The following is a 112221-nucleotide window of genomic DNA, read 5'->3' as shown; positions in this document are numbered from 1 at the left end:
TATTAGAGCGTTATTTGTTCCGGTGGATAAGCTGCAAGAATCATTAAAACAAATCAAACTGACAGGATCGGCATTAAATACCGCACTCTTGTCCTTGAAAGGAGTTTGAACATGTCTGAATTTCACGGAGTCAAAGCCACAGAGGTATTTGAACCGAAGAAGGCAGTCGAGCAAGCCAATACTCTGCCGGTGTATTTCGGAACAGCACCAATTAACCTCGCATCTAACCCTGCAGCAGCAGTGAACAGAGTTATTCTGGCTTCTAACTTTGACGACTTTAAGCGAAAGCTTGGTTACAGCGAAAACTGGGAGAAATACACACTTTGCGAAGCTGCTTATGCCCATTTTGTGGAGTCTGAACAGGGGCCTATCGCATTCGTAAACGTGCTGGATATTGCTGACACAGAAACTACTGCAGCTACTTCAGCGGAGTTTGTTGATGGAATGCACACTATTGCAGAAGAAGGTGTTCTTAAAGCATCTGTAACTGTTGCGAATGGTCCGACAACCTATGTCATGGGTACGGACTATACTTTGACGTTTAACGATGCAGGGCATCTCGTCATCTCCGTTATGAGTGGTGGGGCTATTGCATCAGGAACAGGATCTCTACAAGTCGGATATAAGACGCTGAATCCGTCAGCAGTCAATGCATCTAGGGTTATCGGTGGGACTGACTCCCTTACAGGTAGCAGAACAGGATTGGAGTTGATCGAGGATGTATTCCTTGAGACATCATTCATTCCTAACTTAATCGTGGCACCAGGATATTCAGATGATCCGATTGTGGCTGCTGTAATGGTGGCAAAAGCTCAATCTATCAACGGTCTCTTTGAGGCTCATGCAGTTACTGATCTTGATGCAAGTGTGAAGTATGTTGATGTCGTGAAGTGGAAAGAGGATAACGGCTATATCAGTCACCTGCAGACCAACACATATCCGATGGCAACGTATAAAGGGCATATGTATCACATGTCTACACTCGTTACAGCGGGTATGGTGGCTACTGATCAGCTGAACGAGGGATTCCCGTATCAAACTCCATCAAATCAGCCGATCACAGCGGATAGTTTGGTTTATGCTGATGGCTCACCAGTACGGATCCCGTTTGATCAGGCCAATGTTCTGAATGCAAACGGCATTGTAACAGGTATTCGCTGGAACGGTGGATTTAACGCATGGGGTAACTACACGGGTGCTTATCCTGAGTTTAAAGATGCACAACGTGCATTTATTCCGGTTCGTCGGATGTTCAGCCACGTTAAAAACCAGTTGGTACTGAGACATTGGCAACAGGTAGACAATCCTCTGAATCTTCGCCTGATCGAGTCCATCGCTGACGGAGCGAACGTCTGGCTTAATGGCCTGGTCGGTGCTGGCTATCTTCTTGGTGGTCGTGTTGAGTTCCGAGCAACTGATAATCCAACGGATCAGCTTGGCAACGGCAAGATGGTTTACCGTATCTTCATCGCACCGCCTTCAATGGCTCAGGAAATCGAATTTATTGTTTCATATGACCAATCATATCTTGCTGCTTTAACAGCGGCTTAAGGAGGTTTTAAGCGTGAAAGGAAAAATTCCTATTAAATTGACGGGCTTGAGCATCTACAAGGAAGGCGGTAATGATAGCTTTGCAACTGGAGATGTTGCGCTCCCCTCGTTGACTCTTATGACCGACCCGGTATCTGGAGCAGGCATACTTGGTTCGGTGGATGTTCCAGCAGAGGGGCACTTTGAATCAATGCAGCTTGGTATTACCTGGAGGACTATCGATCAAGATGTGTTTTCTCTTATGGAGTTGAATGGCGGATTGGAAATTCGGGGGGCATTCAGCGGATGGGATACAAAAAACACAAAAACTGATTACTCATCGATTAAGATCGTCGTTCGAGGTATGAGTAAAGGAGTAGATCTCGGAACTCTGGCACAGAACGCTACAACCGATACGACCAATAACATCGAGGTTGTCTACATCAAGATCTTTATAAACGGTAAAGCGGAGTTTGAGTTTGATCGTTTTAACTATATTTATCGCATTAAAGGGAAAGACATGCTTGCAGACGTTAGAAAAGCGTTGGGTTTGACTTAATAAGAGGAGGTTAACGAAATGAGCGATAAAGTGGTAAGCACTGAAAATTTAGAAGAGGTAAAAAAGGCCGGGACGGTAATCAAGCTGTCACGGCCTTTTTCATGGAATGACGTGGAATACATGGAGTTGACACTGGATTTTGACAAACTTTCTGGAGATGACCTGATTGCAATTGAGTCTGATTTTATGGACTTTATCAAAGGCAAGAAGAATGTCTTTATTCAGTTTAAAGATGAACATCCAGCTTATCTCATGGTTACAGCTGCTAAAGCGGCAGGGGTGGATCCATTTATGATCAAGGCCCTCCCCGTACGTGATGTTTTGAAAGTGACGGGTGCTGCAAAAGATTTTTTGAACGGTTGGGTTTAGCGGATAATCCTATTCGTAGCATCATGAAAATTGCAATAAGGTTATCTCGCGCTATGGAGGCAGATGTCTCTTATTGGATGAGTGTGCCGATCTGGACGTTGTATGAATGGAATGCGGCTGCTCATGAATTTTATGAAGAATACGAGGCTCGGAAGGGAGGGGGATCATAGACCATGCCAAAAAAGTATGAAATGTCGTTTGAACTCAATGGTAATATCGACCCCCGACTAACGAGGACATTCGATAACTTGAGCAAGGATGTTACAGGACTTGAAAAAGATCTTGGACAGCTCAGAAGAGCGAAGGGTCTTGATCGTCTTACCCGAGATGCAGGAGAAGCTGGCGGAGCCTTTCACGAGCTCCGTGAAGATGTAAGAGAGTTCGGTCAAGTGTTTGAGCGTACTCTGCAGTTTACAGGTGCCTACGCCATTATTGAGAAGATAACCGGATCAATTGGAGAGATGGTAAGTACCATTGGAGAGCTTGATGCTCAGGCAGGTCAATTAGGAGCGGCTACAGGAGCTACTGCGGCTGAGTTAGAAGGGCTACAAGACATAACTCAGTCAATGTACCGTGAAGGACTTGGAGAGGGCGTAAATGACCTCACAGACGCTTTGGTTATTGCTCGGAACGTCACTAAACAGCAAGGGGACGAACTGGCGGAGACCACCAAAAATGCGATTGTGCTTCAGGATGTATTCCGTTTTGATATTCCTGAATCGGTGAGAACAGCAGACACCATGATGAGGCAGTTTGGGATCACATCCGAGCAATCAATGAACTTGATAGCTCAAGGCGCTCAGGAAGGTCTTGATAAGTCAGGCGAATTGCTCGATTCTGCGAACGAATACGCTCCGCACTTTGCGGCACTGGGATACTCAGCTAACGAGATGTTTGATACGTTTAGCGCCGGTCTAGAAAAGGGCGCGTTTAATCTGGATAAGGTTGGGGACGCAGTTAAGGAGTTTAACATCAGGATAAAGGATGGTAGTGACTCTACAAGTGATGCCCTGGCTGAGTTATTCGCCCCAGATAACATTGATGACTTTGTATCTGCGTTGATGAAGAACGGTAAAAAGAGCACAGAGTACATGGAGTTGCTTGGCAGCGTTAGTAAAGAAACAGCAGATGAAATGGTCACTAACCTGAAAAAGGGCGGCAAAAAGGCAGCACTTACTTACAAGGTTATCAGCATGATGATGGGCGAAGGACAGGCAATGCTGGATGGCCTGACTGATGGAACGATGTCTGGTAAGGATGCAATGGAGTCAGTCATCAGAGAACTTACTGCAATCAAGGATCCTCTAGCTCAAGCGCAACTTGGTGTGGCTCTATTTGGTACCCAATGGGAAGACCTTGAGTCGGATGTTGTACAGGCAATGGGGTCAGTTAATAGCCAATTCGACATGACCAAGAGCACTATGGAAGACATGGCTGCCGTTAAGTATGATAACCTCGCTCACGAGCTCAAGGTGTTAGGTCGAGAGTTAATGGATGAAGTGATCGTACCCATCGGTGAGGATTTAATGCCAGTACTTAAGGACATGACTGCATGGGCCAAAGACAATAAAGATGTAATTAAAGCTATTGGTCTTGCGGTTCCAGCTGCTTTGCTTGCTAAAAACACAGTAGGGATCGCCAAGGACTTTGGTAAAGTGGGTAAGGCTGTGTTTGACACAACAGAGGGTGTTAGTAAGTTCGGTCGAATGGCTGGTTTATTGACCAATCCTCTAGGCTTAGCAGTGGGTGCTGTCGGTGCTCTTTCAATAGGTGTTATTGCATACCAAAGACACCAAGAAAAAGCGCGTCAAGCATTAATAAACATGGGTGACGCTCTTGATGGTGCTTTTGATGATTATGGAGATATAGAGCATCAGACAAAGCGAACAAAGAACCTGATTAGGGAATATGACCGCCTTTCTGACAAAATCAACAACGCAGAAACACCAGCTGCTCAATTAACCGAAGCACGACGAAAGATGGCTCTTGTAGAACAAGAACTAATTGATCTTAACCCTAAAATTCTGAACGCTGAAGATGCTAAGAGCGGTAAGTTTCGGGAGCAGCTAGGACTTGTCGATAAAATGAACCAGACTCAGCTTGCTATGGCTAAACGTGATCTAGAAAACAAAATTCTGAATGCGGAAGCTGATTTACCTAAGCTGGAGGAAGAATACGACCGTCTAACTAAAAAGGCAAGAGAATATAGTCGGACGAATGAAGAAGCGACAAAACAACATGTCCAGTTACTCGATTACCTTAACCAAAGAAATGCAATCATGGACAATGAAAGTCTCGGCACTGATGAAGCCATAGAAAAGCTTCAAGCATTGGCAAAGGAAGTAAGAGAGGTAACTGGCCAAGATTTCGGAGATCAGCTACAACTTTTGGATACAGCTCCTCAAGATTTACTTGATGCTGCAACCAAGAGCTGGGAAGCATTTAATAAAACGAATGATGAAATAGCTGAGGCAACTAACAGTTTCCAAGATCTTTATGACAGTCAGGTGGCGTTAATTGAACTCAATCTTGGTGCTAAAATCGATGAGCAATCAGCCAAGTACGACACATTAACAACAAAAGAAAAGGCTCGCTTTGACGCTGCAAAAGCTCAACTGCAGGAACTTAATCGAGAGATGGCAGGTTTGCCAATTGATAAGCAGATCAATGTAAGTGTTGTGTGGAAGCAGATGGGCGACATGACGCCTCCGAGAATTGGCGGTAAACAGACCATGCAAGCATTCGCTGATGGTGGTTATGCTGATCAACCTTCTATCTTTGGCGAGGCAGGTCCTGAGATGGCAATCCCACTTCGGAAAGACCAGCGTTCCCGAAATCTCCATGCTCTTACTGCTAGATTAATTGGGGCTGAGCCTACAGGATCCGGAGGAGGGGACTTTATCTATAATCCTCAATATGTCATCCAAGGAAATGCTGATGTCCAAGCGATAAAAGAAATGGACAACAGGAATCGGACTGACTTTAAGCAAGAGTTTGAAGCATATAAACGTCAACAGCAAAGGGTGAGTTTGGCGTGATGAAAACATATAGAACAATTCAAGGCGATACTTGGGATAGTATCGCTTTTTCTATTGCGGGAAAAGAATCGTTTATGGTTCCTCTCATGAACACAAATCCTGATCATGTAGAAGTAGTAATATTTCAGGCTGGTGTTATCCTTAACATCCCGGATGTTCCCGTTTCTGTATCTTCTACTCTTCCACCTTGGCGTATGGAGGAGGTTGGCTCATGAAAACGGTATTGGATGGACGAAGGTCGTCTCTAATGCTCAAATATAACGGCAAAGAGATGGGCACCGAATACCTTAGTAAATACCTAAAGGACTTTACTTATGAGGATGCAGCTCCTGGAGATCAGGACAGTATATCTGTGACGCTGGATGACAGAGAGGCCAATTGGCAAGATACTTGGAAGCCTGAATTTGGTGACAAGCTTATTGCTGAAATTACAGTCGTCAATTGGGATAAAGTTGGTGAGAAAGCGAAATTGCCGTGCGGATCCTTTGAGGTTGATGCTATCGACATCGATGGTCCTCCCGACAAGGTGGTTATACAGGCGTTAGCCTTACCGCTTGAAGGTGCTCAGGCTAAACAGGAGAAGCGCACAAAGGCTTGGGAAAAGGTCAAGCTTAAGACCATTGCTCAGGACATAGCAACTCGCGCAAAACTCAAACTTGTGTACTCTGTTACAGCTAATCCAACCTATGAACGTCTGGATCAGAGCGAACAAACGGACTTTTCCTTTTTAGTAGATAAAGCAAAAGATGAGGGTATAGCCGTCAAGATTTCAGGAGGAAGTTTGGTCCTATTTGACGAGGCTGAATATGAGAAGAAGCCTGCTGTTTTGGATATCGTTAAAGGTAAGAGCAGCATACTCAGTTATGGATTTAGTGAGAGTAGCACAACAACAGCATACGGCAAGTGCATCGTTACTTATCGACCGCCAGCTCCAGCTAAGAAAGCTAAGAAGAAAAAAGGCAAGGGCAAGGGTGACAAGCCTGAGACAATTAAAGCAGCGGCCAAGGCACAGGCTACTCCAAAAGTAATTATAGGAGAATACAGCCTGCCGAATGCAAAAGGTCTTCCGGTGCTCCGAATCAATGAGCGAGTCGAAACTGTTGCCGAAGCAAAGCGTCTGGCTAAAAACAGGCTTCGAGAGAAAAACAAACAATCAGGACTTGCTGTATTTACGCTTGATGGGGATATACGATTGGCTGCTGGCATTACGATCAATGTAAAGGGGTACGGTCGATTCGATGGTAAATACATCGTTGTTAGTGCAACTCACCGGATTGGATCATCAGCATATACGACAGATTTACAAATACGCAAAGTTCTGGGGTGGTAAGCATGTCTACAAATGCATTAAGAAATATATTCCGAATCGGTGTGTGCTCCACCTCAGATCCGGATTCAGGAACAATAACAGTTACTTTTGAAGATCGAGAGGACATGGTATCAGGTGATCTTCCAGTGCTTAATCGGGGTGGATGGGCAAGGGGAAATGATTTACCTGAGCCAGGTCAAGAGGTGGCGTGCTTGTTCTTAGCAAGTGGGGTATCTGAAGGTATTTGCCTTGGAGTCATCGATGATGAGGAAGATCCTCCTGGCACGCCTGATCAGCGAGGTATTTGGTACGAGGATGGATCTCATGTTTATTATGACCGTTCAACCAAGAAGCTGATGGTTAAAGCAGGTGGTGGCGTAATGCTTGATGGAGATGTCACTATCTCAGGCAAACTGACTGTAGATGGAGACGTAAAACTCGGCAGTAATGTAAAGACAGTAGGAAATCTTGTTGTTGATGGCAGCATCACACGAGGCGGTGAGATATTGTGAGTATAGGGCTTGGTGCGTTAGGAGATATCGTATTTATATCGTCGTTTAAAACTCCGAGAAAGGTTAGGACATTTACCGACTTTCAAAGAGATTCAACAGCTCGTTGGGGGACAAACGACATTCATCTCCAGAAGCCCCGTAGCCAATTCCAAGGTCCGGGGCTTGATACGATTACCTTCACAATGTCGTTTGATGTGAATCTTGGTATGAACCCCCGTGTTGAGATGGAAAAGCTCCTAAAGTATCAGACGGAAGGAAAGGTGCTGCTTTTGCAGATCGGTGGGAAAGCTCTTGGGCAAGGGAAGTGGAAAATCATGAGCCTAACCCAATCATGGAAAGACGTTGATCGAGACGGAAATCTCTTGAGGGCTGACCTGTCCGTCACATTGGAGGAATACGTATGATTGAGCACAAGGTTATAGGCGAGCAACCAACAATGAGGTTTGGTCTCACAGGTATCGAATCGATAAAACAAAACATACAGGTCATAGCTACCACCTTTGCTGGCACGGTCCCTCTGGATCGTGCCTTTGGTATATCTGCTGAGGTCTTGGATCAGCCGTTTCTCGTTAGTCAAGCATTGTTGGTTAATGAGCTCACGGAAGCAATCACAGAAGGTGAGCCTCGGGCTGTGGTAACCAGCATTACATTTGAGACAAGCCAAGAAGATGCTGAACAAGGTAAGCTGGTACCGATCATCAAGTTTGTAGAGAAGGGGGTGGAGCAATAATGGCGTTGGTTGAACTACCGGATATTAAGTTTGTGGAAGATGATGCGGAGAAAGTGTTTGGAGAAATGGTTGCCGTCTTCCAAGGGTTTACTGGACGGAAACTCAATCGCGCAGACCCTGAGATGCTTGCTTTACGGGCCTTTGCTCAAATGATCATCCAGCAGCGAGTATTAATTAACAAGGTTGCTAAAGGTGAACTTCTAAGGTATGCCAAGGGGATTGTCTTGGATTACTTGGGTGAACCCGAGACACCTAGGCTTCAAGCAGAGCCCGCAGTCACCACAGTGAGAATCAATTTATCGATTCCACTCCTAGCTGATCAAACTATTCCAGCAGGTATTAGGGTCGCACCTGAGGGAGCGGAGGGCACGATTATGTTTGCAACCAAAGGCCCGGCGACGATCCCAGCAGGTGCAACAGCGGTTGACGTTATGGTTGAGTGCTTAACTCCGGGCGTGATCGGTAATGGATTTCTTCCGGGACAGATTAATGCTTTGAACGATCCACTACCCTTTGTAGCTTCTGTTACCAACCTGACGACCACGGCAGGTGGCGCAGATACAGAGGATGACGATTCGTACCGTGAACGTATAAGGATGGCTCCCGAATCGTTTTCTACGGCTGGACCAGAGGAAGGGTATAAATACTGGGCGAAGACAGCAAGTGCGGCTATCGTAGATGTAGCAGCTGTCTCAGAGGCACCTTCAGAGGTGACTGTCGTACCATTACTTGAAGGTGGCATAATCCCAACCGAGACGGTATTAACTGCGGTTGCTGAAAAGATCAACGCACGTAAGGTAAGGCCATTAACAGATAAGGTAACGGTTCAGGCGCCTACAGCTGTCACCTATGATATCAACCTAACTTATTACATCAGCAGGGATCGAGCGTCAGAGTCTGAAGTGATCAAGGCACGTGTTGGTGATGCGATAAAATCATATAAGCTGTGGCAAAGATCGAAGCTCGGAAGGGATGTGAATCCATCGGAGCTTATTTGGCGTGTTATGTCTGCTGGTGCGCTTAGAGTCGTAGTAACTGCCCCGACTTTTATGGATATATCTGATCTTCAGGTTGCACAGGAAGCGACGGTTAATGTGGTCGATGGAGGGCTTGCTGATGACTAACATAGATCAGATCAGCGTTTATGATCTGTTACCGCCTAATGCTCAAGCGGATCCAACGGTATCAGCTGCAGCTCGTGCACTGGATAGTCACGTACACCAGCTTACGCAGGAAGTTAAGGACTTATCTTTTTACACTAGATTGCTTAAAGGACAAATCACTGATGCCGAGGCAGACGAGAGAGCTTGGCAAGATCATCTGGACTACTACGACACATCACTCCCTCTGGAACAGAAGAGACAGCTGTTACTTGGAGCTAAAGAAACTCACATGATTAAGGGGACTCCGGCAGCGATCGAGGATCTGATAACAATCCTCTTTGGTGAAGGTCAAGTGCAAGAGTGGTTTGAGTACGGCGGAGAGCCGGGAAACTTTCAGGTGACCACCAATAACCCTACGGTCACTCAGGAACGAGCGCAAGAGTTCTATCGCGCTGTTGATTCCGTAAAACGTCTAAGCGCTCATCTGGAACGTGTGATACTGTCTCAAACCGAAGAGATCCGACTTTACACTGGCTTCGTATTTCAAGTTGGTGAATTTATCAGAATTTAGGTAGGTGATGAAATGTCTGTATTTACTAAAGCGTTAACAAGCAAAGGGATTGCTCTTCAGGCTAAGGCACAAGCTGGAGTCAAATTGAATTACTCGCGATTCGCAATTGGTGATGGACGTCTATCAGGACAATTACTTCCGACCATGACGAATCTTATTAGTACAAAAAAATCAGTCCCTGTTACAAAGTTAAAGATGCGTCCGCCTGATGAAGCTATTGTAGGTTTCACATTATCTAATCAGGACGTGACCACTGGCTTTTACTTCCGTGAGCTCGGTCTGTACGCAATGGATCCGGATGAAGGAGAGATATTATATCTGTATGCAAATGCTGGTGAGACTGCAGATTACATTCCTCCTGCTGAGAGTAGTGATGTGGTTGAGAAGAGTTTTGATGTTCGTGCCTTTGTAGGGCAGGCACAGAATGTGACAGCTAATATAGACCAATCCCTTGTGTATGTATCTCATCCAGAATTAGAAGAAGCACTTGCGATGATTGATGTCGATATTCCGGACGCATCTCTTACGCTTAAAGGTAAAACAAAGCTCTCTAATGCAACGAATAGCACATCTGAAACAGAAGCTGCAACGCCTAAGGCTGTTAAGGCTGCTTATGATCGAGGGAGTGCTGGAGTTTCAGCAGCAGCAACAGCTCAAGCTAAAGCGGACTCTGCCTATGCCGAGGCTCTTGCGGGAAAGCAAGCTGGAATTGATCGTAAAACGGAAGTGGTTGCCGCGCTCAATTCCATAGGTATTACGGCTTCCACAAGTGAGTCATGGGCGCAGTTAATTCCGAAGATGGCAGCAATAATCAAGGCAACTGGAAATGCTACAGCCGCGGATGTGCTAATTGGTAAGACGTATAGTAACGAAGGGGCTAATGGATTGACGGGCGCAATGCCGAACAATGGGAATGTTACTAGGAACCTGACCACACAAAATGCCGAATATATAATCCCCAAAGGCTACCATGACGGTGCTGGTAAGGTTAAGGCCACTTATGTTGAAGGAAAACCATTTATAACAGGATCAATCACCATTCCGTTTAGGTCAGACGCATACATTAGCCCAGGATGGCCCATACATCATGTGGGCATAGCGACCAATGGTTTAGGTACAGCAACGTATGACTTACTACTAGGTCTTCTAAGAAATCAATCTTTTATAGACAACCAATTCAACCTTGAACTATTTGGTTCAAGCCAGGCAAGGGTCAGAGGTGAACTTTATACAAATGCAGCGGCAACGTATCAGGTGGTGGGAAAATGAATGATTGGATCATTGAAACATATCCGATATCTCATGACAGAGAAATCATATTTGTTGTTGATCCTGTAGTTTCTATATTGACACCGATTGACGTGTTTGTTGAGTTATTCGGCTTAGTTATAGAGGAAGCGGTATCTAAAGGGGTAGACGTCAAGCAGGCTATTAGGGACGCTGATCCTACCAACTCATACGGATTTAACGACATTATTTAAGGAAATAAGAAAGTCTCAGCAAAACGCCGCAAGGTGTTTTTATTTTGTCCTCGGGAGTGGTCCGGGGGCTTCTTTTATACAGAGAGGGGGAAAGAGTATGACACCGGAAGGGGTGAGTGACATGCAAGATGTAAACACGCTGGTAACTTTGCAGATACAACTCGCCAGAATCGAAGAGACGTTGAAGCCATTGGCAGCGTTGGTACAATCCGTTGCAGAGGTCAGAGATACATCGAAAGAGGCTCTTGCCTGTGCCCAGCAAGTTAAGGATAAGATGACCATTTTGGAGGTTGACCTTGGTCAGACAAAGGATATAGCAGAGGAAGCACTGAGGAAAGCGAATGAAGCTCTAGGGGTACAGCAACAGCAAGCAAATGGCCGGGAGTGGGCTAAGAAAATATTTTACACTGTGGTGATTACGACATCTACAGGCGGCCTACTTGCGGCTTTGTGGGCTGGATTTAAATTAGCGGCACTTAAATAAGAGAGGATGATTGAAATGGAATGGAGCATGATTTTTGAACTTATTGATCCAAAGTTGTTAATCGTTGTTGCTGCATGTTGGGCGATCGGCTATATCTTAAAGAAAACCCCGAAGGTTCCTGATTGGAGCATTGTATATATCGTTGTGGTGCTGGCTGTTGTATTTTCCAGTGGGTTGCTTGGCTGGACCATTGAGTCGCTTATTCAAGGAATCTTAACAGGTGCATTCGCTGTATTTGGCCATCAGGTTGTGAAACAGACCAAGATCGGAGCTGATAAGGATGTTGACGCTTAAACAAGTAAAAGACAAATCGGCCCCTCGTCTTAATGGTTTACAGCCTGTTGTGAAGCAAGCTGCAGTGTTGTTGATTGAACGGTCGTATGCCCGTGGTGTTCCTATCCTAATCACGCAAGGTCTACGTACAATCGCTGAACAGGATGCTCTGTATGCACAAGGTCGAACGAAGCCGGGAGCTATCGTAACCAATGCAAAGGGTGGAAGCAGCTACCACAACTACGGACTAGCCATAGACTTTGCTTTACTGATGCCAGATGGGAAATCTGCGTCTTGGGATATGAAGAGAGATGGGGACGGAGATAAAGCAGCTGATTGGTTGGAGGTTGTGGAAGAAGCCAAGAAACTTGGATTTGAGTGGGGCGGTGACTGGAAGAGCTTTAAAGACAATCCGCATTTCCAAATGGCATTTGGGCTTACATGCACTCAACTTAAAAATGGTGCTAAACCAGATCCTACGAAGATTGAGGCTATGTTTAATAAGATGAATGCATTGAAGGAGGAACAGAAGATGCCAGCAGAACGTGATATTAACAAAGTAAGCCCATGGGCCGAAGCCGTGTGGAAAGATATGACCGATAAAAAATACTTTGATGGTAATCGCCCCGGTGCTCCGATCACAAGAGAAGAGATGGCTGTTGTACTTAGCAGACTCATCAATAATCTTTCCCAGAAATAAAAAAAAGACCCTACCGGCTAAGTGCTGGCAGGGTCTTTTTTACGTTCTAATTGTATTAATCTACTCACATGTTTTATATCCTCTAAAGGCACCCACACAGTTCCATCCTCGCGCCGTATCTTCACTCGATCAGTACAGATCTCCGGTATACCTTGTAAAACTTCTCCGTCCAGTAGTCGTATAGTTATTGATTGTTTCTTATCAATCGCCAAAAGTATTTCTTTTCTCCACACAAAGAAGACCTCCTTTTGTTCCTTTGTTGAATATTCTGCAAACACCCAGAGAATCCTTTATTTGACGTTGATTACAGAACGAGTGTTCGTTTATAATACAAACAAACGTTCTTACTTGGAGGCGAAAACGGTGAAAAAGTACATAGGACGGATTGTTGAAATCATCTATGAGGACCGTAAAGGCAATATCACACAGCGACGAATTGAAGTATTAGGTGTTAGGCAAGGGCGAGTTAAAGCGAACTGTTTAAAGTCGGGGGAACTTCGAATTTTTAATGAGGATAACATTTTAGCAATCAGACCGGTAGGTGTAATTCATGCGTCCTGATCTGGAACATAAGTCGGGTAAAACTATAACGACTGAAGAACTTACAATGATTCGTGATTACATCCTGCTGCCACACATGGAAAAGATGGTGCAAAAGAGCATAGATGATGCACAATACTCCACCAATATTCTGAAACGGCTGTATATGTTAGCTAGTCAAAAAATTCTAAACCAAATCACTCAGGATAAGATAAGTTTACGCCGGGAGCTTACGAAGAGAAATATAAAGGTGTTTGAGGAAGAACAATCAGACTTTATTATTTATCACCGGTATTATTGTCGTGGATATGAGGACCAGTTTGGCATGACACGCGATGTGATGAAAGCAGAAATAAGTGTACAACTAACTAAGTACACATCAGATTTAGCAGCGGTTTTGAAAGCATATCCCAAAGAAAAACCTGTCAGCTGAAATGCCGACAGGTTTGTTTTATTTACATACGGAACTAGGTTCGGTATAGATCGTCGGGTAAATTTCCATAAGTTTTTCTTCCATTTCACAAACTTTTACTTTTACATCTCCAACTTCAACTTTTTCATCGATAATTGATTCCATTATTTCGGTGTACTCTTCTGCAAGAGTTCGGTTTTTGTCTATTTCTGCTGCAGTTTTCTTATAATCGTCCATTGCTTCCTGGAGTCCATCCCCCATGTTTAATAACGCTTGTCGATCAGCCTCTTTTTTATTTTCATACAACTTCCATCCAACGGGAACAGCAATGATTAAGGCGATAATAATAACTATAGGTATGAACTTCTTTTTTCTTGCCATCTGAACACTCCTCATCAAAGCATTATTTTCCAGTCTATCAGACGGGAACGCTTATTTCTATCACCAAAAATCACTCCGATTCACTTGCTTCCCAGACAAAGTAGAAGCTGCCTTAGCTAAAGCATCTTTAGTAATACTACGCATAGCAGGTGCATCTTCATTACACGCTTTTGAAATAGTGTCCTTATTAAGCTTGGACAATTTTCTGATTTCTTCTTGTTCAATTCCGTATCTATCAAGGAACGCTCCGTATTTACTCCTCTTTTTGCCTAACCCAAACATATTTAGCCCCCTCCCGAATTTCCTCAATTTACTATCAGGATGGACAAATCTCGTAAAAAAGATACAAGCAATTTACAAGAAAACGGATATAAATCGGAAACATGACCGAGCAGTGCCCATAGATATGTAACTAGATACGGCACCACGGGCTAAGGCGCCAGTCCAGTACCGTAACCAGTTATACAACAAGGTGGGATACAAATGATTTCAGCTATTGATGCAGGGAATTACAAAACTAAGTTTTATGACGGAAAGCACTTGAGGTCGTTTCCTTCCCTGATCGGTGAGTATCGGGACCGGAACCTTAAGACACAGCATGGTGATTATGATTTCGAATGGGAGTATGAAGACCAGAAAGGATTCGCAGGAACTCTTGCCTTACATGAGAGTGAATGTGCGGAGAGTCAGAAGGGAGAAACAAAGGCACACCCTGATGCACGCCTGCGGATCCTGTTAGCACTCCATCAGTTTGGTGAGGGGATAGAGCACAAGATCATTGTTGGTCAGCCGATCAGTACGCATCAGGACTCTGAAAAAACAGCCATCAAGGATATGCTTTGTGGTCGGCATGATCTCGCTGTAAATGGTAAGCGGAAGATCATCCTGATCAGGAAGTGTGAGGTGGCAGCTGAAGGGGTTACTGCTGGCTTATTGGTTCCTGGTGGAGGCATTGTCAGAGTTATAGATATCGGGAGCGGTACGGTCAATTTTGGCACTCTGATCGATCGCAGGTTTAACGATAAGGGCAGTTTCACACTTGGCACCGGAATGGAGACATTAAGAGCAGTAAGCCCTGCCGATTTCGCTCGTCAGATTGCTCTGAAGGCTCTTGCAGGAGGGTGGAAAAGGCAAGATGCAGTATACATCTGTGGTGGTGCAGCAGCTGCATTATTGGAAAATCTGCGGGTGTACTTTCCGAATGTAAGGCTGATTGATGGCGATACGTCTTATGCAAATGTAAAAGCATTTTATCTGATCGCGAGGAAGCTCTATGGCTAAGGAGATACGCATTATACAGGTGGCATTTAACGTGTTGGATCCGGATCAGCTGCAACAATATGAGCACGTTCGTGAGCGTCTGAATCAGTCGGGTTATCTAAAACGATTGATCCAGCGAGACATTGACGGATATGCAGGAGTGCCGGCAGCTGCTCCGATCCGTGAGGTAACTGATGATTTTACAGTTGAGGGATTTATTTAAGGGGGAATTGGCATGGTGGAATTGACTCCAATCTTTGAGGTTCTTGGCGTAGGTGTTGTATCTCATTTTAGTGGCAATGTCCTTGAGCAAATGGGGCACGGTGGAAAGGTAATGTACATCAAAATCGGCGGGTATGTAGCTTGTGCGTACATCGCCTTTGAAGCCTGGTGGGATTGCTTGCGAAGTGTTGCCCACACCTTTGGAGTGCATGTCTGATACCGAGGTAGTAACCTCTGCTGATACCTAAGTAGATACAACAGTTTTAATACCAATGTAGTACATGCAAAAAGGCTGATAGATAGCGGAAAAATGAATTTGTTTTGAGCGATAGCGAAAAGAGGCGAAGCGAATGATAATGAGCGGAGTAGGGGGATTCACAGTTTTGAAATTAGCGGCGGCTTGCGGCTGCCTTGGTGGGGCATGGTCGGTTTATAGATCGAGTGCAGAATCAGTGTTCAGAGGAAAGATGCGGAAGCTCTTTATCTCAGGTGATATTTGCTTTAAGCGGAAGGTTCGTAAGGGGAAGGAGATAAGTGTTTATCCTCAAGTGAATCGAGTGAGTGTTTATCATGACTGCATACAAGTGGTGTTTATCCTGCCGAATGGATTGGACCCTAAAGAGGTTAGAAAACGGGAATGGTTATTTGAGCAGACGTTCGGTGACAACATCGAGCTCTCAGGCACGTCCAAAACCTTCACGCTTAATATCTACAGTCAGGATGTACAACGCTTTGAGTACGACCCAGAGGCGGTACAGAAAGCAACTGAAGGGCTCAGACTCCCTATCTATGTCGGACTTAGCCGGACAGGAGATGAAGTCTATGACATGACTGAACACCCTCATCTGTTGGTGGCAGGGGAAACTGGTAGTGGAAAGTCTGTGGCATTAAGGTCAATTTTATCAACGCTGATTCGGACAGCTTCGGACAGATTGGAATTGTATTGCGCGGACCTTAAACGGTCAGAGTTTCATCTGTTCAAAGGCGTTGCGAAGCAGGTCGTGATCGAAGCCCCTCAGCTGCGCCAGATTGTCCTGATGATACGGAAGGAGATGCGGAGGCGTGGTGATTTAATGGACCGAGCAGGAGTTGCAAATATTGATGAGTTAGCTGAAAAGGAGCGCCCGAAATACATCGTTTTAGCAATTGATGAGGTTGCACTATTGAAGAAGGAAAAGGACATCATGGAGGGGATCGAGGAGATCAGCGCCATAGGGAGAGCTTTAGGTGTATTCCTCATCTTATCCATGCAACGTCCTGATGCGGATGTCTTGGATGGCAAGCTCAAGAATAACCTTACAGTTCGAATGGCATTCCGTCACTCTGATGAAATCAACAGCAGAATCACATTAGGCAGCGGTGAAGCCGCAGATATTCAGCAGAGCCAAAAAGGACGGATGTTACTGAAATTGGATGGCCTTAAGACTGTTCAGGGGCCGTACTTAGACTTACCCAAAGCTAAGACATTACTGGAGCCTTACAAGGTCACAGAAGAGCCGATAGTGCTCAAGAAGGAGCCTGTAAATGCTGAGGAAGAAGACACCATAGAGATAGGGGTGTTGTAAGTTGAACGCAAGAGATAAAGCGATAGTATCCGACTTGGAACGCTTCCGCTGCATGACTCGTGATGATGTGGCGGAGCTCCACTTCTCAAACGTTAAGAATCCAATCAATCAAGCTAACATGGTACTCAAAAGACTGAGGAGGGATGAGGTTATTACCTGCTCTACAGATCGCAGAAAGTACATTTACTTTCCAGTACCAGGGATTAAAAAGGACAGTGCAAAGTTAGGTCATTTCTTGGCTATCGTGGACTTCTATAAACAGATAAAGAAGGTGGAAGCCCCAAGAGTATTTAATGTTGAACCGAAGCTAGGTGGCAAGGGTAGACCAGAGCCGGATGTATTTACGATATGGAAAGGGGTACCGTGGTTTGTGGAGATACAACGAAGCCAGTTTAGTGAGCGCGTTATGAATGATAAGATGAACCGTTATGAACAGTACCATTTAAGCGGAGAATGGGAGAAGGAATCATGGCAGCCAGCAGCCAAGAAGATATTTCCTTACGTATGGATTATTGGGGCTGGAGCAGGAAAATATAAGACTGAGGGAAGAGCATTTAGGGTATTTCAGGATAGTGTCGCAGATATGGTACCAAAGGTTAGTCGGTAAGGATCCGGATAGGGTCCTTATTTTTTTTCGAAAAAATATATGATAAAGTCTTGTATTTTATATGACAATGTCGTATATTTATTTCCAGAATCAAACAACCCAATATATAACAAATGAAAAGAAACAAGAGGAGGAGATGGTTTAACTTGACCTTGAATCAGTACCGGAAGCTGGCTGATGAGATAGGGGGAGATAATGGACAGAAGGTATTAGAGCTTGTTAAACAGTTGGAAGAGGCAAGAGATATTATTGCGGATAAGAAGTTTCCGCGAGTCCTTGGTAATAAAGAAGCAGCAGACGCCATCGGAATTGACCCCAAGAACATGCACCATGCCCGAAAGACTCGTTTCTTTCCAGAGCCTGACTTTATGGTTGGATCCCGGCCGTTTTGGTTCGAGACAAGCATACAACATTATAAGGATCAGGTAGAGGAGTGGCGGAATAATAACAAGTAGTTCATAGGGGGAAAGTCAGTGGAAGCCTTTTGGTTTATGTTCTGTTCAACGCTTGAAACGCTAGCCATTTATTCATTGATCATGTCGCTGTTTAGATTTAAAACATCTGAGTACATATGGCAGGCACTAATTGTAATGCTGTTGGCAAATCTTCAGAGCTTTCTATTGCGAAATGAACTTTCACTAGCATTTATAGCACCATTGCTTACTATCGCAATCTTCATTTTTTTGTTTGCAACAGTAATAAAAATGCCTATTGTTTGGTCAGCGATATGTACAATACTTGGTTATGTTCTCTACGCATTCATTCAAACGTTGTACGTGATGGTTCTCTTCGGATCTGTCGAAGAGGCTCAAGCGTCAGGAACAGATGCATATGTGCTTCAATTGATTTCAGCTGCTACAGGCTTATTAATATCTTGGTTGATGTACAGATTCGGAATTGGTTTCGCCTTTGATTTCGATAAGCTTCGTTTTAAATTTGAGCATATTGTATTGTCGGTCCTTATCGCTCTAGTTCTGATTCTGGTTACTGTTATTTTTTATTACAACCAGATATGGATAAATATCATTTTCTTTGCTACTACTTTTGGTGTCTTTATTTTCTACTCGATTCGGACTGAGGAGAAGGATATAAATGGTGATTGAGACAGCTGCTCTAAAGATTGCAGAGGGGATTAAACGGCAAGTTCCGGATCACAAATCCTCTGTTAATGTCTTAAAGCACGCCATAGCTATTGTGCTTAATGTTTTATCGATTATTTCGTTCACTCTTTTGGTTTCGATTATAACCGGTAATACAAAACAAGCGTTGATTGCATTGATTGGATTCGCCCTTCTTCGGCAGTTTTCAGGAGGGGTTCATTTAAAGACCGGAGCTTGGTGTATTTTTGTAACAACTGCGCTATTCTCGGGGATATCGTTTATTGATTTATCAATGGGATATATTCAAATACTAAATATTCTCAGCCTACTGCTGGTTATAGTATTTGCTCCCAGCCGGATCGAGAAGCAATCAAGGATTCCTAAAAAGCATTATTCCAAATTGCGTATGATTAGCAGTTTGATTGTTGGTACGAACATCTTTATACAATCTCCGACGCTGGCACTATCTTTTTTGGTTCAAGCGTTAAGTTTGATTCACTGGAAAGGAGGTGAACGTCCATGACTATAGCTAACAAAGTTAAACATAGCGTTTTTTCAGCTATCGCATCCGCTTTGACATTGGTTGCAGTATTTTTTGTAAATGTTGCAAGCCCTGTTTACATCTACAGCGGCGATACACCGGAAGAACTGTTGAAATAAATTTGATTGGAGCTGGTTCAATGCAATATCTTAGCCTTACGAGGGATATTGATGGTGAATCAGGAATTGTGAATCTTAGTGGGGAAGACATCGTATTCCTGGAGTATTTAAAGTCTGATCAACGCGTGGCCTTTCACACAGTGGATAATGAATTCTACGCCCCTGGAACATTGAAGTATTGGACTACAGCTCTTAACAACAGCGGTCATCATTTCAAAGTTGTAGATCGTAATAACGCTGTTAATATCGAGCGCATCGTGCTGCTGGATAGCCTGCAGAAGAAAGCATACTTTAGTGGACAGATCGATAAGAAATCGAAACACTGTACCATGGCTTTTAGGCGATATGCCGAGCTTGAAAAGGAATTCCTTATCTTTAATCCACGTCTCATTATCAGCTAAATAGAAAAGAGACTCACATCAGTGAGCCTCTTTTTTTATGCGCATTTTATGTATAACACCTAATATTATATAAAGTTTGCTTTGATTGTAAAAAAATTCGTCTTTCCCAATTTCAATTTACAATTTGACCCAATCAGGGTTAAATTATCTGTAACGAATAAATTTGTTGACAAACATAAACTTAACAACATCGTAAAGTCGCAACTAGCAGGGAGTAGTTAATCTACTCACTTCTGCACCTATCACGCAAGGGGCCACTCGTATAGATCTGCTTCAGAACAGCGCAGTATCAGGCAGATCCCGCGCATAACTAGCGGGGACATGGCTCGGTGGTTGTTCTCATATTGAGAAATCATTGTTGAGGATACTGTCAAACCCATCTCATTCTGGAGCAGTTCTGCAAGTTGTTCTTGAGTCAGTCCTGTCTGTAGACGATGATAGCGCAATAGGCACCTGCCAAGTTGCAGTGCCATATTGATCCTCCAATTATAAAATTTTGGTTTGAATAAGAACGGTTGTTCGCATATAATGATAAACATGAACATATGGGGGTTATGCATAATGGATAGTACTGAGAGTATTGATATCGTTCATTTCCTTAAGTCAATTGCTGGAGAATCCGATTATCCACTGATTGAAAAATTTTTTACTGATCTTGCCGAAGTAAAAACCGAGCCATATCCACCAAAGTCTTCTTCTGTGCCTCTGACATCTTACGTCCCTCAAACTCCATGTTCGGAAACATCTTAATAATCTCACTGTCAGGCATGTCTAATTTCAAATTTGTTACTAGGTCCCTCTCGGTAGTAGTTAATTCACCGTGAGGGTTGTTTGTGTTCCCCAGAACCCAATCGGTAGAAACTTCGAAGAGATCGCATAAATCTTTAAGAGTTCCGTAATCAGGTTCGCTTATTCCATTTTCATAACCACTTAACGTTTTATTGTTTATCCCCGTATGTTGCATTACTTGTAGTTGAGTTAATTTAGCTTTAGTACGCGCTTCTTTTAAACGTTTAGCATACGTTGGCAACATCTCTTAACCACCTTCCTTAAACAATTCAGATAGTATCATAATTCATAAAAAAAGAGAAACACTCTTAAAAAGATAAAAAACTATTAAAACTTTTGAAAATTATGGTTGCATTCTTAGAAATTAAGAGTTATAGTGAGTTTACGAAATTCTTAGAAACTAGGAATTGGGAATTTAATAGATTGGAGGTGATAACCTTGTTGAATTCATCAAATGAATCCTCCGTATCTCAACGTATCAAGAACCACATTCGTGCAAAGGGCATTCCGTTAAAGGTTGCGGCTGAGAAGTCCGGCATACCACTCGGTAGGTTTTATCGAGTAATGGACGGTTCATCAACGCTCCATGCGGATGAAGTTGAGAAACTATGCAAGGTTGAGGAGTTAGGACTCAATCCTACGGAATTGTTGCGCCTATGAATTCTTAAAAATTAGGAATTTGGCTACAAGATGAATTATACGGTAAAGTCGTATATTTCGTCAATAACTTTTGGATATTATTTCCGATTGGGGGAAGAGCCTGTGAAAGCTCATTCAATTGTCATAACTGACATTCAGGCAGCGTCACTAATCCAGAGAGGTACCGCACATACATTGACGCTCTTTGAAGCTGATGTTCATGATCTGGAGCAAGGGACCTATATTCCTGCAAAGTCCATAACACTTTCAAATACCAAGGGCTTGATTGAGTTAAGAGACATGTTGATTCGAGCGAATTTGGAAGGACGTGAATAAATATCGCCGTAATCATCCATCCAGCACATCGCAAGCTTGCCGAAATGTTGCAGCAAGCAATCGATCCACAAACTAAAGAGTTGAAACTAAGAGAAATAAGGCTCGATATACTCTTATCTCTTTTAACGGACAACCTCAACTTAGTCCGAAGAACGGACGAGCTTAAAAACCTTGCACTTGAAGCGCAGACAGCTGGGGACATGGAATGGGTGCAAGAGATCACCATTAAATTAGATGAGATGGAGGCGATGTATTCATGAGTTTCGCAGTGATGCTGAATCAGCAAGGTCTGAATCGAGGTCCAGTGTACGCAACGGGGATTATGAAGGGTTACGAAGTTGCTCGGATGGTTGCAGACTTTAAAGCGCAGGAAACAATCAAGCCGATGACAGACCGGATCATCCAGGAGAACCAAGCAAGATGACGATCTTATTGATCATAGCAGCTTGGGTGCTAATAAATTTATTGTTTGTCTGCATGTTATGGATGTCTGCTGAATCTCGTCACAATCAGAAGCGGAAAGAACCATGTAAAATTTATGATTTTGAAAACTTTAAAGAACGGAGGGTGTCGAATGAAAAATCATCAAATCATCAACCACAAAAATCACCGAGTATTAACAACTGCACAGTTGGCGGAGTCGTTTGGGACAGAAACGAAAATAATCAGTAAGAATTTTGAACGTAACGAAACTAGGTATTCGGAAGGAAAACATTTCTACATGCTGAAAGGCGAAGAATTACGGGAGTTCAAAGCAAGTCGTCAAATTGACGTTTTGCCGAACATAAACTGCCTGTACCTCTGGACCGAAAAAGGCGCGTGGATGCACGCCAAATCTCTCAATACTGATCAGGCATGGGATGCTTACGAAATGCTTGTTGACGATTACTACAAGGTCAAGCAGGTCGATCAATTGACTCAGCTCAGTCCAGAGCTTCAAGCTATCTTCCTTTTGGACAAGCGAACGCAAGAATTCGAAACCAGAGTTGAACGCCTGGAGAACAACACGACAATTGATTATGGACAACAGAACGACCTGCAGCAGTTAGCGAATAAGAGCATAATCAGTCTCCTCGGTGGTAAGGAGAGCCCAGCTTACACAGACAGAACAATCCGAAGTGAGTCGTATTCCGCACTGTGGCGTGATTTCAAGGGATACTTTAACACTAACTCTTACAAGAACACGCTGGTCAAGGACTTTGAGAAGGCGAAGGAATATGTGCATGATTGGTCACCACAAGGTAAGCTGCTACGCGATATTGAACAAGCAAACTCACAGCTCACATTCCGATAGAAAGGAACGTCATATGGACCTTGATCGCTTTTCACTGCCTTTGTGCGAAGAAGAAACATCACAGCGCCTAGAAGTTGATGCATTGGATGCTTACAAGCAACAAGTTGAAGATAGCATGATCGATTCCTTGGAGGGAGGTGAGGAAAGAGATGAGTGAAGTCACTGAAATGATTTTAGATGGTCTGATGTGTCAAGTGTGTGGCTGCTACATGGATGACTTGGAAGAGCCGGGATATCCACGAACCTGTGAAAATTGCAAATAGGAGGTGAACTAGACGATGAGCAAAGTAGAGCTCGGGAAGAAATTCAAACTTAAGTCATCAGGACAAAGTTTTGTTGTGGTGGAAGAGATCAAGATCTTCAGGCTATCACCAGTTTCCGCGCCAGCATTTCAAACACCAAACTTAACCGAACAAGATGTACTGGATCAATTTGAATCAGATGATGAAGTTGACGTCCAAAAGGCTGAAAATCAGTAGCCTATTTATTTTTTTGCCAAAATCGGGGTTTTGAGCCCAAATATCAAGCGAAAGCGAGGAATTAACATGGATCAGAAGACGTTGGAGTACATGGCTGAACGGGTTGATAAGGCTCGGAATATCCAGAAACGCATCAAAGAGTTGGAGCACTTCATCAGCTACAGCAATGATAAAACTTCAATCTTGATTCTCGACCGTATCGGTAATGGCCCACAAATTAAACGGGATGATTACCCGAGACTAGCAAGTAAGGCGAAGGCTTTGGTCATCGAAGCAATTCAGGAAGAAATCAAACTGCTCAATCAAGAGCTTGCGGAGCTCTGAGTCATGAGAACTGAAAGTGAACTATTCAGTCAGTTCCGCGAATCCCTTACTCCTGAAGCTCGGGAAGACATCGATAGGTTGCTCTACCTCTATGACTGGTTTCTAGATGAGAGCGATCCAGCAACACGAGAGATCATCAAAGGAGAATTAAGCATCATCGAGCAACGTTACAACCTGGTCACAGACCACACAAAAAAAGCCGCCCAATGAGAGCGGTCAATAAGAAATTATACAAATCCATAATAGCACGGAAAGCGAGGAAGGCAAATGGTAAAACAAATCAAGCTTATCTCCTTAACCTATAGATTTTTCAAAGGACTTAAAGAATTTACGCTTCACTCTGATGGTCAGGACGTGAACATATATGGTCCGAATGCTGCTGGCAAGACAACTTTGTTCGATGGATTTTACTGGCTTCTGTTTAACAAGGACAGTCGTGAGAAGAGCGAGCCGGAGAAATGGATTAAAACATTGGAAGCTAACGGGGAGCCAATGCATGGAGTTGATCACGAGGTAATTGGCGTACTAGAGATTGATGGGAAGCGCAAGGAGCTCCGCAAAGTGTTCTCTGAGAAATGGACCAAGAAGCGCGGTGCAGCGAAGTCAGAATTCACAGGTCACAAGACGGATTATTACATCGATGAAGCTCCACTCGGTAAGGGTGTTTACGAGAAAGAGATTGCCACAATCATCGATGAGGATACATTCAAGCTACTAACGAATCCGGCAAACTTTGCTGATAGGGATTGGAAGAAACGGCGGAAGTTACTGCTTGAGGTTTGTGGTGACATATCAGACAGCGACGTGATTTCCAGTAATGATTCCTTGAGTGAGCTTCCGACTCTGATGGAACAACGCTCTATGGAAGGACATCGGGATAAGATCAAAGGCGACCAGGATCGTATCAATAGCAGATTGAAGGAAATCCCCACAGGGATCGCTGAGATTCAAAGAGTTATGCCAGATACGGATGGCCTGAACGAAGAGATGATGCAAAAGCAAATTGAGTCACTTCGAGAGCGGATCAACAACAAAGAAGAGCAGATGAATCGGATTCAAAGCGGTGGGGAGATCGCCGTTAAAACAAACCGACTCAGGGAGATCGAGGGCGAGCTGCTTAAGATCAAAAACGATATTCAATCGGTGTCCTTTGAAAAAATCAACACTAAGCGCCAGCATCTCTCCAAGAAGAAAACAGAATATGGAGCGCTTGAGGACGCCACGAAAAGATCGGAAAACCAAAAATTGAGGCTCCGTTCCCAACTTGAGGAGAATGAATCCGAGAGAGCGCGATTGAGAGAGGAACGAGACAAGGTCAGGGCATCTGAATTTACTTATGACGGAGATACATCGTGTCCGACGTGTGGTCAAGCCTTACAACCAGAAAGTATTGAACAAGCACGGAATAAAGCCGAAGCGCAGTTTAATGAGCGCAAGGCACAGTCCCTTGAATCAATCGTTAGTCGTGGTAAGCAACTGAAACAAATAGCGGATCAATGGGCAGAAGAAATCGAGCGAATCTCTGGCACAGTTGAATTCAATCAGTTTAACTTGGAGGCCTTGGATCAAGAGATCCGAGGGCTAGCACGCGAAATCGAAATGTTAGATTCCTCTACTCCTGACGCCTCATCAGATCCAGCGTACGCAAGTAAGTTGCAGGAACGAGAAGAGGTGGAACGCGCTATAAGAGATCTCCGTTCACAGTCTGTTAGTGCCTTAAGTGATGCCCGATTGGAAGTAGTAAGCCTAAGAGCTGAACTTGAGTCCCAGGAAAGAAAATACGCCGGGTTCGATCAGATTCAAAGAGGGCAGAAGCGCATCGAGGAACTCAAGGCGGAAGAGAAAGAACTCGCCCGACAATACGAAGAATTGGAACGGCAGCTCTACCTTACAGAGGAGTTCATGAGAACCAAAGTCCAGATGCTTGAATCCAAAATCAATGCCAAGTTTAGGAATGTGAAGTTTCGATTGTTCGAAACCCAGATCAACGGGGCTTTGAACGAGACGTGCAAGATCCTTTACGGGCCTAACCTTGTTCCTTATGAGGATGGCCTGAACCGAGCAGCACAGGTTAATGCCGGATTAGATATTATCAATACTTTATCTGATCACTTCAAAGTGATCGCTCCAATATTCATCGATAACGCGGAGGCTGTTACGGATATAGAAAACACCTCCGGTCAACAGATCAGACTGATCGTAAGTAAGAACCACCATGGCTTACATGTTGAAAAGCAAGAAACCATTACACAGGAGGCGTTTAACCTTGAGTAACCAAACCTATTCCACTGGATTAACAAAAGTAAATGATACCTTTCTTCCTATGATCGAAAGCCAATTAGTCAATAACGGCATCAATATGGACCAGTATTCAAAACAGTGTGTTATGAATGCTTTGTCTTCCATTAATGCTGCTCTGGATACAAAAGGTTTGACATTCAGCGACCCGAGTCTCGACAAGAACAACGTGACAACTACCTTGCTGAATGTAGCAGCACTGAAGCTGAATGCGGCTGCCAGCCCACGTGAAGTGTTCTTTCAAATTAGAAACGTGAAGGTCAAGGTCGATGGTAAGGATGTTTGGAAGAAGCAAATTGAGATGGGTATCGAGGGCGATGGTAATGATGCGATACTGAGCAACTTCGGCCGCAATGTCGAACAGGTACGCCCCTTCTGGTTGGTACGCGAGGATGATGAGTTTGAATACCCATCCTTCAATGGCTTGGAGATGACGCCACCAAGATGGACGCCTAAAGGCAAAGGAGATGTCGTTCGAGTTGTATACCCCATCATCTTCAAGGATCAGAGCATTCAGTATTTCATCTCTGAACGTGATGATGTCGCTAAAAACCTAGTCGCTCATATCCAAAATAATATGATGAATGAAACGTTCGGTGTGCTACCTGCAGGAAAGACGAGATACGACGCTAATGCTGAACAGCTTAAAAAGATTGCTGAGAAGAAAGTCGTGTTCTTGAAAAAAGCTGCTGAACTAGGGCTCAAGGCTCTTGATGATGAAGAGCTTCAAAAATGGATTAGCCCAGCATGGTCGGAGTACCACAGCCGTGAGGCTATGATAATCCGCAAGATGCGTAACAATGTGGTCAAAAAGATACCGAAGGATTTCGGAAACGCCTTTGTTGAGCTGATTCACGATCAAGCAGATGGAGATTATGCTGCAGTTCGGGAGGAGATTACCGAGAGAGCAAACCGAGAGCCGATCGATATCAAGCCTGAGCCACCAACTGAACCGCAAGGGCAACCACAAGATAACCATGTTCCTGATCAAGTTGAGGCATCACCTCCAGCTAGCACAAAGCCTGAGAAGAAGAACGATGCGACTGACGAAGATTTTTAATGATAGAGATTAGGCCATTAGGATCCAGCAGCGCGGGCAACGCCTACTATGTGACAGACGGGCATACCCCACTGCTGCTGGAATGCGGGCTACGGTTCAAAGACATACAGCGAGCCCTCAATTATCGAATGTCGGACGTAGCAGGTTGCTTGTTGACCCACAACCACCAAGACCATTGTAAGTCAGCCAAGGACGTTATGCGAGCAGGAATTGATCTTTATGCGTCAGCTGGAGCATTGGCTGCGGCAGGACTGACTGGACATCGTGCAGTCATAGTGAAAGCAAGAAAACAATTCAGAATCGGAACTTGGACAATCCTACCCTTTGAAGTCGAGCATGACGTTGATGAACCGCTTGGTTATCTACTCGCCAATGAGGCCGGAGATAAATTACTCTTTGCTACTGATACATTCTACATTCGCTATCAGTTCATCAGCCTGACTCATTTGCTCATAGAATGCAATTATTCGGAGGCGATCGTGGATCAGAACATTATCGCTGGAAGGATCCCTGTAAGTATGAAGCGTCGATTGGTTCGTTCTCACTTCAGCCTTGAAACCATGAAGGAGTTCATCAGAGCAAACGACATGAGTAAGGTCAAGGAAATTTGGTTGATTCATTTATCTGATACGAATAGTGACGAAGAGTTGTTTAAACGAGAAATACAAGCATTGACCGGCTGCCCAGTTTATGTGGCAGACCGTTAATCATATCTAATCGGAGGAATTATCCTATGAAAAATACTCTTAAAAAATATTCCCTTAAAGCAGCACTTCAAGCAGGAGCAGCTCGTGAATATGCGCTCATCAAATCTCGTCGTCAGTTTAAGCACGAAGCGTCTGAAAAGAAACCGTACAAGCCTGGTAGTATCGGACCATCTGTTGTTGCTACTGCGATTCTCGAAGAATACAAAGGCTTTGCATTTACCCGTCGTGATCGTAGATATCTAGCAAAAGTAAGTAGACAGCCATTCCAAAAATTCTACGCTCAGGGGTGATCGAGATGAAGAACGGTAAAAATCCAACCCGGCGGCAGAAGCAGATTATCAAAGATGCAGGCTCTAACCCTGACAACTGGCTCGTTTGTAAGGCCGAAGCATATAAACTACATCTTGTTCATCGCAATACTAATACGACTAAAATCATTCATCTTTAACATGAAACAAGCAGTTGTAGAAATCTATAGACGATGTCCTGATTGCCAAGTATGCGGCAATGAGATAAACCCTGGGCGAGAGGAGTATATCCGCGGCATGCGGGTGTGCTCCCTGTGCCACACCGAGTTAAAGCACACTCAAAAGATCAAACATGAATCAAGAACGTTGGTGAGGAGGCATGAGCGGGTTTATCCCGATAGGAAGAGATCTTCTGAATCACTGGATCAGACGTGATAAGGAATATTGGATGGTGTTCTGTGAAATGGCATTCCTCGCTCGGTTCTCTGATACTCCAGAGGTGCGGGTAATCGACGGGCAAGAGGTGACCATTCGAAAAAAGGAGTTTATCTTTGGTCGATCTTCATGGAGTACCCGATTGGATATCTCTGAGCGCAGACTCAGAACTCTGATCAAAAAGCTAGTCGAAGAAGGGCTCATTAAACAGAACGAAAAGTACAGCAAATTCACCATTTATTCATTCGAATATGTGCCTGGAATGAACCAAAAAAGCGACCAGCAGAATGACCAGCATGGCGACCAGCAGGAAAAAGAAAAGAGACCAGCAAAAAACCTTACGCCACAAGGGATTTCAGCGCAAGGCGACCAGCAGGATTTAAAAGAGCGACCAGCACAACGACCAGCTGAGCGACCACAGAAAGAAGAAGGTATTAAAGAAGAAGGTATTAAAGAAGAATGCTTAACTGATAAAACACGAAAAGGAGCTGTAGATAAGATGGCTTCTAAATCCAAATTGGAAAAGAGTCGCGAATGTAAAACAGAGTATGCAGAAAGTGTATGGCTCAAGCCTGAAGAACATGAGAAGCTGCTGAACGAGTTTGGACAAGAAGGATTGACCTGGATGCTAGATGTTCTCAGTTCTTATAAATTATCCGTTGATAAGTTTTACGCAAGTGATTATGCAGTGTTTAAACGTGGCGGATGGCTACGACAGAAGTACGAGGAGCATCTATCAAAAAATAAGCAGAAGGCTGGCGGGTATAAAAACCGCAGCCAACAGGCTCATGATGATTTTGAGGATATGAAACAATTGTACTTGAACGAGGTGAACGGTAATGGTCATAACGATGGCGGAAACAATCGGCCTTCTGTCCAAGATCAAACGAGCTTACCCGAACTTTACCCTTATAACGAATAGGGCTCCAGATGGTTCAGTTATTTCAAGTCCCACTGCTGAAATATGGCACGAACGCTTGAGTTTGAATGGAATTACACTTCAACAGGCTATACACGCTTTGGATTATCACATCGACAACGAAAGATTCGAACCAACAATAGCCGATATCCTAAGACCAAAAAAACAACTTTCTGTATATGACGTGCAGAAAATAGAGCGAGAGCAAGAAGCGTTGTCACTCAAAGAGTATCACGAAAACAACATTGTAGGCCCGCCTCCTGATCATGTGTTGGAGAAGCTGCAGAAACTCTTTAAAAAGTCACGGGTCCCAGCCTTCAGTGATTACAGTGCAGGTGGTGATGACAATGAGTGATTACAACTATCTGTATGAGGCTGAGATAAACGTACTGGGATCTATCATGCTAGATAAGGAACTCATGGCTGAATGCGTACTGATGCCAGAGTCATTCTCACCAGAATGGGACAATGGGAAAATTTTCGAAGTGCTTCGATATGCTTATAAGAAGTTTTCTGATCAACCAGATCCCTTTTACCTTCCTTTGCTTGCTCAACATTGGGGAAAGAAACTGGAGAAGATCGGTGGCTTCAGTAAGATTACCGAGATACAGAGATCGGTACCCCACACCAATGGGATGTTCAGGCATTATCAACAGATTGTAAATGAAGAGTATGTCCAACGTGAGATGAAAGCTACAGCTGAATTAATAGCGGCAGGCGGATCAACCTTGCAAAACGCAAAAGCAAGAATGGACGAACTGGAAGACATCCAAGCAAGAACATCGGTTAAGGATGGTCCTGTGAATCTATCCGACCTGCTAGAAAAGCATACTTCAATTATCATCAAGCGGTCGCAGCACTCTGGAGGAGTTACGGGACGAAAGTCTTGCAGCACGGAATACAACAACATGAGTAGGGGGCATCAGGACGGTGACTTTATTGTTGTTGGAGCTAGGCCGTCAGTAGGCAAATCAGCATATCTTTGTAACGAAGCTTATGCATCCAGTGAAGACGGATCGACTTCATTTATTGTCTCTGGGGAAGATGGGGCATTCAATATGCTAGAGAGAATGATTGGGGCGGTTGGGCGTGTCAAGATATCGCACATGAAATCGGGCCAGATGACGGAAAGCGATTGGGATAGATATAGCAAAGCTGCCGATCTCATTGGAGGACGAAAGATATTTATTGATGACTCTCCAAGTCCGACGATCGAACACATCTGGCGTACTGTCCGAAGGATGATCAAACTGTATCCCAAAATGACATTATACATCGATTATCTTCAACACCTTCGGAGCGAGAAGACTTTCACCAGCGAACGAGAGATGTACAAGTATATCTCATATCAGCTAAAGCAGATTGCTCGGACCTTTATGATTCCAGTTGTATGTTTGGCTGCCGTTGGTAGGAGCGTTGACCAACGGCAGGATAAGCGTCCTATGATGTCAGATATTCGAGATTGCGGAAATATTGAGAGTGACGCTGATATCGTTATATTCCTTTACCGGGACGATTACTACAACGCAGATAGCGCCCGAAAAGGTCTGATTGATCTGATCGTTGCTAAGGGTCGGAATGTAGGTACTGGAACGATAACTATGGTTTTTGATAAGCCTTACCAATCCTTCTTAAATATTACCGAGGACATGAAGCAGAAGCGCAAGGAGAAGGGGCTGAGCGCATGAGTAGAGTTATCAAAGATGATGAGGAGTTCGATCGAGCTATACAAGGCATGGTCACGCTGACTGAGGAATTGGAGAATATTGATCCCCTGGCAGAAGAGGATGAAATCAACCGGAAGAAATGGATGCTAACTCGTACAGCACAGCTTGTACAGGAATACAGCAGGGGGAAGTATGCTGAAGAGTTTCCGAAGTTACGTAAGAAGTACGATGAGCTTGGATGGTCTTATCTAGACTTCTCCAGTCAAACAGGTTAGAAAGCGAGGGGAAACGGATGTCAGAACAATACATTTGCATAGCTATACCAGTGATCGATTATCCGATCAAAGGTTATCAGCCAGGAGATATGCGATTGAAGCTGCAGGAAGAAGTTAACGAACTGATCGATGAGGTTGAGATTGTTCATTTTGATCAACGCCACATGCTCAGTGAACTTATGGACGTGTTGCAGGTGACCGTCGGAATGATCCGGCAGCAGGCACTAGAGACTTTCGCGCCTGAAGAATCTACAATGCTCCTCCGAGATGTAATTGACCGAGCTAATAGCGATCACATAGATAAGATCCGTGAATATGCCCTTCAGCGTAATTGGGAGGTTGCACAAGGATGAGATTCGTAGGCGTAGATCCAGCAACAAAAACAGGAGTTGTTATTCTGGATCAAAACGGGGATGTGCTTTTTGAAAAAGAGCTTAAGGGTGAGGGGCCCAAGATTAGGGGCGGAATATCAACGGAACAGCTCGTATCCCTTGAAGACCAGTTTTACAGAGTTATCAAACCTGATGATGAGGTAGCAATCGAACAACCTGCAATGGGCACTCAAATGGGTGTTACAACCGGAATGATACACGGTGGATTAAGAACAATGATCTTCCGTAGGAAACTCGCTTACTGGGACGTAAACCCTGCTTGGACTAAGAAATATGTAAAGGTGACCGGATGGATCGTAGAGGACGGTAAAAAACGCAGGTTCAAGGATAACGAGAAAAAGAAAGCGATGAAGGAAGCTGCGCTGGAACACTTCGGATATACCCATAAGAGTGACAATGTAGTCGATGCTTATATCATAGCCAGAATATCACTGAATTTGTACCTCATGCGAGAGTATAGACCTTTGATAGACACGAACTCATATCAAACTGAAGTACTTGAATCCATATTGAATAAAGTTTAATACCCGGGGCCGATCAGGTCTTGCGGCGGACAGTCACACCCATTTGGAGGAACAACAGTTCTTATTTTGAGGGAGGCGAAAGGGTTTGGACAGAGGTTTTATCAAGTGGTTTCAAAAGATAAAGGGCATGAGTAACAAGCGTTTCTGGCAAGAAATGAACCATATCCACACCAAAGCCTACGCCATGGGCATGAATCACATGAAAGAGGCCATGGAGTGTCATCCCCGGATTAGTAAGCCGATGGTCGAGCAGGTATATGCCAAGGCTGAAGAGATTCGTGAAGAGTGGGATGGTTTGAAGATGATCACTATCAACGATACCGAAGATGTTGAATTCAAAACAGCTGCTGAGCTGATCCATAACCTTACAGCTACTGAGGCATATATTTTCAATCTTAAAGAAGAGGCTGTTATTTACATCGCAGGACGTCACTTCAAGGTACAGCCAGTACAAGAGGAGGGGCAAGATGGGGACGTCAGTACCGAGAAGGTCGAATGAATTAAAAGGCACACCTCCTAGCCCAGTCATTGAATACAAGCTCAGTCCAGAGGAACTGGATAAGATTCAAGGCAAGCCAATTCCCAAGTCTCAAACGAAGCCTATAGAGTTCAGAGCAAAAACCAGCATTCCAAAAAACGAAGAGGACGTGAAGGATATGCCAAAGGTAAATAAAGCTGATTACTTAGAACTTAGAGTTAAGGGAGTATCTAAGAAAGATGCAGCCAAGAAGCTCGGCACCTCTTTAGCAAGTCTTGAAAGTTACTGGATCCCCAAACAGTGGGGGATTAAGAGTGATGCTTCGGAAGAGATTGAGATCGCTCGTTTTAAGGAGTCACGCCAGGAGAAAAAACAGGAAGCACCGCCTGCTCCTCCAGTAGCAGAGAAGAGGCAAGAAGAGGCGCAATCCTCCGAACCAATTCCTGTCCCAGTTATAACAGAGAAGCCTGCAGAACCAGAGAAAGAATCAATCCCCATCCTACCAGTGCAGATTACTCAAGAACAAGCTGCTGCATTGAAGCTGATTCTTTCACATAAGTCTGCTGACGAGATTGTTCTGCGTCACTCTCAGACTTTCATCATCACTCGTGAGAGATGGCTTGAGGATCTGGACTCACTTAATGATCTTTCACTAGATGACATGATCCGGGCTGTGTATTTCGGCTATGAGATCAAGAGGACTCCAGAGGAGCAGCTGTTGCATGAGTTTAAGCAAGCAGAAGCGATGTATGGAGCGCAAGAAGGATTGGTTTATCGAACAGGTTTGCAGATTGCAGCTGAGATCTTAGGGCATAAGGTTTTGGGCGTGAATGCCTAACCACCATACCCCATATAAGGAGGGAGATAACGATGAGCGAACAGAACAAGATAGACGAGATAATGTGGGAATGCCCTTCATGCGGATTTGCTTTTGACGCGACCCATCAAGATATCGATCCGGTAACAGGTAAAGGGAACGGAAATTATACATGCCCATTATGCGAATTAGTAGAACAGGACGCTGAAATAGAGCTCCTGAAAGCAGAGATAGAACGCAAGGATGAAGCGCTGAGGTTTTATGCGGAAGAAGAGAACTATCAGGCGAAGATCATGGAAACCGAATGGGGACCAAACATAGCCATCGTCAAGGACGGCGGAAAACGCGCTAGGGAAGCCTTATAAACCCAAGGAGCGAATGTATGCAAACGGTCATGAAATGGGGTGCTATGTACGGACAGCTTGAGGACGGAGATCAGATCACTCCAGATATGATACAACTCGGAAATCATCTCATTATTCCTGGTGACAGGATCACGAGTATCGGAAAGAAAAAGCGTTCGATGTTTGCAATGCAAGATGGGTTTTGTCTCGTCTATCAAGGGGTTTGCGATAGTCACTTAATGTTCACCTCAGAACCGACAGGGTGCAGTGGTGACCCATGGTACTATTCTTTCGCTTATGTTGATTCAACTACTTTGCTCATCGGCGGTAAAGGGTGCATGGACATTAGGGTTGATGATCTTCTGTTAAAGCCATCCCTTTAGAGAGGAAGAAGAGAAGATATGAAAGATTACAAGTTTCGTGGCATGGACATAGCCGGAGATTGGCATTATGGGAATTTAGCTGTGATCACAAAGAAGATGGGGTTAACCGAGCCGGGATATTACATCTCAAACGCTGTCGGCAAGCCATTCGCCTATATGGTTCGTCCCGAAACAGTAGGTCAATACACCGGACTAAAAGACCGTAACGGTAAAGAGATATATGAAGGGGACATTCTTGACGGTAGTTATGTCAGTCCAATGTCCGGGGGAATGTTGAAAAGACATTATCTAGTTGTCATGGAAAGAGGCGTTTACTACGCGGAATTGATTGGTCACCATCCTTACGGTACGACATTACTTTACTTCGAAAACTTGAAAAGCGAAGTCATCGGAAGCCGTTGGGACAATCCCGATCTATTGGAGGGTGAGAAGATATGATGGGACCAGGCAGACCAGCTAATGAATGTGGAAATGATGAATTGGTGGCTGAGTTTGAACAGACTTGCCGTGGTGGTGATTACGAATTTGCAGGAGAGTACCGCGAAGAATTGTTAAGACGTCTAACTGTGAATAACCAAGTAAAGCTAATAGAAAACCTAGAAAAAGTCATACGGCATGAATTAAGTAACTTCCCAAGAAATGAAACTGTTGTCTTAGGCGGATCCATTGCTCAGTTGCTAGATATTGCAAAACGTAATTCCCCATCAGTACCCACCATTAAGCTGGGAGATAAGGTGCTAATCACAGTGGAGGGTCCTTTGAAAGGAAAAACACTACCAGTTAGCGCTCACCATGCACATAAGCAGTTGATTTCTGTTATAGCAGAAGATGGGCTATGGAATATCGGCTATGGAGGATTTGAACTTTTGGAGGTAGTGGAATGAAGAAGGGTGATTATCTGCGGATGAAGGCCGCACTTCGAAACATCCTGGAAATATCGACAGACGAGTTTGCGAAATCTCAAGCTCGTTATGGCTTGAATATAAATCAGCAAGGCCAAGCAATGAATTTATCTGATAATCGAGAGGAGCAATAACCTATGAAAACAAGTATGAACGTACTTTTTAAATCGATGCAAAAAGATGATAAGAAAGAGATCCTGAAGTTTGAAATAAAGGGTGCTGAGGATGTAGATGGTGAAGCTGAACTGTTTGATCTCTCTGGCGATATCGTAATAACGATCTCCATGGAAGTAGGTGGTGATGATGTCTGTGGTGAGATCAACGCGGAATTTATCTCCATGCAGCGTGACAGCAAGAAGACAATTATGAAGTTCGGGATCAAAGGTGATAGCGAAGAGAAGGCAGTGAGCTTATATCGATTAGCTGGAAGAAACGTCACTCTGAATGTTGCTCCCAGTCAGATGAGCATTGATGAGTTTAACGAGCCGAGAGAAGGCGTTCGTGGCAGGATCAACCGGGATGGAACAGTTGAAGTGGACGAGAACCAGATGACTCTGGATGAGGCGGCAGCCACTAGTGAGGATGGTCCACCGATGCCAAATGATGATGATCTGCCGTATTAATGATTACTCCCCGGCTTCGGTCGGGTTAACCTAATAGCGAGGTGATACCATGGAACAGATGAGCCTCGGGGATGATTTTCTTCCTGATCTTGATGCATCGAAAACAAAGAAAGCCGTCATTGAGGCTTTTGATAGATATCGGAAATGCAAATATCTGACCTTTGAAGAACGTGAAGCTAATGTGACTGCAGGTCTTAGTGATACTCCCAAAGGATATACAGGAACAACCAGCGATCAGACAGGAGATATAGCAATATATAATGTAGACAAGCAAAACGAACGTAAGAAGTATTGTTTGAGAGTTGAAAGAGCTGTCTCACGTCTCCCTAGAATGGAAAAGTTTCTGATAGAAAAACGTTATATGTCTGAGGAAAGTGCCTATATAAACGATCAACATGTTTATAATTTTGAATTCCAACCTCCTATAAGTTGGCCAGTCTATAAGAAGTATCGTTGGGAAGCTTTCTACAAATTAGCACTTCATTTAGGGATTGCGGTGAAAGTCGAGAATAACTCAGGTGGTGAGGAATAATAAATCCTCAAATTGTTTGTAAAGATGGACAAACGGAGATGCATACTCATCAAGTGGAGGGGATGCACTTGAAAAAAAAGAAAGAGCTCGTCTTCACTCGTTCCTTTTATGATAAATATACAGGCGAATACTTGGGCGATAATCCAGAAGAAGTCTTCGCCAAACTCTCATCTGAGCGGCTTTCCCCACTGAAAGCATTGACGATGGAGATCATTACAGGTAAACCACACAAAGCAGTTATAAAATAACTAAAAGAGCACTGATTATAAGGTGCTCTTTTTTAAGGTGCTCTTTTTTCGTGTCACTAAAATTACTTTAGGTCAGCGTAAGGGTGGAATGCCACAGATGGCTGGCGAATTCACACTGCGTAAAAAAGGTATTGATCCTAGAACGGATCTGGAATTAATTCAGAATATCGATTTTGCGAACATCGCCTCTGCATTTGCATCAGGGACAGGGCAATTTGTGCAGTTGTTTGAACCACAAGCGTCAATTTTTGAAAAAGAAGGCAAGGGGAAGGTTGTCGCTTCTTTCGGGGTTGAAAGTGGACATTTGCCTTACACCGTATTTATGACCAAACAGAGTTACATTAGCAAGAATAAGGAAACGGTGCAGAAATTTACGAATGCGCTTTATAAAGCACAACAATGGGTGGATTCACACAGCGCTGAAGAAATTGCAGATGTGATTATTCCTTATTTTAAAGATACGGAGCGGGATATCGTGGTGTCTTCGGTTAAGCGATATAAAGAGCAAGGGACATATGCAACCGATCCGATACTAGATGAAGAGGAATGGAATAATCTGCTGGATGTGATGGATCAAGCTGGCGAGCTAAAGGAACGAGTATCCCGAGATAAGATTGTTGATAACAGTTATGCAGAGAAAGCGAAGGAATCGGGAAAATAATGGTTAAACATCCATTTCGACCACGAAAGGAGAGAGCAATATGAAACCGGTGGTTGAACTTCGGAACATCGCACATGTATACGTGACCGACCGGGAAGCCCTTCTTTCTGTTGAAGGGATTCAATTTAAGGTGCTAAAAGGCGAGTTCATTAGTCTAGTGGGTCCAAGCGGCTGTGGCAAAACAACGATTCTGTCCATCATAGCTGGACTTCTCAAGCCTTCTCATGGGGAAGCCAAAGTAAAGGGTCATCTGGTGAATGGGCCTTCTCCTGAAGTGGGTTATATGCTGCAGCAGGATTATCTGTTTCCATGGCGGACGATCATGGACAATACACTGATTGGTTTAGAACTGACAGGCAGATTGACGGAGCAGACCAAGAACCATACAGCAGAGCTTCTTAAAGAAATGGGGCTTGCATCAAGCAGTAGGTTATATCCGCCGCAGTTGTCTGGTGGTATGCGCCAGCGCGTCGCGCTTGTTCGTACACTCGCTACAGATCCTGAATTACTACTGCTCGATGAACCTTTTTCAGCATTGGATTATCAGACTAAACTTCAACTTGAAGATCTCATTGTAGAGACGCTTCGTGACCGGAATAAGACAGCTATTCTAGTTACGCATGATTTGTCTGAGGCCATCGCTATGAGTGATAAGGTCATTCTGCTAAACAGAAACCCAGGCAGAGTTCACCGGACATTTGAAGTGCCAGAGCATATTCGGCGTTCGCAACCTTTCTATGCCCGTAAGGAACCTGGATTTAATGAGTTATTCCATGAAATATGGAGCGAGATGGAATCCATAGGAGGTAAGGAGTGAAGCGATATGACTGATTCTGATTCGATTCATACCAGCTCGAATTCCTTAGATTCCGGCTGGCTCGAAAGCATACATGCCCGTCATATGCGCCATAAACGCAAAATCAAGCATCGTGTAATTATGGTTCAGACTGCACTATTAGTCTTGTTTTTTGCCTTTTGGGAACTGGCTGGTCGTTCGAAGTGGATTGATGTACTGCTGTTCAGTTACCCAACCAAAATCTTTGTGAACATTTGGGATGATATGATCACGGGAGAGTTGTGGGGGCACATAGGGGTCACCGTTGGGGAGACCGCGGTTGGATTTTTGTTAGGAACGTTGTTAGGAACAGCGATAGCAGTCTTGATTTGGTGGTCCCCTTTTCTGAATCGGGTGCTGGATCCGTATATGGTTGTGTTTAACAGTATGCCTAAGGTCGCTTTAGGCCCGATATTTATCGTAATGTTCGGATCAGGATTTACAGCAATCGTGGTCACGACGTTATCCATAACCGTTATTGTAACTACGCTAGTTGTATACAACAGTTTTTCAGAGGTTGATTCCAATCTGATCAAGGTTGTACGAACATTTGGGGGTACGAAAGCACAAGTATTTAAGCGAGTTATTCTTCCAGCCTCTTTTCCAGCAATCGTATCGACTTTGAAAGTGAATGTTGGTATGGCGTGGGTAGGTGTTATCGTTGGTGAATTTCTCGTAGCAAAATCCGGTTTAGGATATTTGATTATGTACGGATTTCAAGTATTTAACTTTACGCTAGTCCTCTCTAGCTTGTTAATTATCGCTGTTGTAGCTACGGCTATGTATCAGATGGTTGTGTATATTGAGAAAAAGTTGTTGAAGCATCGTTAGATGTAAAGTCGTTTCTTTTAACTTACTGGGCCTCTGGTAGGTGCTCAAGTTGTTTGGATAATGAAAATCGGATACCATGAGAATACGATAAAGACAAGAGAGGGTTGCTCATGGGATTTCGTATTATCAAGACAGCAGTAGCAACGATGCTTGCTATTTTGGTTACCGATGCATTAAATATTCCGGGGGCAACATCGGCCGGTTTGCTGGCGATCCTGGGCGTAGATGTGACGCGAAAGCGCAGTCTGCGCTCTGTATCGGCGCGTTTTTTTGCATCTATACTCGGATTGATTCTGGCGTCCGTTCTGTTCTATTTCTTTGGCTTTCATTATTGGGTGCTAGCTTTATACATACTTCTTGGTTTCCCTCTGATAGCAAAGGCTAACTTTAAAGAAGGTATTGTTACGAGTTCTGTCGTTGTATTTCGTGTGTTCGGTTCAGAAGAGCTTAGTGTGGATATTTTCCTTACACAAGTGGAGTTATTGTTGATTGGACTTGGTTCAGCAATGTTAGTGAATATGGCGTACATGCCCAAAAGTGAAGGTCGTCTGATGGAGATCCGTCGTGAAGTGGACGGGCTATTCTCTGTCATATTCAATCATATATCGCAGACGCTTCGCGATCCGAATCATATATGGGACGGTAAGGAACTGATCGAAGCGAATCAGGCCGTAGAGCGAGGGCTTCAGGAAAGCAATCGTCTCTTGGAGAATCAGATGCTGCAGCCCGATGTCGCTTGGAATGTATACTTCTATATGCGAAAAGAACAGCTCGAAAACATTCAGGCGATGATGCATCTGATCTCCCAGGTCTATGAGAGGCTGACTCATGGGGAACTTGCAGCGAATTTGTTCGATCAGATGAGTAAGGATGTTGTCACGGAACAATATACAGGGAAGACGGAGAAACTTTTGAATGAGTTAGAAGTTATATTCAAAGATATGGATCTACCGCATACAAGAGAAGAATTTGAATTACGCTCTGCCATTCTTCAGTTGTGCCGTGAACTAGAGTATTTCTTGAAAATTTCTAAGAAGAATAAAGCACCGACAAGCAAGACTAATCCGAATCGCTTGAAAGATAAGGGATAGGATGATAGAGAATGGAATTTATGATGCATTGACGCCCATATATTGAAGTAATGCAATAGGATGATGTGCAAATAGCTTGGACCTTTGACTCGTGTCCACCAGATTAGGGAGAAGAAACAGTCCTGTTTTCTCACTTTTATAATCTTTTTCTGCTATTTTTAGCATCATATGAATTTATTTGGACCACTTCATTCAACATTCGCCCATCTCCTGCATACACATGTATGGAATGATTGTATGGAGGAGGTTCGAAGATGTCATTGAGTAGTAAACACCAATGTAGAGAGATCATTACGAAGGCGATCTGCGGCAAGGGTCGTAAGTTCTCTACCGTAACACATACCGTGACTCCGCCCAATAATCCAACCAGCATTTTGGGGGCCTGGATTATAAACCATCAATATGAGGCGGTTGCCGCCGGCGACGGAATTGAAGTTATTGGTACTTACGATGTTAACATCTGGTATTCCTATGACAAAAATTCACAGACCGATGTGGCAAAAGAAACGGTAACTTATGTAGAGCGTGTACCTTTATCGTACTTGGATCCCAAACATCGTGCCTCTACGGTAGAAGTATCCGCGGAAGCGACTCAGGAACCGAGCTGTGTGGAAGCAAGCGTCTCTTCTAATGGCAAAAGTGTTCTCTTGCGTGTTGAGCGTGAGTACTCCGTAGAGCTTATTGCTGAGACGAAGGTCAATGTGAAGGTATGCGGACTTCATCATGGGGATTATGAGGACAAAGAATTTGAATTCGTCGGCGGGGAAGACGGTGATTACGAGGACCTCGACTTTGATGAGCTGGAGGATGAGCTGTAAGCCTTCCCTACCCGGCAACATAGTACAGCATATGCAGTGGGGGCGGCTTTGCAGAGGGCAAACGCCCTCTTTTTTTATTTTAAACTATTTTTAGGGAGGGTTTAAATGTGGCAAGAATGCTTGATGACCTTACAGAATTATATTCAAGCGAATGGATCTCTCCGGAAACCATGAATGCACGTTTAATACGCTCTGGTGTGCCTAGTCGAATTCTTAACAGCCAGAGAAGCGATAGAGAAAGATTCAATGCAAGATATCGTGTTAGGGTCAATGGACTTTGTTCAACGTTTGTGACGCCGTCTATTCGAGGTTCGAGAAGTGGTGGTTTAAGCATAGGTGGAGTTCTATCAAGTGGTCTTGAAGACGGACTGTGTAGAAGAGTGGAGAAGGCGGCTATTCGAGCACTGTACACCTTAGGAACCGATGTTGGGGAGGTCGAGATCATAGCTCTACCTGGCCGGCGTTATGCGGTGAATGGAATCATACCAAGGAAGATGAACCCGCCATTACTAAACAGTAAGCTGGTTGATTCTAAGGGGCAAGACGAAGAGACTCGGATACTTATGGGGATGGACCCGGAATTTATTCTGGTAAATAAGGAAGGCCACGTCGTTCCTGCTTCCCTGTATCTAGATCGATATGGGACCGCGGGGAGTGATGCTGTGCGTGTAGGTGATGAAGTTAGCTACCCACTCGGAGAGCTTCGCCCAGCGCCGCACGCTGATCCAGATGGGCTTCTTAAGGCAATGCGAGCAGCTATGCTTACTGCGCAGCAGTGTATTACGGATACATCCTTGCAGTGGAGAGCCGGTGGATTGCCAGCTCCTGGTTTGCCATTAGGTGGGCATATTCACTTTAGCGGAGTGCCCTTAACGATGTCTGTTCTTCAATGTCTAGATAATTACTTAGCACTTCCCTTGGCGATTGTAGAAGACCCTGCTGGTCGAGGGCGCCGTCCTCGGTACGGGTTTCTTGGAGATTTTCGCATACAACCCTACGGCGGTTTCGAATATCGGACACTACCAAGCTTCATGGTATCTCCACTGATATCGAAGGCATCGCTCTATATAGCTTATCTGATCGTGCTCCACCATGACAGATTACGTGCAAGACCTCTAAACCGGGAGAGGTACCATAAAGCATATTATGGAGGGAGGAAGGAGGTACTCAGAGAAGTTGCTGAAAAGCTACACCAAGATCTCACACGTCTTCCTGAATATCCTACATACAGCAAAGTTATTGATCGCTTATTTGAACAGATCAAAGAAGGACGGAATTGGGATGAGAGTCGTGATATCCGTCCCCTTTGGAATATTCCGGCCGTACCGTGACCTTCTCTTGTTTTCTGTTATAATAGAGGTCAAGCTAGAAACGGCATGGAGGTAACTCATGGCAAAATATACGCCTATGATTGAACAATATTTAAGTGTTAAGGAACAAGCGCAGGATGCGTTTCTTTTTTTCCGTTTGGGAGATTTTTATGAGATGTTCTTTGAAGACGCCGTACTTGCGTCCAAAGAACTAGAAATTACGCTAACCGGTCGTGAAGGTGGTGGCGCTGAGAAAATTCCGATGTGCGGTGTGCCATATCACTCTGCAGAGGGCTATATTCAGCGTCTGATTGAAAAAGGATATAAAGTTGCCATATGTGAACAGATGGAAGATGCGTCGGCTACGAAAGGGATGGTACGGCGCGAGATCGTTCGTGTCGTCACGCCAGGGACGATCATGGATGGCAAAGTGGTTCATGAGAAGTCTAACAACTATATGTTATGTATCACTTCTCATGGTGGCCTGATGGCTCTTGCGGCGTGTGATCTATCTACAGGAGAACTGTATGTAACTTCCGTTCCTGCTTCACACGAGTGGCTGCGTGATGAGATTGGTATCTATGAACCCTCTGAAATTATTGGAGATGAAGATCTGCTGGAGATCGTTTCCTCTCATACAGTGGCCTTTAGTCGTCCTGTTGTACGTACACCTTGGGAACGGCGGGATGATAATTTAGTTCGTTCGCAGTTTGGGGAAGCGGTATGGGCTCGATTAGACGAGGAAAGAAGAGCGTGTATATCTCTGTTAATTGGCTACTTAAGTGAGACCCAAAAGCGTTCGCTTGGTCAACTTACACAGATTAATTCCTATGAGCCTGGGCAGTTTATGGTTCTAGATCCATTTACACGCCGGAATCTGGAATTGGTGGAAACCGTTCGAGAACGTTCCAAGAAAGGATCTCTACTCTGGCTGCTGGACCGGACTGAAACATCGATGGGTGCTCGTTTAATGAGACGACGCATCGATAAACCCCTTTTACAGCGTAGCCGCATTGAAGAGCGTCTTGAAGCTGTGGACCATCTGTATAACCAGTACATACTCCGCGAAGATTTGCGGATGGCTCTTAAAGAGATTTATGATCTGGAACGATTGGTCGGAAGGATTGCATTTGGTAGTGCAAACGGTCGGGATTTGAACGCTTTGAAGCTATCCTTGCGTCAAATTCCGATGTTAAAGAGTCTATGTGCTGAATCAGGCTCTGAAACCCTTCAGAGGCTGGCGGATGCTACAGATGTATGTGATGATCTGTGTGCACTGATTGAAGAATCTATTGTAGATGAACCACCAGTCTCCGTACGAGACGGAGGAATTATTAAGCCGGGATACCATGAACGACTCGACGAACTGAGAGAAGCGAGTACGAATGGTAAGCGGTGGATTGCAGAGCTGGAAGCAAGAGAGCGCAGTGTAACAGGAATTAAATCTTTGAAGATTGGCTACAACAAGGTATTTGGCTATTATATTGAGATTACGAAATCGAATATCGCTTCACTGCCTGAGGGCAGATATGAACGCAAACAGACGCTAGCTAACGCGGAAAGATATGTTACTCCAGAGCTGAAAGAGAAGGAAGGACTTATTCTTGAGGCGCAGGAAAAGATGGTTGACCTCGAATATGCGCTGTTTACAGAGCTGCGTGATAAGCTGAATACGCAGATTTCTAGACTACAGAAGCTTGCTGAGAAGATTGCAGAGATTGATGTTTATCAATCACTGGCTGCGGTAAGTGCAGAGCACCGTTTCGTTAAGCCAGAGCTGAGCGAAGGTTATGATCTGATCGTAGAAGGTGGACGACATCCGGTTGTAGAGGCGGTCATGAAGGATACGTCCTTTATAGCGAACGGTACGGAGCTTAAGAAGGACGGCTCATCGATTCTGCTCATTACAGGACCGAATATGGCTGGTAAGAGTACTTATATGCGTCAGGTGGCTCTTGTGTCTATTTTGGCTCAGATCGGGTGTTTCGTTCCTGCCGAAATGGCAACACTGCCGCTCGTTGATCGAATCTTTACCCGGATCGGTGCTGCTGATGATTTGATTGGTGGCCAGAGTACGTTTATGGTGGAGATGGCAGATATTCAGGTCATGACGGAAAAAGCGACACCGCGAAGTCTGATTATTATTGATGAATTAGGACGGGGAACTTCAACTAGTGAAGGAATGGCAATCGCGCAAGCAGTGATTGAATACGTTCATGATCATATTGGTTGTAAAGCGCTCGTCTCGACTCACTTTCACGAACTTGCTCATCTGCAGGACAGCTTAACAGGTCTTAAGAATTACTCGATGGCCGTGCAAGAGAGTGGTGACAAGGTTCATTTCTTGAGAAAGCTCATTCCAGGTGCGGCGGATAGTAGCTACGGCATCTACTGTGCCCGCTTGGCTGGACTCCCTAGCAGCATCACGGAGAGGGCTTATGGATTGCTGCAAGGGCTTGAGCAGGCGTCGTACGTCGCGGTTACTGGGGAAGTAATTCATTCGTCTGAAAAGCAAGCCATGAATCCGGAAGCAGATGCGTTCACCAGAGAAAATACTTTGGTGTATGACACTATATCGGATCGTGATTCGGGTCGTGACATGGAAAGATTGGATCAAGGCAAGGATGCTTCTGCACAACTGCAGAACGACAATGCTGTTGTACAGCTATCCATATTTGGTGATGAAGAATCCCAATCCACGAAGTCATCTTCCTTAGAATCGGAAAGTACGGCAAGGGATTCTGATCGTGTCGACCCGAAGGTCATGGGGATTATTGAGGCTGTAAAGTCAGTAGATGTCATGAATATGACGCCTCTTCAGGCAATGCAGCTACTTAATGAATTAAAGATGAAAGCAAATCATTTATAAATGATATAAGTCTATAAACGGGGGTAGGAAACATGGCTAAAATACACATATTGGACGAGCATATCGCCAACCAAATCGCAGCCGGTGAAGTGGTGGAGCGGCCTGCCTCCGTCGTGAAAGAGCTGGTGGAGAATGCGATTGATGCAGGAAGCACGAAGGTTGATGTAGCTGTAGAAGAAGGCGGTCTGCTAAGTATACGGGTAAGTGATAACGGCTCAGGAATAGATCCTGAGGATTGTGAGACAGCGTTCTATCGACATGCAACCAGTAAAATCGCTCAAGGACGCGACTTGTTTCATATAACAAGTCTAGGATTTCGAGGAGAAGCACTTCCATCGATTGCAGCAGTATCCAAGGTCAAATTAGTCACCTCTAATACTTCAGATGGACGAGGAAGAGTTCTTGAAATTGAAGGTGGACACCTCAAAGTCAATGAGGAAACTGCAGCACCGAGAGGGACCGATTTCTTAGTGAAAGAATTGTTTTACAATACACCAGCAAGGCTGAAATATATGAAGACAATTCAGACAGAGCTTGGTCATATCTCGGATTATATGTACCGATTAGCACTTTCTCGGCCGGATATTGCTTTTACAGTTCGCCATAATGGGAACACACTCTTACAGACGCTAGGTAATGGTGACCTTCTTCAGGTGATTGCAGCAGTCTATGGTACCCAAGCAGCCAAATCCATGATGCCCATTAAGGCAGAGAATATGGATTACACCTTATCGGGATATATCAGTCGGCCTGACTTTACAAGAGCGAATCGAAATGCCATGTCTTTTATTATCAACGGGCGTTATATTCGCAATTACGGTTTGAGCCAAGCTATTTTGAGAGGGTACCACACCCTGCTGCCCATTAATCGATTTCCTATGACGGTTTTGCAGTTAGATATGCATCCATCACTTGTTGATGTGAACGTCCATCCTTCTAAACTCGAAGTTCGCTTCAGTAAGGAACCAGAACTTTATGCCTTCGCAGAAGAGGAAGTGCGCAAGGTGCTTATGCAAGAGGTCCTGATTCCTCGCCCTGTGAAGCAGAACATCAGTAAGGATGCGAATGCGTTTATTCAGGAACAGTTTCATTTTTCGAAAAATAATTCTGAGGGAAATCGAGATGAATTACCTTCTACACCTGCTTCGGATCTCGATAAAGATGAGAACTTTAAGAATCTTATAGACAGAGAAAAAGGTGGTGTTTCGTTTTCGGGAGGAGCATCCTCAAACGTTGAAGAAACGCCAAAAAATCCAGGGTCTTCTTATGGTCAAATTGAGCGAAGTAGTGCTTCGTCGAATGTAGGTTCTTTCCAGATGAAGGAGTCAGCAGCAACGACGTATCGATCTGACTCTCGTGCGGGTAACAGACCAGTTCCTAGTAAGCCTGCGATGACACAAGAGTGGCTTCATGCTGCAGGAGGCGTAGCTCCAGAGATACCACCTTTTCCAGAGTTGACGGTCATAGGGCAGCATCACGGGACGTATCTGATTGCTCAGAATGACACAGGTCTTTATTTAATCGATCAACATGCAGCACATGAACGGATTAATTATGAATACTACTATGAAAAGTTCGGGAAACCAGCTGATGCGTCCCAAGAACTGTTATTACCTATCACATTAGAGTTTACGCCTTCCGAATCCGAAAAAGTGAAAGATCGATTGCATTGGTTCGAACAGGTAGGAGTCTATTTAGAGCATTTTGGAGGTCAAACATTTCTGGTCCGTTCACATCCATTCTGGTTCCCTAAAGGGGATGAGAAGGAACTGATTGAAGAGATGGCGGAATGGGTGCTCAGTGAACGAAATATTGATTTAGCTAAATTGAGGGAAACCTCGTCCATATTATGCTCGTGTAAAGCTTCAATCAAAGCGAATCAAAAACTTACAGAGCAAGAATCAGCGAAGTTAATTGAACGTTTAGCCGCTTGTCGGCAGCCGTACACTTGTCCGCATGGTCGTCCAATCGTTGTTTCTTTCTCGATTTATGATCTGGAGAAAATGTTTAAACGCGTCATGTAAAGCAGCAAGGAGGAAACTATGATTATTACCACAGGAGAGGCGGAAGCGCCTGCTCTCGTTGAAAGGGCCAAGTTATTGGCGGAGGAAGTGGGGTGCCAGTATGTAACCCGTGGCGGCCAATCACTTAGAAGGCTTGCTATAAAATTTGGAGAAGAGGATATATTGGTAGTATTGGATGGACATGTCCGCTTAGGAGGACCTAATCGGGAAGTCCTAGAGTTCCACCCTAGTATGGGATATGTAAGGTTAAAGCGTGTGCTTCGAGGGGACCCTGATCCGATGCTCGAAGCGACGAGAATGGAAGAGGGAGATACCGTACTAGACTGTACAGCTGGACTTGGAGCTGACTCACTCGTATTTTCCATCAAGTGCGGTGAGCGTGGTAGCGTAACGGCACTTGAAAGCTCGTTCCCACTCTACGTTTTTCTAAAAGAAGGTCTGCGTTCTTACCAAAGCAATCTGAAAGCAAGTGATGAAGCTATGCGAAGAATTCAAGTTGTGCATGGTCATCATTTAGATTATTTAAGGTCTTTGCCAGATAATAGTGTTGATATCGTATATTTTGACCCTATGTTTCGTGAACCGTTAACAGAATCGGCTTCGATCAATCCCCTTAGACATTATGCAAACGGTGAAGCACTTGATGAGCAAAGTGTTAAGGAAGCAGTAAGGGTTGCGCGAAAAACGGTTGTTTTAAAAGAAAAGCGGGGAAGTAAAGAGTTTTCACGTCTAGGTTTTACCGTTCCTGAGCGGAGTCAATCGAAAATAACGTACGGAGTGATAAGTATTGAAAGAGCAAACTAAACCCAATCTCCTCGTGCTGATTGGTCCGACAGCTGTAGGTAAAACAAAAATGAGCATAGAACTTGCCAAAACGTTTGGCTGTGAAATTATCTCAGGCGATTCCATGCAAGTATACCGTGGAATGGACATCGGAACGGCAAAAATATCCAAGGATGAAATGGAAGGAATTCCTCATCACCTAATTGATATTCACGAACCGGATTATCCCTATTCTGTAGCTGAATTTCAGGAACAAAGTGGAAGGTTGATTACAGATATTACGAACCGCGGCCGCTTACCATTTATTGTGGGAGGCACTGGCCTCTATATTGAATCCGTATGCTATGGTTTTCAATTCAGTGAAACCGGTGCTGATGAGGATTTCAGGCAGGAACAATTTAAGTATGCGGAGGTTCATGGCGCCGAGGCACTTCACCATAAGCTGGAAGAGGTTGATCCTCAAAGCGCCACGAGATTGCACCCGAATGACCTCCGTAGGGTTGTTCGTGCTTTGGAAGTTTTTCATTTAACGGGCAGCCCTCTATCAGCTCAATTAGCTTCTCAGAAGAAGGAGTCACCTTACCATCTTTGCTTGGTCGGTTTGACAATGGACAGGCAAATGCTATATAACCGTATTGAAGAGCGCATTGACTTGATGCTGCATCAGGGATTGGTTGAGGAAGTAACCAAGTTAATGGATAAGGGGTATGCTCCAGGCCTCGTATCTATGCAGGGATTAGGTTACAAAGAGATCGTATCGTATCTTCAAGGCGCTTATAGCTATGAGGAAGCAGTAGAGTTATTGAAGCGGGACACACGTCGTTTCGCGAAGCGTCAGCTATCTTGGTTCCGTCATATGAAGGACATTGAGTGGGTGGATGTCACCGACTCTCAAAATTTTTCTGCTAATTACGAAAAAATCCATGGTATAATAGCAGGAAAGTTTCTCTCAAATCTTGAATATACTTCAAAACAATCAAAATGAATCATTGGGGGTACGGCTAATGAACAAGTCCATAAACATCCAAGATACGTTCTTGAACCAACTGCGTAAAGAGAACATTCCGGCCACGGTATACCTGACTAACGGCTTTCAGATTCGTGGGACGATCAAAGCATTTGATAATTTTACGATCGTGATCGATAGTGACGGACGCCAACAAATGGTATACAAGCATGCCATCTCTACGTTCATGCCGCAGCGCAATGTTTCCCTGATGCAGGACAACACCAACGAATAATCTTGGTTATTTTTAGCAGGGACGATTTATTTGAAACTTTTCGGTGAATAATTCGTTTAGTTGTATAGGAGTGCAGAGGAGCAACCTGAGAAGGTTGTTCTTTTCTTTCCAAGGTGCAACAGATATCTCATAAGAGGGAGTCAGGAGGGGAACTATGGCTGGTAAAGATCGAGATCAAATGTCCAGGGTGAACAAAAACAAAGAGACCCCTAAGACATCTCAAAAATCAAAAAAGAAGAAAAAAGGTAGAGGAAAACGAATTGGTTGGGCGTTGTTCTTTACGGCGGTCATCGCTATATTTTGTGCACTAGCTGGCTACTTGTTTATTATGGTCAGCGGTGAAAAGCTGCTTGAGGAGAATAAGGACAAACTTACGGCATATGGCTCATCAAAAGTATATGACCGAAATGGGACGCTGATGGGCGAACTTTCAATTCAGAAGAGCGACCCAGTTAAGAGTGAAGATATTCCACAGCTATTGAAGGATGCTTTTGTAGCAACCGAGGATAAACGCTTTTATGAGCATAGTGGCGTGGACATCTGGTCGATTGGACGTGCAGCGGTAAAAGATATTATGGCACGTTCCATGGTTGAAGGTGGTAGTACCATTACCCAGCAACTTGCCAAGAATATTTTCTTAACGCGGGATAAGACGTTTTTCCGTAAAGCAACTGAGGTTTCGATTGCGCTCGCACTCGAACGAAACAATACCAAGGATGAAATCCTTGAGATGTATCTAAACCGAATTAACTTCGGTGGCCCATATTACGGAATTAAAGCTGCATCTGAACGTTATTTCGGAAAGACTGATTTGAAAAAGCTTAAGCTATGGGAGATCGCTACTTTAGCAGCTATGCCAAAAGGGCCTTCTAAATACAATCCGCTGAAGAATCCGGACCTCAGTAAAGAGCGTCGTGCTGTTGTATTGACTCTCATGGAGGAGCAAGGATATATAACGGCGAAGGAAGCAGCAGAAGCCAAGAAGGTAGATTACGCCTATGAACCACCTGCTAAGCAGCAGAAGTATACGGCGTTTATCGACTATGTCATGGAGGAAGCTGAAGAGAAGTGGGGCCTTACAGAGGACGATGTCAATATTGGCGGATATCAAATCTATACAACCATGGATGCGAACGCTCAGCAAGTGCTTGAATCTGAGTTCAATAATCCAGATAACTTTGAAAAAGGTGTCGGTGATGCATTGATTCAAGGGTCCATGGTGATTATGAACCAACATACAGGCGGAATTGTTGCCATGACTGGTGGTCGTGAATACCAACGTGGTGGCTTTAACCGAGCGACAGATAGTCGACGACAGCCTGGATCAGCATTAAAGCCGATTGCTGTGTATGCACCAGCTCTCGAGACGGGTGGGTACAATAAAGACTCCCGACTTAGTAATCAAAAGCAATGTTTCGGCAGTTACTGTCCGAATAACCTGCATGGATACTCTGAAACGGTAAGTATGCAAGATGCTATTCAACGTTCTGAGAATATTCCAGCGGTATGGTTGCTAAATAAGATTGGTGTAAAAACCGGTCACAGCTTTGTTGAGAAGATGGGCATTAAAGTGACCGAAGAGGATAAGAATCTATCGCTTGCGCTCGGCGGAATGAGCGTAGGGACGAATACGTTTGAAATGGCCCAAGCATTTAGTGCATTTGCTAATGGGGGCGAATTAAACGAGGCTTATGCGATCAAGCAGATTAAAGATAGTAAGGGCAAAGTTATTCATGAGAACAAAGGTAATAATCGAGATCGTGTAATGTCCGCTCAGACAGCGTCAGAGATGACTAAAATGATGGAACGAGTTGTACAAGATGGTACCGGACGGAACGCAAGAATCAGTCGACCGGTTGCCGGTAAGACAGGTACCACTCAAAGTGGTTTGAAAGGCGTTAGTGGTGTACGTGATGTGTGGTTCGCTGGTTACACACCTGAACTAACCGCAGCAGTATGGCTTGGTTATGATGAGCCGAACGCTGAACGTATGTTGCGTCAGAGTAGTCCAATGGCAGCTGCATTATGGGGTAAGGTCATGGAGAAAGCTGTGCAAGGGTATGAAGCGAAGAAATTCCCAACTACTGAAGTGACCCCACCGCCTGTGGAGGAACCGCCCGTTGTAGAGCTTGAAAAAGTCAGAAACCTGACTGGCTCATATGATCCACAGACTCAGAAGGTTAATTTGAACTGGAGTGCAGTTGATGGTGAGGGAATCGTGTACCGTGTGTACCGTAAAGAATCTTCTGAATCTGATTACACTCAAGTAATGGATACATCACTAACTACAGCTGATGACATCACGGCTATGGAAGGGTTAACGTACAGTTATTACGTTACAGCTTACGATCCTGCCCAGGATCTCGAGACAGAACCTTCGAATATACTTGAGGTCGTTACCGCTGGGGTAGCACCTCCAGAAGAAGAACCAGAGGAAGAACCGGATGACAATGTTGAACCTACTCCGCCGGTAGAAAACCCAGATGAGGGTGGTAATAACTCGGGTGAAGAGCCTGGGACTGGTGAAGGAAATGGCGAGGGTAACGGTGGCCAAGACCAAGGAAATGGAAATGGTCAAGGTGGCGGCGAAGGTAATGTTACCCCTCCAGATCAAGGTAATGGACAAAGTGGTAATCAAGGAAATGGGCAAGGAAATGGCCAAGGAAATGGTCAAGGTAATGGAGGACAAGGTGGCAATAGTGGCACCAACAATCCCGATAATGGTACCGGAGGTGACACCGGCGAAACTGGCGGTGAGACGACCGTACCTGGCACGACCCCACCTACCGATGGAGATGCTGCAGATCAGACAGCTCCTCAGGAAGTTCAGGGTACCGAATAAACGATTATGAAAATGAACGAATTGAAGCCCCCGCATTGATGCGGGGGCTTCTTTGTTTTGAGTGTGAAAGTTAAATGTGGTAAGCTGAAGTTACGATATGGGGAGGAAAAGTTCCATGAAACGTAAATTCGGAGACCGGGCGAATTGGCGCCGCATTACCCGCCGGCACTTCACTTCCCGTTATGTGGAATGTGATCAGTTTACAGGATATCTTACCTTATATACGATTTACGGCCTGAAAGAGCCTCTGTGGAAAACTTACGGGCAGCATACATACCGCATTGCGGATAAGGGATATTCCTGGTTACAGTACTATCCGAAAGACAGTCACTTTATAGTGACAGCTATGTTCGATGACAAAAGGCATATTGTTCAATGGTATATTGACATATGTAAGAAGCAGGGTGTTACCGATCAAGGCGTTCCATGGTTTGATGATTTATACCTCGATGTTGTTGTTAACAAGAATGGTGAAGTGTTCTTGCTAGATGAAGATGAATTAGAGGATGCGCTTCGGAAGAGCGACATTACCCGCGATGATTACCGGCAAGCTAAAGTTACGGCCCGAAATCTGCTAAGGGCAATTGACGCACATGAATTTCCTTACTTTATGATGTCTCTTGCGGATCGAGATCGTTTGTTTCATAACGGAGAGTTTAGGAGGAAAACATAATGCGTCAACCACAATACTCAGGGGTGCGAAGCACAGGTTCTATGAAAGGTCGTCTCTTTCTTAAAAGGAGTCTTTATGGAGTGTTTGCACTTATTCTACTTGGAATGATGTGGACTGGGTATGTTTATCTTCAAATAAATAAGGCCGAAAGTACGGTCACAGAGAAGGCGGATGTCGGGATCATTCTTGGTGCTTCGATGTGGGGAGATGAACCTAGCCCAGGGTTGAGAGAGCGATTACAGCATGGGCTTAAACTCTACGAAGATGGATTTTATAAATCAATCATCGTTAGTGGGGGTTTAGATGCACCGGGGTTAAAGTATACGGAAGCGGAAGGAATGCGTAATTTTCTTGTGGCTAATGGTGTGCCAGAACAAAATATCCTGCTGGAAAACGAAGCTACTAGTACATATGAGAACCTGTTGTTCAGTAAACGAATTATGAAAGAACACGGATTTAATTCTGCGATTATCGTAACACATGACTATCATGGTACGAGATCACTTGAAGTTGCTCATACACTTGGCTATGATCATCCAGCGCTTTCTATCACGACCTCCTCTGTACTTCCTATGGTAAAGCATAAAAGTCGTGAGGTATTAGCCTATACAAAGTGGACTGCAGACAAGATATTTATCAAGCTTGGCTTGAAGTAATGAAAACTTCTAATAACCTGCTAATAAATAGAATACATTGGAATAGATAGTCAGCCTTTTGGATAATGAGGTGAGGAGCTATGAATGGACGTGTAACGGCCACCAGCAATCGGGCTGATGGACGGCCTTCGAGACAGATTAATGTTGTGCTCCGCAGTGCTGAACCTCCACTTGTCAGCTCTGCAGTTCCCGAGCGGGAACCGGCCCCATCGCCGAGTCCATTGACACAACATGTTCTATTCCAAGAAATTCAAAAAGAGCTCGACCAACTGGTTGGGCTTGAGCAGATTAAAGATTTGGTCTACGAGATTTATGCATTACTACAAGTAGCTCAGATGCGTTCAGTGGCTGGTTTGTTGAGTGGTGGACATGTGTTTCATATGATTTTCAAGGGGAATCCAGGTACAGGGAAAACGACGGTTGCCAGAATCGTTGCGAAGTTGTTCCAGAAGATGGGGGTTCTCAGCAAAGGACACTTGGTTGAAGTGGAGCGAGCAGATCTTGTAGGGGAATATATCGGACACACCGCTCAAAAGACAAGAGATCTTGTGAAGAAAGCAATAGGTGGTATTCTATTCATCGATGAGGCGTACAGCTTGGCACGTGGTGGGGAGAAAGACTTCGGTAAGGAAGCGATCGATACACTTGTAAAAGCGATGGAAGATCACAAGAATCAATTTGTGCTTATTTTGGCAGGGTACTCTGATGAAATTGACTTCTTCATGTGCAGTAATCCGGGGCTTCATTCCCGATTTCCGATTCAGATGGATTTCCCGGATTATAATATGGATCAGTTGATTCAAATTTCGGAGCTGATGGCTAAGGAGAGAGATTATATTCTGATGCCGCAGTCGATGATTAAATTAAAGGAACATCTACAAGCTGAAAAAGATAGTCATATTCATGCATTTAGTAACGCAAGATATGTCCGTAATGTAATTGAGAAATCAATCCGTAACCAAGCCGTTCGGCTTCTCAATCATTATGTCGCTGGGAATCCTAGCAAACTAGAGTTAATGACACTGCGTCCGGAGGATTTTAAACTTCCGGCGAGGGGTATAACGTAAATATACAAATATGAAATCAGTTACGTTGTCCTTGTAGGACACTGATAACAAAGGGAGCAATGAATATGGCAAATGAAACACACGAGACGAAGACGAATCTACCGGATAGGGCCGTTCTGGTAAGTTTAGTAACAGATCAAGTGAAAAGGTCCGGGATCAATACAGAGCATTCCCTTCAAGAGCTGGTGCAGTTGGCTGAAACGGCAGGAGTTCAAGTTCTTGAGGTCATTACACAGAACCGTGAAACACCTGATACGAAATGGTTCATTGGGAAGGGTAAAGTAGAAGAACTCCGCATGGCGATTGATGGTCTAGAGGCCAATACAGCGATTTTTGATCAGGAATTGTCTGGAGCTCAGGTTCGTAACCTGGAAGAAACGCTGGATGTCAAGATTATTGATCGAACCCAATTAATTCTGGATATATTCGCACAACGAGCGAAGACGCGTGAAGGTATTATTCAGGTTGAGCTGGCTCAGCATAGCTATTTATTGCCACGTTTATCGGGTCATGGTAAAAATCTATCACGCCTTGGCGGCGGAATTGGTACCAGGGGTCCAGGGGAAAGCAAGCTGGAAACGGATCGTCGACATATCAGAGGACGAATAAGCGATCTCAAACGACAGCTCGATGAGATTATGAAACACCGGGTTCTACAGCGTGAGCGCCGCAAAAAAACAGGTGCTGTTCAAGTTGCTTTGGTTGGATATACGAATGCTGGTAAATCGACGCTTCTTAATCGATTAACCGCCGCTGATGTTTATATTGAGAACCAGTTATTTGCAACGCTTGATCCTACATCTCGAGTGCTGGAACTCCCGAGTGGTAAAGAAGTTGTATTGACAGATACGGTTGGGTTCATTCAAAACTTGCCACATGATCTCGTCGCAGCCTTCCGTGCCACACTTGAGGAAGCGAATGAGGCAGACTTGATTCTACATGTGGTCGATGCGTCTTCTGAAATGCGAGAAGAGCAGATGAAGACGGTTCAGTCTATTTTGGGAGATCTGGGTGCAGGAGATAAACCACAATTAGTCTTATTCAATAAAAAAGATGCATGTGATCCGAAGCAGCTAGAAATGCTCCCTTCTGGAGAAGGGTACCTCAAGATCAGTGCATATGATGAAGACGATATGGAAGCTGTGCGTCTTGCGATTCAGGATCATCTCTCGGGTGGTACCATTAAATTCCGAATCGCAGCAGATCGTGGTGATGTAAGCTCTATCCTCTATCGCATTGGGGATGTTGTAGAACAGACTTTCGAAGATAATGACATTATCTATGAAGTCCGAGTGAATAAAGCTGATTATGAAAAGATGGGCTACATGCTCAAGGATTATATTGAAGCATAGAACTATAGAGTATGAACTGAAATACAAATATACATGAGAGATACTAGAGGAGAGACTGGCGCGTTATGGCAAGATTTTCACACGAGATTGAAGAGTTAAGTATTAAAGCAGAATGTAAAATCGCAAATCGAATTCAGGAGATCGATCGAATTGTCGATCGAAATCAGTGGAAAGTCATAGAAGCATTTCAACGTAATAAGGTGAGTGACTTCCACTTTGCGGGATCCACTGGATATGCTTACAATGATCGTGGTCGAGAAGTAATAGATGATGTATATGCAGACGTATTCGGGGCTGAATCGGCCCTGGTACGTCCTCATTTTGCTTCTGGAACGCATACAATATCGACTGCTTTGTTTGGAGTTCTAAGACCTGGAGATGAGTTGCTCTACATAACTGGGCGTCCATATGACACTCTCCATAAAGTGATTGGTGAAACAGGAGATGGAACGGGATCGCTGAAGGATTTTGGGATCTTATATCGTGAAGTCAATTTGCTTGAAGATGGAGGAATCGACTGGGAGAGTGTTGAGGAAGCCATTACTCCTGCAACTAAGGTTATTGGTATCCAGCGCTCACGGGGATACGACTGGCGTTCTTCCTTTACGATTGAACAGATTGGCGTGATGGTGGACAAGGTTAAGGCGCTTAAATCAGACGTTATCGTGTTTGTAGATAATTGTTATGGTGAATTCACGGAAGAGCTTGAACCAACACAGGTAGGTGTCGATTTAATGGCTGGCTCACTCATCAAAAACCCTGGTGGTGGGATTGCTGAAACCGGTGGTTATATTTGTGGGAAACAGAAGTATGTCGATCAAGCTGCATATCGATTGACAGCCCCTGGTATAGGTCGTGAAGTAGGCGCGATGTTAGGAACAACACGGGGGATTTATCAAGGACTGTTCCTGGCTCCTAACACGGTGGGACAAGCTGTAAAAGGTAGTGTTTTTGCAGCTGCCATTTTTGAAGAGGTCGGATTTGTAACCAAGCCAGCTTGGAATGATCAGAGAACCGATCTTATTCAAGCTGTTTCTTTTGCGGGACCGGCTCATCTGATAGCCTTCGTACAGGGGATACAGAGAGCGGCTGCAGTGGATAGTCATGTTGTGCCTGAACCTTGGGATATGCCTGGATACGAGCATCCCGTTATCATGGCAGCAGGGACTTTTATTCAGGGAGGAAGTCTGGAATTATCTGCAGACGCACCGATTCGCGAGCCTTACATTGGATATATGCAAGGTGGTCTCACATATTCACATGTTAAATATGGAGTGCTCATGGCACTGCAAACGATGAAAGACCGAAATTTGTTGTAAGGTTTCCTGACATATGGTTGACATATCGTAGTAGGAAATATACAATGGAACAGAAAAGATCACTTGGAAGGTTGATGATTAATGGGTGATGAGATTCGGAGAAATATGGCTCTGTTTCCGATTGGGATTGTCATGAAGCTCACTGATTTGTCTGCTAGACAAATTCGTTATTACGAGCAGCACAGTTTGATCGTACCTGCTCGTACCTCAGGCAATCAACGCCTATTCTCCTTTAATGATGTTGAACGACTTCTAGAGATTAAAGCTCTAATCGAGAAGGGTGTCAATATCGCAGGAATCAAGCAGGTGATGAACCCGGTAACGAAGGAATCAGAAGAGGCAACAGTAATTACCCCTGATACCGAAACTAGACGCAGGGAGATGTCGGAGACTCAGCTCCGTCGCCTGTTGAAACAGGAATTAATTACGGCTAAAAGACCGGGGCAAGTGTCTTTAATACAAGGGGAGTTGTCCCGGTTTTTTAATAAATAAACATATACAGATCTTGTAAGGGAGAGGATAGAATGAGTTACTCGAAAGACGACATTCTGCGCATTGCCAAAGAAGAAAACGTTAGGTTTATCCGCTTGCAGTTCACCGATTTGCTAGGAACGATTAAGAACGTTGAAATTCCAGTAAGCCAACTGCCTAAAGCTCTTGATAACAAAATGATGTTTGATGGCTCTTCTATCGAAGGCTATGTACGGATCGAAGAATCGGATATGTATCTTTATCCGGACCTTGATACTTGGGTTATCTTCCCATGGGTATCACAAGACCGTGTAGCTCGACTGATCTGTGATGTTTACATGCCAGATGGTAGTCCGTTTGCAGGGGACCCGCGTGGTATTTTGAAGAGAAGCTTGAAAGAAGCAGAGGAAATGGGCTTTACTTCTATGAACGTAGGACCAGAACCAGAATTCTTCTTGTTCAAGACAGATGAAAAAGGCAACCCTACAATGGAGTTGAATGACCAAGGTGGATACTTTGACTTGGCTCCTACCGATCTGGGTGAGAACTGCCGCCGTGATATCGTACTGACCCTAGAAGAAATGGGATTTGAAATTGAAGCATCCCACCACGAAGTAGCTCCGGGTCAACACGAGATTGACTTTAAATATGCTAGTGCTATTAAAGCAGCTGACCAGATTCAAACGTTCAAACTCGTTGTTAAGACGATTGCACGTCAACATGGTCTGATTGCAACATTTATGCCTAAACCACTCTTTGGGGTGAACGGTTCCGGTATGCACTGCAACATGTCTCTCTTTAACGGTAAAGAGAACATGTTTGTGGATGAGAGTGATCCGTCAGGCCTTAGTGAAACAGCACGTCACTTTATGGCTGGTGAGCTTAAGCATGCTCGTGCTTATGCTGCTATCACGAATCCGACAGTGAACTCCTATAAACGTCTAGTTCCAGGATACGAAGCTCCTTGTTACGTGGCTTGGTCTGCTAGTAACCGTAGCCCGATGATCCGTATTCCAGCTTCCCGTGGACTTAGTACTCGTGTGGAAGTTCGTAACCCGGATCCAGCAGCGAATCCTTACTTGGCTTTGGCTGTAATGCTTAAAGCAGGTCTTGATGGTATTAAGCGCAAGCTTCCATTGCCTGCTCCAATCGACCGTAACATCTATGTGATGACGGAAGAAGAGCGCATTGAAGAAGGTATTCCAAGCCTTCCAGCTAACCTGAAGGAAGCACTGAACGAGCTGCTTCGCAGTGAAGTGATCTGTGATGCTTTGGGTGACCATGCCTTGGCACACTTCTATGAGTTGAAAGAAATTGAGTGGGATATGTATAGAACACAAGTTCACCAATGGGAACGCGATCAATACATGACTTTGTACTAATACCTTCAGCCCTTGGCGCTCTAAGCGCCAGGGGTTTTTATTTTGGGGGGCACTATGAGGGGAATGGTTAATTTGAGGTCTTTGCCCCCATATTACCCCCAAAGTTTGTATAGGCTTCATATTTTTCAATGCTGTCGTTTTCGATTTTCTTAGAAATATGAGCGTTTTTCACATCATGTTTCTATCATTCTTCTAAAAAAGGACTAATATCGGCTCCTCATTACCTACACTATGAAGTCACTGTTTGAATAGAATAGATTTATGAATGAACGGGAGGTGATCCTATGATAGGAAGAAGAAGTAGAAGAGTAAAGGTTATTGTCCTGAAACCTGGTGAAAAAGTAGTTGTTGTCTGTAAACATCATCGTCGTTAAGTTTCGTAGATAAGAATAGCAGACCCAGGCAAGTTGCTTGGGTCTGCTATTCTTATTAGCACAAGATGCAGAAAAAAGCTACCGCTTGTACAAAGACAATGCGGTAGCTTTTCATGTTCAAGTACTTATTCAGCTCTTTAATGAATATCTCTAAAGACACCTACAACTTTGCCGAGAATCGTAACATGGTTTAAGCGTAACGGCTCATAAGTTGGATTCTCCGGCTGAAGACGAATATGGTCTTTCTCTTTATAAAAAGTTTTCACAGTGGCTTCATCTTCCTCAGTCATAGCAACAACAATATCACCATTGTCGGCGGTTTGTTGTTGACGGACGATTACATAATCTCCATTATGAATCCCAGCTTCGACCATACTGTCACCCATAACAGTAAGCATGAACACCTTGTTGTCACCAACAAAATGCTGTGGTAGTGGAAAGTAGTCTTCAATATTCTCTGTTGCAGTGATCGGAACCCCGGCAGTAACTTTACCAACTACAGGAACTCTAGAGATCGTGTGGGTAAATAGATTACTATTCTCCGATTCTTCTTGACCAAGCAACTCAATAGCTCTCGGTTTTGTAGGGTCACGGCGGATTAAGCCCTTCTTCTCCAAACGGTCAAGATGACCATGCACTGTTGAACTGGAAGCAAGTCCAACAGCTTCACCGATTTCTCGTACGGAAGGCGGATAGCCTTTACTCCGAACTTCGTTGCGGATAAACTCCAAAATCGCCTGTTGGCGGCTGGATATCTTCGACATTCCGTATCAACCCCATTTTAGTAACGTTTGGGAAAATTATATCATAGAACTTCCGTTCGTACAAACATAAGTTCTAAAATAATTAAGAACAACCGTTCGCAAAAGTATTGAAACAAACAAGTGTTCGTGTTATATTAAAAACATAAGAGAACACTTGTTTGGGAGATGATGATAAATGAGATTTACTACATACCGCAGTATTTATGAAGGTCAATATCAAGAAGAACTTAATGAGATTACATTTTGGGATCGGACCATAGATTTTATGAAGACTCGTATCGGTAAGCTCACATTAGTTATTCTTATATTTGTATCAGGATGGACAGGAGCCATTTCCGTATTTGCTGGAGGATTGGACAAGCCAGTAGCTGAGAAGAATGTAATCGTCCAGCCTGGTGACTCGCTCTGGGGGATTGCAGCAACCCATAAGCCTAAAGAGATGGACACAAGAGTATATATAAGCTCTATACGAGAAATTAATGGGCTGAATGGACCAGATATTCAAGCCGGAGATGTACTCTCTCTACCTCTATGGTGAACCTACTGATAGGACAATGCTGGATTCAATATCTATAAAGATAATGGTATAATAATAGAAGAGCGCGCATGTACGAGCTTGATAAGGAGAGGCTTCCTTGACAAGCTCTTTTTCACATGTCAAAGTTAAAAGTGAATTTTTTATTGGGGGCGAAGGAATGGATATCGATGCATTGGTAGAACGTATTAATGTTCTGGCTAGAAAACACAAAAATGAAGGGTTGACGGAGGAGGAACATAAAGAACGTTCCGAGCTTCGTGAAGTCTATCTTAATAATATTCGGAGAAACTTCCGACAGCAGTTGGATTCGATCGAATGGGTAGATGAAGAGAAAGACGGATCTGGACTTAAACATTAAGTCGTGACCGGGCGTCTGCTCGAGTAATCTTTTCATTATAGATGTAAGCGAAGAGGAGGAGACCTATGTCTCGATCATGGGAAAGAAAAGTCAGCAAGAATATGTCTCAGCTTAACAAACAACGTAAGAAACAAGGCCAATCCATGTTGGGGACCACGACAACAGGAGCGAGTGATGGGGATGTATTTAAAGGGCGCAAATTTGTGCTGCCTATCGTTCTTGTTGCATTAGCAGTTCTTTATGGACTACTTGGCATAGTAACTGCTGAAGCAGGTAATACAGTCTTGAACTGGATTGGCGTAAGTTTATACTTACTTCTCGCATTGATGATTTTTTTGCGGAAACCATTTTTGAAAGTTGGACGTAGCACGCTTTCTACATTTAAATTTAACCGTGAACGTAAATTGTCAGCATCCGAAATTTCAAAAATTAAGATTTTGCAAGGATCTGTAGTCATCGAGAACAAAGCTCGCGGAGGAAACTGGGTATTCTCACGTCTTATTAATCGTTATGATACCAAAGCGATGGGAGAAAGACTTGAGGAGTTCGCTAAAGTAAATAATATTCCTGTAGAGCATGAGTAATAGTTACCTGGTTCATCTAAGAGATATGTAAAGGGAGATGGGGAGAAGATGTCGGTATCTGCGGTACTATTTGATTTGGATGATACATTATTGTGGGATGAAAGAAGTGTAGAGGAAGCATTTGAAGCAACCTGTCAAGCTGCAGCAGAGAGCACTGGAATCGATGCCTCTGCTCTGCTTGCTGCTGTTCGAAGTGAAGCTAGATCTTTGTATGAAACATATGACACCTTTGCATTTACCAAAATGATTGGTATTAATCCTTTTGAAGGGTTGTGGGCTAATTTTACGGCTGGAGATCAGCCGGAATTCCGCCGTCTGCAGGAGCTCGCACCGATTTACCGCAAAGAATCCTGGAACAGAGGGTTAAAATCTCTAGGGATAGATAACGAAGAATTAGCAGGGGATCTTGCTGAAAAATTCGGGAAAGAACGCAGAGAGCGGCCATATGTTTATGAGGAGACCTTTGATGTTCTGAAGAAGCTCCAGGGGAAAGTAAAGCTTCTCCTTCTAACGAATGGTAGTCCTGATCTTCAACAAGAGAAGCTGGACGGAGTTCCGGATTTGGCTCCTTATTTTGATCATATTGTCATTTCAGGGAGCTTTGGTAAAGGGAAGCCGGATGTATCCATCTTTACTCATGCACTGGATCTTCTCGGTATCCAGCCTGAAAATGCTGTCATGGTTGGAGATAAGTTGACCACTGACATTAAGGGCGGCAATGCTGCAGGACTGACGACGGTATGGATTAATCGTACGGATCGTGAGAAAGATCCAGAAATCGTACCGGCTTATGAAATTCAGAATTTGAATGAGCTTCATGCTATTTTATCTTCTTTGTAATTTATATGGTGAATTAAAATAATAAGAATTGCCGTCTGACTCACTTGGATAAGTGATCAGACGGTTTTTTGTTGTGTTTTTTTATGAATGTATGAGAAACGTCACACAATTGTAAGCGATAGATCATACAAGATAATCCAGATTGCTGTATAATGATGGAACAATTATGGATTAATTGAATTAAGAAATGGATAAAATTTATGACTCCAAAGTAGGTGTTAGCTTGATTAAGAAAAAGTACGCTCTGATTTCTGTTATGGTCTTAATGGCAATTGCCTTGGCAGCTTGTAGTGAGAGTAAAGCGGATAAAAGTGAAGAATTGGTTATGATGGATCCAATCCTTGTCGATCTTACGTTGAATGCCGAGAAGGTTTCAGTAGGAGAGAAAGTACTCATTCAAGCAAAGGTTACACAATCTGGTGAGCCTGTTGAAGATGCCAGCAAAGTAGAATTCGAAATCACTCGTGAAGGAGGGGGCATGAAGGTCACAGTCCCCGTAAAGCATGTTGAGAACGGTAGTTACGAGCTAAATAAGTCATTCAATGAACCAGGAACATATCGGATTATTTCACATGTGACTGCTCGTGGCCAGCATTCCATGCCTTTGAAAGAGCTAACGGTAACCGAATAACAACATAGGCTATTAATGGAGCGTAGATGTGTATTGATTGTAATAAAAAAACAGCAGCCCAACCATCCACCGGATGTCCAAGGCTGCTGTTTGACTATCGAATAAATTAGATCAATACATGAATGCTTAATATAATCCAGGATCAGCTACAGGTTCAGCGATCCAGCCGTTCTCTTCAATAAAGAGGCGAACTGCAATAATTTGACGATTATCCATCAATGTGAAAAAGTGGGGTGTGTTTTCGGGTACAGAAATCACATCACCGGGTTCAAGTTCAACATTGAAGTAACCTACGTCGTCAGTTCCTTTAATTATAAAGATACCTTTACCACCCACAATTGCACGGATTTCATCTTCTGTATGTGTGTGTACTTCCTCAAACTTTTTCAATAGATCTTCCAGATTAGGAGTCGACTCAGAAAGAGTGATCACATCCCAAATTTTATATCCACGGCGGGAAGCCAGGTCACGGATTTCTTCATCATAAATATCGAGAATACGTTTCTTCTCTTCATCGGTCAAGGCGAAGTTCGTTTGCAGCTCCTCAGGAAGCTTTTCAATGTTCCAGTGCTCATAAATAACTTCTTGTTTGTTCAAAAAATTCCGAACATTATCGACTCCAGTAATCCGCTCGTTCGTGTTACGAATAACGATTTCTGCCATTTTCTATCCCTCTTTCTCCACTTGGATTAATAAGTATTATATCGTTGCCGCTCTTATTTGTCACCAGAAAATTATCATTTGAAGCTGAAATAGCGCACATTTCCTCAGATCTCGTTCTTTTCTATTGAAATATATTCTGTTACACTAAGAGCTAACGTTTTGCCGGGAGGGGTACACATTGAGCAAACCAAGCTTACAGGAAGTACTTAAAGAACGAATATTAATCCTTGATGGTGCAATGGGGACCATGATTCAACAAGAGGATCTTTCAGCAGAGGATTTTGGTGGAGAGGAATTGGATGGATGTAATGAAATGTTGGTGCTGAAGCGCCCTGATGTCATACAATCCATTCACGAACAATATTTAGCCGCTGGTGCGGATTTAATTGAGACCAACACTTTTGGTGCAACCTCCGTTGTACTTGCCGAGTACGATGTACCAGAGCTTGCACGTGAGATCAATTTGGAAGCAGCTCGTCTGGCACTTGCCGCTGTTGCGAAATATTCAACACCCGAGAAACCGCGATATGTAGTCGGAGCCATGGGACCAACAACGAAAACGCTGTCGGTTACAGGTGGTGTTACATTCCAAGAGTTAATAGATAGTTATGAGGAACAAGCTGTAGCTTTAATTGAAGGTGGCGTAGATGCCCTCTTACTTGAAACTTCTCAAGATACACTTAATGTGAAGGCCGGTACGATTGGTATTCGTCAAGCCTACGATAAGACGGGAGTTAAGCTCCCTATTATGATTTCAGGCACGATTGAACCGATGGGTACTACATTAGCCGGACAGAACATCGAAGCATTTTACATATCACTAGAACATATTGAACCGATATCGATTGGACTGAACTGTGCCACAGGCCCAGAATTTATGAGAGATCACATTCGTTCTCTTTCGGACATGGCTAAATCAGCAATAAGCTGTTACCCGAATGCTGGGCTACCAGATGAGAATGGTCATTACCATGAATCTCCGGAATCCCTTGCTCAAAAAATGGGCGCTTTTGCTGAGAAGGGTTGGCTAAACATTGCGGGTGGATGCTGCGGTACTACTCCTGAGCATATTCGTGCTTTATGTGATGTTATGAGCCAATATCCACCACGTCAACTCGACGGTTCACATTTGCCAGCACTTTCAGGAATTGATCCGGTATATATTGAACAAGATAACAGACCGTACATGGTCGGCGAGCGAACAAACGTTCTCGGATCCCGAAAGTTTAAACGCCTCATCGTAGAGGGCAAGTACGAAGAAGCATCTGAAATTGCTCGTGCACAAGTGAAGAATGGCGCACATGTTATCGATATTTGTGTACAGGATCCGGATCGTGAAGAGAAAGAAGATATGATTAAGTTTCTGGAGCTCGTTGGCAAAAAGGTGAAGGTTCCACTTATGGTGGACACGACAGACCCAGAGGTTATTGATCTCGCACTTAGCTATTCGCAAGGTAAGGCGATAATTAACTCTATTAACCTTGAAGATGGGGAAGAGAAGTTTGAGAAGGTTACTCCACTTGTTCATAAGTATGGAGCTGCGGTTGTTGTAGGAACGATTGATGAGAGTGGGCAAGCAATTAATCGTCACGATAAATTGAATGTAGCACGTCGCTCATATGACTTGTTAGTGAACAAGTATGGTATTAAATCGGAAGATATTATTTTTGATACCTTGGTGTTTCCCGTAGGGACGGGTGACGAGCAGTATATTGGTTCTGCGCAAGAAACAATCGAGGGTATTCGACTCATTAAAGAGGCCATGCCTGAATGTCATACGATTCTAGGTATTAGTAATGTCTCCTTCGGTCTTCCTGAGGCCGGAAGAGAAGTGCTGAACTCCGTGTTTTTGTATGAATGTACTAAAGCAGGTCTTGATTATGCTATTGTGAATACAGAGAAACTTGAACGCTATGCTTCCATTCCGGAAGAAGAACGTCGATTGTCAGAAGATTTGATCTATCGTACGAATGATGAGACTCTTGCAACTTTCGTAGCTGCTTTCCGGAATAAAAAGGTTGAGAAGAAAGAGAAAATATCGAATTTAAGTCTAGAAGAAAGACTAGCGACTTATGTAGTTGAGGGAACAAAGGAAGGTCTAATTCCTGATTTGGATGAAGCCTTAAAAAAATATGGTGCTCTCGAAATTATAAACGGGCCGCTTATGGCAGGTATGACAGAAGTTGGCCGTTTATTTAACAACAATGAGTTAATTGTTGCAGAAGTTCTTCAAAGTGCTGAAGTCATGAAAGCATCAGTTGCTCATCTTGAACAGTTTATGGAGAAAGATGAAACATCGGTTAAGGGCAAGATTATGCTTGCAACTGTAAAAGGTGACGTACATGATATCGGTAAAAACTTGGTTGAAATCATCCTCTCTAACAATGGTTATGAAATCATTAACTTGGGTATAAAAGTACCACCGGAGCAAATTATCGAAGCCTATCGCCGTGAAAAGCCAGATGCTATAGGTCTATCAGGTTTATTGGTAAAATCAGCTCAACAGATGGTTCTAACCGCACAGGATTTGAAAACAGCGGGTATCGATGTTCCTATCATGGTGGGAGGTGCAGCGCTTACTCGTAAATTTACGAGAACCCGAATAAGACCAGAGTATGAAGGCATGGTGTTGTATGCAAAAGATGCCATGGATGGTTTAGATATTGCTAACAAGCTTAGTGATCCCGTACAGCGTAAGGAAATTGAAGACAATGTGAAGGCGGAAAGAGAAGAAGATACGACAGAAAAACAAGTGGAGAAGAGACTGCCTGAACAGACAAGAGTGAAACGTTCGAAAATCTCTTCTGAAGCACCTGTCTATATACCGCCAGACATGGAGCGACACATCATAAGAAATTATCCGATATCGCACATTCTTCCTTATATAAATATGCAAATGCTTCTTGGACATCATCTGGGTCTTCGCGGTTCTGTAGAACAGTTATTGCAGGCACAGGATCCAAAAGCAGTTTCCCTTAAGGCTACAGTAGATGGTATATTACAAGAAGCAATACAAAATGGTATTATACAAGCTCATGCAATGTACCGCTTCTTTCCGGCTCAGTCGGAGGGAAATGATATTGTGATTTATGACCCAGAAGATAAAAAGACGGTTCTTCACCGTTTTAGCTTCCCAAGACAGAATGTAGAACCTTACCTGTGTCTATCGGATTTCTTACGATCCGTTGATAGTGGTGTAATGGACTATGTAGGGTTCTTAGTCGTTACAGCTGGACATGGTGTGGGTCAGCTTTCCTCTGAATGGAAAGACAAAGGTGATTATCTTCGTTCTCATGCGCTGCAGTCTGTTGCACTCGAAACCGCAGAGGCACTTGCTGAACGAGTTCACCATATGATGCGAGATTCTTGGGGATTCCCAGATCCAGAAGATATGACAATGAAGAGACGTCTCGGAGCAAGGTATCAAGGAATAAGAGTGTCATTTGGTTATCCGGCATGTCCAGATCTAGAGGATCAGGGACCATTATTCCAACTAATGAAGCCTGAGGATATGGGTGTGAATCTTACCGAAGGTTTTATGATGGAACCTGAAGCTTCCGTTTCAGCGATGGTGTTTAGCCATCCTGAGGCTAAATATTTTAATGTGGATAAAGCTTAAGTATAAATTTTAGATGTGGATGTAGAAACGATGAAATCCTCCGAAATTTTCGGGGGATTTCTCCGGTTTACACACATGGAAGGGGAGAAGAGTATGGAACTCTATTTTTTAGGGACAAATGCAGGGGTTCCTACACTGCAGAGAAATGTTACCTCAATCGCACTGCGATTACTAGAGGAACGTCGCAGCATGTGGTTATTCGATTGTGGGGAAGGTACACAGCATCAAATACTTCGTTCGCCATTGAAAATGACTCGGCTTGAGAAAATATTTATTACACATCTCCATGGTGATCACATTTTTGGCTTACCTGGTCTTTTATCAAGTCGTGGAGCCCAAGGTGCTACATCTCCTATCACGGTATATGGCCCAAAGGGAATAAAAGCGTATATCGAAACATCACTCGAACTTAGCCAGTCACGCGTGAACTATCCTCTAGAGATTGTAGAACACAGTGGCGGTATTCTATTCGATGATGATGGATTCTGTGTAGAAGCTGCATTACTGGAGCATAGAGTGGAAAGCTATGGGTACCGAATTATTGAGAAGGATCGTCCTGGTAATTTGGATTTGCAGAGATTGGAATCCTATGGTCTAAAGCCTGGGCCGATGTATGGTCGACTAAAGCGCGGTGAAAGTGTAGAGACGCCGGATGGGAAGACTATTCATGCAGTAGACGTTTTACTTGCTCCGAAAAAGGGGCGTATTGTTACTATTCTTGGCGATACAAGACCTTGCGCTAATATTGTGCCACTTGCAAAAGATGCAGACCTATTGGTTCATGAAGCAACGTTTATGCATGAGCTGGAGGACACAGCACGTGAATATTACCATAGTACAGCGCTTCAGGCAGCACAAGCTGCATTGGAAGCGGGTGTGAAACAATTAATGCTTACGCATTTCAGTTCCAGATATAAAGATATTGAACATTTACAACCATTGTTAGAAGAGGCACGACAGGTATTCGAGAACACGAAATTAGCGGAGGATTTCGGGCTTTATTCTGTTCAGAGATAAGGGAATACTACGAATTATTTTCCGGGAAAGCGCAGGATGTGACAAGGGTTAGTGCTAGTCACACGACTTGGACAACCTTCGATTGGATTCGACCTGCATGGATGTCGTTTATGAGGTTAAGCTGGACTTCAGTATAGTCATGACGTTCTTTATCCTGCTATGGTTGCAGGCTAAGGTGCCATCTCTTACAATAAAGATATTGTGTGTAACTAAGAATTGTAACGAACTAATATGGTGCTCAATACATGAATTACAAGACTTACTTTGTGAGCTATATTCAGCTTGTTTATGATATTAATGATTAATACAATGAATAAAGACGACTGAAGAAGGTGTTATTTATGGAACAAGTAAAAGGACTGCTTATTGATCTTGATGGAACACTTTATCATGGGAAGAACATGATTGATGGGGCGGATGCTCTCATCGGCAAGCTCCGCGAGAAGAATATTCCTTATTTGTTTGTGACTAACAACTCCTCTCGCACACCGGAGCAGGTTGCTGCACATCTTATAGGAATGGGAATTCCAGCTTCACCCGAAGAGGTGTGTACATCATCACTTGCAGCTGCAAGTTATATTGCACATGAATCTCCGGGCGCAAAAGTGGCGATTCTGGGAGAAGAGGGGCTTCGTCAAGCACTTAAGGATGCTGGTTTAGAGGTTACGGAAGAGCAACCGCATTATGTGGTTCAGGGAATAGATCGCTCTTTTAGTTATTCATCGCTGGCTAAGGCTGTACAATGGATCCAAGGAGGAGCTATTTCCGTTTTGACGAATCCAGATTTGCTTTTACCTTCGGATACTGGATTAACACCGGGGGCAGGTTCTCTGGGTGCCGCAATTGAAGCAGCTTCTGGTGTCAAGCCGGTAGTTATCGGGAAGCCTTCTTCAATTCTTATGAAATACGCTACTGACCGCTTGGGATTGTCTCCAGCAGAGACCGCCGTTGTCGGCGATAATATGAGAACGGATATTGCTGCGGGAGCTAATGCTGGTTGTAGGACGGTGTTAGTGATGACCGGCATTACAACCTCAGAAAATATGGAATCCCATATGACTGCTGCAGGTGTTCGTCCGGATTATATTTGTCAAGATTTATCCGAAGCAACTGATCTGCTATGTACTGACTAAATACACAATCACCACAACTTAACATGCACGTCACGAAGGGGTAGATGAATCATGCCGGAACTTCCAGAGATGGAGAACTATCGAAGAATGCTGTCTGCCAGTATTCTAAATAGACCGATAAGCAAAGTTATTGTTAATCGGGAAAAATCAATCAATGTTCCTTCTGCTGAATTTGTATCCAACCTAATTGGATCAAAAGTAATATTTGTGGAAAGAAGAGGGAAACACCTGATCTTTCATCTGAACGATGGGCGACGTCTGCTACTACATCTCATGCTTGGCGGATTATTATACATGACACGGGGAAGTGAAGAACGTCCATCTAGGTCAACACAGATAGAAATTGAATTTGGTGATAAAGTACTCTATTTTATAGGTCTTCGTCTAGGGTATCTACATATGATATCTGCTAAGGAGGCGGAGGAGGTTCTGAGCCAACTTGGGCCCGAACTACTTGACCGGAGGATGACAAAAGAACGTTTTGTAAGTCTCATGATGAAACGTCGAGGCGCACTTAAAAGCTTACTCGTTAATCAGCATGCGTTCGCCGGTATAGGGAACTGTTATGCTGATGAGATCGCTTTTGATGCGAAAATTCATCCAGCAGCTAAAATTCAAAATATGAATGAGGAAACGCTGGAGCAGCTCTTTGAGAGCATACAAAAAGTACTTCGTGAAGCAACGGATGGCGGGGGTTATATAGAAATGCCATTTACAGAAGATGATCACTTAACAGGTCAATACAATGAACAATGTAAAGTATATGACCGTGAAGGTGAGCCATGCGTTCGTTGCGGTACTGAGATTGTCAAAGTGGAACAAACTGGGCGCAAAGTGTTTTACTGTCCGACATGTCAGCATGAGCAATAAGATCCGCATAGGAAGTCATGTTAGTACAAGAGGTGGCTTTATCGGAGCGGCTCGAATGAGTGAAGGAACCGGAGCTAGGGCATTTCAGTATTTCCCGAAAAACCCGCGTAGTTTACATATAAAAACGCCTGATTTACGGGATGCCAGAGCTTGTGCAGCTTATTGTGAAGAACACGATCTGGCTTCGATTGCACATACTCCTTATCCCACGAATATGGCTATCGGCCTTTCTAGAGGAGAAGATCATTACAAGTTAACGGTTGAATCTTTGCTAAATGATCTAATCATTGCAGAAGCATGTGGTTCACTTGGTATTGTTGTTCATTTTGGACATCTAAAAGGCGAACATGTTCTAAAGGGTTATCAGAATATTATACAATGCATGAATGATGTGCTCTCTGCATGGCATGGACAAGCCAAGCTATTGATCGAGAACCAAGCAGGAGACCACGGTGATATGGGTATGACGTTGGAGGAATTGGTAAAGGTAAGGGAGCTTGCCAACCAGCCTGGAAAAATCGGATTTTGCTTGGATACGTGTCATTTATTCGCAGCCGGCCAGTGGGATATTCATCATACAGATGATCTGCTTGAAAAAGGTACAGCTCTAGGGTATTGGGATAATTTAGTGGCAGTCCATCTCAATGATTCGAAATATGGTTCGGGATCAAGAAAAGATCGTCATGCACGCGTTGGTCAGGGTATGATAGGTACCAATGCACTTAAAGCTCTGGCACTATCACCGGAACTAAACGGGAAAGCCTTTGTACTGGAAAGTGAAAAGGGAGAAGATGGGACACACCGGGAAGATATTGCTGAAGTGTTGTCCTGGTCTTGAATAAGGAGGGGACATAACATGATTCATCTATATTTAGATGATTGGCGCTCATGCCCCAAAGGCTTTGCACTAGCTCGCAATGGGGAAGAGTGTCTAATGATGCTTCGAGAATGCGAAGTGGATATTCTTTCACTTGATTATGAGCTAGGTCCAGACCAGATGAATGGTGGGGATATTGTAGCGGCTATGGTGGTTGAAAAGCTTTATCCTCGTCAAATTTATCTGCATACGTCAAGTCCATGGGGGCGCAGAAAGATGTATGAGATGTTATACGAACACATGCCTGCCGATGTTCGTGTTCATAACGGTCCTATGCCTGATGAGATTTTAAGGAAGGTAGCATCAGGTTCAATATGATAACTGTAACTGAGCGTGAACTAATCGAACGCCTAGATTGGCAACAGCGTTTAGCTCAGCGAGATAAACAAACTTCCCCCTTGGTCGTGTTTCTGTATACTCCACTATGTGGCACCTGTGGTGCCGCTAGAAAAATGTTGGATGTTACGGAGCAATTAATACCTGAAGGTGTTTTACTTGAGGCAGATGTGAATTTTTGTCCAACTGTCGTTCAGCGGTATCAAATCCGGAGTGTTCCTGCACTTTTAGCTATGTCGGGCAAGGCGGGCGAGCCTCCTCGAGTACTTTACCGTATGGGATCGGTGCAGGATACATTAAATTTTATCAGGGATGTGATTCAGTGATTTCGATGCAAAATGTTTGCCTCAGAAGAGGAGAACAACAAATCCTGAAAGACGTATCGCTTGAAATGGGGCCTGGTGAGAACTGGGTTATCCTCGGAAGGAACGGATCTGGGAAAACGACACTTTTGGAAATGATGACAGGCTATATGTTCCCAAGTGAAGGAAGAGTTGAAGTTCTAGGCAATGTCTATGGACGATGCGATGTACGCGAAGTTCGTAAAGATATAGGTTATATTAGTCAATCTCTGATGGAGAAATTATCACTCAGTGATCCCGTCTGGGAAGTCGTTGCTACGGGAGCATTTGCTTTTCTACGTTTTTATCAGACAATACCTGTAGATATAAAAGAACAAGCCTTAGCGATGCTAGAAGAAATGAATTTTAGCCATTTGGCTGATCATCCGCTTGGAACCTTATCACAAGGGGAGCGCAAGAAAGTTATGCTTGCAAGATCTCTGATGGCATCCCCTAAATTACTTATACTTGATGAGCCTTGTGCCGGACTTGATCTGTATGAGCGTGAGAAAATGCTCTTGGAGATCGATCGGTTAAGAAAGCGGGATATAGCCGTAGTCTATGTAACTCATCATATTGAAGAAATTGTTCCTCTTTTTACGCATGTTGCATTAATAAAAGATGGCCAATTAGCAGGATCAGGACGTAAAGAAGAGGTCCTTAATAAAGAACTTATAAAACAAACTTATGATATTAATGTTGATCTGGAATGGGACAGAGGACGTCCTTGGATCAAAGTAATTTCTGGAGGGTAATCCATTTGGTTGAACACAACGCAAGTCAAAAGCAAGATAATGATCAATATTCAGCAAAAATAATATGCACAGCAAATCATGGATTTGCTCCATATGCGCAGGAAGAATTACGTCGTCTTTTTGGCAGTTTAAAGAGTACAATGCTCATTCCTGGAGAGGTATTTGTTGTTACATTAGGAGCGACAATCCAAGATGCTGTAGAACGCATCACGGAAAAATCTCCAGTGTTTCTGCGTCATATGTTTCCTGTGCTTATGGAAATTCCAGGGGAAGACAAGGAACTCGCTTTTGAGCAAGTAGTCGCTTATCTGCTAAAGCGAGATTATATAGAGGGTAGTCGTGTTTCCGTGCAAGTCAGAAAAGCAGACGGGAGCACATGGACGGAAAGCCCGGGGAGTCTACGTGATAAGCTTCAGGAAGAATTAGCACCACTAGAAGCTGAATTTACAGTTTTAAATCCGGAATGGGTGATATCCTTATTTGTAGCCAAAACGACTTGGTATCTAGGTGTATCACGACCTGAAAGCAACTTATCAGACTGGAATGGTGGTGCAATTCGGTTTCAGCGTGAGGAAGGTCAAATATCCCGTGCTAAATTCAAATTGCTTGAAGCAGAGAAGGAGTTCGGCATCCCGTTCACCTCTTTCCGAAACGCGCTAGACATTGGTGCTGCGCCTGGTGGATGGAGTAGTTTCTTGCTTGAAAGAGGGCTTAAAGTCACTGCGGTCGATCCGGCAAAAATGCACGAATCTTTGTTGGATCATCCTAACCTTAGAATTGTGAACAAGAATGCTTCTGATGTAAAATTTAAGGAAGCACAGTTTGATTTATTAGTGTGTGATATGAGTTGGAGTCCTAAATTGATGGCTCGAATGGTTACAGACTTGCTTTACTCATTAGCTTCTGGTGGTACGGCAGTAGTCACTGTTAAGCTCTTGACCAAGAAACCGATGGCTTTGATTCATGAGATCATGGATATATTTGAAGATTCTAGAATGCAAATTCAGGGTGCAAAACAGCTATTTCATAATAGAGATGAAATAACTCTATATATGATTAAGTATTAGAAACTAAAAATCTCTTTACAAGAAGCATAGATTCGGTCTATAATGATTCCAAAATTAACCAAAGGCAAGTGAAGGGAAAGCATCCCGCAAGATCAAGCACGGTTTACCGTGAATGATCCAGCGGGATGCTTTCTTTTTTTTGCAGCTGTTGTAGTAGAAATGAGGTGATCGTATGAATCATGCTTCGAAACTTGAACGAGGAATGATGCTCGGAGGTCGTTATCGAATTGATCGTAAACTTGGTGAAGGCGGTATGAGCTGTGTGTATCTGGCGGAGGATATGAAGCTTCCTGGTAAGAAATGGGCGATTAAAGAAAGTGTGACTCAATCTGGAATGTTCCAAACCGTTCAAGCTGAGGCGGAGTTACTGATAACTCTTAATCATGCTCGTTTGCCGCGAATTATTGATTTTTTTCAACCTGACGAGGCTGGATACACCTATATGGTTATGGATTATATCCAGGGCATGACATTAGATAAGTATTGTCGACAATATCGCGGGCACTTGAGCGCTGATTTTATTCTCCAACTGACGCATCAATTATTAGAAGTTCTTGAATATCTTCATACCCACGAACCTCCCGTCGTATTCAGAGATCTTAAGCCTTCTAACATTATGTTGACCGAAGAAATGGAAGTACGATTGATTGATTTCGGCATTGCCCGTTGTTATAAGCAGGAACGGAGTGAGGATACTGTTAAGCTCGGGACGGTCGGTTTTGCAGCACCTGAGCAGTATGGAGGTGGTCAAAGTGATGCTAGATCAGATCTATATGGATTAGGGGCCCTTCTTCTTTATCTGATAACGGGTGGGAAGTACAGTGAATGGTTCGCAGGTGTGGAACAGCATATTCGTGGAGATATATCGAAAATGCTACCACCTGTTATCAAGAAGCTCCTTCAATATGATCCGAATCAACGTTTTCAATCGGTTCATGAAGTCAGGCAGTGTCTTGCTTCTAGTCTTATTTCAGATCGTGGGCTAGCAAGCCGGACACAGAGCATAGCAGGGACACTGGTTACCGCGGTACTAGGCACCTCACCTGGAATTGGAACGACACACAGCAGTATTACAATCGGGCATTTTTTGGCTCGTAAATACAATAAGGTAGCTATTATTGAAATGGGCACAGATCTTCAGGCGTTCACAAGGATACAAGAAATTGCAGAAGGCTCACCACCAGGATCTGTCCGTAAATTTACGATTAATAGCATTGATTTCTGGCGGCAGACAGCAAGAGGAGATGTGATATCTCTTCTTGCAGGAGGATACGATGCGGTAGTGCTGGATTTAGGTGCTTATCGGGATAACGAACGTCTGGAAGAATTCATACGAGCAGATATACCAATTATCATAGGTTCAGCAGCCGAATGGCGTCAGCAGGATGTATTGACACTAGTACGGATGTTGGCACGACATGAACATGCTAAGCGCGTTTATGCATTACCACTTGCCTCAGCCAAAAGCATTCAACAGCTTCGCAGATTACTAGGAAGTAATAAAGTTCTTGCTCTACCCCTTCATACCGATCCTTTTTCCTATTTAGAGGAAACGGAAAAAGCAATAGAGCACATATATGAGTGGATTATTAAACCCAAAGAACGCAAGAGAAGATTTCGCTTTGCTTGGGGCTAAACGATGTTTTGAAAGGAGTATATGTAGATGCCAATTATAAGGCAGCGCAGCAAGAAACTGCTGTATGCCGGGTTCGTCGGAGCCGGATGTATGAGCGTGATTTTGGCAGGAGGTTTTTATTTCATACAGAATGATAGTGCCAACCGTCATGCAGAGGAAAAAGATAAATTTCAGCAGAGAATTCAATTGTTAGAGGCATCACAGCTAGATGATATGAAATCTATGAGAACAGCTTGGGTTCCTCTAAAGGATATTCCAGCAGGACAATTTATTAATAGCGGAGACTTGCGTGAAATTCGTCTTCCTTTAGATGCCTCTCCTGATAATCTCCCTGTTTATAAAGAAGAAGTTACAGGGAAAGGTACGAAGATTGAACTGAGGAAAGGTACGCCCATCACTTTAGGCATGCTCTTCTCCGAAGAAGCCACACCAAAAGATCTGCGGAATAGGGAAATGAAATCTATATATTTACCAAGTAACTTGAAACAGCAAGATGTTGTAGACATTCGTATTCAATTTCCTACGGGTCAGGATTACATCGTTCTGTCTAAGAAGCGAATTGATAAGCTCTCAAGTCCAGCCTTTTGGACGACACTGAGTGAACAAGAAATTTTGCTATTTTCAAGTGTCATAGTCGATGCCTATATTCATAAAGCTTCACTCTATGCCCTTACATATGTGGAACCAGAGATGCAAGATAAGGCTGTACCGAATTACCCTCCGAATCAGGAGGTTATTAAGTTAATCAAGAGCAATCCTAACATTGTAAAAAAAGCCGAAAAGCAGCTAGAATCCTCTGTTCGGTCTGCTCTAGATCAGGATTTGAGCAAAATAAAGCAAGTTGATCAAAAGCATGCAGCAAATGAAAGTGAGTACATTTTCGACCAGGGATCCCAAACCTATGACAGCTGGACTTCAGGGAACTCTATTGTGGATAACAAGGAATTTATTCCAGATCAATCATCTTCAGTCATGCCTCAAGATGAGGTGGAATTAGAGGAGAAGAAGGACAGGATGACTGAGGCAAACGACATTCTAGGTGGACAAAGTAATAAGGAGGATAACGATAGGGACGAAGACAGAGATATGGAGACGATTTTTACAAGTCCATAATTACTGAAGGATGGGAGTAGACCATTTATGCAAACTTGGATATTTGCAGGCATTTGTGATAAGAGCGATTTACTCATGTATCTGTGCAAAATTTTAACACATGCGGGGAAGAGAGTGCTCCTAATTGATGCAGCTCTTGCAAGAAAGTATACGCATTGTATTGGTAGATTAGATCCACTGATGTCAATAACAGAATTTGCAGGATTTGACGTAGCAACAGGTTTCGAGCATTACCACGAAGTGGTGCAATACCTCAAGGAAACTGGAGAATTCGAATATGACTATTTCCTGGTTGATACAGAGAAAGAATGGTTTCTAAGTGAAGATGATTGGGATCAGGCAGATGCGAAAGTTTGGGTGAGTAGCTTTGAGGTAGCAGGACTGATGAAAGCGGCTAGCTGGCTCGAAGAACTGTCTACTCGAAAGAAGAATCAAGATAGACGAGCCTTCCATCGAGTGTATTTGAATGTCATAGAGGATTTTACGAACGATGACTATATCGAAAGTTATTTGGGCTGCGCCCAGATCCAGTGGATGGATGAACCTGTTAGAATTCCATGGGACGAAATTTCATTTGCACTCAAGATTGAGAATGAGCACGCTGGAAGACTTCGAATTAAACCACTGTCCAAGCGATACAAAAAAGCACTCATAGAGCTAGTAAAAAGACTAAGCGACATGGAGAATCGTCAGATAAGACGTTCATTCCGACATGCTGAGAGGAGATGGGCATGAAGACGATTGCATTATGGAGCCCTCTGCCAAGTGGGAGTGGTATAACAGCTCTTGGAGCTACATTACCGATAATTTTGGCGTTAGAGTTTAGATTGAAGACGTTATTATTGCATGGCGGAGGTAGTGGGGAACGTGTAGAACAAGCTTTTTCGCTCAGAAAGCATTCCTTAGATAACACATTGGTGACATTTCAAGATCATGGAATGAGTGCAGTCAAACGATTAGCTACAAGCGGTAGGTTGTTGCCTGAGATTTTTCGAGATTATACAGCTTCTATTCTGCCAGATCGAATGGACTTTCTTGAGGGCAGTAAGGAAAGCAATTCTGAATCTAGCGTCAAACATGAAGGGCTGATGAGCCAAATCATTGAAACAGCGATACGAGGATATGATGTCATTGTAGCCGATGCTGGAAATGGTCAGCCCGATGTTATGGATAGAGAAATATTAATGGCAGCGGATTTAATTCTTATTGGAGTGAATCAAAACTTAAGGTCTCTGGAAAAGATTTTGGAGCATGGAGCAATATTTGACTGCTTACAAGGTAAAGAAATAGGTTTTGTAATCGGACGTTATGACACATCCAGTCACTGTACAATTCAAAATCTGAAAAGACGATTCGGTATAAAAGGAATGGTAGAAGGAATTCCTTATTGCTCACAGTTAACAGATGCATGGAATATGCGTTCGGTTCAGAGTTGTATTCAAAGAGGGAGAGGTGGTGGAGAGCGAAAAAGAGAGACTCCGCTTTATTACGCGCTTAGGCATACCGCGCTAGCTTCAGTAGAACGACTCGGGCTTCCTTCTACTGGATACACGGAGAGGGGTGCTTAGATGTTCTCGAATTCACTCTTGAATTCGCTATGGATCGCTTTAATTGTGCTCTTGATTTCTATATTTCTCTATGTTCGGTGGTTGAGTGTGAGAAAAAAATCATTTCATCCGGAACATGGACCAGAGCAATATTCACTACAGGCAATGACTGATTTTGTAAAAGAAACACTTCATCAAATGACTCACAGCCAGTTATCAGATCTTGGATTACATGAAGAGGAATACCGTAGGCGCCTGAGCAAGCGAAGCGAATTACGACGTGCACTGAAGGGGTGTGTGTCAGGAGATGTGCTCGATAAACAATATGTGAAACAGTTTTTGAAAGAATTGTTAGTTAAAAGCTTGAAGTTAAATGAGACGAATATTAACATCTCCATTCCATTCGAGCAGCATGAGGCTTTAACACCTCAGGATCAGTTTGAGATTATCTTACATTTGTACAAGCAGCAGTTTCAAGATCACGCATTAGCTGAATTATTTGAGAGGTATCAATTGTCTAAGCCACGGGTTATCCCTGGATACGGAGAAGATAGCGTTTATGCCATTACGGTAGAAGACATTGCCTATATATATGGTAATGAAATTCGTACGTTAACCTTTCAAGAGAAACTCGATATTGTAGTTCAAAGAATTTATCAACAGTATAAAGGGTTTTCTGTAATTGATGAGATTCGCGATCAACGGATTGATGGAGTTAGTGGTGGGGTCAGTGGGACACTTGGTCATTCCACCACACAGCATTTTCCCATAAAACCCTTATTAGAAAGAAATATAAATGTAGAAACTTCGCTTTCTGAATGCGAAAGTGTGTGGGTTTTTTACAGAGGCATTTCGATTCATATGGGCTTTTTAACATTCGGAAATGTAAGAGAGTTAAAGCGAGTATGCCAGAACATCTATAAATACAATCACCCAGGGCAATTGTCAGAAGCAAGCGGTTATAAGGTAAATGAAATGAAGGATGGGTCACGGGTTGTTGTTGTGCGCCCGCCATTCGCTGAGTCGTGGGCCTTTTTTGTTCGAAAGTTTGATGTCAATAGTACCAGTCTGGAGCAGCTTATAACCGGTAAAGGTGCCGAAATTCCAATTGAACTTCTGAAATATTTGATGAAGGGAAGCCGAATTACAGCGATTACGGGAGCGCAGGGATCAGGGAAGACGACTTTACTCATGGCTATGATCAGACATATCTATGCTTCTTATACGCTACGTGTTCAGGAGATGGCATTCGAGCTTCATTTAAGAAAAATATATAGCAGGCGAAATATATTAAGTTTCCGTGAAACAGACCATATCCGTGGTCAAGACGGATTGGATTTACAGAAAAAGACAGACGGGACAGTTAATATCCTAGGTGAAGTTGCAAGTGATGAAGTTGCCTCTTGGATGATCCAGATGTCTCAAGTTGCGAGTCTATTTACGGTCTTCACCCATCATGCGAAGACATTTAATGATTTAGTCCAATCTCTTCGAAATTCATTGTTAAAGAGCGGAATGTTTCGAAAAGAAGACATCGCTGAACAACAAGTAGTGAGCGTCATTAACTTCGATGTTCATTTGAAGCGAGACTCATTCGGTAATCGATACATTGATAGAATTACAGAATGTGTTCCCTGTGATCGTGAACCCTTTCCGGAATGGCTTCCACCTGACGAGCAGGGTAGAACCATTGATATGGTCAATCAATATATGGAGCTGAGTACGGAGCATTTTCGAAGACAGAACAGACCATCTTCCTATATTTCACGAAACATTGTTGAGTATATAGATGGACGATATGTAGCTGCAGAACCTATAACGACGAGAAGTATAAGAGAGATGGAAGAGCAGATGCAACCACAGGATATTAATGCTTTCAGGACCTTTATCGCGAAGGGATGGGGAGGGTCGGCGTGACTACAAAAGACATACTTATATACATACTCTTCGTATCTTTAATGATATTCGTTGGGCTTTATGGAGCGATGATTATTATTCGAAAGAAGAATGGTCATTTCGAAGATGCTGTGGACCAGCATAATACTCCGATTACAGGGCTCATGAGAGATAAGCATAGACAATGGTTTCAATTTCTTTATATCTATACTTTAAAAGTACCCGTGTTGTCACGATATGTAAGACAAATCAGTAAGAAGCTTTCTATAATTCATCCGTATGATGAAATATCTCTACGATATGAAACAACGAAAATTGTATGTGCTGTAGCTACTGCTGCTGGCTTAACAGCTATTCTGTTAATCTGGATAAGCCCAGGTGTGGGATTTATATTAATCGCTTTGCTTGCCGCTATTGTGATTCATGATCTAATCATCGATATTTTCATGAACAGATTAGAGAAGAAACTCTTGCTTCAATCCATCGAGTTATTCTCCAGTGTGAGGCATCACTATCAACAGCATGGCATGGTGGAAGAAGCGATCTATGAAGGTGCAGAGACGGCTGGTCATGAAATTTCGATTCATGCCCATCGTATTTACAACGCTTTGATCTCTCAAGACCCAGAAGAACAGTTAGAGCGTTATTATGAAACCGCGCCTAATCGATATTTGAAAGCCTTTGCGGGTATATCACATCTAGTCATGGAGTTCGGTGATCATGCGAAGAAGAAAAGCTCAATATTTCTTCAAGGTTTAAGTGGCTTAACGAAGGAAATTCAACTAGAAATATTACGTAGGGATAAACTGGATTACTTGTTAAAGGGACTAAACATTATTGCATTAGCGCCTGTTTTTTTTACGAAGCCGATAGAAAACTGGGCGCGTGGAAGCTTTCCGTCGATGGATGAATTCTATATGAGTAAATTAGGCTATATCACTAAAATATCAATCTATGTTGTCATCATTATTTCGTACACACTCTTACAGAAGTTACAACAAAATAATGAATCCGATTATCGTGCAGGTTTTGATAAGCTGCCATGGGAGGCAAAGCTCTTTAGGTTAAAAATCACAACAGTGCTAGTGAAATTTATGGCTCCAATGCCTGGGACTCCAAAGTATGAATCACGAATCAGATTACTTAAGGAGAGTAACACTCGATTACGTATGGAATGGTTTTACATTCGAAGGCTTGTAATATCACTGATTGTACTGCTAACCGTACTGTCAGCCTGCTTATTTCTACATTACAACGCTAGACATCAACTCCTTTATGCACCAGTTTCACAAATATCACTGTTCGGCAAAATGAGTGCGATTGAGGAGAAAGAAGCACATAACCGGGCTGAAACGGATCGTGAGGCAATGGACAATTTGAATCATTCACCGGAAGTTACAATAGATCAGGTCAAAGAGACGGTGAAGATCGTCGGCGATGGAAAAATGACTCAGGAGCAACTATTGGCGAATGCGGAGCGGGTGCTATACAAGCTTCAGCGCTATAACAACGAATATTTGAAATGGTGGGAAGTCATCTTAGCTGTATTTTTGACGATTGGAGCATACTATTTTCCACTTTGGACACTCCTATTTCACCGGAAGGTCAGAAGTTTGGAAATGAAACATGAGGTGTATCAATTTCAAACGGTCATCTCCATTCTGAGAGGGGTAGAGCGTATATCTGTCGAGGTTATTTTAGAATGGATGAATCGTTTTTCGATGCTATTCAAGGTTCCGATTCAGAAGAGTCTATTACATTATGAGCATGGCGCAGACTTAGCACTACAAGAACTTAAGGAAGATATTTGGTTTCCGGATTTTCAACGTTTGGTGGACAAGTTGTTGCTAGCCGTTGATAAAGTTCCGATTAAAGATGTTTTTGACGATCTGGAAGGGGAAATGGCATTTATATTTGATCAGCGAAAGCAAGAGTATGAACGTATGGTTGAGACCAAAGCAGCATGGGGACGCATGATCGGATTTGCTCCGATGTATGCACTCATCTTTATGTATCTTGTCATTCCATTGATCGGCATGAGTTTTACGCAAATGAATGCTTATTATGAACAAATTCAAAGACTGTAATTAACACTAAATCGTCTCCAGAGTGGGACAAGGAGGATAAGGTATATGAATAATGCATCTTCAGCTCTAAAGGTAGCCGCAGGTATTTTTTTAACCATTGCTTTGATTACGATCGTTGTTATTTTATTTATTTCTGCACAGGAAGCAACCAAGACGGCGCAGAACAATTTTTCGGATATCCAGACAGAGCTCTCTCAAGCCGCTTTTACGGTATATGATAGTACGACGATTAGTGGATCTCAAGTAACCAATGCACTCCGGAAATATAAAGATAAGGATCAATTCGGCATTTTTATTAAGACAGGAAAAAACCCTGCGGGGCAATGGTATGGAAATGTGTTGGATTCAAATGGTTCTGTGGAGCATCCGGATTCCCGCCAAGGCAGTATCACTCAGACATTAAATGAGAAAAGCACCGAGTATGTCAATCCTAGTGGAAAATTTAAAGCTTCAATTGTAAAGGATGATTCAAATGTGATTAGAGGAATTATATTTATTCAGTAAATATAAGTGAGAGGCTATTCATATGCGAGAGCAAACGATAACAATGATCGAATGGTCAGCAGCCATAGCTTTGTTCATGGGAGCCAGCTGGTTCTCCTTTCACATGCAATCTGAAATTGATGCAGGGCTAGAAGCAGCTAACAAAATGGCACAAGAGCAGAACTCGGCCATAACAACAATTGAGATGAGTGGTAGTGTTATGAAGGATACATTTACCTACCAAGGCAGCGAGGTATTGTTTATGCTTCGACAAGTTGAGAAGGGGGAATATGAAATGTCTGTCGATGACGTTGTGTTCTCTCCAGGGGTAAACCCCGAGATATCGGACATTTCTGTCATTGATGTTGATGCAACATACGAAGCACGCTATACCTATACAACCGATGGTAGAATCGTCCGGATTCAGCAATTTAAAGTGAGGTAAAGAAATGGCAAATTCGGTTTCCAAATGGTTTGCGGCATTTCTGTCGGTCCTACTTTTATATATGGTGCCAGCGGGTGAAAGTGCAAGAAGGCAGGATGATTTATCCAGAATTGTCGTATATCAATCTGTGACGAAGTTCGTGGATAGCGTCCGTATGAAAGGATATATAACACCTCAGATGTATCAGGATTTTATGCGTGAGCTGGATGTCACAGGTAATCTGTATGAAGTGGAAATGGAGCATCAGCATAAGAAATATGAACCTGATTATAGTGATCCTGCAGATAACGGTACTTTTCAGGATAGCTATTCTGTCGTGTACGATGCTTACTTCGAGCGTGAAATACTCAACCATCTGTTCCCAGAATCCTCACCACCAGAAGATTATCAAGGCAGAGTTTATAAACTAACAGCAGGGGATTTCCTCCAAGTGAGGGTAAAAAGCCTGAATAAAACGCCATCATTACTGTTGTTTGATGCGCTTACTGGATCAAATTCTGGAGAAAAGTCTGCTATCGTATTCCCGTATGGAGGGATGGTTTTGAATGAAGATTACTGACTTAGCTATTGTATTTACAGCGATTTTCTTTCCATTCTTCATGCTAATCAACATGCATGCACAGAATATGACCGATACTACTTTTGTCGAAATGAAGTATTCTGCAGGATTACGGACGGCTGTTCAAGATGGGGGAGAAATGCTGAATGTGAATGAGATGCAGTCAGAGGAAGCGGGGTATGAATCCTCCAAGCGGTTTCGTGCTGACAAGGATAGAGCGTTAGCTACATTTTCGAAATCATTGTATATCAATATGGGGATCCAGGAAGATCAACAAGCACAATCAGCACTTTGGTGGTACATTCCTGCATTTGTTGTTATTGATTATGATGGTTATTACATATATTCCATGCAATCATATTTAGGTCCCAGTGATGAAATGAATTACCATCATACTTGGAGTCCTAAAATTCCTTATGCCTATTCGGACGGAGATGGGAACAGTATTCACTTTACACTCGATAAGCGGGTCGAAGTATATAATAGCTCCACTAAGACTTGGAATTCGGGTTTACAGGGTGAACTTGTCGGGAGAACAGGCGTACCTCTTCTGGATCAATCAGAGACGTTTGAAGAGATTAGACGAATAACTATCGTCAATACCGTACAGAATGACTTGGCTTATTACATAAAACGTCATAATACGCTAGCTTTAAGAAATGGTATTTCTTATCAGTTCTCCTTGCCTACCATCGATCAAGAAGAATGGGTTAACACCATTAATGATATTGGTCTGATGGCTTTTGTACAGGGAATCCCCATGGGTGATCGTTATTACAATAACTACTCCTATGGTGGGGGTAGGCTAGTAAAGACGCCTGTTTATTATGGTGGTGTTGAAGCAGGTACAGGCAATAAATACGTTTACCGTAATACATGTCCTTTTCCTTATGAAGTTCGTGAAGTTTTTGGCACTCGAAAAGAAGCAGCTGCTTTCGGTTATAGGGAGAAGAGTTGTTATTATGATGCTGGTTAATAATTAAGGTTTCGACTTATATGATGTCTGTGATACAATGAACTCTTGACTGTGATGCTTTTTTTAACATGAATTGAGTTTATTTATATAGACAGGAGTTACCGTAAATATGAGTTTATTGACTGTAGAGAATGTATCCCATAATTTTGGAGACCGGACGTTGTTCAAAGATGTATCCTTTCGTCTTCTTGCAGGTGAACATGTAGGTCTGGTTGGCGCAAACGGTGTTGGTAAATCAACATTAATGAATATCCTTACAGGCCAGCTCTTAAAAGATAGTGGGAAAGTAGAGTGGACACCAAAGGTTCGGTATGGTTATTTAGATCAACATACGAAGTTGACACCAGGAAAGACTATTCGGGATGTTCTGAAGGATGCATTTCTTCCGCTGTTACAACAGGAAGAAGAGATGATAAAGATTACGGAGAAGATGTCTGATGCTACTCCGGAAGAACTTGAAATTTTGCTTGAACAAATGGGTGATATACAAGAACAGCTTGAGATCGGCGACTTTTATTTAATTGATGTGAAAGTTGACGAAATGGCAAATGGACTTGGTCTATCTGTTATTGGTCTCGATCGTGACGTAGCTTCTTTAAGCGGAGGTCAGCGCACCAAGGTTCTACTAGCGAAGCTGCTTCTTGAAAAGCCGACAGTACTTCTATTGGACGAGCCAACGAACTATTTGGACGTTGAACATATTGATTGGCTCACGCAGTATTTGAAGCAGTATCCGTATGCATTTATGCTTATATCACATGATACAGAGTTTATGAATCAGGTGGTTGACGTTATTTATCATCTGGAATTTGCTAAATTAACGCGTTATACGGCGAATTATGAGAAGTTTCTTGAAATGGCGGATTTGAATAAGAATCAGCATATCGAAGCCTATGAGAAACAGCAGGAATTTATCAAAAAGCAAGAGGATTTTATTCAGCGGAATAAAGCCCGCTATTCTACCTCAAGCCGAGCAAAGAGCCGTGAGAAACAACTGGATCGTATGGAACGCATTGATCGACCAGAAGAAGCAGCTAAGCCAGTCTTTAATTTTAAAGAAGCGCGTGCAAGTGGTAAGACTGTCTTTGAAGGTATGGACTTTGAAATCGGTTATGACTATCCGCTATTACCTAAGATGAATATTACCATTGAACGTGGTGAGAAGATTGCAATTGTTGGCTGCAATGGTGTGGGTAAGTCGACCCTTCTAAAGACAATTCTAGGTAAATTGGCCCCATTCAGTGGGAAAACGTATCAAGGTGACTATTTGTTCCCCGCATATTTCGAGCAGGAGGTTCGAGCAGGAAATTTGACGCCTATCGATGATGTATGGAATGAATACTCGCATCTCAATCAACATGAGGTGCGTGCACATTTGGCACGTTGTGGTCTGAAGAACGAACATATCACTCGGCCATTGAAAGCTTTAAGTGGTGGTGAGCAAGCTAAAGTTCGACTTTGCAAACTCCTTATGCGTGAGAGTAACTGGGTTCTGTTTGACGAGCCGACCAATCACTTAGACGTTATTGCCAAAGAAGAGCTTAAGAGAGCATTGAAAGAGTATAAAGGCACTGTGTTGCTGGTTTCTCATGAACCTGACTTTTACGAAGACTGGGTGACGAAGATCTGGAATGTGGAGGATTGGTCTCAGCAATCCTAGATAGGTATGAAAGCCACTCCAATTGGAGTGGTTTTTTTCAAATCGTTGATTGATCGAATGAGGAGAGGAGTGATCGGGATTTTGAAAGAGTATCAGGAAAGTCGTTATTCACGTCAGGAACGTTTTGCACCCTTTGGTGCAAGTGGTCAAGAAGCCATTATGGATCGTCATGTACTTATTGTAGGGGCGGGTGCGCTTGGGAGTGCGGTAGCTGAAACATTAGTCCGAGCTGGTGTTGGTAAAATTACGATTGCAGATCGAGATTATGTGGAGTGGAGTAACCTTCAGCGTCAGCAATTATTTACGGAACAGGATGCAGAAGACCGACTCCCTAAAGCGGAAGCGGCACGTATGCGATTACAATCCATTAATTCAGAAGTGCAGATCGAATCACATATTATGGATGTCAGAGCAGAGGAACTAGCTGATCTCGCTAAATCCTGTGATCTGATCATGGATGCAACAGATAATTTTGATACGCGGCTTATGATTAACGATATTTCACAAAAGCTAAATATTCCTTGGATTTATGGAGGCTGTGTGGGTAGCACCGGTATGTCGTACACCTTTATTCCTGGTCGAACTCCATGTCTTAACTGTTTGCTTGGAACGGTTCCTTTAGGTGGTGATACATGTGACACAGCGGGAATACTCCCTCAGGCAGTGCAGGTGGTAGCAGCGTATCAGACATTAGAAGCAATGAAGCTTCTGTCAGGAAATACGAATATGCTTCGAATGAAACTGATCTCTTTTGATTTGTGGCGAAATGAATCTATCGAGATGAAACTTGATTCTGCTAGAAAGGTTGATTGCCCATCATGTGGAGTAGATCCGATATATCCATATTTGACAACAAGTAACCAGACCAAGAGTGAAGTATTATGTGGTAGAGATACAGTTCAAATCAGACCTGCGCGAAAAATAAAACTAGATCTTCTCATGCTAGCTGACCGTTTAAAAGGTCTTCTTGAAGGAAAGATCTCGCAGAATCCGCATATGGTTATCTTTGAAATGAGTCGTTATCGTTTGGTATTCTTTGCAGACGGGCGCGCATTGGTTCATGGGACCTCGGATCTGATAGAAGCCAAAAATCTGTATTACCGTTATCTAGGTTAATAAATCATGTTGCTGTAGCACATCCATTTCTCTATTGAGGAATGGATGTTTTACATTTGAGGCAATCTAAAGGTTAGTGATATTCAGGCGATCAAGAATATGGTGTCGCTTACCCTAGAAGTGAAAGAGGGGGGCCCTTTGGAAGAACCAGTCCTATTAGCAATTTCGGAAACTGTTGCGGTAAGTCGATTACGAAGTATACTCGAATCGTCTGGCTACGCTGTCCATTCTGCGGATCATCTATCTCAGGCGATTATACTTTTCCAGCAAGTGAACTTTGTAATGATTATTGTGGATAGTAATTTATCTGGGATGCATGATTTTGATTTTGTACGCAGAATACACAAGAGCGAACACAGGATACCAGTAATGGTTTTGGGTCATGATGGATCTGTCGAAGCAGCAGCAGCTCTAGAGGCAGGGGCAAACGACTACATTTCTGAACAGATAGATGAACGTGAATTGTTAGCAAGGGTTAATAATCTTCTATTCTTATTTAACTATGGAAAAGAACGGAAAAATCAGAAAATAGAGCTTCGGGATTTAAGGATAGAACCTCTAAGTAGGCAAGTTTTTAGAGAAGATCAACCCATCGAACTGACTCAGCGTGAATATGATCTTCTATTATATTTATCCAAAAGGGCCAATCAAGTATGTTCTAGGGAAGAAATATTGAGCCATGTGTGGGATTATGACTTCCATACAGGTACAAATGTAGTAGATGTATACATTTTGCATTTGCGTGAAAAGATTGATAAGGGTAGGAAGTGGAAAATGATTCGGACAGTTCGTGGTGCAGGGTATATGCTTAAAACATCTGATCCAACATAATGAACAAGAGTATTTTTTATATTATAAAAGTATTCGCTGAGCGCGTGGCTCACTGTAACAATAAAACAAGCTGACTCCTGTTATTACAGGAGTCAGCTTGGAATTAAGTTATATACTAAAGTACACGACGTGCTTTCAGATAAGTTTTTTTCCAAGTGCCAGAATTTAGGTTGGAAATCGTTACCCCAGGTTTGCCATAAGTGTGAAGGATTTTACCGTTTCCTGCATAAACCGCTACGTGAGTTACATTTTTACCGTTAGCACGGCTACCGCTTGAGAAGAACACCATGTCGCCTGGTTTGAGGTTAGCTTTGGAAACAGCTACGCCTACTTTGGATTGTTGTGCAGCAGTACGGGGTAAGTTTACACCATACTTTTTAAAGATATGTTTCATGAAAGAGGAGCAGTCAAATACTTTTGTTGTGCTTGTGGAAGCTCCGAATTTATATGGTGTTCCCATGTATTTTTTACCGAAGTTTACAACTTGTTGACCTTTGGTTGTTGCATATGAACTGGAGCTGGAAGTTGCAGCGTCTGCCTGTGATGCAGGGGATACTGCTAATAGTGTTCCAAGTCCCATTGCTGCACTGATGCTGATAATTGCGGCTTTCTTAATCAAAGTCTGTTTATTCATGATGTATGACCTCCAAGAATTTTGTTTTTGTCTCTCGCTTGAACCGAGTATAACAGATTCATATACTTCCTAAATTATGGTAAAAGCAATGAAACCTATGGTGGTCAAGGACTGAAAGCGTATTATTAAAAAACCATTAAAAGTTACAAAAGAGTAACAAATTGATCTGGTCTTGTTTTAATAACAACAAAAAACCCTTGATAAACAAGGGTTTTTTGTTGTTATTAACTTATAGATGAAAATAACAAAAAAGTAACAATCATTGATCTTTACTCTGAATGATGAGTAGTAATCCACCTTCTACCGATACAGTTCCCCGACGACCAGAGAGGCGGTTACTGATCCCTAAGGACTGTCCAATCTTCAGTGTTGCTTGATGAAGTGGGTATTGAAAGCCTTCCAGATCGATACCCGTTACCTCAGGTGTGAGGGGGAGGAGAGAAACGTAAGTAAATCCTTGGTCTTCAACTTCGCAAGTTGATCCCGTTAGTGTAATGAAATTATGTTCGTCCAGAATCGAACAATGAACATGGTGCTGAACCCCTCGGAGCAACATATGTATGTTAGCTAGTGTGTGATCTATTCGTGTACCAGTTCCACCAAGTATAAGAATTTCAGAAGCATCACGCTCAATTGCGACGTCGAAGGCGAGTTCAGTGTCGGTTAAGTTTTTGTCGATTGGATCACATTTTACGGTTTCCTTGCTCTTGGAAGTGACCAATTCTAGTTGTTCCGCAGAGATAGAGTCAAAATCACCTACAGATATATGAGGCGAAATTCCGTTTTCTATTAAAAAGAGAGCTCCGCGATCTGCACCTATAATATAATCATTCTCTTGAATTATATCTAATATTTGCAAGGATAAATTCCCGCCAGTAAAGATTAAAGCGCGTTTATTCGCCACATTAATTCCTCCCACATGTAAAGCTTGTCATTTTATATCAGTATAGATCAGTTTTTGTGCTTGCACAATTTCGTTACACACGGATAAAATGAGGGTATCAAATGATGCGAAGCGGGGGAAAGACATTTTGGACATGCACGTGTTTGAATTGTTAAGCATTATAGGTACGGTAGCCTTTGCCATGTCCGGAGCTTTCGTTGCCATGGAAGAAGAGTATGATATCCTGGGTATACTGGTGTTGGGTCTTGTTACTGCCTTTGGTGGAGGCGTCGTTCGGAATGTTCTAATAGGTGTTCCGGTTACAACATTATGGGGGCAGGGAGATTTAATATTACTCGCTATCATCTCTGTGTTTGTCGCATTTGTTCTTCCTATTGGATGGATTAAACATTGGAAAAGAACGGAGGCCTTTTTTGATGCGATTGGCTTGTCGGCTTTTGCAGTGCAGGGTGGTATTTATGCTTCACAAATGAATCACCCACTCATTGCAGTAATTGTTGCAGCAGCCTTAACTGGTATTGGAGGCGGGGTCATTCGGGATTTATTAGCTGGGCGTAAGCCTTTGGTGCTTCGTGATGAGATCTATGCCGTGTGGGCAATGGCAGCTGGTGCGGTTATTGGGCTCGGAATTAGCAATTCGACTTGGAAGCTGTTAGGGTTATTTGTAATTGTTGTTGTGTTCAGAATGCTTTCGGTTCATTATAAGTGGCGTTTACCAAGACGTTCACTTGGAGAAAGCAGTGCCTCAATTAACGTAGAAAAGAACCTGCCTTTATAAGTTTTGTTTTTCGTATCATATTGCTTGTAGGAAAGGAATGATTGCAGATGATATCCGTTCTATTTGTATGTCTCGGTAATATATGTCGCTCTCCCATGGCTGAAGCTGTGATGAGATCCAAAATATCACAAAGAGGTTTAAGTGATAAGATATCAGTAGATTCTGCCGGTACAGGAGATTGGCATATTGGGAAAACACCGCATGAAGGAACACGTAAACTTCTCGATGACTTCCGTATAAGTTACGAAGGAATGAGAGCTAGACAGGTGGAGAGTCGCGATTTTTCTCATTTTGATTATATCGTAGCTATGGATGACTCAAATGCTTCCAATCTTCGTAAAGTCCCTGGTGGGGAAGAGGCAGAGATCGTAAAGCTTATGGACCTTCTTCCAAACGAGAAATTGCGCGAGGTGCCAGATCCGTATTTTACAGGTAACTTTGAAGAGGTTTATCGACTGATTGATACAGGTTGTGATGTACTGCTGGACAGGATCGTAAAAGAAAAGTTATAATGGGCACTGACAAGCGGATCACAAGTGCCGCTTTTCTTTTTCGACACAATGTAAGCGCGTGCAGAAATTGACGGGTGATATAAAAAAGATGAACAAAGCACATTCCATAAAAAATGCGCGCTTGTTCATCTTTTTTTGCAAGTGATTCATTAAGACTGGAAGAAGTACATAAGAGCTGCTGGAAGTTCCTTTTGCCAAAATCCCCATAGATGGCGTCCGTCTTTTTCTTCGTAATGAACTGTGGCGCCGCGTTCTTCAAACAGTTTTTTGGCAGAGCGATTAAGTTCTACGAAATTATAAACACCCGTATCCGTCGTATAGCTGTCCTCCTGCAAGCCAACAATCATGAAGATGTTAAGCCAGGACAAGTCTGTCTCCAGCGCGATGATATGTTGGGATTGGTCGTAGAACGCACCGGACATGCAGATGATTCTTGTGAATAACTCAGGATAACGTAGAGCTAGATGAACCGAGACACTACCACCTAGGGAATCTCCAGCTAGTACTCTTTCTGATGGATCTCTGCGTACGGGATATTTCTGCTCGATGTAGGGAATAATTTCTTCGGCGAAGCATGCCAGATAAGCATCGAATCGATTTCCAAATGGAGCATACTCTTCTGTGCGGACTTTGGTATCTACTTCAACGCCAACAATGATGAAAGGTTCAATCCCTTCTTCTAATATAAGTTGGTTAGCCCAAGTAGCAATTCGTCCGAAGTTGAAAAACTCTTCTCCGTCCTGGCAGTACACCACAGGATAACTAAGAATTTCGTTATAACCAGGAGGGAGATAGATCCGAAGAGTTCGATTCTCCTTTAGGTGGCTGCTAAGTATTTCCTCTTTAACTATGGTTCGTTTTAACAAGCGGGCATCTGTCATCATTCGTCACCTTTCGATGGGTAGTTTTGAAAAGCTTCTAACAATAAGTTAAGATTAATCTGTTGTCCTAAAGATACTGCTGTGCTGTTATGTTTGTCACACTGTTATACAAATTGCTTAAACCTGTTATACATACAAAAACAAAAAAATATGAAATTTAATGAGGTATTTCTTTGACGTTTGGAGTAAAACAGGTGTATAATAATTCTATAACAGCGGAACTTGATATTCAAATATTTATTGAGGTGAAGAAAATGACCAAGGTTCCTTACGAAGTATATACCGAGGAAGTCGATACACTATCCGTACTTTCCCCGGACGGCGAAATCATTAACAAAGATCTTATGCCGAAGTTAACTGATGATCAATTGAAAGAAATTATGTATCGCATGGTATTTACACGTACCTGGGACGATCGTGCCGTTAATCTCGGCCGTCAAGGACGTCTCGGTTTTTATGCTCCAGTATCGGGTCAAGAAGCAACGATGGTTGGTAGTGAATTTGCTTTAGAAAAAGAAGACTTTGTATGTCCGGGTTACCGTGACATGCCACAAATTGTTTGGCACGGCCTTCCGCTATATCAAGCATTCTTGTACTCCCGTGGACATCAACACGGTGGTCAAATTCCTGACGGTGTAAATGTATTGATGCCGCAAATCATCATCGGTGCTCAAATTCTGCATGCGATGGGTATTGCTATGGCTTATAAACTTAAGAAACAAAAGCAAGTTGTTATCACTTACACTGGTGATGGCGGTTCGTCAGAAGGTGACTTCTACGAAGGTCTGAACTATGCAGGTGTATACAAGCTTCCAGTTATCTTCTTTGTACAAAACAACGGGTATGCGATCACAACTCCATTCTCGAAACAAACAGCGGCTCTTTCCATCGCCCACAAAGCAGTAGCAGCGGGTATTAAAGGTGTGAAAGTAGACGGTATGGACGTTCTTGCTGTTATCAAAGCAGTTCAAGATGCTGCTGAACGCGGACGTAACGGAGAAGGTGCAACATTGATCGAAGCTGTAACTTATCGTTTCCGTCCACACTCCTTGTCCGATGATGCTACAAAGTATCGTTCTAAAGAAGAAGAGGGTCAATGGAACGAGAAAGATCCAATTGCTCGTCTTGCGAAATATCTTGAGAAAAAAGGACTATGGACAGAAGAAGATACTGCTCGCATTAAAGACGAAGCGAAAGCTAAAGTCAACGAGCAAATTAAGAAAGCTGAGCAAACTGAAAAAATGACTATTCCTGGTCTGATTGACAGTATGTTCGAGCAAACACCTAAACATCTTGAAGAGCAAAAAGCCGATTTCCAATAAAAATCGGTTCCTTTTTGCCGCGGTGAAGAGCGACGGGCTTTCCTTCCGGGAAGTTCCTTCTTCACAGTGGATCTAGTATGAATAAGGGTTGCTTTCGATTAATGATACGGTATAACAGCCAAGCATATGTGATCTGTAATGTCTAAGGAGGAAATGAAGCAATGGCACAAATGAACATGAAAGAAGCGATTCGTGACGCAATGCGCGTTGAATTGAACCGTGATCCAAACGTCCTCATCTTTGGTGAAGACGTAGGTAATGTCGGCGGTGTCTTCCGGGTAACTGAAGGCCTGCAAAAAGAATTCGGTGAAGAGCGTGTATTCGATACACCGCTAGCTGAATCTGCAATCGGTGGTATGGCTGTTGGTCTTGGTATCCAAGGGTTCCGTCCAATCGCTGAAATTCAATTTGTTGGATTTATTTTTGAAGCACTTGACCAAATCGTTGTTCAAGCTGCTCGTATGCGTTACCGTTCTGGCGGCAAGTACAACTCTCCAATCGTATTCCGTACACCTTTTGGTGGTGGCGTAAAAGCGGCTGAGTTGCACACGGATTCCCTGGAAGGTTTAATTGCACAAAGTCCGGGTATTAAAGTGGTAGTTCCATCTAACCCTTACGATGCTAAAGGTTTGCTGATCTCTGCAATTCGTGATAATGATCCAGTATTCTTTATGGAACATTTGAACTTGTACCATGCTTTCCGTGCGGAAGTACCGGAAGGTGAGTACACTGTAGAACTTGGTAAAGCTAACGTTGTTCGTGAAGGTTCTGACGTGACTATCATCGCTTATGGCCTGATGGTTCATACGGCAACTAAAGCAGCTGATGAGCTTGAGAAGAACGGTATTAAAGCAGAAGTCATCGATTTGCGTACGATCTCACCGATCGATATCGATACAATTGTTGAGTCTGTTAAGAAAACTAACCGTGCGATCGTTGTTCAAGAGGCTCAAAAATCTTCAGGTGTTGCTGCAGAAGTTATTGCACAAATTAACGAAAAAGCGATTCTTCACTTGGAAGCACCTGTGCTTCGTGTATCTGCACCGGATACGATTTATGCATATGCACAAATTGAGGACGCTTGGTTGCCAACTCCTGCTCGCATCGTAGCAGCAGTTAATAAAGTAATGGAATTTTAAATAGCTGTACATCTAATTGCAGTACATTTCTAGGGAGGTTTTACAGTTGGCAAAATTTGAATATCGTTTTCCAGAGCTGGGTGAAGGTTTGCATGAAGGTGAAATCATCAAAATGCATATCAAACCGGGCGACAAAGTAACAGACGACGACATCATCATGGAAGTACAAAACGACAAGGCAGTCGTGGAAGTTCCTTGTCCCGTTAACGGTACGGTTCAAGAAGTTTTTGCCAAAGATGGTCAAGTATGCCGCGTAGGTGAAGTGGTTGCGATCATCGATGCAGAAGGCGACATCCCTGAACAGGAAGGTCACGCTGAAGAGCAATCTGCTCAAGAAGCTGACGCAGCTAAAGGTAGTGCGGATACACAATCTTCCCCTGCAGCAAACGCTCCTGCGGATGCTAAAGACGGCGAAGCAAATGGTTCTGCTCCTGCAGCACCTAACAAAGATGTACTTGCAACTCCAAGTGTACGCAAATTTGCTCGTGAGCAAGGCGTAGACATTGCACAAGTACAAGGTAGTGGTAATAACGGTAAGGTTACTCGTGAAGATGTGGAAGCATTCAAGAACGGTGGAGGTCAAGCAGCAGCACCTGAAGCTCAAGGAACTACTGAGTCTAAAGAAGCAGCACCTGCAGCAACTTCCGCAGCGGTTGATACTCGTGCAGAAGAAGAGCGCGTACCTTTCAAAGGTATTCGTAAAGCGATCTCCAATGCAATGGTTAAATCGGCATACACAGCACCTCACGTTACAATCATGGACGAAGTGGATGTTACCGAGTTGGTTGCATTCCGTACTCGCATGAAGCCTATCGCTGAGAAAAAAGGAACAAAAGTTACTTATCTTCCATTCATCGTTAAAGCACTCGTTGCGGCTTGCCGTCAATTCCCTGCTTTGAACGCTATGATCGATGAAGAGAATAACGAAATTGTCTACAAAAAATACTACAATATCGGTATTGCAACAGATACAGACAACGGTCTGATCGTTCCAGTTATCAAAGATGCTGATCGTAAGAGCATCTGGATGATCGCTGACAGCATTCGTGATCTCGCAGGACGTGGACGCGATGGTAAACTGAGCGCGAACGAAATGAGAGGCAGCACGATCTCGATCACAAACATCGGTTCTGCTGGCGGTATGTTCTTTACTCCAATCATCAACTTCCCTGAAGTTGCAATCTTGGGTACAGGCCGTATTTCCGAAAAAGCGGTTGTTAAAAACGGTGAAATCGTGGCAGCTCCAGTAATGGCACTGTCCCTAAGCTTTGACCACCGTATTATTGACGGAGCAACAGCTCAAAACTTTATGAATTACATTAAACAGCTGCTCGTTAACCCTGAGCTGCTTGTTATGGAGGTGTAACATATGGTAGTAGGAGACGCTTCTCTTGATATCGACACGTTAGTCATTGGTGCAGGTCCTGGTGGATATGTGGCAGCCATTCGTGCTGCACAGCTAGGTCAGAAAGTTCTGATTGTAGATAAATCTGAAGTTGGTGGCGTATGTTTGAACCGTGGTTGTATTCCTTCCAAGGCTCTAATCTCTGCTGCTCACTCCTTTGAGTCTGCTAAGCACGCTGAAGCTTTTGGTGTTAAAGTTGGCGAAGTATCTGTTGACTTTGCAAAAACCCAAGAGTTCAAGAACGGTGTAGTTAAAAAATTGACTGGCGGCGTTGGTGCACTTTTGAAAGGCAACAAAGTTGAGATTTTCAACGGTGAATGCATGTTCATTAATGAGAACGAAGCTCGTGTCTTCAATGAGCATGAATCCCCACGTTACCGTTTCAAGAACTGTATCATCGCGACAGGTTCCCGCCCGATCGAACTCAAAGCTTTCCCGTTTGGCGGACGTATTCTGTCCTCCACAGAAGCTTTGGAACTGCAAGAGCTTCCTAAGAGCCTTGTTGTAATCGGTGGCGGCTACATCGGCGCTGAGCTTGGCCAAATGTTCTCCAAATTCGGTACTCAAGTAACTATCATTGAAGGTATGGATTCCATCTTGAATGGTTTCGATCCTGACATGACAAAACTTGTAGCTAAGAACATGCAGAAGTCCGGTGTTGAAATCGTGACGAATGCAAAAGCTGAAAGTGCAGAACAAACGGATAAAGACGTAACTGTTAAATATTCCGTGAATGGCGAAGCTAAAGAAATCACTGCGGATTACTTGCTTGTAACTGTTGGACGTCGTCCTAACACAGATGGCGAGCTTGGTCTTGATCTGATCAACGTTGAGATGACTGATCGCGGTCTAATCAAAGTTGACCACCAAGGACGTACGAACCACCCGCATATCTTTGCGATTGGTGATATCGTTCCAGGTCCTGCTCTGGCACACAAAGCATCTTACGAAGGTAAAGTTGCTGCTGAAGCAATCTCCGGACTTCCATCTGTTGTAGATTACAAAGTAGTACCTGCTGTTGCATTTACAGATCCTGAGTGCTCGAGTGTGGGTATGACCGAAGCTCAAGCGAAAGAACAAGGTTACAAAGCGAAATCAGCTAAGTTCCCATTCGCTGGTAACGGCCGTGCATTGTCACTGAACAGCCCTGATGGTTTCGTGAAGATCGTAGCTGACGAAGAAACAGGTCTTGTACTTGGTGCACACATTGCTGGTATCGAAGCTTCCAACCTGATTGCCGAAATCGGTCTTGCGATCGAAATGGGAGCAACATTGGAAGATATCGCTCTTACAATCCATGCTCACCCAACACTTGGTGAAATCGTGGCTGAAGGTGCTGAGCTTGTTCTCGGTCATCCAATCCATGTGATGGCACCTCGTAAATAATAACAATTTACGATAATGACCGATATCGGTTATTTCAAGAGACTGTTCATGCTGGTCTAATAAGACCGGTGTTGAGCAGTCTCTTTTCGTTGTGTTTTCGGTAAGAAAATGATCGCTTTTTTAATCATGCTTCGTGAATACGGGTGTGGTACACTATTAGTTGATAACTAGAAATAATAAAGGTGGGTTTTACGTTGAAAAATTACTTGGAGTTACTACAAGATATATTGGACAATGGGATTGAAAAAGGAGATAGAACAGGTACTGGTACCACGTCTGTATTCGGACGCCAGCTCCGGTTCGATCTATCCAAGGGATTTCCACTCGTAACCACAAAACGGATACACTTGAAATCGGTAGTACATGAACTCCTTTGGTTCCTAAGTGGAGAGACGAACATCCGTTATTTGAAGGAAAATGGAGTTCGGATCTGGGATGAATGGGCAGATGAGAATGGGGATTTAGGCCCGGTTTACGGCTCGCAATGGCGCGCATGGGAGACACCTGAGGGTAAACATATCGATCAGATTGCGAACGTAATTGAATCGATTAAGCTTAACCCAGATTCAAGACGTCACATCGTCAGTGCATGGAATGTTGCAGAAATAGATAATATGAAGCTGCCACCATGTCACTTCGTGTTTCAATTCTACGTTGCAGGTGGGAAGCTCTCCTGTATGCTTACAATGCGCTCTGTAGACTCTTTCCTTGGGTTGCCTTTCAATATAGCTAGCTATGCGCTTCTGACGCATATGGTGGCACAGCAGTGCGATTTAGAGGTAGGAGAATTCATATGGTCAGGTGGGGATGTTCATATCTACTCTAATCATATGGAGCAAGTTAAGACGCAATTAGAACGCGAGCCTTACCCTTTGCCGGAGCTTGTGATTAAGAGAAAACCAGATAGTATCTTTGATTATACCTTTGATGATTTCGAGTTTAAGGATTATCAGCATCACCCAACGATCAAGGCGATTGTAGCAGTCTAATCTGTCATAAAACGCCTCAGAATTAACGGATAGTCATGGGGAAGGAGAGATAAATATGAGTATATCGATGATATGGGCAATGGGACAAGACCAGGTGATTGGACTTAATGGCACAATGCCTTGGCGTCTCCCTCGGGACATGGCTTTTTTCAGAGAAATGACGTTGAACAAAACGATCTTAATGGGTCGAAAAACGTGGGAGTCTTTTGGAAGCAAACCTCTGCCACAGCGTAAAAATGTTGTATTGACAAGGGATGAGGAATTCACTTTAACTCCAGAGCAAGGTATCGTTATTCACCATCTTGAGGATGGAGTGAAGCTGGCCCATGATGGTGAGTTGATGGTCATCGGTGGATCACAGATTTATGAACAGATGCTTCCTTATGCTGACAAACTTATTGTAACTTTCATTGATTCTGCGTTTGAAGGCGATACGTTCTTTCCAGAAGTGAACTGGGAGGATTGGACAGTAACCGATGAGGTTCAGGGAATTACGGATGAGAAAAATCCGTATTCGTATCGTTTTGTAACATACGAGCGTAAACAATAAACGATATTTTCTTCCATCCGTTTTCATTTTAACTTTGTTCTTCTTAGTAGAATAGTACAAATGATTGTGCAGATAATCCATTTAACAGAGGAAATGACAAATGCTACGATGTTTTTACATTAGAGAAGACATTGAGCGCGAAATCACAGTGTACAAGCGGTGATAAAAGTTTTTCTTAACCTGAATAGAAAAAATGAATCAGGTTGATGGCCATTTTTGGCCCCTGGAATGGATAGTAATCTTATGTTTTATGATATGATGAAAAGTACAATCATACATGTTATTCAGCACGAAGAGAACGGATGGGGGAAAATTGTATGTCAACACCAACAGGATTTATGGAATACGAGCGCCAGCTTCCGGCTGATCGGGATCCCGCTGAGCGCATTAAAGACTGGGAAGAATTTCATAAGCATCTAGCAGAGGAAGAGCTCCAGACGCAAGGAGCGCGTTGCATGGATTGTGGAACGCCATACTGCCATACAGGCATAGATATGATCGGTGGTACTTCAGGGTGTCCAGTACACAATTTGATTCCAGAGTGGAATAATCTTGTGTATCGTGGGTTATGGAGAGAGGCGCTTGAACGCTTGCACAAGACGAATAACTTTCCGGAGTTTACTGGACGCGTATGTCCTGCACCATGTGAAGGCTCTTGTACGGTAGGTCTGATTGGGCAGCCGGTGACGATTAAAAGTATTGAACAAGCCATCATTGATCGAGGCTTTGAAGAAGGCTGGGTTGTTCCTCAGCCACCAGAGAAGCGAACAGGTCGAAAGGTTGCTGTCGTTGGGTCAGGACCTGCAGGACTAGCAGCAGCAGCCCAACTTAACAAAGCTGGGCACTCGGTGACTGTGTATGAGCGGTCTGATCGAGTAGGCGGTCTGCTTACTTATGGTATACCGTCTATGAAGCTTGACAAAGCTGTAGTTCAGCGTCGCGTAGATCTACTGATTGCTGAAGGTGTTGAGTTTATTGTCAATACCGAGATTGGGAAAGACATACCTGCGAAGAATCTGGTAGATCAATACGATGCAGTAGTGCTGTGTGGCGGGGCTACAAAGCCGCGTGAGTTTAATATTGAAGGTAGCGAATTGAAAGGTGTTCATTACGCGATGGACTACCTAAACGGAACGATTAAGAGCTATCTTGATTCCGGTCTTGAAGATGGTAATTACTTGTCTGCTAAGGATAAGGATGTCATTGTTATTGGTGGCGGGGATACGGGTTCGGACTGTGTTGCTACAGCACTTCGTCATGGGTGCAGCAGTATTACTCAGTTCGGCACACATAAGCAAGCTCCACTAGAGCGGGACTCTATATCCAATCCATGGCCGCAATTTCCAAACGTATACACACTAGATTATGCTCATGAGGAAGCTAAAGCATTGTTCGGACAGGACCCTCGTGAGTTCTCTATCATGACAACTAAATTTGTTGGTGATAATGAAGGGAACCTAAAGGAACTGCATACGATTCAAATTGAGCGGATTGTAGATGAAACAGGTCGAAAAGTTTATCAGCCTATACCTGGTACTGAGAAGGTCTTTCCTGCACAGCTTGCGTTGATTGCTATCGGATTTGATGGACCTGAGCAGACTCTTCTGGAACAATTGGGTCTTGAAAGTGATCGTCGTACCAATGTAAAAGCACCTTATGGAAAATATACGACTAATGTGGATAAAGTGTTTGCTGCTGGAGATATGCGCCGTGGTCAAAGCTTAGTCGTATGGGCAATCAATGAAGGACGGGAAGTGGCTCGTGAAGTTGATAAGTACCTGATGGGCAGTACCGTTTTAGTTTAATCCGATCTCAACCTATGTTATAATTAAATATCATTGTTCATAAGGACTTCGCTGGGGCGGAGTCCTTTTTTGGAGTCCATATGGGAGATCCACTTGTGGTTTTCTATTCTGGATTACACGGGAAGGAGAGGTTACGTGAAGACGCTGGTCATTGCCGAAAAACCGGACATGGGGCGAAATATCGCTGCGGTGATCGAACCTCGGGCCAAGAATAACCGGTCCTACTTAGAAGGAGAACAGTACATTATTACATGGGCGATCGGTCATCTGGTTGGTCTCGCGGAACCTGATGCATATGATCCGAAGTATAAGCGTTGGAACATAAGGGATTTACCGATTATTCCAGAGCAATTTCGAATTGTGCCAAATCCGAAGACAAAAGATCAGCTCAAAGTTATTGGTGATGTGGCCAAGCGCTGCGATCAGATTGTAAATGCCTGTGATGCAGGGAGAGAGGGGCAATATATCTTTGCCTTAATACAGCAGCAACTGAAGCTGCATCAACCTGTAAAGCGACTCTGGATATCGGATTTGACACCAGAGAGCATTTTACAGGGGTTTGCACAGCTAAAGGATGGTTCTGAGTTCGAAGCTCTTACATTAGCTGCTCGCGCACGAAGTGAAGCGGATTGGCTAATAGGTATGAATGCTTCGCGCGCATTTACAACTCGTCATCAGACACTTCTATCTGTAGGGAGAGTTCAGACTCCTGTTCTTGCACTGATATATGACCGTCAGAAAGAAATTGAAGCATTTGAATCGCAGACATTTTTCGATGTCAAAGCTACATTTCGCCAAGAGTCACTTGAATATGTTGGCACATGGCAAGGGGAACGGTTAACATCTCAGGAGAAGTCTGACGAGATTGCTGCCAAGGTGAGAGGGAAGAACGGATCTATATCCAAGTATGAGGTTAAGGAGACGAAAGAACATCCGTTTAAACTCTACGACTTGACTTTGCTTCAACGTGAGGCTAATGCGAAGTACGGTTATTCTGCCAAGAAAACGTTGGATATCGCACAGGGATTGTACGAAAAGCATAAAGTGATTTCGTACCCGCGTACGAACTCCAACTATGTGAATGAGCAAAATATTGAAGGTATGCATAAAGCTTTGAACATGCTGAAATCAACTTCCTACAAATCAATGGCAGAAGGCGCTGATCCAAGCCGGGTGCATAAGAACAACAAGTCAGTCTGCAACCCGGAGAGGGTAGAAGATCACCACGCTATTTTGCCAACATTGAAGCGACCGGGCACATTAAGCAAGGAAGAACAAAATATTTATGAACTGATCATCATTCGATTTTTATCCCACTTCTATCCACCTGCGATGTACAAGCAGCATACGGTGCTTACTGAAGTAGAGGGAGAGACGTTTAAGACGAACATCAAAGAGCTTTTGTCACTGGGCTGGAAAGTTTTGATTCAGCAAGATAAAGATCGAAAGTCCTCCAAGTCCACAGGGAAAAAAGGTAAAGATGATGAAGAAGAGGAATCGCAAGAGTGGAATGATCGATCGTTTGATGTTCAAGCGGACAAGCCCGTTCAATGTACGAAAAGTGAAGTTAAAGAAAAGGCAACACAACCGCCCAAGAGCTATACCGAGGGTACATTGCTTAAAGCAATGGAGAGCGCCGGTAAGAGTATGGAGGATGAAGAGCTACGTGACGTCATGAAGGATAGTGGACTTGGAACGCCAGCTACTCGAGCGGCTACGATCGAGCGGCTTAAGAATGTTGGTTATATTACGATGCAGGGCAAGAGGATCACCGTTACGCAAAAAGGGAGGACAGCTATAGAGCTTATCAGACACGCAGGAGTAGAGCTCTTGGCTTCACCCGAAATGACAGGACAATGGGAACGACGGCTCCACCAAATATCGAAGGGGGAAGCTTCTGCGGATGTGTTTATGAAAAATGTGCAGAAGTTTACCATTTCCATCATCGATAAGGTATCCACGCAGCGTCCTGCACCTCCATCTATGTTTGGCGATACCGAAGATGCAAAAGGGAAGAATGGGCGCAGTTCCACACGTGGTCGTGGGACCGGGTCGGCTAGCGCAAGTAAACCATCTTCTCGATCTGCTGCAAAAAGTAACGGAGTAACTTCAGCTAAAACCGTTGCTTCAGATCGTCCTACTGCACCCGCAGGTATTCGTGTTCCACTTGGTGAATGTCCTGTTGCAGGCTGTGGAGGTCAGATTATTGAAGGAAGAAAAGGTTATGGTTGTTCTCATTTCAAGTCAGGGTGTAAATTCGTCATATGGAAAGAATTTGCGGGCAAAAGTATTTCACAATCCATGTTGAAATCACTGCTTACGAACGGGAAGACACAGCTCCTGACGTTCAAAGACAAGAGTGGAGGAGCTTTTAAAGCTCGAATCGTGCTTAATGAATCAGGCAGCGGTCAACTAACCGTTGAACGAGAGGGTTCAGGTTCAGCAATTTAAACGATACACATATGTTTCAACAACATAAGAAGAGCAATGCAAGGATGTAGTTTCCATGCATTGCTCTGTTCTATTCACATAGAAAAAGGTTGTCCCTCCGTGTAGTTTTTACGTCGAGGAGACAACCTTTTTTATTATGATGTCGCTACTGCATTACCTAAAATGATATCAGGTACCTCTGTTAAAGCGGATACGGTATAGAGTACATTATGTGGCTCTTGTTTCAGCTCAACCAGATTATAGTGCCATTCGCGTTTTTGCTTGATATAGATGCTGTTGATTCCAGCTGTAAGAGCAGGAACAACATCCGTTCTTAAAGAGTTCCCGATCATCCATGTCATAGAGCGATTGAATTTTCCAGCGGAGAGAATTTCTTCAAGCGCTTTTACATTTTTATGCTGTCTTATATAAATGCGATCATCGAAGAAATCAGCCAGCTTCATTTGTTCGATTTTACGCTTCTGTATACGGCTTTCGCCTCCTGTATACAGATATAGTCTGTGTCCTTCATTCTGTAAGGTGTCCAATGTTTCCACCATGCCGGGATAGGCTTCAATTTCTTGATCGTAAACACTAAGACCTAGCTTGAAGAGCTGTTCTTCTTCGTGAAGGACAGGTGTCTTCTGGTGTTGGTTGCAGAAGAACCGGTACGTATCAATCAAAGATTGAGGGAAATTTGCGCTTGCGAATCCAAGTTTGTCAACACCGGCAACATCGATTTCCATCTGTTTGGTACGCACTTGTTCGGTAGTCACCCCATACTTCTCAAACCAACGTGTCATCAGCTCGAAAAACTCGCCTAGAATCAAGTCGAAATACTTGTTGCAATGAATCAATGTGTCGTCCATATCAAAAATGATATGTTGTGAGTCTTTGCTCATTTTTCTCACTCCTTTATCCACTTATATCTCTCTATATTGTTTATTTATTTTAAGATAACCTAATATAGGATTCAAAAAACATTTGAAGTTCAGCAGCTCCATCTGGACGGAGACTGAAGCGCTCCGTTTGATCACCAGCATTCACATGAGAACGAAGAAGTCCTGCTGCTCTAAGAATAAGTAAATGATGCATAAGTGCATCGTATGGCTGATTCAGGTTAGTTGCAATATCATTCACGGTTTTGGGTTCATCAGCGACAAAACGAAGTAGTCTTAGCCGGTCAGGATCTGCAAGAGCTTCTGTCATACGTAATAATACTACTGGCGGGTCGTCCTCATTTTCTTCAGGCACATCAACAGGGTACTGAATGAGGAGTAGTTTATCATAGAAACAGTACGTATTAATAGGCCTAAAGTGCACACATGGAGTGAGTAGGATAGAATCGACAGGTATATCATCTAATATGACGCCACCTGTAGCATATTCAATCAGTCTTTCCGCTTCCATTTTAGGAAGAAGTACTGCTTTTTCCTGTGCATCTTCATAAATGAGTGGTTTTATATCGTGTTCGATCTTAACAAAATAGTGTTCATACCATAAACGAAGCAGTGGCGGATAATCTTTTTGAATACGCGATAAGTACTCTTCTGTAACAGAGGGCGTATAATCGAACAGCCGGGGGCCCAAATCCGCAACTTCCGAATGTTCAACCCAATCAAGAAAGGAGACGACTTCAGGATCTCCTTCGCGTAAAATAGCTAGAGCATAAAGTACATCGTAATCAAAAAATGGCCAATCGTGTGCTTTTTGAAGCTCAGTACGGACTGCATGGGGGAGACGGGCATCCATATCCGTAATTAAATGTGAGCCGATATCAAGATTGTCGGTCCATTTTCTCGTTACATAGATCATAAAGCTGCCGATCAGTTCGTATACCACGGAAACGTCTATGCTTACTTTATACTTCATGAAACCAGTTCCCTCCCGATTAATGACATTGTTTTTATTATGGCTTGTATGGATCAGGGTTGTCTACTATAATGTTCATCTGGCAAATTTTTAAAGCTTGAAATAAAGAGGGGGATACAGCGTCGTGTCAGTCACAGCTCAAGCTCGTCAAGGAAGAATGCACTATTTTATTTTGATATCGGTTGTTGTAGCTGCAGGATTAAGTCAGGGTATGCTACTTCCTGTATTAGCGATCTTTTTGGAACGTATGGGCGTCTCTTCTTCGATGAACGGGCTTAACGCAGCAGCATTATATGTAGGGTCATTTGCTATGACGCTCGTTGCAGAAAGAGTATTAGGTCTAGTTGGATTTAAAAAGCTCATTATCGCAGGTCTTATTCTTGTAATGCTCTCATTAATTGCGTTCCCACTGGTTCCCAGCGTTGGAATCTGGTTTGTGCTTCGAATATTGGTCGGTGTTGGCGATAGCGCACTTCATTATGCAGCGCAGTTATGGGTGCTTATGATGTCATCTGCGAGTAATCGTGGACGAAGCATATCGTTTTATGGGATGTCTTACGGACTTGGATTTAGTATAGGACCACTTGGGATCATTCTTTTGAATTACGGTGAAGCAGTTCCTTTCATTGTACTCGGCTTATTATTTCTGTTTGTTCTATTAATGGTACTCTTTAAACTTCCGGATCTGAAGCCTGAACGACATTCCTCAGGTGAAGTATTCGAAAAAGGCAGATTCAGAAAAAGCTACCGCTTAGCTTGGTATGCACTCATGCCAGCATTTCTATATGGCTACATGGAAGCAGGCATTAACAGCAACTTCCCGGTGTATGGACTTCGAAGTGGCTTCACGATTGAACAAATATCTTCTTTGCTACCGTTTGTCGGTATAGGAGGCCTTATTCTGCAGCTTCCACTTGGCATTTGGAGTGACAGATTCGGTCGGAAGCGAGTGTTGACCGTAGCAGGCATTGTAGGCGGCCTATGTTTTATTCTGATTCCCGTAGCAGGGACGAGTTACTGGCCTGTACTTATCCTTCTAACCATTGCAGGCGGGCTTGTGGGTTCTTTCTTCTCTCTTGGTCTTGCCTATGCGGCAGATATTCTTCCAAGAAATTTGCTTCCTGCTGCAAATGTAGTGGCATCATTTCATTTTAATATAGGAAGCATTGCAGGTCCAAATATAGGGGGTACATTAATCCATATAGGATGGACTTCAGGTATGTTTATTCTGCTTGGTGGAGTCTATATTGTTTTTGCTTGCTCAAGCATATTCTTTAAAAATAAGCCACTAATAGAGTGAGAACATTTGTTCTCATGGCAATTGCTTTCGCTTTCTTCTAAACTAGAGTATAGAAAAAGTTACTCGACGGGAGAGACGAGAACATGATAAAAGTGGAACGACTGAAAAAAACAGTGAACACCGAGAAAAAACCGGTGTTGAACGACATAAGTTTTCAGATGGAGAAAGGCGAAATGATCGGCCTAATTGGAGCTAGTGGAAGCGGGAAAAGTTTGCTCCTAAGTTGTTTAGCTCTTCGTGAAAAATGGGATTCCGGTCGATTTATTATTGATGGCGAGGATGTACTCAAAAACGGGGGAAAGCGAAAGATTAAACGTGAATGGGCATACTTAGAGCAGAACCCAACTTTAAATGTGAATAGAACAGCACTTAAGAACGTTCTGATCGGGCAATCCAGCCAAACTCCATGGTGGCGGATGCTGACGGGAATGGTACGTTCTGATGATTATATGGGCGCTATGGATACAATTGAGCATCTTGGTTTACTCGATAAAGCCCACAATAAAGGAAATGCTCTTAGTGGTGGTGAACGCCAGCGAATTGCCATTGCACGTGCATTGGTTCATGGCGCTAAGGTTATATTAGCGGACGAGCCGGTCATGGGACTGGATCCGAAATCCGCTGAACATGTTCTGCAGACCCTAAAAAAACTATGTGAAGAAGAACGTATAACCGTCATTACTGTCGTTCCCATTGAACATGCAGAGCGGTATTGTTCTCGAATTATTGGACTTTCGGGTGGACAGATTGTTGTTGATGTTACCGGGCGTCGTTTGACTCATGGAGAGAAGAACAGAATATAGTTCTGTCAAATAGTTGATTGAAATAGAAAGAGTTGATGCTTTTGAAATCTAGAATGATGAAGGCAGCCATCTCGGGGATGCTTATGATGGTTCTCGGGGGGTGCAGCTTTATTAGTGACCCTGTATCACTGATGACTACACCGGATCTTCCGGCGGATGAGGCAACATTAATGGGGGCGATTAACTCTCAGAAACCAGAGAACAGTAATATCATTCGACCTAGGAGCAATAGTGACCCAAGCTCTATCCGTGTAGAGGATTTGAACAATGATGGCATTATGGAGGCTGTGGTTTTTTATATCACACCGAATGAGGATGTTCAGATCCATGGCATGATTCTTCAGCAACAGGGAACAACATGGGTAAAGAAGTTGGATTTTGAAGGTGAAGGCACGATACTGGAGTCATTCGACCTGATCGATATAACGAACGACGGTAATGTGGATATCGTTGTCGGGTTCTCCCGAGGAGAAGATGATGTTCAGAACGGTCTTGTTGTGTACACCTATGCGAATGATGCGTTAGAGAAGGTTTTGCAGCTTCCTTATACTCATTTCGAAGTGACTGACTTGAATGGAGATAAGTTTAAGGAATTGACCGTAGTATCTTTACAGAAATACGAGCTGTCCTTTATTACAACTTATCAGTTCGATAAAACTACACATGACTTTAAGGAATTGGCGAAGCTTGATTTGGGACAAAATGTTGAGAAATATTACAATATTGTCTCAGGAAAAGTAGCTAAGGACAAAGAAGGGATTATATTAGACACGTCTATTGTATCCAATTCATCCACTTCCAAACTTATCGTTATGGAGAATGGTGCACTTGTTGATGTTTTGAAGGAAGATGCTGCCTATAAAGAGCTTCCGGTCGAAAGCGAAGACATTGATGGAGATGGAATTCTTGAAATAGGCTTACTTGAGGAACCGATCGGTTGGAATAGCGATATTCTTGAAGATATTCCGTATTTCTATAATTATTATCAATGGGATGGTAAGACGAACTTAGCAAATATGAAGAATGGCCTGAAATTTATTACACAAAGGTATCAAGATCCTAATAATAGATTTTTCTTGACCTTCCCTGCTGAGTGGAAGAACCAATTGACAGTGGATCCAGATTCAGATAAGAATCGGTATCTGAAGTTTGTTATGCTGGGTACACAGGAAACCGTAGCAGAAGTGAAATTCTTCTCACTCCGAGAGTGGGAGCATGTGAAAAATGATTGGAAAGTTCTCGTGCGTGAAAAAAATCAAGTAATCGGTTATAAAGGGGAGCTCAAGTTGAGCAAGAATGATAAAAAGAACAGCAATGATGTGGCTCCCATTGAAAGAAAGGGGAATTAGACGTTGAGTAAAGTACTCATTTTAGAAGACGAAGAATCCATCCGCAGTTTTATTGTAATTAACCTCAAGCGTAACGGCTTTGAAGTTCTGGAAGCAGGAGATGGTCTTGAAGCGCTGAACCTGTTGCAGTCTGTACCTGATATTGATATTGCACTTCTTGATGTTATGGTTCCAGGCATCGATGGTTTTGAAGTTTGCCGGCGTATTCGGGAGACCAACGAACGAATCGGTATAATCTTTTTGACAGCAAAAGTTCAGGAACAGGATAAGGTGTATGCATTGTCTGTTGGAGCGGATGATCATGTCAGCAAGCCGTTTAGTCCAACTGAGCTTATCGCACGTCTACAATCCTTACTGCGTCGCGTAAATGTACAGCGTGCAGGTACAGCTAAAGTTTCCTTTCAATCCGGTCCTTTCACACTGGATTTAATCTCTAAGTTATTCAAGAAGAACGGGAAGGCCGTCGAGTTAACACCGACAGAGTTCTCACTCGTACAATTCTTCCTGGAGAAAGAAAATACACCACTCAGTCGAGATGTCCTTCTGGATCATGTATGGGGCAAAGAGTATATGGGTGATCCGAAAATTGTTGATGTAAATATCCGCCGTCTTCGTCAAAAAATTGAGAATAATCCTTCCGAGCCTGAATTTCTGCAGACGGTGTGGGGTCACGGCTATAAATGGAAGGGTCAGGGCCAATGATCAAAAAAGGTATCCGCCGGCAGATTGTACTTCATTACTTTCTGGTCGTGTTTATGGCATTGCTGCTGGTGGAGATTATATTTTTACTTGCGATTCGCACCTATTATTATGATAGTGTGCACACTCATATCGCGAGACATATTTATTATGCGGATGAATATTATCAGAAATTTCGTTTAAATGAGGATGATACGGCCAAATTGACTGAAATCATTTCTTATTTCGAATTGACAGGTACAGAACTTCAATTGCTTAATCCATCTGGTCAAGTGCTGATTACTTCTAATAATTTTGATTCGGATATGACGATCAAGACTAGTGATGTGACACAGGCCTTGGCAGGCGATACTAGTCGATGGGTTGGGAAGCAGCAGGGAACCGGACAGATGGTTATGGCTGTATCCTACGCACTGCAAAATGGTGGAGAGAATGAGTTTATTCTAAGATATGTGACTTCTCTCCATAAAATTAATAATAAACTTCTCAATGTAACGCTATGGGCTGTTTTCATTGGAGCCGTGGTACTAGCGACCGTACTCGCTTTTAGTATCGGACTTGCCAATTCCATCGTGAAACCTCTAAATAACATCCGTGCAGTATCTGCTCAGATGGCTAAAGGACGCTTTAACGTTCGTATTAAAGGGGATTACAAGTACGAGCTCGGGGAGCTATCCTCCACGCTGAATTATATGGCACAGGAGATTGTACGAAGTAACCAAGTCAAAGATGATTTCATCTCATCCATCTCTCATGAACTGCGAACCCCGTTAACCAGCATTAAAGGTTGGAGTGAAACGCTAACTTCAGGGGGATATGATCCAGACGAAACCAAGATCGGTATGCAGATCATCACGAAGGAAACGGATCGCTTAATTGGTCTTGTTGAAGAAATCTTGGACTTTTCCAAGCTTCAGCAAAATGAGATGAAGATGGTGATGGGTATTGTCAGTCTGCGGGAGTTGTTACAGGAGATTATGCTGAACCTGTGGGCTAAAGCAGAGAAAAAAGGCATTGAGATTAAACTAGAGTCAGAAGAAAAACCGCTGATTTATGCGGATGCTAACCGTTTGAAGCAGGTATTTCTGAACCTAGTAGATAATGCAATTAAATTCTCACATGAGAATGGCGTTATCTTACTATCCATTGAACTCGAAGAGAAATACGTGACAGTATCGGTGCGTGACTTCGGGATTGGAATTAGCGAAGAACATATACAGCGTGTAAAGGACCGTTTCTTCCAGGTAAACCATGTTAATGGCGGTACCGGGCTCGGACTTGCCATTACACAGCAGCTGGTGGAGCTTCATCATGGAACGCTTGATATGGAGAGTGAACTTGGGCAGGGGACAACCGTGAAAGTGAAACTACCTCTTCCTGAAGGGAAAATTCCTGAAGCGGGAGGATTCGATCATGGTGATGATGGCTCAGAAGGAACACAACCAAATAATCCAGTAGTCTAAATATTTTGTTTTACTCTGTGGAGAGGGGGAAACGAATGGAGTTTAAGGTATTGGAACGATTTGAAACAAAGAAGGGTTACTTTGATATCGGACTTGCTCAGGCAGAAGATACAGAAGATATGTTAATGATTTTTCAGAAGACATCTGAACTTATGGTTAAGCAAGGACTCAATCAATGGACACCCTCTATATTTTCTCTTTCGCTAATGGAGGATTATATTGATGAAAGAGAAGTGTATCTTCTGAAATTCAAAGGAAAACCAGTGGGTATTTTCACTCTTCAGGACAGTGATCCTTCTTACTGGGGCGATCGCAACGACAGTCAATATGATTATTTGCATCGGCTTGCTATTCTTCCTGAATATCGTGGGTTACATCTTGGTGAGGCCATGATTCAATTCGGAGAAAAGCGAGTTCAAGCGAAGGGCAAGCGAGGTCTTCGTCTTGACTGTGTATCTCACCTAGAGAGTTTAAACCAGTTCTATAGCCGACAAGGCTATGAATTTGTTGACAAGCAGAATATGGGCACACGAGAAGTGCATTTGTATGAGAAGCGGTTTCCTTTGTCTTCGTAAAAGGTAGTGTTCTTTATACATCAAAAAAAGCGATCCGCAGAAATGGGATCGCTTTTTTTGAAAAGAACATGTTAAAATTCTATGACGAGGAAACATTGGCACGCAGACGGCCTTTTTCGTATACCTCTTGTAGAAGACGTGATGGTTGAGTACGCACTGAAGGTTTTGGCAGGACAGTTTCATGTGGTCCTACCACAATAACTTGGCCTGGTGAACCTTTGACAATCGCACCATCTTTGATGACAGCACCCTCACCTATGATTGCATGCTCCACGTGCACACCCTTACCAATCTTAACATTTGGCATAACGACACTGTCTTTGACAGTGGAGAGTTTACCAACTTCTGCCCCACAGAAAATGACGGATCTTTTGGCTTTACCCTCAAATGTGCAAGTATCATGAATAAGACTATCCATGTTTTCAAGAGGGCGAGTGCGATGTGCTGTTAATTTAGTACGCCAAGGACGAGTGAACATCGGCCAATCTTCTTGTTCTAAGATGAGATCTGTTTGATTCAATACATCCATATGGGCTTCCCACAGACTTTCTACGGTACCAACATCACGCCAGTAACCTTGAAACCGAAATGCATGTAAAGCGTCGTTAGAAGACAGCATTTTAGGAATGACGTCTTTCCCGAAGTCATGACTCGAATTCGGGTCATCGGCATCCTGAATTAGATGTTCTTTAAGGTAATCCCACCGGAATAAATAAATTCCCATCGAAGCTAAATTACTCTCAGGTTTTTCAGGCTTTTCGGCAAATTCAGTGATTTTTAAATTGTTGTCTACACTCATGACACCAAACCGGCTAGCCTCTTCCCAAGGTACTTCCATAACTGAAATAGTTGCATCTGAGCCTTGCTGAATATGCGCATCCAACATTTCTCGATAATTCATATGGTAAATATGGTCACCAGATAGTACAAGTACATGCTCAGGATTCTGCTCATCTATATAAGCAATATTCTTAAAGATTGCATCGGCAGTTCCTGTATATTCTTTTTGTGCCGTATTGTAGGAAGGGAGTAGGGATGGATTGAATCCCCAAGGTTCTCCTTCTCCGATATGCTCATGTAAAGACTCAGCTTCATATTGCGTAAGTACTCCAACGGTATTAATACCGGAATTTACACAATTGCTGAGAGGAAAATCGATAATACGGTAGTGACCGCCAAATGGTACAGCGGGTTTCGCCAGCTTGGACGTTAAAGGAGCTAATCTTTTTCCTTCTCCTCCTGCCAGTAGCATGGCTATGCATTCATTTCTCTTCATCACGTTTCCCTCCCAAGTATTTTTCAACGTAGTACATACATAAACGAATATTAAAGGGTCTGAAACGATTATATTGAAATATATTTATGAAAATTACATTTTTATTTTTCAGCCATCATTTTTTATTTTCATTATGGCTACAATGGGGTAATAATCATATATTGTATATCTAGAAGCAGGTGATGAATTGATAGGTCAAACGATTTGGGAAGGAAACATAAGCTTGGAAGATGTGTACTTATTTCATGAAGGTAATTCCTACCACAGCTATCGTTTTATGGGGGCCCA

At 43.3% G+C, this 112221-nt stretch carries 137 protein-coding genes and 2 pseudogenes (2 of these 139 only partly in view); 125 read left to right on the top strand and 14 right to left on the bottom strand.

Going from position 1 to position 112221, the window contains the following annotated elements:
• The 18 genes from AC3WJJ_RS03730 to AC3WJJ_RS03645 form a co-directional block, all read left to right on the top strand.
• Positions 1 to 109 carry the 3' portion of a hypothetical protein gene (locus tag AC3WJJ_RS03730; protein ID WP_492538119.1) on the top strand. 212 nt of this gene lie to the left of the window's left edge, so 109 of the gene's 321 nt are visible here — the last part of the coding sequence; its start codon lies beyond the left edge, outside the window; it ends in the stop codon at positions 107 to 109.
• A 2-nt stretch (positions 110 to 111) separates the two neighbouring features.
• Complete coding sequence (locus AC3WJJ_RS03725) at positions 112 to 1551, top strand: phage tail sheath family protein (protein WP_492538117.1); 1440 nt, start codon at positions 112 to 114, stop codon at positions 1549 to 1551.
• Positions 1552 to 1564: 13 nt separating this feature from the next.
• Entirely contained in the window at positions 1565 to 2089 is a 525-nt protein-coding gene (locus tag AC3WJJ_RS03720) for a phage major tail tube protein (protein WP_492538115.1), read from the top strand.
• Between the two features lie 18 nt (positions 2090 to 2107).
• On the top strand, positions 2108 to 2458 hold the full coding sequence (locus AC3WJJ_RS03715) for a phage tail assembly protein (RefSeq protein ID WP_492538113.1): 351 nt from the start codon (positions 2108 to 2110) through the stop codon (positions 2456 to 2458).
• A 23-nt stretch (positions 2459 to 2481) separates the two neighbouring features.
• On the top strand, positions 2482 to 2628 hold the full coding sequence (locus AC3WJJ_RS03710) for a hypothetical protein (protein ID WP_492538111.1): 147 nt from the start codon (positions 2482 to 2484) through the stop codon (positions 2626 to 2628).
• 3 nt (positions 2629 to 2631) lie between these two features.
• A complete protein-coding gene (locus AC3WJJ_RS03705; RefSeq protein ID WP_492538109.1) occupies positions 2632 to 5496 on the top strand; it encodes a phage tail tape measure protein in 2865 nt (954 codons plus the stop codon).
• The gene (locus AC3WJJ_RS03700) at positions 5496 to 5711 is read left to right on the top strand and encodes a tail protein X (RefSeq protein WP_492538108.1); all 216 of its coding nucleotides are present in this window, start codon (positions 5496 to 5498) and stop codon (positions 5709 to 5711) included. The genes AC3WJJ_RS03705 and AC3WJJ_RS03700 overlap by 1 nt, the downstream gene beginning before the upstream one ends.
• A complete protein-coding gene (locus tag AC3WJJ_RS03695) occupies positions 5708 to 6826 on the top strand; it encodes a phage late control D family protein (RefSeq protein WP_492538106.1) in 1119 nt (372 codons plus the stop codon). The genes AC3WJJ_RS03700 and AC3WJJ_RS03695 overlap by 4 nt, the downstream gene beginning before the upstream one ends.
• A gap of 2 nt (positions 6827 to 6828) precedes the next feature.
• Complete coding sequence (locus tag AC3WJJ_RS03690) at positions 6829 to 7317, top strand: phage baseplate assembly protein V (protein WP_492538104.1); 489 nt, start codon at positions 6829 to 6831, stop codon at positions 7315 to 7317.
• Complete coding sequence (locus AC3WJJ_RS03685; protein WP_492538102.1) at positions 7314 to 7721, top strand: phage tail protein; 408 nt, start codon at positions 7314 to 7316, stop codon at positions 7719 to 7721. Before AC3WJJ_RS03690 ends, AC3WJJ_RS03685 begins: the two co-directional genes overlap by 4 nt.
• Positions 7718 to 8047 (top strand): hypothetical protein, encoded by a 330-nt coding sequence (locus AC3WJJ_RS03680; protein WP_492538100.1) that lies wholly within the window; start codon positions 7718 to 7720, stop codon positions 8045 to 8047. The genes AC3WJJ_RS03685 and AC3WJJ_RS03680 overlap by 4 nt, the downstream gene beginning before the upstream one ends.
• Positions 8047 to 9171 (top strand): baseplate assembly protein, encoded by a 1125-nt coding sequence (locus AC3WJJ_RS03675; protein WP_492538099.1) that lies wholly within the window; start codon positions 8047 to 8049, stop codon positions 9169 to 9171. Before AC3WJJ_RS03680 ends, AC3WJJ_RS03675 begins: the two co-directional genes overlap by 1 nt.
• On the top strand, positions 9164 to 9721 hold the full coding sequence (locus AC3WJJ_RS03670) for a phage tail protein (RefSeq protein WP_492538097.1): 558 nt from the start codon (positions 9164 to 9166) through the stop codon (positions 9719 to 9721). The genes AC3WJJ_RS03675 and AC3WJJ_RS03670 overlap by 8 nt, the downstream gene beginning before the upstream one ends.
• Positions 9722 to 9733: 12 nt before the next feature.
• Positions 9734 to 10990, top strand: coding sequence for a tail fiber protein (locus AC3WJJ_RS03665; protein WP_492538095.1), 1257 nt, complete (start codon positions 9734 to 9736; stop codon positions 10988 to 10990).
• Positions 10987 to 11202 (top strand): hypothetical protein, encoded by a 216-nt coding sequence (locus AC3WJJ_RS03660; RefSeq protein WP_492538093.1) that lies wholly within the window; start codon positions 10987 to 10989, stop codon positions 11200 to 11202. The genes AC3WJJ_RS03665 and AC3WJJ_RS03660 overlap by 4 nt, the downstream gene beginning before the upstream one ends.
• 97 nt (positions 11203 to 11299) lie before the next feature.
• Entirely contained in the window at positions 11300 to 11686 is a 387-nt protein-coding gene (locus AC3WJJ_RS03655; protein WP_492538092.1) for a hypothetical protein, read from the top strand.
• A 15-nt stretch (positions 11687 to 11701) separates the two neighbouring features.
• Positions 11702 to 11980 carry a phage holin family protein gene (locus tag AC3WJJ_RS03650; protein WP_492538090.1) on the top strand — a complete coding sequence of 93 codons (279 nt, stop codon included), beginning with the start codon at positions 11702 to 11704 and terminating at the stop codon, positions 11978 to 11980.
• Positions 11967 to 12659, top strand: a complete 693-nt coding sequence (locus AC3WJJ_RS03645) for a M15 family metallopeptidase (protein WP_492538088.1) — start codon at positions 11967 to 11969, stop codon at positions 12657 to 12659. Before AC3WJJ_RS03650 ends, AC3WJJ_RS03645 begins: the two co-directional genes overlap by 14 nt.
• A gap of 17 nt (positions 12660 to 12676) precedes the next feature.
• Here the strand turns inward: AC3WJJ_RS03645 and AC3WJJ_RS03640 are convergent, their stop codons facing one another.
• Complete coding sequence (locus tag AC3WJJ_RS03640; RefSeq protein ID WP_492538086.1) at positions 12677 to 12892, bottom strand: hypothetical protein; 216 nt, start codon at positions 12890 to 12892, stop codon at positions 12677 to 12679.
• A 130-nt stretch (positions 12893 to 13022) separates the two neighbouring features.
• Here AC3WJJ_RS03640 and AC3WJJ_RS03635 point away from each other — a divergent pair, with 130 nt between their 5' ends.
• Together AC3WJJ_RS03635 and AC3WJJ_RS03630 are read left to right on the top strand one after the other, a co-directional pair.
• Positions 13023 to 13220: a hypothetical protein gene (locus tag AC3WJJ_RS03635; RefSeq protein ID WP_492538084.1), complete on the top strand. Its 198-nt coding sequence runs from the start codon at positions 13023 to 13025 to the stop codon at positions 13218 to 13220.
• Positions 13210 to 13632, top strand: a complete 423-nt coding sequence (locus AC3WJJ_RS03630; protein WP_492538082.1) for a YhjD family protein — start codon at positions 13210 to 13212, stop codon at positions 13630 to 13632. Before AC3WJJ_RS03635 ends, AC3WJJ_RS03630 begins: the two co-directional genes overlap by 11 nt.
• An 18-nt stretch (positions 13633 to 13650) precedes the next feature.
• Here AC3WJJ_RS03630 and AC3WJJ_RS03625 read toward each other — a convergent pair whose 3' ends face one another.
• Positions 13651 to 13992: a hypothetical protein gene (locus AC3WJJ_RS03625; RefSeq protein ID WP_492538080.1), complete on the bottom strand. Its 342-nt coding sequence runs from the start codon at positions 13990 to 13992 to the stop codon at positions 13651 to 13653.
• A gap of 60 nt (positions 13993 to 14052) precedes the next feature.
• Positions 14053 to 14274 (bottom strand): transcriptional regulator, encoded by a 222-nt coding sequence (locus tag AC3WJJ_RS03620; RefSeq protein ID WP_492538078.1) that lies wholly within the window; start codon positions 14272 to 14274, stop codon positions 14053 to 14055.
• Between the two features lie 201 nt (positions 14275 to 14475).
• Here AC3WJJ_RS03620 and AC3WJJ_RS03615 point away from each other — a divergent pair, with 201 nt between their 5' ends.
• From AC3WJJ_RS03615 to AC3WJJ_RS03570, 10 genes are all read left to right on the top strand, one after another.
• A complete protein-coding gene (locus tag AC3WJJ_RS03615; protein WP_492538076.1) occupies positions 14476 to 15273 on the top strand; it encodes a ParM/StbA family protein in 798 nt (265 codons plus the stop codon).
• The gene (locus AC3WJJ_RS03610; protein ID WP_492538074.1) at positions 15266 to 15475 is read left to right on the top strand and encodes a hypothetical protein; all 210 of its coding nucleotides are present in this window, start codon (positions 15266 to 15268) and stop codon (positions 15473 to 15475) included. The genes AC3WJJ_RS03615 and AC3WJJ_RS03610 overlap by 8 nt, the downstream gene beginning before the upstream one ends.
• A gap of 12 nt (positions 15476 to 15487) precedes the next feature.
• A complete protein-coding gene (locus AC3WJJ_RS03605; RefSeq protein ID WP_492538072.1) occupies positions 15488 to 15691 on the top strand; it encodes a hypothetical protein in 204 nt (67 codons plus the stop codon).
• Positions 15692 to 15857: 166 nt separating this feature from the next.
• Positions 15858 to 17039, top strand: coding sequence for an FtsK/SpoIIIE domain-containing protein (locus AC3WJJ_RS03600; protein WP_492538070.1), 1182 nt, complete (start codon positions 15858 to 15860; stop codon positions 17037 to 17039).
• A 1-nt stretch (position 17040) separates the two neighbouring features.
• On the top strand, positions 17041 to 17646 hold the full coding sequence (locus tag AC3WJJ_RS03595; protein ID WP_492538068.1) for a replication-relaxation family protein: 606 nt from the start codon (positions 17041 to 17043) through the stop codon (positions 17644 to 17646).
• A 146-nt stretch (positions 17647 to 17792) separates the two neighbouring features.
• Positions 17793 to 18101, top strand: a complete 309-nt coding sequence (locus AC3WJJ_RS03590) for a hypothetical protein (RefSeq protein ID WP_492538067.1) — start codon at positions 17793 to 17795, stop codon at positions 18099 to 18101.
• An 18-nt stretch (positions 18102 to 18119) separates the two neighbouring features.
• On the top strand, positions 18120 to 18749 hold the full coding sequence (locus AC3WJJ_RS03585) for a hypothetical protein (protein ID WP_492538065.1): 630 nt from the start codon (positions 18120 to 18122) through the stop codon (positions 18747 to 18749).
• Positions 18739 to 19269 carry an accessory gene regulator ArgB-like protein gene (locus AC3WJJ_RS03580; protein ID WP_492538063.1) on the top strand — a complete coding sequence of 177 codons (531 nt, stop codon included), beginning with the start codon at positions 18739 to 18741 and terminating at the stop codon, positions 19267 to 19269. The genes AC3WJJ_RS03585 and AC3WJJ_RS03580 overlap by 11 nt, the downstream gene beginning before the upstream one ends.
• The gene (locus AC3WJJ_RS03575; RefSeq protein ID WP_492538061.1) at positions 19266 to 19406 is read left to right on the top strand and encodes a cyclic lactone autoinducer peptide; all 141 of its coding nucleotides are present in this window, start codon (positions 19266 to 19268) and stop codon (positions 19404 to 19406) included. The genes AC3WJJ_RS03580 and AC3WJJ_RS03575 overlap by 4 nt, the downstream gene beginning before the upstream one ends.
• A 20-nt stretch (positions 19407 to 19426) precedes the next feature.
• Positions 19427 to 19807 carry a LytTR family transcriptional regulator DNA-binding domain-containing protein gene (locus AC3WJJ_RS03570; RefSeq protein ID WP_492538059.1) on the top strand — a complete coding sequence of 127 codons (381 nt, stop codon included), beginning with the start codon at positions 19427 to 19429 and terminating at the stop codon, positions 19805 to 19807.
• Between the two features lie 242 nt (positions 19808 to 20049).
• Here the strand turns inward: AC3WJJ_RS03570 and AC3WJJ_RS03565 are convergent, their stop codons facing one another.
• Together AC3WJJ_RS03565 and AC3WJJ_RS03560 are read right to left on the bottom strand one after the other, a co-directional pair.
• A complete protein-coding gene (locus tag AC3WJJ_RS03565) occupies positions 20050 to 20280 on the bottom strand; it encodes a helix-turn-helix domain-containing protein (RefSeq protein WP_492538058.1) in 231 nt (76 codons plus the stop codon).
• 173 nt (positions 20281 to 20453) lie between these two features.
• Positions 20454 to 20840, bottom strand: a complete 387-nt coding sequence (locus tag AC3WJJ_RS03560) for a helix-turn-helix domain-containing protein (protein WP_492538057.1) — start codon at positions 20838 to 20840, stop codon at positions 20454 to 20456.
• A gap of 194 nt (positions 20841 to 21034) precedes the next feature.
• Here AC3WJJ_RS03560 and AC3WJJ_RS03555 point away from each other — a divergent pair, with 194 nt between their 5' ends.
• The 36 genes and pseudogenes from AC3WJJ_RS03555 to AC3WJJ_RS03380 all read left to right on the top strand — a co-directional run bounded on the left by AC3WJJ_RS03555 (position 21035) and on the right by AC3WJJ_RS03380 (position 39938).
• Positions 21035 to 21256, top strand: coding sequence for a hypothetical protein (locus tag AC3WJJ_RS03555; protein WP_492538056.1), 222 nt, complete (start codon positions 21035 to 21037; stop codon positions 21254 to 21256).
• A gap of 102 nt (positions 21257 to 21358) precedes the next feature.
• The gene (locus tag AC3WJJ_RS03550) at positions 21359 to 21571 is read left to right on the top strand and encodes a hypothetical protein (protein WP_492538055.1); all 213 of its coding nucleotides are present in this window, start codon (positions 21359 to 21361) and stop codon (positions 21569 to 21571) included.
• Positions 21568 to 21831: a DUF7667 family protein gene (locus tag AC3WJJ_RS03545; RefSeq protein WP_492539574.1), complete on the top strand. Its 264-nt coding sequence runs from the start codon at positions 21568 to 21570 to the stop codon at positions 21829 to 21831. Before AC3WJJ_RS03550 ends, AC3WJJ_RS03545 begins: the two co-directional genes overlap by 4 nt.
• The gene (locus AC3WJJ_RS03540; protein ID WP_492538054.1) at positions 21828 to 21995 is read left to right on the top strand and encodes a hypothetical protein; all 168 of its coding nucleotides are present in this window, start codon (positions 21828 to 21830) and stop codon (positions 21993 to 21995) included. The genes AC3WJJ_RS03545 and AC3WJJ_RS03540 overlap by 4 nt, the downstream gene beginning before the upstream one ends.
• Complete coding sequence (locus AC3WJJ_RS03535; protein WP_492539644.1) at positions 21992 to 22243, top strand: hypothetical protein; 252 nt, start codon at positions 21992 to 21994, stop codon at positions 22241 to 22243. Before AC3WJJ_RS03540 ends, AC3WJJ_RS03535 begins: the two co-directional genes overlap by 4 nt.
• Positions 22146 to 22349 (top strand): annotated as a pseudogene (locus AC3WJJ_RS03530) (ORF6N domain-containing protein); the annotation flags it as partial. The gene AC3WJJ_RS03535 and the pseudogene AC3WJJ_RS03530, both read left to right, overlap by 98 nt.
• Positions 22350 to 22394: 45 nt before the next feature.
• On the top strand, positions 22395 to 22865 hold the full coding sequence (locus tag AC3WJJ_RS03525) for an ORF6C domain-containing protein (protein WP_492539572.1): 471 nt from the start codon (positions 22395 to 22397) through the stop codon (positions 22863 to 22865).
• A 13-nt stretch (positions 22866 to 22878) separates the two neighbouring features.
• The gene (locus tag AC3WJJ_RS03520; protein ID WP_492538052.1) at positions 22879 to 23022 is read left to right on the top strand and encodes a hypothetical protein; all 144 of its coding nucleotides are present in this window, start codon (positions 22879 to 22881) and stop codon (positions 23020 to 23022) included.
• A gap of 121 nt (positions 23023 to 23143) precedes the next feature.
• Entirely contained in the window at positions 23144 to 23344 is a 201-nt protein-coding gene (locus AC3WJJ_RS03515; protein WP_492538051.1) for a hypothetical protein, read from the top strand.
• Positions 23345 to 23410: 66 nt separating this feature from the next.
• Positions 23411 to 23668, top strand: a complete 258-nt coding sequence (locus AC3WJJ_RS03510) for a hypothetical protein (protein ID WP_492538049.1) — start codon at positions 23411 to 23413, stop codon at positions 23666 to 23668.
• 3 nt (positions 23669 to 23671) lie between these two features.
• Positions 23672 to 23878: a hypothetical protein gene (locus AC3WJJ_RS03505; protein WP_492538047.1), complete on the top strand. Its 207-nt coding sequence runs from the start codon at positions 23672 to 23674 to the stop codon at positions 23876 to 23878.
• 57 nt (positions 23879 to 23935) lie between these two features.
• Entirely contained in the window at positions 23936 to 25942 is a 2007-nt protein-coding gene (locus AC3WJJ_RS03500) for an AAA family ATPase (RefSeq protein WP_492538045.1), read from the top strand.
• Entirely contained in the window at positions 25935 to 27026 is a 1092-nt protein-coding gene (locus AC3WJJ_RS03495) for a hypothetical protein (protein WP_492538043.1), read from the top strand. Before AC3WJJ_RS03500 ends, AC3WJJ_RS03495 begins: the two co-directional genes overlap by 8 nt.
• Complete coding sequence (locus AC3WJJ_RS03490) at positions 27026 to 27733, top strand: MBL fold metallo-hydrolase (RefSeq protein WP_492538042.1); 708 nt, start codon at positions 27026 to 27028, stop codon at positions 27731 to 27733. Before AC3WJJ_RS03495 ends, AC3WJJ_RS03490 begins: the two co-directional genes overlap by 1 nt.
• A 26-nt stretch (positions 27734 to 27759) precedes the next feature.
• Positions 27760 to 28023 carry a hypothetical protein gene (locus AC3WJJ_RS03485; protein WP_492538041.1) on the top strand — a complete coding sequence of 88 codons (264 nt, stop codon included), beginning with the start codon at positions 27760 to 27762 and terminating at the stop codon, positions 28021 to 28023.
• 5 nt (positions 28024 to 28028) lie between these two features.
• Positions 28029 to 28181, top strand: a complete 153-nt coding sequence (locus AC3WJJ_RS03480; RefSeq protein ID WP_492538040.1) for a DUF6906 family protein — start codon at positions 28029 to 28031, stop codon at positions 28179 to 28181.
• Between the two features lie 179 nt (positions 28182 to 28360).
• Positions 28361 to 29338 carry a hypothetical protein gene (locus tag AC3WJJ_RS03475; RefSeq protein WP_492538039.1) on the top strand — a complete coding sequence of 326 codons (978 nt, stop codon included), beginning with the start codon at positions 28361 to 28363 and terminating at the stop codon, positions 29336 to 29338.
• On the top strand, positions 29268 to 29690 hold the full coding sequence (locus AC3WJJ_RS03470; RefSeq protein WP_492538037.1) for a replicative helicase loader/inhibitor: 423 nt from the start codon (positions 29268 to 29270) through the stop codon (positions 29688 to 29690). The genes AC3WJJ_RS03475 and AC3WJJ_RS03470 overlap by 71 nt, the downstream gene beginning before the upstream one ends.
• The gene (locus tag AC3WJJ_RS03465) at positions 29683 to 31023 is read left to right on the top strand and encodes a replicative DNA helicase (RefSeq protein ID WP_492538035.1); all 1341 of its coding nucleotides are present in this window, start codon (positions 29683 to 29685) and stop codon (positions 31021 to 31023) included. Before AC3WJJ_RS03470 ends, AC3WJJ_RS03465 begins: the two co-directional genes overlap by 8 nt.
• Positions 31020 to 31277 (top strand): hypothetical protein, encoded by a 258-nt coding sequence (locus tag AC3WJJ_RS03460; protein ID WP_492538033.1) that lies wholly within the window; start codon positions 31020 to 31022, stop codon positions 31275 to 31277. Before AC3WJJ_RS03465 ends, AC3WJJ_RS03460 begins: the two co-directional genes overlap by 4 nt.
• A gap of 17 nt (positions 31278 to 31294) precedes the next feature.
• On the top strand, positions 31295 to 31630 hold the full coding sequence (locus AC3WJJ_RS03455) for a hypothetical protein (RefSeq protein ID WP_492538031.1): 336 nt from the start codon (positions 31295 to 31297) through the stop codon (positions 31628 to 31630).
• Positions 31627 to 32193: a hypothetical protein gene (locus AC3WJJ_RS03450; RefSeq protein WP_492538030.1), complete on the top strand. Its 567-nt coding sequence runs from the start codon at positions 31627 to 31629 to the stop codon at positions 32191 to 32193. Before AC3WJJ_RS03455 ends, AC3WJJ_RS03450 begins: the two co-directional genes overlap by 4 nt.
• Positions 32194 to 32320: 127 nt before the next feature.
• Positions 32321 to 32692, top strand: coding sequence for a hypothetical protein (locus AC3WJJ_RS03445; RefSeq protein ID WP_492538028.1), 372 nt, complete (start codon positions 32321 to 32323; stop codon positions 32690 to 32692).
• Positions 32661 to 33509, top strand: a complete 849-nt coding sequence (locus tag AC3WJJ_RS03440) for a hypothetical protein (protein ID WP_492538026.1) — start codon at positions 32661 to 32663, stop codon at positions 33507 to 33509. The genes AC3WJJ_RS03445 and AC3WJJ_RS03440 overlap by 32 nt, the downstream gene beginning before the upstream one ends.
• A 32-nt stretch (positions 33510 to 33541) precedes the next feature.
• On the top strand, positions 33542 to 33853 hold the full coding sequence (locus AC3WJJ_RS03435; RefSeq protein WP_492538024.1) for a hypothetical protein: 312 nt from the start codon (positions 33542 to 33544) through the stop codon (positions 33851 to 33853).
• Positions 33854 to 33870: 17 nt separating this feature from the next.
• Complete coding sequence (locus tag AC3WJJ_RS03430) at positions 33871 to 34215, top strand: hypothetical protein (protein ID WP_492538022.1); 345 nt, start codon at positions 33871 to 33873, stop codon at positions 34213 to 34215.
• Positions 34216 to 34233: 18 nt separating this feature from the next.
• Entirely contained in the window at positions 34234 to 34653 is a 420-nt protein-coding gene (locus tag AC3WJJ_RS03425) for a YopX family protein (protein ID WP_492538020.1), read from the top strand.
• Positions 34650 to 35099 (top strand): hypothetical protein, encoded by a 450-nt coding sequence (locus AC3WJJ_RS03420; protein WP_492538018.1) that lies wholly within the window; start codon positions 34650 to 34652, stop codon positions 35097 to 35099. Before AC3WJJ_RS03425 ends, AC3WJJ_RS03420 begins: the two co-directional genes overlap by 4 nt.
• Entirely contained in the window at positions 35096 to 35251 is a 156-nt protein-coding gene (locus tag AC3WJJ_RS03415) for a hypothetical protein (protein WP_492538016.1), read from the top strand. The genes AC3WJJ_RS03420 and AC3WJJ_RS03415 overlap by 4 nt, the downstream gene beginning before the upstream one ends.
• 3 nt (positions 35252 to 35254) lie before the next feature.
• Entirely contained in the window at positions 35255 to 35740 is a 486-nt protein-coding gene (locus AC3WJJ_RS03410) for a hypothetical protein (protein ID WP_492538014.1), read from the top strand.
• A gap of 49 nt (positions 35741 to 35789) precedes the next feature.
• A complete protein-coding gene (locus AC3WJJ_RS03405; RefSeq protein WP_492538012.1) occupies positions 35790 to 36272 on the top strand; it encodes an ArpU family phage packaging/lysis transcriptional regulator in 483 nt (160 codons plus the stop codon).
• A gap of 68 nt (positions 36273 to 36340) precedes the next feature.
• A complete protein-coding gene (locus AC3WJJ_RS03400) occupies positions 36341 to 36520 on the top strand; it encodes a hypothetical protein (protein WP_492538010.1) in 180 nt (59 codons plus the stop codon).
• Positions 36521 to 36581: 61 nt separating this feature from the next.
• Positions 36582 to 37181 (top strand): annotated as a pseudogene (locus AC3WJJ_RS03395) (ABC transporter substrate-binding protein); the annotation flags it as partial.
• A gap of 40 nt (positions 37182 to 37221) precedes the next feature.
• Entirely contained in the window at positions 37222 to 37998 is a 777-nt protein-coding gene (locus tag AC3WJJ_RS03390; RefSeq protein WP_492538009.1) for an ABC transporter ATP-binding protein, read from the top strand.
• Positions 37999 to 38082: 84 nt separating this feature from the next.
• A complete protein-coding gene (locus tag AC3WJJ_RS03385; protein ID WP_492539570.1) occupies positions 38083 to 38847 on the top strand; it encodes an ABC transporter permease in 765 nt (254 codons plus the stop codon).
• 110 nt (positions 38848 to 38957) lie between these two features.
• Entirely contained in the window at positions 38958 to 39938 is a 981-nt protein-coding gene (locus AC3WJJ_RS03380; protein WP_492538007.1) for an aromatic acid exporter family protein, read from the top strand.
• A gap of 18 nt (positions 39939 to 39956) precedes the next feature.
• On the opposite strand, the gene AC3WJJ_RS03375 is transcribed toward AC3WJJ_RS03380, so the two are convergent.
• Positions 39957 to 40103 (bottom strand): hypothetical protein, encoded by a 147-nt coding sequence (locus AC3WJJ_RS03375; RefSeq protein WP_492538005.1) that lies wholly within the window; start codon positions 40101 to 40103, stop codon positions 39957 to 39959.
• A gap of 89 nt (positions 40104 to 40192) precedes the next feature.
• On the opposite strand from AC3WJJ_RS03375, the gene AC3WJJ_RS03370 reads away from it, so the two are divergent.
• The 15 genes from AC3WJJ_RS03370 (at position 40193) to glnA (ending at position 58745) form a co-directional block, all read left to right on the top strand.
• Positions 40193 to 40756, top strand: coding sequence for an outer spore coat protein CotE (locus AC3WJJ_RS03370; protein WP_492538003.1), 564 nt, complete (start codon positions 40193 to 40195; stop codon positions 40754 to 40756).
• A gap of 116 nt (positions 40757 to 40872) precedes the next feature.
• A complete protein-coding gene (locus AC3WJJ_RS03365) occupies positions 40873 to 42087 on the top strand; it encodes a putative amidoligase domain-containing protein (RefSeq protein ID WP_492539569.1) in 1215 nt (404 codons plus the stop codon).
• Positions 42088 to 42145: 58 nt separating this feature from the next.
• Positions 42146 to 44935, top strand: coding sequence for a DNA mismatch repair protein MutS (gene mutS, locus AC3WJJ_RS03360; protein ID WP_492538001.1), 2790 nt, complete (start codon positions 42146 to 42148; stop codon positions 44933 to 44935).
• A 32-nt stretch (positions 44936 to 44967) separates the two neighbouring features.
• The gene (mutL, locus tag AC3WJJ_RS03355) at positions 44968 to 46959 is read left to right on the top strand and encodes a DNA mismatch repair endonuclease MutL (protein ID WP_492537999.1); all 1992 of its coding nucleotides are present in this window, start codon (positions 44968 to 44970) and stop codon (positions 46957 to 46959) included.
• 18 nt (positions 46960 to 46977) lie between these two features.
• Positions 46978 to 47763 (top strand): class I SAM-dependent methyltransferase, encoded by a 786-nt coding sequence (locus tag AC3WJJ_RS03350; protein ID WP_492537998.1) that lies wholly within the window; start codon positions 46978 to 46980, stop codon positions 47761 to 47763.
• The gene (gene miaA, locus AC3WJJ_RS03345) at positions 47747 to 48727 is read left to right on the top strand and encodes a tRNA (adenosine(37)-N6)-dimethylallyltransferase MiaA (protein WP_492537996.1); all 981 of its coding nucleotides are present in this window, start codon (positions 47747 to 47749) and stop codon (positions 48725 to 48727) included. Before AC3WJJ_RS03350 ends, miaA begins: the two co-directional genes overlap by 17 nt.
• Before the next feature lie 19 nt (positions 48728 to 48746).
• On the top strand, positions 48747 to 48983 hold the full coding sequence (hfq, locus tag AC3WJJ_RS03340; RefSeq protein WP_422660994.1) for an RNA chaperone Hfq: 237 nt from the start codon (positions 48747 to 48749) through the stop codon (positions 48981 to 48983).
• 154 nt (positions 48984 to 49137) lie between these two features.
• The gene (locus AC3WJJ_RS03335; RefSeq protein ID WP_492537993.1) at positions 49138 to 51825 is read left to right on the top strand and encodes a transglycosylase domain-containing protein; all 2688 of its coding nucleotides are present in this window, start codon (positions 49138 to 49140) and stop codon (positions 51823 to 51825) included.
• Positions 51826 to 51940: 115 nt separating this feature from the next.
• Complete coding sequence (locus AC3WJJ_RS03330) at positions 51941 to 52498, top strand: ribonuclease FAU-1 family protein (RefSeq protein WP_422660996.1); 558 nt, start codon at positions 51941 to 51943, stop codon at positions 52496 to 52498.
• A complete protein-coding gene (locus AC3WJJ_RS03325) occupies positions 52498 to 53154 on the top strand; it encodes a YdcF family protein (RefSeq protein WP_492537992.1) in 657 nt (218 codons plus the stop codon). The genes AC3WJJ_RS03330 and AC3WJJ_RS03325 overlap by 1 nt, the downstream gene beginning before the upstream one ends.
• Positions 53155 to 53234: 80 nt before the next feature.
• Positions 53235 to 54221, top strand: coding sequence for an AAA family ATPase (locus AC3WJJ_RS03320; protein ID WP_492537990.1), 987 nt, complete (start codon positions 53235 to 53237; stop codon positions 54219 to 54221).
• Positions 54222 to 54286: 65 nt separating this feature from the next.
• A complete protein-coding gene (hflX, locus tag AC3WJJ_RS03315; RefSeq protein ID WP_492537988.1) occupies positions 54287 to 55573 on the top strand; it encodes a GTPase HflX in 1287 nt (428 codons plus the stop codon).
• Between the two features lie 65 nt (positions 55574 to 55638).
• Positions 55639 to 56892, top strand: coding sequence for a methionine gamma-lyase family protein (locus AC3WJJ_RS03310; RefSeq protein ID WP_492537986.1), 1254 nt, complete (start codon positions 55639 to 55641; stop codon positions 56890 to 56892).
• A gap of 81 nt (positions 56893 to 56973) precedes the next feature.
• On the top strand, positions 56974 to 57384 hold the full coding sequence (locus tag AC3WJJ_RS03305; RefSeq protein WP_422661001.1) for a MerR family transcriptional regulator: 411 nt from the start codon (positions 56974 to 56976) through the stop codon (positions 57382 to 57384).
• Positions 57385 to 57416: 32 nt separating this feature from the next.
• Positions 57417 to 58745: a type I glutamate--ammonia ligase gene (gene glnA / locus AC3WJJ_RS03300; RefSeq protein WP_492537984.1), complete on the top strand. Its 1329-nt coding sequence runs from the start codon at positions 57417 to 57419 to the stop codon at positions 58743 to 58745.
• A 511-nt stretch (positions 58746 to 59256) separates the two neighbouring features.
• Here the strand turns inward: glnA and lexA are convergent.
• A complete protein-coding gene (lexA, locus tag AC3WJJ_RS03295; protein WP_208914253.1) occupies positions 59257 to 59883 on the bottom strand; it encodes a transcriptional repressor LexA in 627 nt (208 codons plus the stop codon).
• Positions 59884 to 60058: 175 nt separating this feature from the next.
• On the opposite strand from lexA, the gene AC3WJJ_RS03290 reads away from it, so the two are divergent.
• The 5 genes from AC3WJJ_RS03290 (at position 60059) to AC3WJJ_RS03270 (ending at position 62834) form a co-directional block, all read left to right on the top strand.
• Positions 60059 to 60421 carry a LysM peptidoglycan-binding domain-containing protein gene (locus AC3WJJ_RS03290; RefSeq protein WP_422661003.1) on the top strand — a complete coding sequence of 121 codons (363 nt, stop codon included), beginning with the start codon at positions 60059 to 60061 and terminating at the stop codon, positions 60419 to 60421.
• A gap of 157 nt (positions 60422 to 60578) precedes the next feature.
• A complete protein-coding gene (locus AC3WJJ_RS03285) occupies positions 60579 to 60779 on the top strand; it encodes a DUF896 domain-containing protein (RefSeq protein ID WP_492539568.1) in 201 nt (66 codons plus the stop codon).
• 65 nt (positions 60780 to 60844) lie between these two features.
• Positions 60845 to 61363 carry a hypothetical protein gene (locus AC3WJJ_RS03280; protein ID WP_492537982.1) on the top strand — a complete coding sequence of 173 codons (519 nt, stop codon included), beginning with the start codon at positions 60845 to 60847 and terminating at the stop codon, positions 61361 to 61363.
• Between the two features lie 48 nt (positions 61364 to 61411).
• Entirely contained in the window at positions 61412 to 62203 is a 792-nt protein-coding gene (locus AC3WJJ_RS03275; protein WP_492537980.1) for an HAD family hydrolase, read from the top strand.
• Between the two features lie 187 nt (positions 62204 to 62390).
• Positions 62391 to 62834, top strand: a complete 444-nt coding sequence (locus AC3WJJ_RS03270) for a FixH family protein (RefSeq protein ID WP_492537978.1) — start codon at positions 62391 to 62393, stop codon at positions 62832 to 62834.
• A gap of 126 nt (positions 62835 to 62960) precedes the next feature.
• Here AC3WJJ_RS03270 and AC3WJJ_RS03265 read toward each other — a convergent pair whose 3' ends face one another.
• The gene (locus AC3WJJ_RS03265) at positions 62961 to 63497 is read right to left on the bottom strand and encodes an acireductone dioxygenase (protein WP_492537976.1); all 537 of its coding nucleotides are present in this window, start codon (positions 63495 to 63497) and stop codon (positions 62961 to 62963) included.
• A 178-nt stretch (positions 63498 to 63675) separates the two neighbouring features.
• Between AC3WJJ_RS03265 and metH the strand changes: the two genes are divergently transcribed.
• From metH to AC3WJJ_RS03155, 22 genes are all read left to right on the top strand, one after another.
• Positions 63676 to 67116 (top strand): methionine synthase, encoded by a 3441-nt coding sequence (gene metH, locus AC3WJJ_RS03260; RefSeq protein WP_492537975.1) that lies wholly within the window; start codon positions 63676 to 63678, stop codon positions 67114 to 67116.
• 93 nt (positions 67117 to 67209) lie between these two features.
• A complete protein-coding gene (gene rnz, locus AC3WJJ_RS03255) occupies positions 67210 to 68133 on the top strand; it encodes a ribonuclease Z (RefSeq protein ID WP_492537973.1) in 924 nt (307 codons plus the stop codon).
• Between the two features lie 341 nt (positions 68134 to 68474).
• On the top strand, positions 68475 to 69266 hold the full coding sequence (locus AC3WJJ_RS03250) for a TIGR01457 family HAD-type hydrolase (protein WP_492537971.1): 792 nt from the start codon (positions 68475 to 68477) through the stop codon (positions 69264 to 69266).
• Positions 69267 to 69317: 51 nt separating this feature from the next.
• Positions 69318 to 70136, top strand: coding sequence for a bifunctional DNA-formamidopyrimidine glycosylase/DNA-(apurinic or apyrimidinic site) lyase (gene mutM / locus AC3WJJ_RS03245; protein ID WP_422661011.1), 819 nt, complete (start codon positions 69318 to 69320; stop codon positions 70134 to 70136).
• Complete coding sequence (locus AC3WJJ_RS03240) at positions 70126 to 70974, top strand: deoxyribonuclease IV (protein WP_492537968.1); 849 nt, start codon at positions 70126 to 70128, stop codon at positions 70972 to 70974. The genes mutM and AC3WJJ_RS03240 overlap by 11 nt, the downstream gene beginning before the upstream one ends.
• 18 nt (positions 70975 to 70992) lie before the next feature.
• Positions 70993 to 71331, top strand: coding sequence for a cyclic-phosphate processing receiver domain-containing protein (locus AC3WJJ_RS03235; protein WP_492537966.1), 339 nt, complete (start codon positions 70993 to 70995; stop codon positions 71329 to 71331).
• Positions 71328 to 71675, top strand: a complete 348-nt coding sequence (locus AC3WJJ_RS03230) for a thioredoxin family protein (protein WP_492537964.1) — start codon at positions 71328 to 71330, stop codon at positions 71673 to 71675. The genes AC3WJJ_RS03235 and AC3WJJ_RS03230 overlap by 4 nt, the downstream gene beginning before the upstream one ends.
• Complete coding sequence (locus AC3WJJ_RS03225; protein ID WP_492537962.1) at positions 71672 to 72445, top strand: ABC transporter ATP-binding protein; 774 nt, start codon at positions 71672 to 71674, stop codon at positions 72443 to 72445. The genes AC3WJJ_RS03230 and AC3WJJ_RS03225 overlap by 4 nt, the downstream gene beginning before the upstream one ends.
• A gap of 5 nt (positions 72446 to 72450) precedes the next feature.
• Positions 72451 to 73512, top strand: coding sequence for a 23S rRNA (cytidine(2498)-2'-O)-methyltransferase RlmM (locus AC3WJJ_RS03220; protein ID WP_492537960.1), 1062 nt, complete (start codon positions 72451 to 72453; stop codon positions 73510 to 73512).
• Positions 73513 to 73684: 172 nt separating this feature from the next.
• A complete protein-coding gene (locus AC3WJJ_RS03215) occupies positions 73685 to 75148 on the top strand; it encodes a serine/threonine protein kinase (protein ID WP_492537958.1) in 1464 nt (487 codons plus the stop codon).
• Between the two features lie 27 nt (positions 75149 to 75175).
• Positions 75176 to 76261, top strand: coding sequence for an SAF domain-containing protein (locus tag AC3WJJ_RS03210; protein WP_492537956.1), 1086 nt, complete (start codon positions 75176 to 75178; stop codon positions 76259 to 76261).
• Positions 76262 to 76288: 27 nt separating this feature from the next.
• Positions 76289 to 76996 carry a hypothetical protein gene (locus AC3WJJ_RS03205; protein WP_492537954.1) on the top strand — a complete coding sequence of 236 codons (708 nt, stop codon included), beginning with the start codon at positions 76289 to 76291 and terminating at the stop codon, positions 76994 to 76996.
• Positions 76993 to 77829 (top strand): CpaE/TadZ family protein, encoded by an 837-nt coding sequence (locus AC3WJJ_RS03200; RefSeq protein WP_492537952.1) that lies wholly within the window; start codon positions 76993 to 76995, stop codon positions 77827 to 77829. Before AC3WJJ_RS03205 ends, AC3WJJ_RS03200 begins: the two co-directional genes overlap by 4 nt.
• The gene (locus AC3WJJ_RS03195) at positions 77830 to 79725 is read left to right on the top strand and encodes a pilus assembly protein CpaF (protein WP_492537950.1); all 1896 of its coding nucleotides are present in this window, start codon (positions 77830 to 77832) and stop codon (positions 79723 to 79725) included.
• The gene (locus AC3WJJ_RS03190) at positions 79722 to 81791 is read left to right on the top strand and encodes a hypothetical protein (RefSeq protein ID WP_492537948.1); all 2070 of its coding nucleotides are present in this window, start codon (positions 79722 to 79724) and stop codon (positions 81789 to 81791) included. Before AC3WJJ_RS03195 ends, AC3WJJ_RS03190 begins: the two co-directional genes overlap by 4 nt.
• 45 nt (positions 81792 to 81836) lie before the next feature.
• Positions 81837 to 82295: an ABC transporter permease gene (locus AC3WJJ_RS03185; protein WP_492537946.1), complete on the top strand. Its 459-nt coding sequence runs from the start codon at positions 81837 to 81839 to the stop codon at positions 82293 to 82295.
• A gap of 22 nt (positions 82296 to 82317) precedes the next feature.
• Positions 82318 to 82719 carry a hypothetical protein gene (locus AC3WJJ_RS03180; protein ID WP_492537944.1) on the top strand — a complete coding sequence of 134 codons (402 nt, stop codon included), beginning with the start codon at positions 82318 to 82320 and terminating at the stop codon, positions 82717 to 82719.
• A 4-nt stretch (positions 82720 to 82723) separates the two neighbouring features.
• Positions 82724 to 83278 carry a hypothetical protein gene (locus tag AC3WJJ_RS03175; protein WP_422661025.1) on the top strand — a complete coding sequence of 185 codons (555 nt, stop codon included), beginning with the start codon at positions 82724 to 82726 and terminating at the stop codon, positions 83276 to 83278.
• The gene (locus AC3WJJ_RS03170; protein WP_492537942.1) at positions 83265 to 84254 is read left to right on the top strand and encodes a hypothetical protein; all 990 of its coding nucleotides are present in this window, start codon (positions 83265 to 83267) and stop codon (positions 84252 to 84254) included. The genes AC3WJJ_RS03175 and AC3WJJ_RS03170 overlap by 14 nt, the downstream gene beginning before the upstream one ends.
• 109 nt (positions 84255 to 84363) lie before the next feature.
• Positions 84364 to 85914: an ABC-F family ATP-binding cassette domain-containing protein gene (locus tag AC3WJJ_RS03165; protein WP_492537940.1), complete on the top strand. Its 1551-nt coding sequence runs from the start codon at positions 84364 to 84366 to the stop codon at positions 85912 to 85914.
• Positions 85915 to 85971: 57 nt separating this feature from the next.
• A complete protein-coding gene (locus AC3WJJ_RS03160) occupies positions 85972 to 87030 on the top strand; it encodes a ThiF family adenylyltransferase (protein ID WP_492537938.1) in 1059 nt (352 codons plus the stop codon).
• 138 nt (positions 87031 to 87168) lie between these two features.
• Positions 87169 to 87861 carry a response regulator transcription factor gene (locus tag AC3WJJ_RS03155; protein ID WP_492537936.1) on the top strand — a complete coding sequence of 231 codons (693 nt, stop codon included), beginning with the start codon at positions 87169 to 87171 and terminating at the stop codon, positions 87859 to 87861.
• 115 nt (positions 87862 to 87976) lie between these two features.
• Here AC3WJJ_RS03155 and AC3WJJ_RS03150 read toward each other — a convergent pair whose 3' ends face one another.
• Positions 87977 to 88495 carry a C40 family peptidase gene (locus tag AC3WJJ_RS03150; RefSeq protein ID WP_422661030.1) on the bottom strand — a complete coding sequence of 173 codons (519 nt, stop codon included), beginning with the start codon at positions 88493 to 88495 and terminating at the stop codon, positions 87977 to 87979.
• A gap of 259 nt (positions 88496 to 88754) precedes the next feature.
• The gene (locus AC3WJJ_RS03145; protein WP_492537933.1) at positions 88755 to 89399 is read right to left on the bottom strand and encodes a thiamine diphosphokinase; all 645 of its coding nucleotides are present in this window, start codon (positions 89397 to 89399) and stop codon (positions 88755 to 88757) included.
• Positions 89400 to 89532: 133 nt separating this feature from the next.
• Between AC3WJJ_RS03145 and AC3WJJ_RS03140 the strand changes: the two genes are divergently transcribed.
• Positions 89533 to 90177, top strand: coding sequence for a trimeric intracellular cation channel family protein (locus AC3WJJ_RS03140; RefSeq protein ID WP_492537932.1), 645 nt, complete (start codon positions 89533 to 89535; stop codon positions 90175 to 90177).
• Positions 90178 to 90224: 47 nt separating this feature from the next.
• Entirely contained in the window at positions 90225 to 90689 is a 465-nt protein-coding gene (locus AC3WJJ_RS03135) for a low molecular weight protein-tyrosine-phosphatase (RefSeq protein WP_422661032.1), read from the top strand.
• Between the two features lie 149 nt (positions 90690 to 90838).
• Here AC3WJJ_RS03135 and AC3WJJ_RS03130 read toward each other — a convergent pair whose 3' ends face one another.
• The gene (locus AC3WJJ_RS03130) at positions 90839 to 91570 is read right to left on the bottom strand and encodes an alpha/beta hydrolase (RefSeq protein WP_492537929.1); all 732 of its coding nucleotides are present in this window, start codon (positions 91568 to 91570) and stop codon (positions 90839 to 90841) included.
• A 254-nt stretch (positions 91571 to 91824) separates the two neighbouring features.
• Here AC3WJJ_RS03130 and pdhA point away from each other — a divergent pair, with 254 nt between their 5' ends.
• From pdhA to AC3WJJ_RS03090, 8 genes are all read left to right on the top strand, one after another.
• Positions 91825 to 92892 (top strand): pyruvate dehydrogenase (acetyl-transferring) E1 component subunit alpha, encoded by a 1068-nt coding sequence (pdhA, locus tag AC3WJJ_RS03125; protein ID WP_492539567.1) that lies wholly within the window; start codon positions 91825 to 91827, stop codon positions 92890 to 92892.
• A 161-nt stretch (positions 92893 to 93053) separates the two neighbouring features.
• Positions 93054 to 94031 carry an alpha-ketoacid dehydrogenase subunit beta gene (locus AC3WJJ_RS03120; RefSeq protein ID WP_492537927.1) on the top strand — a complete coding sequence of 326 codons (978 nt, stop codon included), beginning with the start codon at positions 93054 to 93056 and terminating at the stop codon, positions 94029 to 94031.
• A 46-nt stretch (positions 94032 to 94077) separates the two neighbouring features.
• On the top strand, positions 94078 to 95397 hold the full coding sequence (locus AC3WJJ_RS03115) for a dihydrolipoamide acetyltransferase family protein (RefSeq protein ID WP_492537925.1): 1320 nt from the start codon (positions 94078 to 94080) through the stop codon (positions 95395 to 95397).
• Between the two features lie 3 nt (positions 95398 to 95400).
• Positions 95401 to 96822, top strand: a complete 1422-nt coding sequence (gene lpdA, locus AC3WJJ_RS03110) for a dihydrolipoyl dehydrogenase (RefSeq protein ID WP_422661036.1) — start codon at positions 95401 to 95403, stop codon at positions 96820 to 96822.
• Between the two features lie 194 nt (positions 96823 to 97016).
• A complete protein-coding gene (thyA, locus tag AC3WJJ_RS03105; protein WP_492537923.1) occupies positions 97017 to 97811 on the top strand; it encodes a thymidylate synthase in 795 nt (264 codons plus the stop codon).
• A 55-nt stretch (positions 97812 to 97866) separates the two neighbouring features.
• On the top strand, positions 97867 to 98361 hold the full coding sequence (locus AC3WJJ_RS03100; protein ID WP_492537921.1) for a dihydrofolate reductase: 495 nt from the start codon (positions 97867 to 97869) through the stop codon (positions 98359 to 98361).
• 317 nt (positions 98362 to 98678) lie between these two features.
• On the top strand, positions 98679 to 100166 hold the full coding sequence (locus tag AC3WJJ_RS03095) for a glutamate synthase subunit beta (RefSeq protein ID WP_492537918.1): 1488 nt from the start codon (positions 98679 to 98681) through the stop codon (positions 100164 to 100166).
• 135 nt (positions 100167 to 100301) lie between these two features.
• Entirely contained in the window at positions 100302 to 102617 is a 2316-nt protein-coding gene (locus tag AC3WJJ_RS03090; RefSeq protein WP_492537916.1) for a type IA DNA topoisomerase, read from the top strand.
• Positions 102618 to 102751: 134 nt separating this feature from the next.
• Here the strand turns inward: AC3WJJ_RS03090 and AC3WJJ_RS03085 are convergent, their stop codons facing one another.
• Both AC3WJJ_RS03085 and AC3WJJ_RS03080 read right to left on the bottom strand, forming a co-directional pair.
• The gene (locus AC3WJJ_RS03085) at positions 102752 to 103498 is read right to left on the bottom strand and encodes an HAD family hydrolase (RefSeq protein WP_492537914.1); all 747 of its coding nucleotides are present in this window, start codon (positions 103496 to 103498) and stop codon (positions 102752 to 102754) included.
• A gap of 49 nt (positions 103499 to 103547) precedes the next feature.
• Complete coding sequence (locus AC3WJJ_RS03080) at positions 103548 to 104468, bottom strand: ArsR/SmtB family transcription factor (protein ID WP_492537912.1); 921 nt, start codon at positions 104466 to 104468, stop codon at positions 103548 to 103550.
• Between the two features lie 157 nt (positions 104469 to 104625).
• Between AC3WJJ_RS03080 and AC3WJJ_RS03075 the strand changes: the two genes are divergently transcribed.
• The 6 genes from AC3WJJ_RS03075 (at position 104626) to AC3WJJ_RS03050 (ending at position 110657) form a co-directional block, all read left to right on the top strand.
• Positions 104626 to 105768, top strand: a complete 1143-nt coding sequence (locus AC3WJJ_RS03075; RefSeq protein WP_492539566.1) for an MFS transporter — start codon at positions 104626 to 104628, stop codon at positions 105766 to 105768.
• A gap of 83 nt (positions 105769 to 105851) precedes the next feature.
• The gene (locus AC3WJJ_RS03070) at positions 105852 to 106571 is read left to right on the top strand and encodes a phosphonate ABC transporter ATP-binding protein (protein ID WP_492537910.1); all 720 of its coding nucleotides are present in this window, start codon (positions 105852 to 105854) and stop codon (positions 106569 to 106571) included.
• A 41-nt stretch (positions 106572 to 106612) separates the two neighbouring features.
• Complete coding sequence (locus AC3WJJ_RS03065) at positions 106613 to 107920, top strand: FG-GAP repeat domain-containing protein (RefSeq protein ID WP_492537908.1); 1308 nt, start codon at positions 106613 to 106615, stop codon at positions 107918 to 107920.
• Positions 107921 to 107923: 3 nt separating this feature from the next.
• Positions 107924 to 108622, top strand: a complete 699-nt coding sequence (locus AC3WJJ_RS03060) for a response regulator transcription factor (RefSeq protein WP_422661045.1) — start codon at positions 107924 to 107926, stop codon at positions 108620 to 108622.
• Positions 108619 to 110082: a sensor histidine kinase gene (locus AC3WJJ_RS03055; protein WP_492537906.1), complete on the top strand. Its 1464-nt coding sequence runs from the start codon at positions 108619 to 108621 to the stop codon at positions 110080 to 110082. Before AC3WJJ_RS03060 ends, AC3WJJ_RS03055 begins: the two co-directional genes overlap by 4 nt.
• 35 nt (positions 110083 to 110117) lie before the next feature.
• Positions 110118 to 110657: a GNAT family N-acetyltransferase gene (locus AC3WJJ_RS03050; protein ID WP_492537904.1), complete on the top strand. Its 540-nt coding sequence runs from the start codon at positions 110118 to 110120 to the stop codon at positions 110655 to 110657.
• 79 nt (positions 110658 to 110736) lie between these two features.
• Here AC3WJJ_RS03050 and AC3WJJ_RS03045 read toward each other — a convergent pair whose 3' ends face one another.
• Positions 110737 to 111933, bottom strand: a complete 1197-nt coding sequence (locus AC3WJJ_RS03045; protein WP_492537902.1) for a glucose-1-phosphate adenylyltransferase — start codon at positions 111931 to 111933, stop codon at positions 110737 to 110739.
• A 187-nt stretch (positions 111934 to 112120) separates the two neighbouring features.
• On the opposite strand from AC3WJJ_RS03045, the gene glgB reads away from it, so the two are divergent.
• Positions 112121 to 112221, top strand: partial view of a 1,4-alpha-glucan branching protein GlgB gene (gene glgB / locus AC3WJJ_RS03040; RefSeq protein WP_492537900.1) — the beginning only. 1924 nt of this gene lie beyond the right edge of the window; only the first 101 of its 2025 coding nucleotides appear in the window; it begins with the start codon at positions 112121 to 112123; its stop codon lies off the right edge, out of view.

It is taken from the genome of Paenibacillus sp. FW507-14B1B (assembly GCF_058781425.1).
This window is presented reverse-complemented; position numbering and strand designations above follow the sequence as displayed.

Excerpts from the sequence above, each read along its gene's own strand:
- lexA (WP_208914253.1), bottom strand. The coding sequence starts at position 59,883 with ATGTCGAAGATATCCAGCCGCCAACAGGCGATTTTGGAGTTTATCCGC.
- AC3WJJ_RS03390 (WP_492538009.1), top strand. The coding sequence starts at position 37,222 with ATGAAACCGGTGGTTGAACTTCGGAACATCGCACATGTATACGTGACC.
- AC3WJJ_RS03710 (WP_492538111.1), top strand. The coding sequence starts at position 2,482 with ATGAAAATTGCAATAAGGTTATCTCGCGCTATGGAGGCAGATGTCTCT.
- AC3WJJ_RS03535 (WP_492539644.1), top strand. The coding sequence starts at position 21,992 with ATGACGATCTTATTGATCATAGCAGCTTGGGTGCTAATAAATTTATTG.
- AC3WJJ_RS03615 (WP_492538076.1), top strand. The coding sequence starts at position 14,476 with ATGATTTCAGCTATTGATGCAGGGAATTACAAAACTAAGTTTTATGAC.
- AC3WJJ_RS03565 (WP_492538058.1), bottom strand. The coding sequence starts at position 20,280 with ATGGCACTGCAACTTGGCAGGTGCCTATTGCGCTATCATCGTCTACAG.
- AC3WJJ_RS03620 (WP_492538078.1), bottom strand. The coding sequence starts at position 14,274 with ATGTTTGGGTTAGGCAAAAAGAGGAGTAAATACGGAGCGTTCCTTGAT.
- AC3WJJ_RS03365 (WP_492539569.1), top strand. The coding sequence starts at position 40,873 with ATGCTTGATGACCTTACAGAATTATATTCAAGCGAATGGATCTCTCCG.
- hfq (WP_422660994.1), top strand. The coding sequence starts at position 48,747 with ATGAACAAGTCCATAAACATCCAAGATACGTTCTTGAACCAACTGCGT.
- AC3WJJ_RS03335 (WP_492537993.1), top strand. The coding sequence starts at position 49,138 with ATGGCTGGTAAAGATCGAGATCAAATGTCCAGGGTGAACAAAAACAAA.
- AC3WJJ_RS03240 (WP_492537968.1), top strand. The coding sequence starts at position 70,126 with ATGAGCAATAAGATCCGCATAGGAAGTCATGTTAGTACAAGAGGTGGC.
- AC3WJJ_RS03210 (WP_492537956.1), top strand. The coding sequence starts at position 75,176 with ATGCCAATTATAAGGCAGCGCAGCAAGAAACTGCTGTATGCCGGGTTC.
- AC3WJJ_RS03265 (WP_492537976.1), bottom strand. The coding sequence starts at position 63,497 with ATGGCAGAAATCGTTATTCGTAACACGAACGAGCGGATTACTGGAGTC.
- AC3WJJ_RS03285 (WP_492539568.1), top strand. The coding sequence starts at position 60,579 with ATGGATATCGATGCATTGGTAGAACGTATTAATGTTCTGGCTAGAAAA.
- AC3WJJ_RS03445 (WP_492538028.1), top strand. The coding sequence starts at position 32,321 with ATGAGTAACAAGCGTTTCTGGCAAGAAATGAACCATATCCACACCAAA.
- AC3WJJ_RS03320 (WP_492537990.1), top strand. The coding sequence starts at position 53,235 with ATGAATGGACGTGTAACGGCCACCAGCAATCGGGCTGATGGACGGCCT.
- AC3WJJ_RS03440 (WP_492538026.1), top strand. The coding sequence starts at position 32,661 with ATGGGGACGTCAGTACCGAGAAGGTCGAATGAATTAAAAGGCACACCT.
- AC3WJJ_RS03250 (WP_492537971.1), top strand. The coding sequence starts at position 68,475 with ATGGAACAAGTAAAAGGACTGCTTATTGATCTTGATGGAACACTTTAT.
- AC3WJJ_RS03080 (WP_492537912.1), bottom strand. The coding sequence starts at position 104,468 with ATGAAGTATAAAGTAAGCATAGACGTTTCCGTGGTATACGAACTGATC.
- AC3WJJ_RS03170 (WP_492537942.1), top strand. The coding sequence starts at position 83,265 with ATGAAGATTACTGACTTAGCTATTGTATTTACAGCGATTTTCTTTCCA.
- AC3WJJ_RS03465 (WP_492538035.1), top strand. The coding sequence starts at position 29,683 with ATGAGTGATTACAACTATCTGTATGAGGCTGAGATAAACGTACTGGGA.
- AC3WJJ_RS03150 (WP_422661030.1), bottom strand. The coding sequence starts at position 88,495 with ATGAATAAACAGACTTTGATTAAGAAAGCCGCAATTATCAGCATCAGT.
- AC3WJJ_RS03180 (WP_492537944.1), top strand. The coding sequence starts at position 82,318 with ATGCGAGAGCAAACGATAACAATGATCGAATGGTCAGCAGCCATAGCT.
- AC3WJJ_RS03070 (WP_492537910.1), top strand. The coding sequence starts at position 105,852 with ATGATAAAAGTGGAACGACTGAAAAAAACAGTGAACACCGAGAAAAAA.
- AC3WJJ_RS03560 (WP_492538057.1), bottom strand. The coding sequence starts at position 20,840 with ATGTTGCCAACGTATGCTAAACGTTTAAAAGAAGCGCGTACTAAAGCT.
- AC3WJJ_RS03725 (WP_492538117.1), top strand. The coding sequence starts at position 112 with ATGTCTGAATTTCACGGAGTCAAAGCCACAGAGGTATTTGAACCGAAG.
- AC3WJJ_RS03700 (WP_492538108.1), top strand. The coding sequence starts at position 5,496 with ATGAAAACATATAGAACAATTCAAGGCGATACTTGGGATAGTATCGCT.
- AC3WJJ_RS03160 (WP_492537938.1), top strand. The coding sequence starts at position 85,972 with ATGAGGAGAGGAGTGATCGGGATTTTGAAAGAGTATCAGGAAAGTCGT.
- AC3WJJ_RS03175 (WP_422661025.1), top strand. The coding sequence starts at position 82,724 with ATGGCAAATTCGGTTTCCAAATGGTTTGCGGCATTTCTGTCGGTCCTA.
- mutL (WP_492537999.1), top strand. The coding sequence starts at position 44,968 with ATGGCTAAAATACACATATTGGACGAGCATATCGCCAACCAAATCGCA.
- AC3WJJ_RS03660 (WP_492538093.1), top strand. The coding sequence starts at position 10,987 with ATGAATGATTGGATCATTGAAACATATCCGATATCTCATGACAGAGAA.
- AC3WJJ_RS03705 (WP_492538109.1), top strand. The coding sequence starts at position 2,632 with ATGCCAAAAAAGTATGAAATGTCGTTTGAACTCAATGGTAATATCGAC.
- AC3WJJ_RS03330 (WP_422660996.1), top strand. The coding sequence starts at position 51,941 with ATGAAACGTAAATTCGGAGACCGGGCGAATTGGCGCCGCATTACCCGC.
- AC3WJJ_RS03275 (WP_492537980.1), top strand. The coding sequence starts at position 61,412 with ATGTCGGTATCTGCGGTACTATTTGATTTGGATGATACATTATTGTGG.
- AC3WJJ_RS03075 (WP_492539566.1), top strand. The coding sequence starts at position 104,626 with ATGCACTATTTTATTTTGATATCGGTTGTTGTAGCTGCAGGATTAAGT.
- AC3WJJ_RS03095 (WP_492537918.1), top strand. The coding sequence starts at position 98,679 with ATGTCAACACCAACAGGATTTATGGAATACGAGCGCCAGCTTCCGGCT.
- AC3WJJ_RS03540 (WP_492538054.1), top strand. The coding sequence starts at position 21,828 with ATGAGTTTCGCAGTGATGCTGAATCAGCAAGGTCTGAATCGAGGTCCA.
- mutS (WP_492538001.1), top strand. The coding sequence starts at position 42,146 with ATGGCAAAATATACGCCTATGATTGAACAATATTTAAGTGTTAAGGAA.
- AC3WJJ_RS03410 (WP_492538014.1), top strand. The coding sequence starts at position 35,255 with ATGAAAACAAGTATGAACGTACTTTTTAAATCGATGCAAAAAGATGAT.
- AC3WJJ_RS03435 (WP_492538024.1), top strand. The coding sequence starts at position 33,542 with ATGAGCGAACAGAACAAGATAGACGAGATAATGTGGGAATGCCCTTCA.
- AC3WJJ_RS03135 (WP_422661032.1), top strand. The coding sequence starts at position 90,225 with ATGATATCCGTTCTATTTGTATGTCTCGGTAATATATGTCGCTCTCCC.
- AC3WJJ_RS03490 (WP_492538042.1), top strand. The coding sequence starts at position 27,026 with ATGATAGAGATTAGGCCATTAGGATCCAGCAGCGCGGGCAACGCCTAC.
- AC3WJJ_RS03200 (WP_492537952.1), top strand. The coding sequence starts at position 76,993 with ATGAAGACGATTGCATTATGGAGCCCTCTGCCAAGTGGGAGTGGTATA.
- lpdA (WP_422661036.1), top strand. The coding sequence starts at position 95,401 with ATGGTAGTAGGAGACGCTTCTCTTGATATCGACACGTTAGTCATTGGT.
- AC3WJJ_RS03130 (WP_492537929.1), bottom strand. The coding sequence starts at position 91,570 with ATGACAGATGCCCGCTTGTTAAAACGAACCATAGTTAAAGAGGAAATA.
- AC3WJJ_RS03690 (WP_492538104.1), top strand. The coding sequence starts at position 6,829 with ATGTCTACAAATGCATTAAGAAATATATTCCGAATCGGTGTGTGCTCC.
- AC3WJJ_RS03665 (WP_492538095.1), top strand. The coding sequence starts at position 9,734 with ATGTCTGTATTTACTAAAGCGTTAACAAGCAAAGGGATTGCTCTTCAG.
- AC3WJJ_RS03475 (WP_492538039.1), top strand. The coding sequence starts at position 28,361 with ATGAGCGGGTTTATCCCGATAGGAAGAGATCTTCTGAATCACTGGATC.
- AC3WJJ_RS03455 (WP_492538031.1), top strand. The coding sequence starts at position 31,295 with ATGTCAGAACAATACATTTGCATAGCTATACCAGTGATCGATTATCCG.
- mutM (WP_422661011.1), top strand. The coding sequence starts at position 69,318 with ATGCCGGAACTTCCAGAGATGGAGAACTATCGAAGAATGCTGTCTGCC.
- AC3WJJ_RS03625 (WP_492538080.1), bottom strand. The coding sequence starts at position 13,992 with ATGGCAAGAAAAAAGAAGTTCATACCTATAGTTATTATTATCGCCTTA.
- AC3WJJ_RS03520 (WP_492538052.1), top strand. The coding sequence starts at position 22,879 with ATGGACCTTGATCGCTTTTCACTGCCTTTGTGCGAAGAAGAAACATCA.
- AC3WJJ_RS03290 (WP_422661003.1), top strand. The coding sequence starts at position 60,059 with ATGAGATTTACTACATACCGCAGTATTTATGAAGGTCAATATCAAGAA.
- AC3WJJ_RS03610 (WP_492538074.1), top strand. The coding sequence starts at position 15,266 with ATGGCTAAGGAGATACGCATTATACAGGTGGCATTTAACGTGTTGGAT.
- AC3WJJ_RS03385 (WP_492539570.1), top strand. The coding sequence starts at position 38,083 with ATGCGCCATAAACGCAAAATCAAGCATCGTGTAATTATGGTTCAGACT.
- AC3WJJ_RS03645 (WP_492538088.1), top strand. The coding sequence starts at position 11,967 with ATGTTGACGCTTAAACAAGTAAAAGACAAATCGGCCCCTCGTCTTAAT.
- AC3WJJ_RS03670 (WP_492538097.1), top strand. The coding sequence starts at position 9,164 with ATGACTAACATAGATCAGATCAGCGTTTATGATCTGTTACCGCCTAAT.
- AC3WJJ_RS03715 (WP_492538113.1), top strand. The coding sequence starts at position 2,108 with ATGAGCGATAAAGTGGTAAGCACTGAAAATTTAGAAGAGGTAAAAAAG.
- AC3WJJ_RS03405 (WP_492538012.1), top strand. The coding sequence starts at position 35,790 with ATGGAACAGATGAGCCTCGGGGATGATTTTCTTCCTGATCTTGATGCA.
- AC3WJJ_RS03630 (WP_492538082.1), top strand. The coding sequence starts at position 13,210 with ATGCGTCCTGATCTGGAACATAAGTCGGGTAAAACTATAACGACTGAA.
- AC3WJJ_RS03280 (WP_492537982.1), top strand. The coding sequence starts at position 60,845 with ATGTCTCGATCATGGGAAAGAAAAGTCAGCAAGAATATGTCTCAGCTT.
- AC3WJJ_RS03140 (WP_492537932.1), top strand. The coding sequence starts at position 89,533 with ATGCACGTGTTTGAATTGTTAAGCATTATAGGTACGGTAGCCTTTGCC.
- AC3WJJ_RS03370 (WP_492538003.1), top strand. The coding sequence starts at position 40,193 with ATGTCATTGAGTAGTAAACACCAATGTAGAGAGATCATTACGAAGGCG.
- AC3WJJ_RS03675 (WP_492538099.1), top strand. The coding sequence starts at position 8,047 with ATGGCGTTGGTTGAACTACCGGATATTAAGTTTGTGGAAGATGATGCG.
- AC3WJJ_RS03235 (WP_492537966.1), top strand. The coding sequence starts at position 70,993 with ATGATTCATCTATATTTAGATGATTGGCGCTCATGCCCCAAAGGCTTT.
- AC3WJJ_RS03100 (WP_492537921.1), top strand. The coding sequence starts at position 97,867 with ATGAGTATATCGATGATATGGGCAATGGGACAAGACCAGGTGATTGGA.
- AC3WJJ_RS03375 (WP_492538005.1), bottom strand. The coding sequence starts at position 40,103 with ATGCTAAAAATAGCAGAAAAAGATTATAAAAGTGAGAAAACAGGACTG.
- glnA (WP_492537984.1), top strand. The coding sequence starts at position 57,417 with ATGAGTTACTCGAAAGACGACATTCTGCGCATTGCCAAAGAAGAAAAC.
- AC3WJJ_RS03045 (WP_492537902.1), bottom strand. The coding sequence starts at position 111,933 with ATGAAGAGAAATGAATGCATAGCCATGCTACTGGCAGGAGGAGAAGGA.
- pdhA (WP_492539567.1), top strand. The coding sequence starts at position 91,825 with ATGACCAAGGTTCCTTACGAAGTATATACCGAGGAAGTCGATACACTA.
- AC3WJJ_RS03570 (WP_492538059.1), top strand. The coding sequence starts at position 19,427 with ATGCAATATCTTAGCCTTACGAGGGATATTGATGGTGAATCAGGAATT.
- AC3WJJ_RS03380 (WP_492538007.1), top strand. The coding sequence starts at position 38,958 with ATGGGATTTCGTATTATCAAGACAGCAGTAGCAACGATGCTTGCTATT.
- AC3WJJ_RS03305 (WP_422661001.1), top strand. The coding sequence starts at position 56,974 with ATGGGTGATGAGATTCGGAGAAATATGGCTCTGTTTCCGATTGGGATT.
- AC3WJJ_RS03515 (WP_492538051.1), top strand. The coding sequence starts at position 23,144 with ATGAGCAAAGTAGAGCTCGGGAAGAAATTCAAACTTAAGTCATCAGGA.
- AC3WJJ_RS03470 (WP_492538037.1), top strand. The coding sequence starts at position 29,268 with ATGGCGGAAACAATCGGCCTTCTGTCCAAGATCAAACGAGCTTACCCG.
- AC3WJJ_RS03650 (WP_492538090.1), top strand. The coding sequence starts at position 11,702 with ATGGAATGGAGCATGATTTTTGAACTTATTGATCCAAAGTTGTTAATC.
- AC3WJJ_RS03120 (WP_492537927.1), top strand. The coding sequence starts at position 93,054 with ATGGCACAAATGAACATGAAAGAAGCGATTCGTGACGCAATGCGCGTT.
- AC3WJJ_RS03215 (WP_492537958.1), top strand. The coding sequence starts at position 73,685 with ATGAATCATGCTTCGAAACTTGAACGAGGAATGATGCTCGGAGGTCGT.
- AC3WJJ_RS03185 (WP_492537946.1), top strand. The coding sequence starts at position 81,837 with ATGAATAATGCATCTTCAGCTCTAAAGGTAGCCGCAGGTATTTTTTTA.
- hflX (WP_492537988.1), top strand. The coding sequence starts at position 54,287 with ATGGCAAATGAAACACACGAGACGAAGACGAATCTACCGGATAGGGCC.
- AC3WJJ_RS03605 (WP_492538072.1), top strand. The coding sequence starts at position 15,488 with ATGGTGGAATTGACTCCAATCTTTGAGGTTCTTGGCGTAGGTGTTGTA.
- AC3WJJ_RS03310 (WP_492537986.1), top strand. The coding sequence starts at position 55,639 with ATGGCAAGATTTTCACACGAGATTGAAGAGTTAAGTATTAAAGCAGAA.
- AC3WJJ_RS03485 (WP_492538041.1), top strand. The coding sequence starts at position 27,760 with ATGAAAAATACTCTTAAAAAATATTCCCTTAAAGCAGCACTTCAAGCA.
- AC3WJJ_RS03350 (WP_492537998.1), top strand. The coding sequence starts at position 46,978 with ATGATTATTACCACAGGAGAGGCGGAAGCGCCTGCTCTCGTTGAAAGG.
- AC3WJJ_RS03420 (WP_492538018.1), top strand. The coding sequence starts at position 34,650 with ATGATGGGACCAGGCAGACCAGCTAATGAATGTGGAAATGATGAATTG.
- AC3WJJ_RS03580 (WP_492538063.1), top strand. The coding sequence starts at position 18,739 with ATGGTGATTGAGACAGCTGCTCTAAAGATTGCAGAGGGGATTAAACGG.
- AC3WJJ_RS03695 (WP_492538106.1), top strand. The coding sequence starts at position 5,708 with ATGAAAACGGTATTGGATGGACGAAGGTCGTCTCTAATGCTCAAATAT.
- AC3WJJ_RS03680 (WP_492538100.1), top strand. The coding sequence starts at position 7,718 with ATGATTGAGCACAAGGTTATAGGCGAGCAACCAACAATGAGGTTTGGT.
- AC3WJJ_RS03655 (WP_492538092.1), top strand. The coding sequence starts at position 11,300 with ATGACACCGGAAGGGGTGAGTGACATGCAAGATGTAAACACGCTGGTA.
- AC3WJJ_RS03050 (WP_492537904.1), top strand. The coding sequence starts at position 110,118 with ATGGAGTTTAAGGTATTGGAACGATTTGAAACAAAGAAGGGTTACTTT.
- AC3WJJ_RS03425 (WP_492538020.1), top strand. The coding sequence starts at position 34,234 with ATGAAAGATTACAAGTTTCGTGGCATGGACATAGCCGGAGATTGGCAT.
- AC3WJJ_RS03085 (WP_492537914.1), bottom strand. The coding sequence starts at position 103,498 with ATGAGCAAAGACTCACAACATATCATTTTTGATATGGACGACACATTG.
- AC3WJJ_RS03510 (WP_492538049.1), top strand. The coding sequence starts at position 23,411 with ATGGATCAGAAGACGTTGGAGTACATGGCTGAACGGGTTGATAAGGCT.
- AC3WJJ_RS03195 (WP_492537950.1), top strand. The coding sequence starts at position 77,830 with ATGTTCTCGAATTCACTCTTGAATTCGCTATGGATCGCTTTAATTGTG.
- AC3WJJ_RS03430 (WP_492538022.1), top strand. The coding sequence starts at position 33,871 with ATGCAAACGGTCATGAAATGGGGTGCTATGTACGGACAGCTTGAGGAC.
- AC3WJJ_RS03525 (WP_492539572.1), top strand. The coding sequence starts at position 22,395 with ATGCACGCCAAATCTCTCAATACTGATCAGGCATGGGATGCTTACGAA.
- AC3WJJ_RS03270 (WP_492537978.1), top strand. The coding sequence starts at position 62,391 with ATGGATAAAATTTATGACTCCAAAGTAGGTGTTAGCTTGATTAAGAAA.
- AC3WJJ_RS03480 (WP_492538040.1), top strand. The coding sequence starts at position 28,029 with ATGAAGAACGGTAAAAATCCAACCCGGCGGCAGAAGCAGATTATCAAA.
- AC3WJJ_RS03505 (WP_492538047.1), top strand. The coding sequence starts at position 23,672 with ATGAGAACTGAAAGTGAACTATTCAGTCAGTTCCGCGAATCCCTTACT.
- AC3WJJ_RS03415 (WP_492538016.1), top strand. The coding sequence starts at position 35,096 with ATGAAGAAGGGTGATTATCTGCGGATGAAGGCCGCACTTCGAAACATC.
- AC3WJJ_RS03575 (WP_492538061.1), top strand. The coding sequence starts at position 19,266 with ATGACTATAGCTAACAAAGTTAAACATAGCGTTTTTTCAGCTATCGCA.
- AC3WJJ_RS03460 (WP_492538033.1), top strand. The coding sequence starts at position 31,020 with ATGAGTAGAGTTATCAAAGATGATGAGGAGTTCGATCGAGCTATACAA.
- AC3WJJ_RS03205 (WP_492537954.1), top strand. The coding sequence starts at position 76,289 with ATGCAAACTTGGATATTTGCAGGCATTTGTGATAAGAGCGATTTACTC.
- AC3WJJ_RS03325 (WP_492537992.1), top strand. The coding sequence starts at position 52,498 with ATGCGTCAACCACAATACTCAGGGGTGCGAAGCACAGGTTCTATGAAA.
- AC3WJJ_RS03055 (WP_492537906.1), top strand. The coding sequence starts at position 108,619 with ATGATCAAAAAAGGTATCCGCCGGCAGATTGTACTTCATTACTTTCTG.
- AC3WJJ_RS03450 (WP_492538030.1), top strand. The coding sequence starts at position 31,627 with ATGAGATTCGTAGGCGTAGATCCAGCAACAAAAACAGGAGTTGTTATT.
- rnz (WP_492537973.1), top strand. The coding sequence starts at position 67,210 with ATGGAACTCTATTTTTTAGGGACAAATGCAGGGGTTCCTACACTGCAG.
- AC3WJJ_RS03500 (WP_492538045.1), top strand. The coding sequence starts at position 23,936 with ATGGTAAAACAAATCAAGCTTATCTCCTTAACCTATAGATTTTTCAAA.
- AC3WJJ_RS03165 (WP_492537940.1), top strand. The coding sequence starts at position 84,364 with ATGAGTTTATTGACTGTAGAGAATGTATCCCATAATTTTGGAGACCGG.
- AC3WJJ_RS03230 (WP_492537964.1), top strand. The coding sequence starts at position 71,328 with ATGATAACTGTAACTGAGCGTGAACTAATCGAACGCCTAGATTGGCAA.